This window comes from Streptomyces zagrosensis (genome assembly GCF_014203645.1).
GTDB lineage: Bacteria > Actinomycetota > Actinomycetes > Streptomycetales > Streptomycetaceae > Streptomyces > Streptomyces zagrosensis.
The window spans coordinates 1-115,343 of record NZ_JACHJL010000010.1 but is presented as its reverse complement, the minus strand read 5'-3'; the positions used below and the strand labels follow the sequence as shown (position 1 = coordinate 115,343).

Annotated in this window: 39 protein-coding genes and 1 pseudogene (1 of these 40 running past the window's edge); 16 read left to right on the top strand and 24 right to left on the bottom strand. The window is 70.2% G+C overall.

All coding sequences use genetic code 11. The features are described 5' to 3' along the window. Positions 1-356: the final stretch of an endonuclease I family protein gene (locus tag FHS42_RS19620; RefSeq protein WP_184573674.1), read on the top strand. It extends 487 nt beyond the left edge of the window; only the last 356 of its 843 coding nucleotides appear in the window; its start codon lies beyond the left edge, outside the window; its stop codon occupies positions 354-356. Between the two features lie 88 nt (positions 357-444). Here FHS42_RS19620 and FHS42_RS19615 read toward each other — a convergent pair whose 3' ends face one another. The 4 genes from FHS42_RS19615 to FHS42_RS19600 form a co-directional block, all read right to left on the bottom strand. Next, a complete protein-coding gene (locus tag FHS42_RS19615) occupies positions 445-1,371 on the bottom strand; it encodes a GNAT family N-acetyltransferase (RefSeq protein WP_184573672.1) in 927 nt (308 codons plus the stop codon). 62 nt (positions 1,372-1,433) lie between these two features. Next, positions 1,434-2,885, bottom strand: a complete 1,452-nt coding sequence (locus tag FHS42_RS19610) for an amino acid permease (protein WP_184573670.1) — start codon at positions 2,883-2,885, stop codon at positions 1,434-1,436. A 169-nt stretch (positions 2,886-3,054) separates the two neighbouring features. Continuing rightward, complete coding sequence (locus FHS42_RS19605) at positions 3,055-4,011, bottom strand: hypothetical protein (RefSeq protein ID WP_184573668.1); 957 nt, start codon at positions 4,009-4,011, stop codon at positions 3,055-3,057. A 484-nt stretch (positions 4,012-4,495) separates the two neighbouring features. Further along, on the bottom strand, positions 4,496-5,380 hold the full coding sequence (locus FHS42_RS19600; RefSeq protein ID WP_184574009.1) for an NAD(P)-dependent oxidoreductase: 885 nt from the start codon (positions 5,378-5,380) through the stop codon (positions 4,496-4,498). A gap of 187 nt (positions 5,381-5,567) precedes the next feature. On the opposite strand from FHS42_RS19600, the gene FHS42_RS19595 reads away from it, so the two are divergent. Next, positions 5,568-6,179, top strand: coding sequence for a TetR/AcrR family transcriptional regulator (locus FHS42_RS19595; protein ID WP_312866953.1), 612 nt, complete (start codon positions 5,568-5,570; stop codon positions 6,177-6,179). A gap of 217 nt (positions 6,180-6,396) precedes the next feature. On the opposite strand, the gene FHS42_RS38680 is transcribed toward FHS42_RS19595, so the two are convergent. Next, positions 6,397-7,410: a hypothetical protein gene (locus FHS42_RS38680; protein ID WP_184573666.1), complete on the bottom strand. Its 1,014-nt coding sequence runs from the start codon at positions 7,408-7,410 to the stop codon at positions 6,397-6,399. A gap of 144 nt (positions 7,411-7,554) precedes the next feature. Beyond that, a complete protein-coding gene (locus tag FHS42_RS19585; RefSeq protein WP_246494998.1) occupies positions 7,555-9,087 on the bottom strand; it encodes an MFS transporter in 1,533 nt (510 codons plus the stop codon). A 102-nt stretch (positions 9,088-9,189) separates the two neighbouring features. On the opposite strand from FHS42_RS19585, the gene FHS42_RS19580 reads away from it, so the two are divergent. Beyond that, positions 9,190-10,098, top strand: coding sequence for a LysR family transcriptional regulator (locus FHS42_RS19580; RefSeq protein ID WP_184573664.1), 909 nt, complete (start codon positions 9,190-9,192; stop codon positions 10,096-10,098). A 218-nt stretch (positions 10,099-10,316) separates the two neighbouring features. On the opposite strand, the gene FHS42_RS19575 is transcribed toward FHS42_RS19580, so the two are convergent. Next, positions 10,317-10,943, bottom strand: coding sequence for a hypothetical protein (locus FHS42_RS19575; protein ID WP_184573662.1), 627 nt, complete (start codon positions 10,941-10,943; stop codon positions 10,317-10,319). A 211-nt stretch (positions 10,944-11,154) separates the two neighbouring features. Between FHS42_RS19575 and FHS42_RS19570 the strand changes: the two genes are divergently transcribed. Together FHS42_RS19570 and FHS42_RS19565 are read left to right on the top strand one after the other, a co-directional pair. Then, positions 11,155-12,054, top strand: coding sequence for a helix-turn-helix domain-containing protein (locus tag FHS42_RS19570; RefSeq protein ID WP_246494997.1), 900 nt, complete (start codon positions 11,155-11,157; stop codon positions 12,052-12,054). A gap of 2 nt (positions 12,055-12,056) precedes the next feature. Then, positions 12,057-13,025 carry an SAM-dependent methyltransferase gene (locus tag FHS42_RS19565; RefSeq protein ID WP_312866952.1) on the top strand — a complete coding sequence of 323 codons (969 nt, stop codon included), beginning with the start codon at positions 12,057-12,059 and terminating at the stop codon, positions 13,023-13,025. Here the strand turns inward: FHS42_RS19565 and FHS42_RS19560 are convergent. The 3 genes from FHS42_RS19560 to FHS42_RS19550 all read right to left on the bottom strand — a co-directional run bounded on the left by FHS42_RS19560 (position 13,003) and on the right by FHS42_RS19550 (position 14,535). After that, the gene (locus FHS42_RS19560; RefSeq protein WP_376772636.1) at positions 13,003-13,461 is read right to left on the bottom strand and encodes a YchJ family protein; all 459 of its coding nucleotides are present in this window, start codon (positions 13,459-13,461) and stop codon (positions 13,003-13,005) included. The genes FHS42_RS19565 and FHS42_RS19560 overlap by 23 nt on opposite strands. Positions 13,462-13,567: 106 nt before the next feature. Then, entirely contained in the window at positions 13,568-14,320 is a 753-nt protein-coding gene (locus tag FHS42_RS19555; protein WP_184573658.1) for an ArsR/SmtB family transcription factor, read from the bottom strand. A gap of 32 nt (positions 14,321-14,352) precedes the next feature. Continuing rightward, on the bottom strand, positions 14,353-14,535 hold the full coding sequence (locus FHS42_RS19550; protein WP_184573656.1) for a hypothetical protein: 183 nt from the start codon (positions 14,533-14,535) through the stop codon (positions 14,353-14,355). 171 nt (positions 14,536-14,706) lie between these two features. Between FHS42_RS19550 and FHS42_RS19545 the strand changes: the two genes are divergently transcribed. Further along, complete coding sequence (locus FHS42_RS19545) at positions 14,707-15,621, top strand: lytic polysaccharide monooxygenase auxiliary activity family 9 protein (protein ID WP_184573654.1); 915 nt, start codon at positions 14,707-14,709, stop codon at positions 15,619-15,621. Between the two features lie 247 nt (positions 15,622-15,868). Here the strand turns inward: FHS42_RS19545 and FHS42_RS19540 are convergent, their stop codons facing one another. Next, positions 15,869-16,213, bottom strand: a complete 345-nt coding sequence (locus tag FHS42_RS19540; RefSeq protein ID WP_184573652.1) for a DUF8825 domain-containing protein — start codon at positions 16,211-16,213, stop codon at positions 15,869-15,871. A gap of 174 nt (positions 16,214-16,387) precedes the next feature. Between FHS42_RS19540 and FHS42_RS19535 the strand changes: the two genes are divergently transcribed. Both FHS42_RS19535 and FHS42_RS19530 read left to right on the top strand, forming a co-directional pair. Beyond that, positions 16,388-16,624, top strand: a complete 237-nt coding sequence (locus FHS42_RS19535; protein WP_184573650.1) for a hypothetical protein — start codon at positions 16,388-16,390, stop codon at positions 16,622-16,624. Between the two features lie 107 nt (positions 16,625-16,731). After that, the gene (locus FHS42_RS19530) at positions 16,732-16,977 is read left to right on the top strand and encodes a hypothetical protein (RefSeq protein WP_184573648.1); all 246 of its coding nucleotides are present in this window, start codon (positions 16,732-16,734) and stop codon (positions 16,975-16,977) included. 53 nt (positions 16,978-17,030) lie between these two features. Here FHS42_RS19530 and FHS42_RS19525 read toward each other — a convergent pair whose 3' ends face one another. Continuing rightward, complete coding sequence (locus FHS42_RS19525) at positions 17,031-17,849, bottom strand: IclR family transcriptional regulator (RefSeq protein WP_184573646.1); 819 nt, start codon at positions 17,847-17,849, stop codon at positions 17,031-17,033. A 727-nt stretch (positions 17,850-18,576) separates the two neighbouring features. Here FHS42_RS19525 and FHS42_RS37265 point away from each other — a divergent pair. Next, entirely contained in the window at positions 18,577-27,705 is a 9,129-nt protein-coding gene (locus FHS42_RS37265) for a type I polyketide synthase (protein ID WP_312866951.1), read from the top strand. A 285-nt stretch (positions 27,706-27,990) separates the two neighbouring features. On the opposite strand, the gene FHS42_RS19495 is transcribed toward FHS42_RS37265, so the two are convergent. Further along, a complete protein-coding gene (locus FHS42_RS19495; protein ID WP_184573644.1) occupies positions 27,991-28,767 on the bottom strand; it encodes an AfsR/SARP family transcriptional regulator in 777 nt (258 codons plus the stop codon). Between the two features lie 706 nt (positions 28,768-29,473). Then, positions 29,474-30,283, bottom strand: coding sequence for an SAM-dependent methyltransferase (locus tag FHS42_RS19490; RefSeq protein ID WP_184573642.1), 810 nt, complete (start codon positions 30,281-30,283; stop codon positions 29,474-29,476). 251 nt (positions 30,284-30,534) lie between these two features. Here FHS42_RS19490 and FHS42_RS19485 point away from each other — a divergent pair, with 251 nt between their 5' ends. The 6 genes and pseudogenes from FHS42_RS19485 to FHS42_RS19460 form a co-directional block, all read left to right on the top strand. Beyond that, positions 30,535-39,912 carry a type I polyketide synthase gene (locus tag FHS42_RS19485; protein WP_184573640.1) on the top strand — a complete coding sequence of 3,126 codons (9,378 nt, stop codon included), beginning with the start codon at positions 30,535-30,537 and terminating at the stop codon, positions 39,910-39,912. 42 nt (positions 39,913-39,954) lie between these two features. Beyond that, the gene (locus FHS42_RS19480) at positions 39,955-46,797 is read left to right on the top strand and encodes a type I polyketide synthase (RefSeq protein ID WP_184573638.1); all 6,843 of its coding nucleotides are present in this window, start codon (positions 39,955-39,957) and stop codon (positions 46,795-46,797) included. 42 nt (positions 46,798-46,839) lie between these two features. Then, positions 46,840-59,253 carry a type I polyketide synthase gene (locus tag FHS42_RS19475; protein WP_184573636.1) on the top strand — a complete coding sequence of 4,138 codons (12,414 nt, stop codon included), beginning with the start codon at positions 46,840-46,842 and terminating at the stop codon, positions 59,251-59,253. 17 nt (positions 59,254-59,270) lie between these two features. Further along, positions 59,271-71,399, top strand: a complete 12,129-nt coding sequence (locus FHS42_RS19470; RefSeq protein WP_184573634.1) for a type I polyketide synthase — start codon at positions 59,271-59,273, stop codon at positions 71,397-71,399. Between the two features lie 43 nt (positions 71,400-71,442). Next, complete coding sequence (locus FHS42_RS19465) at positions 71,443-83,595, top strand: type I polyketide synthase (protein ID WP_184573632.1); 12,153 nt, start codon at positions 71,443-71,445, stop codon at positions 83,593-83,595. A 28-nt stretch (positions 83,596-83,623) separates the two neighbouring features. Next, positions 83,624-88,627: pseudogene (locus FHS42_RS19460) on the top strand (type I polyketide synthase); the annotation flags it as partial. A 270-nt stretch (positions 88,628-88,897) separates the two neighbouring features. On the opposite strand, the gene FHS42_RS19455 reads toward FHS42_RS19460, so the two are convergent. Next, entirely contained in the window at positions 88,898-89,431 is a 534-nt protein-coding gene (locus tag FHS42_RS19455) for an RICIN domain-containing protein (RefSeq protein WP_184573628.1), read from the bottom strand. 359 nt (positions 89,432-89,790) lie between these two features. Next, complete coding sequence (locus FHS42_RS19450) at positions 89,791-90,654, bottom strand: alpha/beta fold hydrolase (RefSeq protein ID WP_184573626.1); 864 nt, start codon at positions 90,652-90,654, stop codon at positions 89,791-89,793. Positions 90,655-91,085: 431 nt separating this feature from the next. On the opposite strand from FHS42_RS19450, the gene FHS42_RS19445 reads away from it, so the two are divergent. After that, positions 91,086-92,345, top strand: a complete 1,260-nt coding sequence (locus tag FHS42_RS19445; protein ID WP_312866950.1) for a cytochrome P450 — start codon at positions 91,086-91,088, stop codon at positions 92,343-92,345. 295 nt (positions 92,346-92,640) lie between these two features. On the opposite strand, the gene FHS42_RS19440 is transcribed toward FHS42_RS19445, so the two are convergent. From FHS42_RS19440 to FHS42_RS19405, 8 genes are all read right to left on the bottom strand, one after another. Beyond that, positions 92,641-92,994, bottom strand: coding sequence for an acyl carrier protein (locus tag FHS42_RS19440; RefSeq protein ID WP_184573622.1), 354 nt, complete (start codon positions 92,992-92,994; stop codon positions 92,641-92,643). A 162-nt stretch (positions 92,995-93,156) separates the two neighbouring features. Beyond that, positions 93,157-97,440 (bottom strand): type I polyketide synthase, encoded by a 4,284-nt coding sequence (locus FHS42_RS19435; RefSeq protein ID WP_184573620.1) that lies wholly within the window; start codon positions 97,438-97,440, stop codon positions 93,157-93,159. A 60-nt stretch (positions 97,441-97,500) separates the two neighbouring features. Then, on the bottom strand, positions 97,501-98,937 hold the full coding sequence (locus FHS42_RS19430) for an FAD-dependent oxidoreductase (protein ID WP_184573618.1): 1,437 nt from the start codon (positions 98,935-98,937) through the stop codon (positions 97,501-97,503). A 320-nt stretch (positions 98,938-99,257) separates the two neighbouring features. Beyond that, positions 99,258-99,725, bottom strand: a complete 468-nt coding sequence (locus FHS42_RS19425) for a nuclear transport factor 2 family protein (RefSeq protein ID WP_184573616.1) — start codon at positions 99,723-99,725, stop codon at positions 99,258-99,260. A 35-nt stretch (positions 99,726-99,760) separates the two neighbouring features. Continuing rightward, complete coding sequence (locus tag FHS42_RS19420) at positions 99,761-100,198, bottom strand: nuclear transport factor 2 family protein (protein WP_184573614.1); 438 nt, start codon at positions 100,196-100,198, stop codon at positions 99,761-99,763. After that, a complete protein-coding gene (locus FHS42_RS19415) occupies positions 100,195-105,903 on the bottom strand; it encodes a type I polyketide synthase (RefSeq protein WP_184573612.1) in 5,709 nt (1,902 codons plus the stop codon). The genes FHS42_RS19420 and FHS42_RS19415 overlap by 4 nt, the downstream gene beginning before the upstream one ends. Positions 105,904-106,084: 181 nt before the next feature. After that, positions 106,085-112,750 carry a type I polyketide synthase gene (locus FHS42_RS19410; protein WP_184573610.1) on the bottom strand — a complete coding sequence of 2,222 codons (6,666 nt, stop codon included), beginning with the start codon at positions 112,748-112,750 and terminating at the stop codon, positions 106,085-106,087. 46 nt (positions 112,751-112,796) lie between these two features. Beyond that, positions 112,797-115,343: SDR family NAD(P)-dependent oxidoreductase (locus tag FHS42_RS19405; RefSeq protein WP_184573608.1), on the bottom strand; the 2,547-nt coding region annotated here is incomplete at its 5' end.

Genomic DNA, 115,343 nt, shown 5'->3' with positions numbered 1-115,343 from the left:
GCAACAAGGACTTCGACCTGGGCGGCAGCGAACTCGGCGAGGCACCCGGCAATCGCACCGACAAGGACTCCTTCGAGCCCCGCGATCAGGTCAAGGGCGATGTCGCCCGCATGATCCTCTACATGGCCGTGCGTTACGAGGGCGGGGACGGCTTCGCCGACCTAGAGGTCAACGACAAGGTGGGCAACGGCTCCAACCCGTTCCTCGGGCGGCTGTCCGTGCTGAAGAAGTGGAACGCGCAGGACGCGCCGGACGCGTTCGAGAAGAAGCGTAACCAGACCATATTCGACACCTACCAGCACAACCGGAACCCGTTCATCGACCACCCGGAGTGGGTCGGCAAGATCTGGAAGTAAGGGAAGGCCATCGCAGAAGTCCACGGCGGTGTCCGAGGCACCGGCCGGCCGCGGGCGCCCCAGCGCATGGGCTGGGACGCCCGCGCGGTCAGCCGAGTTCGAGGCTGGTGACCGCGTAGGTGCTGTCCGTCCTGGTCTGCGGCGCAGGCCCGGTGTACATGCGTGTGGTCACCGAGTCGGGCTTGAGCCCCCTGGCAGCGGCGAGCGCACCGGCCTGCGCATTCGGCTCGGGCATGTCGAGGTAGACGTTTTCGCCCGGGCCGAGGTGGCTGAGGAGTGCATCGAGCAGTGCCTCGGCGCCCTGCTGGCTGTCGGCGAACAGCGGCCCAAGGCGCTGCCCGTCGCGGGCCGGCCGGATCACCCCGTACCCGGCGATCTGCCCATCCTGTACCCAGGCGTACGACCGGTGGCCTTCGGCGGTCAGCCAGCGGTCCACGAAGGCGCGCCGTTCGGCGGGGAAGCAGTGCCGGTCGTAGTCGGCGATCGCCCCGATGTGCTCGCGGGTGACCGCTACCGCCCCCGTGGCCACCGAGTGTGGGCGCTCGGGCACCCCGGCATAACGGATCGTCTCGTACGCGGAGGTGAACCCCGATCGCTCGTACGTGGCCTGTTGCGCGGGCACCGCGTCCAGGCCGATCAGCCTGCTCCCGGCGTGTGGCATGGCCGCCTGCCAGGTGGCGACGCCCAGGCCCTGCCGCCGAAACTCGGGGTGCACGAGGTAGTAGCCGAGGAAGGCGTACTGATCGGAGTATCCGACGAGGGAGACAGCCGACACCAGCCGACCGTCCAGGCGGCCGACGAAGAACCCGGCGGGATCGGTCGGGTGGAAGCAGGCCACATCGCGCCGCCCCGGGTTCCATCCCTCGGCGGCGGCCCACTCGGCCACCTGATGCCAGTCCTCCAGCGAGGCTCCGCCTACGGTGAGCCCGGCCGCCTCACCGGTCGGCGGCGCCGAGGGAGCCGCCGGGCGCTGGTCGTTGGAATGCCCGGGGGATGCTGCGTCGAGGGGGTCCATTGTGCTGTTCGTCCCTTCCCGTGGTGAGTGGCCGCAAGGCACGGCCGGTGGTCATGCTGCGCTCAGATCAGGTCCATGGCGGCCACCTCGTCGGGGCGGCCATAACTGACCGGTCCCTTGAAGCGGCGGCGGGCGCTGGCGAACCACCACACCGTAGCGATCAGCAACACCGTAGCCAGTGCGATCGGCGCGTAGTTGAACGAGGTCGCCGTGATGGGCGAGGCATGCGGCAGCATGAACAGCACGCTGCTGATCACGATCCACGTCACCGCTACGCGCCCGATCAGCTTGCTGTACCGGCCCAGGTGCCAGGGACCCGGCTCGAAGTCGTCCAGCCGCAGCCGCAAGAAGATGGGCACGGCATAGGAGAGGAAGAGTCCCACGACGTTGACGCTGACGACAGCGGTGAACGCCGTGTGCGACCACCAGCCGGGGATGACGAGCACGAACGAGCAGGCGGCGGCCAACCACACCGCCTTGACGGGGGTGCGGGTACGCGGTGAAACCGAGTGCCACCAGTGCGATCCGGGCATCGCTCCATCGCGCGAAAACGCGAAGATCTGCCGGGTGTTACTGGTCATGTTGGCCAGGCCACAGAACAACATGGCACCGATCACGATGAGCAACAGTAGTTTCGCGGTGCCCACGCCCAACGCGTCGACGAGAACCTGCACCGGCGGTGCCGCCGCGCCCGCCTCCTTGTCGTAGTCACGGATCGCATACACCAGTGCGAGCATGAGGATCAGGCCGGTCACCGCGGAGTAGCCGATGGCCCGCATGATGCCCTTGGGCGCGTTGACCGTTGCGCGTACCGTTTCCTCGGACATGTGAAAACTGCCATCGAATCCGGTGAACGTCCAACTGGTGACGAGCAGTCCAAGCATTCCGCCGTACACCGCGTTGGAGAAACCGGTGTCGTTGACGAAATGGGTGGCGAACGAGGCGGACTGGTGGTGCGACGGCTCCACCGTGAGGACCACGACGATCACGACCAGGCCGATCAGCAGCCACCACACCGAGATTCGGTTCATGAGGGCCACGAGGTGCACGGTGTAGGTGTTGGCCAGGGCCTGGACCAGCAAGATGACGGCGGTGATCAGGACCGTACGCTGCGCCGTCACATCGTAGGAGGGCCACTGCATCGACAAGAATGCCTGGATGAAGGTGGCGGCGGCGTATCCGGTGGCGGCGGTGCCGCCGACTTGCCCGACGAAGTTGAGCCAGCCCGTGTACCAGGACCAGGCCCCGCGGTGGCGCTTGGCGAGCTTTCCGGCGGAGAAATACAGCGCGCCACTCGTGGGATAGGCGGACGCGATCTCCGCCATTGCGGCGCCGACGAACAACACCATGATGGAAACGGCGATCCAGCCGAATACCAGGACGCGCGGGCCGCCGGCGGACATGCCGAATCCGAATGACGAAAAGATGCCCGAGATAATGTTGATGATCGTGAAGGATATCGCGAAGTTATCGAAGGCGCGGAAACGTCGAGTAAGTTTGCGCGGATATCCCATGGCGTGCAATGTCGCATCGTCATCGAGCGGTCCTGGTTCCGCCGCGTGACGTGCTTTCGTACGAGCAAGGGATTCGGGGTCTGACACTACCGCGACCTTTCTGGGGTGAGGGAGAAAGACCTCGCCGCGGGCTGAGCGGTTCACCCCGCGGCGGACGCGCTGGAGTCGCTCAGGGTGAGCCGGGCACGGGTAGACCGCATTGCCGCCGCGCCCGGGTGAGTTGGTCCTCGGGGTCGCCGAACACGCTCCACGGCATGCGGGACGCATAGGGACCCATAGCTGTGAGAACTGCCCTGGTCTCGAACGGGCGCCGCGCCATGAACAGCGCGTGTGCCAGATAGGCCAGGTCGAGCACGGGCGTAAAGCGACAGGATTCCGCGTGCGGGAACCAATACTGGTAGATGCTCAGCGCAGCCGTCCTCCACTGGGGTTCCTCCCAGACGTGGTTCGCCAGCGGAGCGGCCGGTTTGTGCCCCTCCACGAGGGTGACCAAGGGCAGCAACCGCAGCGCGGAAGAGGCGGGCGCCCGCTGCCCGAGGAACGCGGCCACATCCCAAGCGGCGTTGGTCGAACCGCCGTTGCGCGGAAAGAAGAAGGCCAAGAACCGGTGGTGAGCCTCGCGGTGCCACGGATCGAGCCGTAAGACGCGCGCGAACAGGAACCAGGGACCGGGCGGTGCGGTGAGCAGTCCCCGAGGCGCGGGATCGCGCGACTGCTGTAAAGAGGACAGGCCCAGCCGGGCGGCCCATGGCGTGGGGTCAGAAGGCGCCATCTCCGCCGCACGCTCGCAGGCCGTCGTCGCGATGCGGCTCAGCACAGCCGCCCGACGATCATGGCCATCGGCGGCACGCGTGGCCCGTAGCACCGCCACCCTGGCCCACAACAGCGCCGCCTCCTGGCCCGGCTCCTCGGCCAGCCAGCGCTCCGTAAGATCGGAGTCCGCCGCCTCGGAGGCCAGGACCAGGGAGCGGTGTGCGCGCAGACCGAAGTCACCGCGCGCGGCCTGTAACACCTCCCGCGCGCTCCGGTAGCGTCCCGCCCGTACGTCCACACACGCGTTCGCGAGTTCACGGTCGTCTGCCGCCGGATGCCAAACGTACTGCCCCTCGAAAACGCCCGCGGTCATGCTCCCCTGCCGTTCCTGTTGACGACACCGCTCACCCACACCCGCCCCCACTTCTGCCGAATTCAGGCCGGAAATCGTTCCGACCGGACTCGCGGCAGAGACCACACCTTACTCAGCATCACTACGGACCGACACCGGTCACCCAAATCACCTGGTTTCCCGTCAGTTACGGGCCTGACAGGGGGGAAGACAACGTAAGCCAAACCGGCTTAGCTGTCACCCGCTGACGCGAAATGTGTGTTTGGCATATGCGAAACGGCGCGGCTTTGTGTAATGGCAACGGGCATTGCGTGTTCTCTGCGGCCGATCATGGGCCGATGGCCCGCAGCTCTCCGGCGGATCTCCGGCAGATCTCCGGCAGGGCCGAAGACCTTCCCTGGCGCGGGGGCGGGGCCGCGAGGGGCGGCCGAGGAGAACAGGTCGTGAGGCGGGGAGGCCAGTGGGGCTGCGGGGCTGCGGGGGCGGGAGGGGAGTGCCGGGGGTGTTATCCGGCGGGCTTGCGGAGCACCTCGATCAGGCTGGTGAAGCTGTCGTCGGCATGGCCCGCGGCGATGCCCCGGCGGAAGACCTCCAGGACGGCTGCGGGGAGCGTGGCATCAACTCCTGCGTCGGTAGCGGTGTGGACGACATGGTCGATGCTCGCGACCCCCATCGCGAGCCGATCCACATCGCCGGGGTGGTGTCCCTCGGCGATGCGCGGGGCGTAAAAGGCCAGGAAGTCCGGCACTGAGGCGAGAGTGGCGGACAGGTGCGGCAGGACGTCTTCCGCCGTGATGCCGTGGGCGTCGGCCACCGCGAAGGCGTGCAGCGAGCTGAGCATCGCCGTCCAGAACACATCCATTTGTACCTGGTACATCAGCGCGGCCAGGCCCGGATCGGTGCCTCGATAGTCGGTTCCGCTGATCACCTGGAGCGTTTCCGCATGAGCCTCGAAGGCCTCGGCGGGGCCGCTGTAAAAGGTGGAGGACTCCGGTGCGCCAATGCCCGAAGGTGGCGACTGCACCCCTCCGGTGAGATGCACGGCACCATGCCGCTCGGCCCACGCGGCGGCCTCCCTGGCCTTGAGCGGCGTGTCGGACGTGAGGTTGACCAGTACCCGACCGGATAGCGCGCTGGTGACCGGTTCGAGGATGGCGTACATCGCGTCGTAGTCGGTGAGGCTGAGGATCACCAACTCGTTGATGCCCAGTGCTTCTTCGATGGTCGCCGTGCGCGTCGCGCCCCTGGCGACCAGGTCATCGGCCTTGCTCGGGGTGCGGTTCCAGACGGTGACCTGGTGGCCGCGGTCGAGGTAGGCGCCGGCCATGGCCCGCCCCATCGGGCCGAGGCCGACGATGGTGACGGGCTGCTGGTGCTGCTTGCTCAACATGGTGGGGTCCCTCGTGATCGGTGGTCGGTAGGGCTGCGCTCGGTGGGTGCGCAGCGTGACGTGCGGCGACATGCGCTCGGATCATGGGCGTGACGGTGTTCGCGTCACTAGAGCGAGCGCTCTATCTAGTCGCTGACGAGAACCTAACATGCTCTAGAGCGAGCGCTCTATCCGGTAAGCTGCGGGGGTGAAGACCAAGGCGCAGCACGATGAGGACACGGTGGAGCAGGGTCCGCTCGGCACTCGTGAGCGGATCGTCCGGACGGCCTCGCGGCTGATGCAGCGGCAGGGGTACGAGGCGAGCGGGGTCAAGCAGATCTCGCAGGAGGCCGGCGCGACGCTGGGCTCGCTGTACCACTTCTTTCCCGGTGGCAAGCAGCAGCTTGCCGCGGAAGCGATCCGGCACGGGGACCGCGAGTTCGCCGACATCCTGGGGGAGATGCTCGACAGCCGCCCGGACCCGGCCGGCGCGATCGACGACTGCGCTGTGGCGCTAGCCGAGGGTTTGCACGCCTCCGCTTGGCTGGATGGCTGTCCGGTCACCGCCACCGCGCTCGGCGCTGCCGGCCATCTCCCCGACATTCAGCGGGCGGCGGCCGAGGCATTCCAGCGGTGGCGGGAGTTGGTGTACGAGAAGTTGCGCGGCGCGGGTATCGCCGAGGATGAGGCCCGCGAACTGGCGAGCACGGTGATCAGCACCCTGGAAGGCGCGGAGATGGCGGCTCAAGTCGCCCGAAGCGAGGAGCCGTTGCGAGCGGCGGGGCGGCAATTGGCGCGGCTGATCAACTCCTACCGCTGACTACCGCCGGCCCTTGCTGATCGCTGAGTGCCGTGAGCTCTTGCTGACCGCAGTTGGTCAGCGCGTTACGGCCCTCGGCGTGCGCCCTGTGTGCCCTGTGCGCGATGGCGGCGGCCGGTTCACAGCGGCCGTACGAACGTTGGGCCTGCGCAGGCTGCTCAGTCTGCTCGGCAAAGAGACCGCTGCCGCGTCGGCGTGCAAGTCAACGGGCCGCCTCTTATGGGCCTTCGGCGAGGTTCCTGAAGCGGGCAAAGGTTTCGGTGCCCTGGCTGTCCCAGTTGACCGTCACCGTGTCGCCGTCGAGTGTGACGTCGCCGCCGAGGTTCTTGTCCTGCTTCCCGCCGCGCTCGCACAGGAGCGCGAGTCGCCAGGTCTTGCCCGGTGTGCGCTCTTCGCGCTGACCCTTACACTCCAGATCGCCCTTGACCAGGGCGGCACCGGCCCGGCCCTTGCCGTTCACGTTCTGTCCGCTCGCGGCCATGGCGAGCATCCTGCCGTCCTTGTTCGAGCGCCAGACGCCGTCGATTCCCGTGCCTGTGGGGACGAGATCGCTGGGCCCTGTGGCGCTCGGGCTCTCCGTGACGGTCTCGCTGGGCAGCGCGTCATCCGGCGTGCCTGGCGGCTCCACCGTGGGCTGCGGCGTCGCGCTTACGTCCTCGCTGTGCTGGGCCACCGGCTTCTTGTCGCCGTCATCGTCATCGCGAGTGGCGACGTACACGCCACCGGATATCACCAGTAGCGCCGCGACGACCGATCCGGCGATCAACGCCGTCTTGCGCGATCCCCGCCCGTTATGAGGCGGCCCGGGCGGTGCCGGGTAGCCGCCACCTCCATAAGGTTGCTGCTGCTGACCGTACGGCCCTGGCTGTTGCCCGTACGGGTCTGCCGGGTATGGCTGCTGCCCGTAGGGGCCGGTCTGCTGCTGGTGTCCGTAAGGCGATGCGGGGTTGCCCTGCGTGGGTTGCCCGTAGGCCGATTGCCCGTAGGCGGGCTGGCCGTACGGTGCTGGCTGGCCGGCCTGCGGGTCCTGGCCGTAGGGAGCAGCGCCTTGCCCTGGTTGCTGGGGAAAGCCGTAGCCGGGCTGCGCCGGTGGGGCAGCCGATGGGTGAACGGGTGGCTGCTGCTGCGGGCTTGGCGGCGGAGGCGACGGTGGGGGCTGGCGGGGATCGTGTGGGGGAGGAGGCGGAGCGCCGAAGCCGCCCTGCGGTGGCTCGTTGGGAGGCTGAGTCATCGGCGTGCTCCTCTGTGTGCGGACCGAGTAAGCGTACAACCGTTTGGCTGGCCACCTCGTGCGATCTTGCGGTGCCGAAGGCACCACCCGCAGTGTGCGGAGGGCTTCGGGTCACGAGCGCCCGTCCGGTCGCACATCCTCACTTCAGCCCTCCTGCCGGTTGAGCAAGAACAGCGCCACGCAGGTCAGCACGGCCAACACTGCTCCCGCCGCGAGCAGCACCGACATGCTGAACGCACCGGAAAGCAGCGATAGCACATACGGCGTGCACATCCCGATGTACGCCATCGCCCAGAACCGCGCCGTCAGTCGGGCCAACCGGTCCGGTGGGGCCATGGCCGCGACCTCCGTGAGCCCATAGGTGAGGGCGAGCCCATAGCCGGCGCCGAGAACCGCGGCGGCCACCAGCGCGAGCGCGGGCTGCCCCATGGCGGCGGCCGGCACGGCCAGGCCGAAGCCCATCGCCGTGACCAGCAAACCGACGATGGCCGTGGCCAGCCGCCGGCGGGCGGCCAGTTGGCGGGCCAGCGGTTGCACGAGGAGCCCGGCGCCTGGGACGACGGCCGTGGTGATGCCCGCGTAGACGGTCTGCCAGCCCGACAGGCCGTTGTCCACCAGGTCGGGGAGCGTGGCGAAGCCGACGCTGGGGCCAATGAACACCCAGGGGGCGAGCAGTGCGATCGACCGCAGGAAGCGGTGCTGATGCTCGATCGGCGAGGCGGTAGAGGCGGCGGAGGCGGTAGAGGCCGTGGTGAGGGTGGAGGTGGTGGAGGTGGTGGAGGTGGACAGTGCAGGAGAGACGGACAGTGCAGGAGAGACGGACAAGACAGGAGAGGCAGGCGGGACAGGAGAAGCAGGGGTCGTCGGGGGCTTCGGGGGCGTCGGGACCCATGCGGTGGGTGTCGATGCGGTGGGTGCGAGGGCGATATCCGGGGTGGGCGTCACCGTTGGCGCCGAGGTGACGTGCGGGGCTGGGGCGGCGACCGAGGGTGGCGCGGCGGACAAGGCCTTGTCGCCTGGGCCGTCCCCCGGCTGGCGCCGACGTGACTCCGGCACCCTCAACGCAGCCACCCCCGCCGCGGTCGCCAAAACGAGATGGGGCAGATACGCGGTCAGCATCGGATGGGGTGCCCACTCGGCGATCATGGAGGCGATCAGGCCGCCCGAGGCGAAGCCCGCCGAAACGAAGAGCCCCGAGCGCTTGGCCGCCGTGCCCGGCGCCAGGTGTGAGGTGAACGGCGGGGACGACAACTCCTTGACCCAGGCGCTGCCCGCCGCAAGCAACGCCCCCGCGCTGATGCCGGTGATGAAACGGCCGGGCAGCAGCAACCAGTTCGCGGAACTGCCGGCCATCAGCAGGAGAGAGGAGACGAGGTTGAGGACGAGCGCGGTGAGCGCCACCGGGCGGCGTCCGGTGCGGTCGGCCAGCGGCCCGCCGGCCAGCAGCCCCGGCACCAGCCCGATGACGTACACCGCAAACAGACCCGTCACGGTGGACTCGGCCAGCCCCAACTCCGAGCGGTAGGCGCCGAGCAACGCGGTGAACTGGTTGGCGCTCCAGCCGAAGGCCATCATCAGCCAGGCCGCGCGCAGTCCGTAGCCAGGTGATGCCAGCGGCTGGGTGGTGGGGGGCGGCTGCCGCAGCCCTCGCGCCTTGTGGTTCGTCGTGGTGCTCATGCCGCTCAGTTGTACGAGCGTGCAACCGTCCAGCGCCGCCCGCCTTCACGAATCGTGAAGGCGGGTCGAGGCGCTGCCCGCGACCTCTCTATGGTGGTGGGCATGGACCTTCGCTTGCTGTCGTCGTTTCTGGCGGTCGTTGAGGAAGGACATTTCGGACGGGCCGCTGCGCGGCTCTTCCTCTCACCGCCCGCCGTCACCCAGCATGTGCGTCGCTTGGAGAGCGAGGTCGGCGCCCGGCTGCTGCATCGCAACCCGGTCTCGCTGACCCCTGCCGGCGCCCGACTGGTCGGGCACGCCCGTGGGTTGCTCGCCGCCGCGAACGCCGCCATGGACGACATGGCCGACCTGGTCCAGGACCGGGAGAGCGACACCGTACGGCCGCTGCGCGTGGGAATCATGGGCCATGGCTCGGCGGAGCTGACGCCCGCCGCGATCAATGCCTACCGGCGGGCCAGGCCCGAAGTCCCCGTCGAACTGCGGCAACTGGACTTCACCGAACACGTGACGGCGTTGCTCCAGGACAGCGTGGACGTGGCGTTCGTACGCCCCACGCCCGATGACGAGCGGGTCCTCGCCGATGTGCTGACCACCGAACAGCGCATCGTGGTGGTGCCCGAGACGTCACCGCTCGCGGACGCCCGGGAGCTCGGCGCGTACCTTCAGGACATAGCGGATCTGCCATTTTTCCGCTTGCCGTCGCACACCCCGCGCCCCTTCACCGAGTATCTGTACTTCCACGACGAGGCGCAGCGGCGCAGCGCGCACTACGCCCTCACCCCGCAGGAGGTGCTGACCGGAGTGGTCACCGGGTGCGCGGCGGGCTCGGGTCTGAAGTCCTTCGCGCGGTATTACGGCTGGCCGGGCGCGGTGTACGTGCCGGTGCTCGACGCACCGTGGGAAAGCAGCTACCTCGCCATACGCGCCGATGACAGCAACCCGGAGGTCCGTATCTTTCGCGCGCTGACCATCGCCCTGGCCCAGGAACTGGGGCCGCTGGTCGCCCGCTGAGCGACCCGGCGATGCTCGTGACAGTGCTTCCGATACCCCCGATGCCTCCGATACTCCCGATGCCTCTGGTACCTCCGATACGTGCCCCTGCCGATACGGGCCGCCCTGCTCCGCGCGAAGCGCCTGGTCCGGGCGTGTCACGCCGGGCACCGGGCGGGTCGGCGCCGCCCCCGCCGCGGGAGCCCGCACTGGCGCTGAGCCGATCTCACCGGCGAGGCTCAGCGCAGGCCGGGCTCCGCGCAGCCTGCGGCGCGCTGCGGTGGGACCGGCCCTGGGCAGTGGACGCCGTAGCCGGCCCGTACCAGCGGGCGCGGGGCCCGCTGCCGGGCGCGCGCCTGGGCGACGGCGAGCCGCAGCACCCGGACATCGGCCAGCCGTCCGCTGCCGTCCGGCAACGAGATCCACATGGCGCGGTGCCCGGTCGGCGGATGCCGTGGATGCGGCATGACCAGCCAGTCGTCATGGCTGAGCACCGTGACGGCCGGGTCGCCCCAGCGGTCGGCGCTGCGGGGGGCCACCGGGATGTAGACAAGTTGACTGTCCAGGTCGCACAGCAGCGGTGTGCCCTCCAGGTCGGCGCGCTGCTCGAAGCTCAGTTCCGCGGAGGCCGCGGCGGCCAGTGTGCAGGGCAGGGCGACGGCGTCCCAGCCGCAGCCCGCGGGGACCAGCGCGGTGTTCCGCGGCGGGCGCTGCCATTCGGCAGCCAGTCGTTCGGGGCGTGGATGCGAGGCGCTGATCCACTGCTCGGCGGCGTCGGCCCGTTCGGGAGTCAGCGCTGGCCGGCGGGGATGCCCGTCCTGCGAGAACCAGTGCGCCAACCGCTCGCGGGCGGGGTAGCGGGCCATGTGTCCTCCGGGAGCCTTCCCGGGTACGGGTGGTCGCTGCCGCGGCGGGAAGGCGCGTGAGTGGGTGAGCCCGTCTGGAACGACGAGCGCGGGGCCTGGTTTCTTCGTACGTCTCCGTCTCGTGGTCTCCAAGCCACCACCCACTATGGTGAGGGAAAAAGTCAGAATGCAAGTCCAGTTTGCAAATTGCAGTTCAGCGAGGAGGGACGGATTGGCCGCCGGCGATCCCCCAGAGGTGCTCCGGCAGATCCTGGGAGCCCAGCTCAAGGAGCTCCGCGAGAGCGCGGGCAGGACGTATCACGAGGCGGCCAAGGCGGTGGGAGTCAGCGAGGCCACGATCCGTCGCATGGAAGCAGGCCAGGCCACGCGCTATCTACGCGCCTCACTGATGGCGCTGCTCGACTGCTACGGCGTGACCGCGCAGGAGAAGGCCGAGGCCGTGCAGCGGCTCGCGGACGAGGCGAGTCAGCCGAGTTGGTGGCACCCGTACCGAGATGTAGCCCCTGAGTGGTTGCGTACTCGTATCGGCCTTGACGAGGCGGCCCAACTCATCCGCGGCTACGCCCCGCAGCACGTGCCCGATCTGCTCCAAACCGAGGAGTACGCCCGCGCCCTGCTGCACGCCGACGACCCCCTCACCACGCCGGACGTCCAACGCACCGAGCGGCGGGTGGAACTGCGCATGCGGCGCCAGGCTCTGCTCGGCCGCGAGGAACCGCCGCGGCTGTGGATGGTGCTTGACGAGACCGTGCTGCGGTGGCCGGTCGGCGGTCCGAAGGTCATGCGCGATCAGATCGAGCGACTACTGGAACTGTCCGAGCTGCCGCACATCACTCTTCAGGTCATGCCGTACGAGTTCGGCCCGCACGTGGCAGCCGGGGCCAGCGCCTTCACCGTCTTCCGGGTCCGGGCCCGCGAGCTGCCCGACATCGTGTCCAGCGAGAACGGGCTGACCTCGCCCACCATCGACACCAAACGTGAGCACGTCGCCCGCTATCAGGCCGCCTTGGACCACGTCTGCGCGCAGGCGCTCCAGGCGCCCGCATCGCGCGACCGGCTGGGGGAGCTTCACGCACACTGGAGCGACGCCCCCCACGGCACAGGAGGATGACGGTGCAGTACGACCCGCCGCAGACCACCGCACAGGACGACCCGTCCCCACCCGCCTCGCCCGCCTCACCGGCCGCGTCGGCCACGCCAGCGGTCTTCGCCATATCCACCAACCCGGTGCCGCCGCAGGCCCCCACCGCCCCTGAGCCACCCAATCTGAGCATGACGACCGGGACGGCGCACTCGGCGCGGATGTACGACTACTTCCTCGGCGGCAAGGACAACTATCCAGCCGACTGGGAGGCGTCCGAGCGGGTCCTTGAGGTGCTGCCAACGGCACGCACCATCGCGCGTACCAACCGGGCGTTCTTGCACCGGGCCGTGGAGTACCTCACCCGGACGGCGGGTGTCACCCAGTTTCTCGATATCGGCACCGGCATTCCCACCGAGCCCAATTTGCACCAGGTCGCTCAGGGAGCCGCCCCAGCGGCTCGGGTCGTCTACGCCGACAACGACCCCATCGTGCGCAGCCACGCCCAGGCCCTGCTGCGCAGCACCCCGCAGGGCCGCACCAGCTATCTCCAGGCCGATCTGCGGGACCCCGCGGGCATCATCGGCTCACGCGAGGTACGCGAAACGCTCGACTTGACCAGGCCGGTCGCCCTGACGCTCAGCTCCGTGCTGCACTTCCTGCCCGAAGGGCACGACCCGTACGCCATTGCGAGCGAACTGCTGAGGCCGCTGCCGGCTGGCTCGTATCTGGCGCTGTCCTACGCCACGACCGACTTCGCCCCCCAGGAGATGGCCCGCGCGGCGGAGGTCTACCGTCAATCCGGTGTCTCCTTGCGGCAGGGCACCAAGGCCGATGCCGTCCGCTTCTTCGACGGACTCGACCTGGTGGACCCCGGAGTGACCCCGATCCACCGCTGGCGCCCAGACCCCGGCGCGGGCACCGGTCTCCGAGACGCAGACGTCTCGATGTACGGCGGGGTGGCCCGTAAGCGCATGGCTACGGCCGCTCCAGGGCGCTGACGTACACCCAATGCCCGTCCTCGCGTACGAAACGGCTCAGCTCGTGCTGGCTGTGGGCCTGGCCGCGCAGCGTGAAGTGGGCTCGGAACTCCACGGTGCCATCGCGGTGAAAGGACGATCCGCCGGTGGTGCCGAGGACCTCCAGCCCGGTCCAGTGCTGGGCCGGCTCGAAGCTGATGTCGCTGGGGCGGGTCGTGGAGTGCCAACTACGCAGTAGATAGGCGGCGTCGCGGACGACGAATGCGCTGTAGCGCGCACGCATGAGCCGCTGCGCGGTGGTGGCCGTGGTGCGCCCGTCATGCAGGCTGCCGCAGCAGTCGCGATAGGTGGCGTCGAGCCCACAGGGGCAGGGCGCGGCGGGGTTTGCCGCAGGCCCGGTGGCCGTTTCGGTCGCTGGTTGGCGGCGAGCGCTCTTTTTGGACATCTGTTTGGACATCCGCCCATTGTCGCCGCCGCGCGTGGCCGGTCAGCACGGTGGGGCGGTGGGGCTGGACCGGCGTACGCCCGGACCGGCGTACGCCCGCAGGCCCCTGCCGTGGGCGTCAGGTGTACATCAGCGATCCGGGCGTGGTGAGTAGCTCGCCGGTCTCCAGCCAGGTCTTCAGGCCGGACAGGACCATCGGCCAGCCGCCGTAGAGCTGGTCGTTCGCGCCCTCGCGGAGTTGGTCGTGGGTGACCGTCAGCCGACACGAGTCGCCCACCGGCTCGATCTCCCAAGTGATGCGCGAGGTTCCCTCGCTTCGCACGTCGTCGCCCCAGAGCGCGACCATGCTCTGTACGAGCCGGCGCGGCGGATCGACCTCCAGGTTCTCGCCCTCACCGAGCAGCGTGTCGGCGCGGGGGTTGCTCATCTCGTACCGCGAACCTGGCGTCCAATCCGAGGTGACCCGAGAGCCGAAGTTGTACTTGCTCCTGATCTCGGGGTCGGTGATCGCCTCCCACAGGCGCTCCGGAGTCGTACGGATATAGATCTCGAAAACCTTCTCCATGGTGCTCTCCAAACGGCGCTTGAGCTCGCTGAGCGTGCTGGCCCAGGGCGCGGCGTACTTGCTCACCCACCGGTCGTGGACGAGCTGGATGGGGAGGGGATTGAGGAAGTGGAGCTTCTCGCGGCCCCGCCGCTTGGCAACGATCAGCCCCGCCTCCTCCAGCAACTTCACATGCTTCATCACGCCGAATCGCGTCATCGAGAAGCGCTCGGCGAGCGCGCTCAGGGTCTGCCCGTCCTCTCGGAAGAGTTCGTCGAGCAGGCCCCGCCGGGTGGGGTCGGCAAGGGCTCGGAACACCTCGTCCATGCGTCCATGATAGGTGACCAATTGGTCACCTATCAAGAGTCGCGAGGTGATTCGGTCGGCTGGATCACCTCGCGGGATGGCTTGGGGGTGCGGCGCTGCAAAGTGGAATCCGTGCTGGTCCAGAGGGAGGCGGGTGCTCCGTTGTGCTCGTTGCTGCCCTGCCGTGCGGCGGCGCGTCGGGGCCCGGCCGTCATTAGTTCCATCCGGATTGCCATGTGCACGACTCTTGTTGTCTGGTCTAGGCCAATGCGACCCTGCCTTTGAATGCCCCCTTGGGGCGCCGTGTCTTGCTCTGCCCCTCCATGACAAGACCCAGCGGCCCGCGACCTGTGCCAGCAGGCCGTGTTCCACCCGTGTTCCCCCCAAGTTGGAGAATGGAGCCCCCGATGTCCGCTCGACGCAAGGCTGCCTCCTTAGGCGCGGTCGGTGCCGCCTCTGCGCTGCTCGTGACCTTCACGCCCGGCCAGGCGAGCGCCCACGGCACGATGTTCAACCCGGTCAGCCGCGTTGCCACCTGCTACGCCGAGGGCCCGGAGAACCCGAAGACGCAGGTGTGCAAGGACCTCGTCGCCGCGAGCGGCACCCAGCCGCTCTACGACTGGAACGAGGTGAACATCGCCAACGCCAACGGGCAGCACCAAAAGATCATCCCCGATGGCAAGCTGTGCTCGGCCAACCGTGAGAAGTACAAGGCGCTCGACTGGGCCCGCACCGACTGGCCCGCCACGAAGGTCTCCGCCGGCGCGATCAACTTCCGGTACCGCGTCACCGCCGCGCACCCTGGCACCATGACCGTCTACGTCACCAAGGAGGGCTACGACCCGACCAAGCCGCTCAAGTGGTCGGACCTGGAGACCACCCCGGTCACCAAGGCCACCGTTGCCAGGAGCGCGCCGAGCGGCTGGTACGAGTTCTCCGGCAACCTGCCCAGCCGGACGGGCCGTCACCTGCTCTACAAGGTGTGGCAGCGCAACGACAGCACCGAGGCGTTCTACAGCTGCTCCGACGTCGTCTTCGGCCAGAGCGCTCAGGGCGCGGTGGCCAAGGCGCCTTCCCAGCAAGAGATCGACGCGGGTGCGTCCAAGTCCACCGTGACCCACCACGGTCACGGAGGTGACGTGCCCGGCGAGCGGGACGCCGCGATGAAGGCCGCCGCGAATGACGGTGTCGTCTCGTTGAACGCGCAAAACGCTGCCGCCTCGAACGGCAGCAGCACGCTTTCGCAGTCCCTCGCGGGCGCTGCGGCCGTCGGCATGACGGCCGGCTGCTTCATCCTGTTCCGCCGCCGCAGGGCCTCCTGACCTGCCGGCTCACACCGGTTCGGGGCCCGACGCGCCACCTCCCGCCGATGGGCCCCTTCCTGGGGCGCCGTGCGCGCCCTCCCCAGCCGCTGGCCCGGCCAACACGCCGGGCCAGCGGCGCCCATCTGTGCTCCACCCGGGGTTCTGGGGCGTTGGGGCCTGGGGGGCTGAGGGCTTGGGGCGCCGGGTCTGCGCAGGTGCCGACCCGGGAACGTCGGCGGGAAGGCTCGGCCGCCCTCGGCCGCACTCAGCCGCCCTCGGCCGCCGCTCGCTCGTGCGCATGCTTGAGCGCCATTCGCCCAGCCGGCACCCGCGGACCCTCCAGTGACTTCCAGAACGCATGGGTGCTCACCACCGTGACCAACTCGCGTTCCCGTACGCGCAGCCGTGTCACCTCGGCGAGCTCGGCCGCCGGCCAACCGGGGCAATCCGGCCGTTCGCGAGGCCGCCACAGCTCCTGATCCTTGAAGCCCGCCGCCGGTTCCACCGACCACGGCAGCCGCTCGTAGAGGGCCAGCAGGCGCGCGCGGACCTGATGCAGCTCCTCCTGGGCCTCCAGGAGATCGCGAGGGAACTCATACGTTTCGGCCATGCCAAGAATGATACGACTGTTCGAATTGCTGTCCGTGCAGACCACGCCGAACAGCGCTGATGACCACCCCCGAAGGGGTGTATCGAACGCGTGCAGGGATATATCCGGCCATGCGGCCGGCAGGCCGTGCGGCGCCGGGATGCGTGCCCTAGGCGGGGGTCGCAGGCTGGAGGCATGGACGAAACGAATCGGCGAGGGGTGCCCAGTGTGATCGTGGATGCGCCGCTCGACGGGCGGCGGCGGGTGACGATCGACGGGCGGAACGCGGGGGTGGCGGTCGAGCCGGACGAAGTGGTGGAGATGATGCGCCGCGCCGGGGTGCCGGAGGACCGCATCGCGCTGGATGATCCCCAACGTGTCGAGTGGCACGGCGGCGGGCCCGACGTCTGGCTGGATGCGCCGCCACGCTGAAGCCGAGTGGCCGGGCCGTGAGGTCACAGCCGGTTTTTTCGCGGCACCTCACCTCCGTTTCCGTGCGCCGGTGTGCGCGAGCGGTGGATCGACGGCACGGTTAAGGCATGACCGAACGTGACTGCCCGCGTGTTACCGCTCCGCTGCTCGTCGTGCTGCCCGTGCAACCGGGGAGCCCGCCGTTTCGGGTGGTGGAAGTCGGCGGGGAACTGGCCGGTACGGCGAGGTCGGTGGTGGACGTGATCGAGATCGCCCAGCAGGCAGGCGTACATCATCTCGACCTTGAGGACCCGGACCTTGTTCGCTGGGTCGGTGGCGACCAGTTCACCTGGACGCCCCGGCATCTGCGCTAACGCCACCGGCAGCCCGCCACGGCCGCGCCGGCGCGGCAGGCCGGACAAGGCGGCTATTTCGTACGCGACGTCAGCTCGGCCGCCACCCGGGTCGTCACCCTCGCCGTCGCGGCAATCCAGGCCTCATCGCCTCGCGATTTCGGTGCCGTGGTCACCAGGGCGGCGATCGTCTGACCGTGCTGGTCGCGGATCGCGACGCCCACCGCGCTCACGTCGTCCTCGCTCTCGGCGTGATTGACCGCGTAACCGCGCTCGCGCACCGTGTGGAGGTGGCCGCGCAGCGCCGTGCGGGTGGCCGGGGCGCGCGCGGTGGGGGCGTCGAGGCGCTCGGACGGATAGAGGGCCGTCAACTGCTCGTCGCTCAGTGCGGCCAGCATCACCTTGCCTGCCGCTGTCGCATGCGCGGGCAAGCACCAGCCGATCCGGCTGCTGACACGTACGGTTTGTTCGCTCTCGACGCTGTCGATGTACAGCACCTCGGTGCCGCGCCGCGTTGCAAGATGTACTGTCTCGTCCGTCTCGTCCCGCAGTTGGACGAGCGAGCCGCGCGCGAGTGAGCGGATGTCCATGTTCCGCACCACGGACAGGCCGATGTCTACCAGCACAGGTCCTGGCCGGTACGCACGGGAGTGCGTGTCCTGCTCGACGAACTCGTGGTAGCTGAGGGTCGATAGCAAGCGGTGCACGGTGGATCGGGACAGCCCCATATCCCGGCTGACCTGGTTGACGCGGATCATCTCGTGATCTTCGAAGAGCCGCAGTAACCGCAGCACGTTGTCAACGGCCCCGATGAGCCCCGCCGGACGGTCCGCCGTCGTGTCTTTTTCCTGGTGATCGGCCTCCTCCAGGATGTCCGCCTCCTCCGTGCTCATGAGCTGCACCGTAGCGCAGCACTTTCCCAGCCCTGTCGGGCTGCGTCAGGTCGTCGGTCCTCTTGCGGCCTTACCGCGATATGTAGCAGTATCCGGATCGGTGTTCCTCATCGTGACACGTAACTCGTCTCAGCGCCCCAGCAGTTGACCCCTCATCGCCCCGTGGCTTGGGGCGGTAGGTGTCGGGCCGGCCGGGTTGGGGCGGCGAACTGGCGCTGGCCGGGTGTTCTGTTGCGGTGCGGATGCCAATGGCGGCGGTGTGCTCGTCGTCCGGCACGGGGCGGACGGCGAGGGCATCGCGCCGAGGAGGTCGAACGCGCGGGCACGGGCGTACGCACTGGTGCGTAGGCCGGACCGCGCGCAGCCTGCCGGAGCCTGCACCCGCATGGCGGTGGGCGTCGAGCCGCGGATCGACGCGCGCCTCGCGCGGCCGAAAAGTCGAAGGCCCTCAAGCGCGGGCATGCTTACCCCATAGCTACCTCGTGTGGGTGACCCATCACTCGGCGTGTTGGTCAACTTGCCATCGAAATCCAGCCGCAGGGGCGAGATTCCTTCTGTCTCTGTGTGATCATCTGGGGGCATAGAGTGATCACCTCGGGGAGTTGGGGTGATCCGTGGAGAGCTGACAGCCGATCACCGAGCAGCCAGACGACCGTGCTACGGCGCGTGGGCCACGGGGCCCGGCTTGTCAGCCTCTGCCCACAGTGTGGCGGGGGAGGAGCTTTCGGTGACGGGCGGATCGACAGGCGGATCACAAGAAGAATGGGTCGCGGTCGTCGGGTTGGCATGCCGACTGCCCGGGGCCCCTGGGCCCAGCGCTTTTTGGCAACTGCTTCGCGACGGTGAACACGCCATTGGCCAGCCTTCGGCAGAGCGCGGCCGAGCCGGTTCCTTCTCGGCTGCCAGCGGCGAGCAGACCGGTCCCATCGCCGGATACCTGGATCGAGTGGATGCCTTCGACCCGGCATTCTTCGGTATCTCGCCGCGGGAGGCCGTGGCGATGGACCCCCAGCAGCGGCTGATGCTCGAACTGGCCTGGGAGGCCCTGGAAGACGCCGGGATCGTCGCCGCCAGCCTTCGTGACAGCCAGACCGGGGTGTACGTGGGCGCCATGTGGGGCGACTACGCCACAGTGCTGCACCGCGGCGACCCGGCATCCGTCTCCCGGCACTCCATGACCGGCACCCACCGCAGCCTGCTCGCCAACCGGGTGTCCTACCTCCTTGGTCTGCGCGGCCCGAGCCTCACGCTCGACGCAGGCCAGTCCTCGTCCCTGGTCGCCGCCCACCTCGCCTGCGCCAGCCTGTCCACAGGAGAGTCGGACCTCGCCCTCATCGGTGGCGTCAACCTCATCCTCACCAGCGACAGCACGCTGACATCGGAGCGACTCGGCGCGCTGTCGCCGGATGGCCGCTGCTATGTGTTCGACGCCCGCGCCAACGGCTACGTACGGGGCGAAGGCGGCGGCGTAGCGGTCCTCAAACCACTCGGTCGCGCCTTCGCCGACGGCAACCGCATCTACGGCGTCGTCCGCGGCAGCGCCGTCAACAACGACGGCGCGTCCACCGGTCTGACCGTCCCCAGCCAGGCCGCGCAGGAACAGGTGCTGCGCCGGGCCTACGCCCGCGCGGGACTGGCCCCCGCCGACGCCCAATACGTCGAACTGCACGGCACCGGCACGCCCGTTGGCGACCCGATCGAGGCCGCAGCGCTCGGCGCAGCGCTCGGGGCCGGGCGCCCCTCGCACAGCCCGCTCCTCGTCGGCTCGGCCAAGACCAACGTCGGGCACCTGGAGGGCTCCGCCGGGATCGTCGGATTGCTGAAGACGCTGCTGAGCCTCCACCATCGCCAGCTTCCACCCAGCCTCAACTTCCAGACCCCGCACCCCGGCATCCCACTCACCGAACTCGGCATCGCCGTACAGCGCGATCTGACGCCCTGGCCCCACCAGGACCGCCCGCTGGTGGCCGGAGTGAGCGCATTCGGCATGGGGGGCACCAACTGTCATGTGGTGGTGAGCGAAGCACCACACGCGCCGGCGCGCGGTGCGATTCCGCCGCCGATCGTCACCCGCACAGCACCCGTTGGCGACGGGAAACCAGCCCTGGCCGCTGAGCCCGTGTGTCTGCCCTGGGTGCTGTCCGGCCGCGGCCATCGAGCCCTGCGCGCCCAGGCGGAGTGTCTGGCCGAACGGGTGGCCCGCGAGCCAGCGCCGCGCGCCCGGGACGTCGGCTGGTCGCTGGCCGCCGGTCGGACCGCCTTGGAACACCGGGCCGTCGTCATTGCCGATCACCCCGCCGCCTTCACCTCCGCGCTCGGCGCACTGGCGCGCGGTGAGCCTGCCCCCGAGCTGATCGAGCCACCCGCGTACGGCACGGGACCGGCAGGAAGGCGCGTGATCTTCGTCTTCCCTGGCCAGGGATCGCAGTGGGCCGGCATGGCCATCGAACTGTGGGACCACGCGCCCGCCTTCGCCCAGCGCATGGCCGAATGCGCCGAAGCGCTAGCCGAGTTCGTTGACTGGGACCTGGAAGAGGTGTTGCGGCAGGCCCCCAGCGCGCCATCGCTGGCGCGGGTGGACGTTGTGCAGCCCGCGCTCTTCGCCGTGATGGTCTCCCTGGCTGCCTTGTGGCAGGCACACGGAGTGGTGCCATCGGCGGTCATCGGAGCGTCCCAGGGCGAGACCGCCGCGGCGTGTGTGGCCGGCGCCCTGTCGCTACGGGACGCGGCCCGCGTGGTGTCCATCCGCTCACAGTTGATCGGTGCCCTCACGGGACACGGCGCCATGGCCTCTCTGGCCCAGAGCGCCGACCAGGCCACCGAGCGGATCGCGGCCTGGGATGGCCGGCTGTTTCTTGCGACCGTCAACGGCCCCGCCTCCGTCGTCGTCTCGGGCGAAGCCGATGCCGTGGAGAACCTGCTCGCGCAGTGCGCCGACGAGGGCATCCGCGCCCGCAGGATTCCCGTGGACTACGCGTCCCACTCCGCCCAAGTCGAGCAGATCAAAGACCAGTTGCCCAAGGCGCTCGCCGGCATCACACCGTGTACTGCCACGATCCCCTTCTACTCCACGGTCACGGCCGGGCCGTTGGACGGTACTGAGTTAGGCCCCGATTACTGGTACCAGAACGTGCGCCAGACGGTCCGCTTCGCGCAGATGGTCGGCACCGTGCTCGACGCGGGCGACGCCGTGTTCATCGAGCTCTCCCCGCATCCCGTACTCGTGCACGGTATTGAGCAGAGCGCCGAGGCGCGCGGCGCCGAACACACCGTGGCCGTCAGCTCGCTTCGCCGCGGCCAAAGCGGACCGTGCCGCTTTTTGACCTCGCTCGCCGAGGCATATGTGCACGGCGTCGCCGTCGATTGGACCGTCCCGTTTCACGGCACCGACGCCACCCGCACCGACCTTCCCACCTACGCGTTCCAGCGGCAGCGCTACTGGCCGGGCCAGCACAGCAGTGCTCTGTTCGACGAGCCGGACCGGGACGAAGGCCCACTGCGTGCCGGGCTTGCCAGCGCGGACGCGGAGGAACGCCGCCGCTCCGTGGCCGAGCTGCTGCGCGCCCATGTCGCCCAGGTCCTCGCGTACGAGCCGGAGGACGGGGACGCCCGCCGGACCTTCAAGGATCTGGGCTTCGACTCACTGGGAGCTGTCGATCTACGGAACCGGCTCGGCCGGGCCACCGGGCTCCGGCTGCCCTCGTCGCTGCTCTTTGACTACCCCACCATCGCGGAGCTGGAGCGGCACCTGACGACCGCGCTGGACGAAGGGGCACGAGGCGAGCCACTCCCGTCCGTCGTACCCCGCCCGAGGGCCGCGCTGACCACCGGCGCCACCAGCGACACGAAGACCGCCGGTAACACCGCTAGTAACACCGACACCGCTCATCACACTGTCAGCGCTGATATCACCGACACCGCTGGCACCGCCGACACCGATGGTGATGAGATCGCCATCGTCGGCATGGCCTGCCGCTACCCGGGCGATGTCTTCTCTCCCGACGATCTGTGGCGGCTGGTCGCCGATGGCAAGGACGTCATCTCCGGCTTCCCATCGGGCCGCGGCTGGGACGAGGCCCTGTACGACCCGGACCCGGAGCGCACCGGCAAGAGTTATGCCCGCCAGGGCGGGTTCCTGCACGACGCGGGCGCCTTCGATGCGGGGTTCTTCGGCATCTCACCCCGAGAAGCCTTGGCCATGGACCCACAGCAGCGGCTGCTCCTGGAAACCGCATGGGAGGCGGCGGAGCGGACTGGAATCGACCCCAACTCGCTGTACGGCAGCGCCACCGGCGTCTTCATCGGCGGCACCGGCTTAGACTACGGTCCGCGCATGCACGATGCCCCCGAAGGCATCGAGGGGCACCTGTTGACCGGCGGGCACACCAGCGTCCTCTCCGGCCGCATCGCCTACCACCTGGGACTGACCGGACCGGCCATAACGGTGGACACCGCCTGCTCGTCCTCGCTGGTCGCCCTCCATATCGCGGTCCGCTCACTGCGCCAAGGCGAGACAGAACTGGCCCTGGCGGGCGGCGTAACCGTCATGGCCACACCCGGGATGTTCCTCGAATTCTCTCGGCAGCGCGGGCTGTCACCCGATGGGCGATGCAAGCCCTTCGGCGCAGGCGCAGACGGCACCGGCTGGGCCGAGGGCGCCGGGCTGCTGATGCTCGAACGCGTTCGAGATGCGCACCGCAACGGCCACCGGGTGCTCGCCCTGGTGCGCGGCACCGCAGTGAACCAGGACGGCGCATCCAACGGCCTCACCGCCCCCAACGGTCCCTCCCAGCAGCGCGTCATTCATCAGGCCCTGGCCGACGCCCGCCTGACGGCCGGCGATATCGACGCGGTAGAAGCACACGGCACTGGCACCGCGCTCGGCGACCCCATCGAGGCCGAGGCCGTCCTTGCCACTTACGGTCGAAACCGGCGCGGTGCGGAACCGGTTTTTCTTGGATCGCTCAAGTCCAACGTGGGCCACACCCAATCGGCCGCCGGGGTCGGCGGCATCATCAAGATGGTCCAGGCCATGCGGCACGGCGTACTGCCCAAGACGCTGCACGCTCGGGAGCCGTCCCCGCACGTCAACTGGGACACGGGGGCCGTCGCCCTGCTCACCGAGGCGCGGCAGTGGCCACGTACCGGTCGGCCACGCCGCGCGGTTGTCTCCTCGTTCGGAATCAGCGGTACCAACGCGCATGTGGTGATCGAGGAACCGCCGGCCGCCCCCGGGCCCCACGCGCGGCGCGCGGCATCCTACGGGGCACAGCCCACTGACCCGGCCACGAGTAGCGAGCCCGCACAGCCCGCAGTCCCGCCCTTGCCCAGCGGGCCAGTGCCCTGGTTGGTCTCGGCCCGCAGTGACGGCGCACTCAGGCAACAGGCGGCACGGCTGCGGGAGTTCCTCACCGACCGACCCAACGCAAGCCCGGCGGACATTGGGTACTCACTCGTCACGACCCGTACGGGCTACGAACAACGCGCGATCATCACCGGCGCCGACCGTGCCGACTTCCATGCCGGTCTGGACGCGCTGGCACAAGGGCGCACATCGCCGAACGTGGCTCGCGAAGCCGCCTCCCGGCCGGGCGCCACGGCATTTCTCTTCACCGGCCAAGGCGCCCAACGCGTGGGCATGGGCCGGGAACTGTACGCGAGCTACCCGGTGTTCGCGCAGGCCCTGGACGCCGTGTGTGCCGCGCTGGACCCGCACCTTGAGCGTCCGCTGCGTGAGGTGATCTTCACCAGTGAGCACACCTCGCGGGCCACGGACGAGGAAGTGGCCGGCCCCGTTGAGGACGCCGCACTGCACCAGACGACGTACACCCAGCCAGCGCTGTTCGCATTCGAGGTGGCGTTGTTTCGGCTCCTTGAGCACCACGGGCTCCGGCCGGGCGCACTCGCCGGGCATTCGATCGGCGAACTCGCCGCCGCGCACGCCGCCGGAGTCCTCCCGCTCGCCGACGCCGCCGTGTTGGTCGCGGCCCGCGGCCGACTGATGCAGGCCGCTCCGGCAGGGGGCGCCGTGATCGCCATCGAGGCCGGCGAAGCCGAGGTGTTGCGATCCCTGGCCGAGTACGCCGACCGGCTGTCGATCGCGGCGGTCAACGGGCCCGCCTCCGTGGTCATCTCCGGGGACGCGGACGCCGCCGCGGCGGTCGCCGGCACCTGGCGTGAACGGGGGCGCAAGACCCATCGACTGCGGGTCAGTCGAGCCTTCCACTCCCGACATATGGACCCGGTGCTCGACCAATTCCGAGCCGTGGCCGCCACCCTCGACTACCGGGCGCCCACCTGCCCCCTGGTGTCCACCGTCACCGGACGATTGGTGACCGCAGCCGAGGTGGCTTCGCCCGACTACTGGGTGCGGCAGATCCGCGGAACCGTACGGTTCCTGGACGCCGTCCGCTTGCTCGAAGAGCGCGGCACCACCATCTTCGTAGAGGTCGGTCCGGACGCGATCCTCACGGCGATGGCCACCGACTCGTTCACCGGCTCGGCGGCCACCGCCATTGCCCTCCTGCGCGCCGGCCGCCCCGAACCCGAGACGCTCGTCATGGGCCTGGCGCGCGCACATGCACGGGGTGCGTCGGTGGACTGGGCGACATTCTTCCCCGGAGCGCACCGGGTGGAGCTGCCCACCTACGCATTTCAGCGCGCTCATTACTGGCTCGCTCCGCCGCCGCGTACCGACGCCCGCGGCCTGGGACTTGAGACGGCGAATCACCTGCTGCTGTCCACCGCCGTTCCGCTCGCCCACCGCGATGAGTGGCTACTCACCGGCCGTCTTTCGTTGACCAGCCACCCCTGGCTGGCCGACCACACCATCGGCGACCGCGTCATCGTCCCGGCCACCGCATTGTTGGAACTCGCCCACGCAGCCGCACAGCACTCCGGCGCGGGCCAGGTGGCCGACCTCACCTTGGAGACCCCCCTGCCGCTGCCCCCGCTGGGTGCTGTCCAAGTGCAGGTCACCGTGGGCGCCCCCGATGCCTCCGGCCACCGGGCATTGAGCATCCACGCCCGCCCGGAACGGCCCGACGAGGAGGCGGGCCCCTGGACCCGCCACGCCTCGGGAGCGCTCGGCCAAACACCGGGCGGTGCCTCGGCTGACGCGCAGGAGGTGCTGGCACCATGGCCACCCGCCGGGGCCGTCCCCGAACCAGTGGATGACATCTATGCCCGACTGGCCGACCTCGGATACGGCTATGGCCCCACGTTCCGCAATCTCGTCGCTCACTGGCGGCACGGCCAGGACCGCTACATCGAGGTGCGGTTGCCCACCGGGCACGACGAGTCCGCCGCTCGGTGTGCGGTGCACCCGGCGCTGCTCGATGCCGTACTCCACCCGCTTGTCGCAGCCGCGACGCGACTCGACGAGCCGGATGCCATCCGGCTGCCGTTCGCATGGACCGGCGCAGCGGTGTACGCCAGCGGCACGACCGAGCTACGGGCGCATCTACGGCCCACAGGCCCGGACTCCGTAGCCCTCACGGTTGCCGACACCACCGGAGCACTTGTGGCCTCGGTGCGCTCGCTCACCCTGCGCCCGACACGCACGGTACAACTCGCCCCAACCGGGCGCGATCACGCGGGCCCGCTATATACGGTCGGCTGGGAACCGCTGCGGCTCCCGGAGACGGGTGGGCCCCCGCTCGTGGAGGCCGTAGGCGCCATGCCGGATGGTGACCTGCCGGATGGAGCCGCATCGCACGGCACGGAGCGCGGCGAAGCCATCGACCGGGCACCGCGGGAGGGTCCGCACGAGGATGCCGGAGGTGGCACAGAGCGGAACGCAGGGGCCGGTGTGGATGCTCCGGGCGTGTCCCGGGGGGCCGAGGCATCGGCCACCGAGACCGCTGCCGATGCCCTCGACGCCGTGGTGGGTGCCGAGGCCATCCTGGTCAGGGTGCGCCATTCGGTAGCCGCGGCGGACCCGGTCACGGTCGCCCATCGCACCGCGGGACATGCGCTGCGCCTGGTGCGGAGGTTCCTCAGTGACGACCGATTTACTCGGTCACATCTGGTGGTGGCCACCGCCGGGGCAGTCGCCACCCGTCCAGGCGAGGATGTGACCGCGCTTGGGGCGGCCCCGGTCTGGGGGCTCGTTCGCTCCGTCCAGTCCGAGCACCCGGGCCGGATCACCCTGGTCGATCTCGAACCAGCGAGCGGCGATGAACTGTTGCCCGCCGCCGTTGCCAGTGGAGAGCCCCAACTCGCCGTGCGCGACGGTCAGTTGTTCGTACCACGTGTGGTGCGCTCGGACACCTGGACGGGTGCGGCGCTGCCCCCCGCCCCACCGTCACGGGGCATCGCCATGTCGGCGGGCACTGCGACGCGTTCGCGTGGGGGCGACGGGAACGGCGGGGGCGACGGGGGCAGCGGGGGCAATGGGGGCGACCTTCCAGGTGGTGAGATGCCGGCGAACGGCATGGGGTCGGTGGTGGGCGCGTCGGCGACGTGCGGGTCGGTGGCCGGCGGCACGGGCCCGGTGGGCGGCTCTCCCCTTGGGCGTAGCGCGTCGGCGGCACTGGACCCGGAGGGCACCGTACTCATCACCGGCGGGACCGGAGGGCTTGGCTCGCTGGTCGCCCGGCACTTGGTCACCGCGCACGGCGTGCGGCATCTGATGCTGGCCAGTCGTCGGGGCCACGATGCCCCCGGCGCGCGGGAACTCACCGCCGAACTAGTCGGTCTCGGTGCCCGGGTGACCATCGTGGCCGTTGATGTCGCGGAGCCCGACGCACTGGCCGCGCTGCTGGCCTCGGTGCCGGCCGAGCATCCATTGACCGCGGTGGTACACACGGCTGGGGTCGTGGACGACGGCACGCTCACCGCCCTCACGCAGGAACGGCTTGCTGCGGTGCTGCGGCCCAAGGTGGATGCCGCCTGGAATCTGCACCGACTGACGGAGGGCAGCGGGCTCGCCGCGTTTGTTCTCTTCTCCTCGTTGTCAGGCATCACCGGTGCTGCCGGCCAGGCCAATTATGCCGCGGGGAACACCTTTCTGGATGCGCTGGCCGCCTACCGCGCTGCCCGCGGACTGCCCGCGACCTCCCTCGCTTGGGGCCTGTGGGACGTGCCCCAGGGCATGGGGGGCGCCCTCACCGAGGCCAGCCTGACGCGTTGGGCCCGCTCCGGGGTGACGCCGCTCACGGCGGAGCGGGGGCTCGCCCTGTTCGATGCCGCACTCGCCGCGCCGCACGCACTGCTCGTACCGGCGATGTTCAACCTGGCCAGGTTCCGGGCCCGCGCCGAAGACGCCCCCGCCCTGTTGCGCGGGCTGGTGGGCGCCCCCGTGCGGCGAGTGGCGGCCCAGCGCGTCGATACTGGCGCTCACACCGCCGAATCCTGGATGCGGCAGCTCGCCGCGCTGCCCGAGGACCAACGGCAGAGCGCAGTGGGGGACCTGGTGCGCGAGGTGGTCGCGGCCGTGCTCGGCCATACCGACTCCGTCGCCGTTGACCCAGACCGTAGCTTCAAGGAGATCGGGTTCGACTCGCTGGCCGGCGTGGAGCTGCGTAACCGCCTGCACATCACCACCGGGGTGCGGCTGGCCCCCACCGCCACATTCGAACACCCCACGCCGGCCGCCCTCGCGGCCCATCTGGGGCAGGCGTTGGCTGCCGACGAGGACGCTTCCAAGGGCTCGGTGGCCGCGCAACTCGCCCGACTGCGGCCGGCCGTCGAGGCGGCGGCATCGGATCTGGCCGGGTACGAGCAGATCACGGACCAGCTCCGCACCTTGCTGTCCGCAGCGCATGCGGTCGGCATGGACGCGGCAGCTGCCGAGGCGGGGAGCGAGCCGGTGACGGACGAGGAACTGTTCGCGTTGTTCGATCACCGCGACTGAGCGGGCCCGCGCCTTCGTACCTGCCGGGGGAGAGGCTGCCCACTCACCGGGCCGCGAGCACCAGGCCGAGAGGGCGCAGCCCTGGGGACGGAACGGCACGGGAGCAGTGGGGCCGGCGGCCACCGGTGATTGCGGTGGCCGCCGGCCGGGGAGGGGGTGGCGACGTTGTGTGACATGCAGGGAAACATGAGCAACAGGCTGCCGGCCTACTGGTGGGCCGCTGCTACGTCAGTGCCTGGTCGCCGCGCCCAGTGTGGAGCCTGTGGTGTGGAGCGAGTGGCGAGGTCAGGCGGATAGCGGCATGGGCAGCTCAAGCCGGTCATCCGAGGTCAAAATCGCCTGTTGTAGTGCCTGCAAATCGCGGCACGGCTCAAGTCCGAGTTCCTCGTTGAGCGTCTTACGGGCGGACTGGTACACGTGCAACGCGTCCGCGCGTCGTCCCGAACGGTAGAGCGCCAACATGAGCTGCCTATGCAGCGCCTCTCGCAGCGGATGTTCCGTGGCCAATTGGTAAAGGTCGCTGACCAGTTCCCGATGTCGGCCCAGCATGAGCCGAGCGTCCATCAGCATCTCGACGCACTCCAGCCGGGCCTCGTACAACCAGGTCTGGAAGCCTTCCAGTATCGGGCCGCAGCACACGTCGTCCAGGAGTGGGCCGCGCCATAGGGCGAGCGCGCTCTCGAAGCTGTGCCTGGCCTGCTCGTAGCGGTGCGCTCGGGAGTGATCCCGCCCCTCGTTCACCAGGCGCTCAAAGCACCGGATGTCGAGCTCGTCGGTGCCAAGGCGCAACACGTAGCCGGGCGGACGCGTGATGACCGGGCTCTCGCTGCGATCGGGGCGGTTGAGGAACTTGCGGATCTGGGATACGTACACATGCAACCCGGCGATGACCCGGCGCGGGGGCTCCTCGCCCCAGATCTCCGTGATGAGGTGATCGACAGGAACCACCTGGTCCGAGCGGACGAGGAGGATAGTCAGTAGTACCTCTATCTTTCGCGCCCTGATAGACGTTTTTTCCTCTCCGTGGACCACACGGAGAGGCCCCATGATCTCATATCGCACAGCGTGTCCCAGTCGATGAGAGTGGCGAACTGTCGTATGCCGGAGACGAATTCTTCGCAGCGGGTCGGCGAATGCCGATCGTCGCCGATGGGTGACCGGCGGAGTCGAAGAGGACGACTAAGGACGCCGTGAACTCTCCTCGCTGGTAGGGCCGTATCCACTGGCTCACATCAGACAGCACTGTAGCCACATATCCCCCCGTCTTCGTGGCGGTTCGATCGATGGTCCGGGCAGAAAGACGTACCAAGAGTGCAATGGCGGCCGGCCCGCCCAGGCGAGGCTTTTCAGCCGCTTGCCGGGATTTCGGGGACCGTCACCCACTGGTGTTGTCTCCGGGCAAGACGATACGCCGCTCTCCAGCGCCGGACAGACCGAAGCACCCCTGTCCGGCGTGCGCCAGCCCCAGTCGCGCTCTCCGTGACCCCCTAGGGAAAACGGGGGTGATCGCAATGGTGTCGAACGGTCCCGAAAGGGGAATTGGTCCTGTTCCGCTCGGGGCGAGCGGATAGTTACTGCTGGTCGTATCGTCCAAACCCCGCCGATTCGGACGCTCGGCTGGCCGACTCCTCCTGAGTGCCGGTCTCTGGGGTGCTAGGGGTAGCGGCCCCGGCCGCGCCGCGCCGCGCGCCACCGCCGGAGGCCGGGGCAATGCCATCGCCTTACCAGGGGGGTCGGTGGGGCCCGGAGGTAGGGCGCTAAGGGTGGGTCAGGGCTTGTGCGCGACCACGATCACGCATCCGGCGCTGGGCACCGCCGGCAGCGCGTCCTTGGCCGCGTCGAACACCTCTTGGACCGAGATCCCGTGCTTGGCCTCGAACTCCTTACGGCACCGCAAGATGCCGTCGATCATCCGGGTCGCCGTGTCCTTGGTGTTCTCGGTGACGTCCTTAAGCTCGTCGATGACCAGCCCGGCCTCGGCGATCAGCGCGGGCCAGTCCTCCAGCTTGACCAGCGAGGAGACCACGGAAGGGTCGGTGGGCTCCTGGTAACTGCCGTCCTCGGGCGGCGTCACGTCGGTCAGCACAACCCGGCCACCGGGCACCAGCACCCGAGCCATTTCGCGCAGCGCCGTCAGCCGTTCCATGTGGTTGATCGACTCGAACGCCAGGATGGCGCGGAAGGACTCCGCCTCGAACGGCATCTTCATGGCGTCCGCGAACTGGAAGGACACCTGGTCCGACATGCCCGCGGCGGCGGCCCGTTCAAGCCCCTGCTTGACCTGCTGCTCGCTGATCGTGATGCCCAGTACATCGGCGCCGGTCGAGGTCGCCACCTGCATCGCGGGCTTGCCGATGCCGCAGCCCACGTCGAGCACCCGGTCGCCCGGCCCCACTCGCAGCCGCTCGATGAGGAGATCGGTGAACCGGTCGGTGGCCTCCTCGACGGTGGCGGTGTCGTCGGCGTTCTCCCAGTACCCGAAGTGGAAGTTGTCGTCCCACGCCATCTGAAGCAGCGGGCCCAGCGAGCTGTAGTAATCGGACACCTGGCCGCTCGGCGGAACGGACGCTTGGGACATAACTCTCCTCCTGTGTGCTCGGCGACCCGGCTGGCCGTCAAGGGGCCGCGGAGGCCCACTCGTCGGGCGATGATCCGGGCTGGCGATAACACCCGACTAAAGTCACCGGCCGCGGCCTGTTTGGTGTGCCTTTAGAGGCACAGACCACGCTGGCGACGTGCTCGCACCGATCACCAAGTCCGGAGCGGGAGTGCCGCCAATGACCCATGACGACCGGAAGTCTTTTCACTCTGAGCTCCGTACGAGGCGTGATGGCTAGCACCAATCCCACCCGGTCACCACAGTCCGCTACTCCCATCGCCGTGGTGGGATTGGCCTGCCGATTGCCGCACGCGCCTAGCCCATCGGCTTTTTGGCAACTGTTGCGAGACGGCGAAAGCGCCATTTCCGCGATGCCGGATGACCGCCGGCACGCGGAAACTCCCGGCGCCGTAGACGACGCTGCCGCACCGTCGCGAATCTGCCGCTCGGGCGGATTTCTCGACCGCGTGGACGCATTCGACGCGGAATTCTTCGGTATATCGCCGCGCGAAGCGCTCGCCATGGACCCCCAACAACGGCTGATGTTGGAACTGGCATGGGAAGCGCTGGAGGACGCCGGGGTGTGCCCCGACGCTCTCGCGGGCAGCTCAACGGGCGTCTTCGTGGGTGCGATGTGGGACGACTACGCCACCTTGCTGCGACGGCACACCGGACTCGTGGGCAACCGGCATCCGATGACCGGCCTGCACCGCAGCATCATCGCCAACCGCGTGTCGTACAGCCTCGGGCTGCGCGGCCCCAGCCTGGTCGTTGACGCGGCCCAGTCGTCATCGCTGGTAGCCGTGCACATGGCGTGCGAGAGCCTGCGGCAGGGCGAGAGCACGCTGGCCCTGGCAGGCGGCGTCAACCTGATCCTCGCCGAGGACAGCATGGACGCGGCGACCGCTCAGTTCGGCGGCCTGTCCCCGGACGGCAGGTGCCACACCTTCGATGCCCGGGCGAACGGCTTCGTACGCGGCGAGGGCGGCGGCGTGGTGCTGCTCAAACCGCTGGACGCGGCGCTACGCGACGGCGATCCGGTGTACTGCGTGATGGTGGCCAGTGCGGTCAACAACGACGGCGCCACCGATGGGCTCACCGCCCCCAGCCCGGCCGCCCAAGAAGAGGTGCTGCGCCAGGCCTACGCACGAGCCGGGGTCGCCCCCTCCGACGTTCAGTATGTCGAGCTGCACGGCACGGGGACGCCCGTTGGCGACCCGATCGAGGCCGCCGCGCTCGGTGCCGCCATCGGCCAGGGCCGCCCGGCCGCAGCGCCGTTGCGGGTCGGGTCCGCCAAGACGAACGTCGGCCACCTGGAGGCCGCGGCCGGGATCGTCGGATTGCTCAAGGTGGCGCTCAGCATCGCGCACGGGGAGCTCCCGCCGAGCCTGAACTACACCACTCCGAACCCCCGCATCCCGCTCGCCGAGCTGGGGCTTGCGGTGCAGCGTGAACTGACCGGTTGGCCGCGCCCGGACCGGCCGCTGCTCGCCGGTGTCAGCTCATTCGGGATGGGCGGCACCAACTGCCATCTGGTGCTCGCCGAAGCGCCCGAGGCCGGCGCGCCCGAGGCTGACGCACGCAAGGTCGGCACACCCAAGGTCGGCGAGTCCAAGGTCGGTGCACCCGCGGCTGATGCGCCCGAGGCTGGCGCACCCGTCTCGGAGGCCGCACCGCGGCCCGTACCGGACCCGCGGCCGGCGGCCGTGCAGCCGCAGGCCGGTGGCGGAGCCCGTACCGAAGCTGGGGCCCGAGCCGGAGCGGGTGCCGGTGCCGAGGAGTCGGCGACCGTAGCGCTGCGCCGCGCGCCCATCGCCTGGCCGCTGTCCGCGAAGAGCGCCGCCGCGCTGCGCGGTCAGGCCGCGCGGTTGCGAGCCCACCTGGCCGGCCGGAGCGACATCGACCCGGCCGCCGTGGGGTACGCGCTCGCCACCCGGCGCACCGTATTCGCCCACCGCGCGGTACTACACGGTGCGAGCACCGATGAACTGCTGGCCCGCTTGGCCGAGTTGGAGCGGGGTGCGGACGCGGTCGGTCTCGCCCGGGCGAAAACCACCGGCGGGAAGGTGGCGTTGCTGTTCAGCGGACAGGGCAGCCAGCGGCTGAACATGGGGCGTGAGCTGTACGACGCCTACCCGGTCTTCGCCGCCGCCCTGGATGCGGCCATCGGCTGCCTCGACCACCACCTGGACCGGCCGCTACGCGAGGTCATCTTCGCCGAACAAGCCGCGAGTTGCGGGCCCGCTGAGCAGGCCGGGCAGGTCGGGCAAGCCGGGCAGGTTGAGCTCGCCGACACCGATGGCGCCGAGCCAGCGGGCGGCCCCGTCGCCGGGACCGGAATTACCGGGAGTGCTGGGAGTGCTGGGAGTGCCAGAGGTGCCGGGGGTGCCGGGGGTGCCGCCACCTCGGTCGAGCCCACCGTGCTCGACCAGACCTCCTACACCCAGTGCGCGCTGTTCGCGATTGAGGTGGCCCTGTTTCGGCTCGTGGAGTCCTGGGGCCTTCGGGCCGACTATCTGTTGGGGCACTCCGTAGGCGAGATCGCCGCCGTCCATGTGGCCGGGGTGCTGTCGCTCACCGACGCCGCCGCGCTGGTCGCAGCCCGCGGCCGGCTCATGCAAGCGCTCACCTCATCCGGCGCGATGGCCGCCTGGCAGGGCACCGTGGAAGAGGCGGCCGAGCTGCTCGACGGACGCGAGGACCGGCTGGTCATCGCCGCCGTCAACGGCCCCACCTCGCTGGTGGTGTCCGGTGACGCAGACGCCGTGGACGAGGCGACCGCCACCTGGCGAGCCCGCGGGCGCAAGGCATCCAGGCTGCGAGTCAGCCATGCGTTCCACTCGCCGCACATGGACGCCATGCTCGACGCGTTGCGGGCCGTCGCCGCGGGCCTGACGTTCGCCGCCCCGACCATCCCCGTCCTATCGAACGTGACCGGCGAACCGGCCACCGCACAGCAACTCGGCTCCCCCGACTACTGGGCCGAACACGCCCGCAGCACCGTGCGGTTCATGGCCGGCGTGCACACACTCCACGCGGCCGGAGTCGATACGTTCCTGGAGCTGGGCCCCGATGCGCCGCTGGCCGCCATGGCCCGCGAGTGCTTTACGACTCTGCCCGCCACCGGGCCTGCCGGCGCCGACCGGCCGCGCCCGGTCGCGCTCGCGGTACTGCGCCGCGGGCGGCCCGAGGTGGCCACCCTCACCGCGGCCGTGGCCCAGGCGTACGTCCGCGGAGTGGAGCTGCGCTGGGAGCGGACCCTGGAGGGGACCGCGTACCCGAGGGTGAGCCTGCCGACGTACGCCTTCCAGCGCCAGCGCTTTTGGCCGGACATGACGGGCGCCACTTCGCGAGCGGGATGGGCCGACCGAGCGGGGCAGGAGGGGTCGGAGCCGGGCGCTGGGCACGAGACCGGGCGCAGCACCGTACACATTCCGGCCCGGGTGAACGGGACGGCCCTACCGGGCCCGGTGGCCGAGCCTTCCGCGTCGCCGTCGCCGTCCGGCCCCGGGGCGGCGTTGCGGGGCCGGCTGGATGGGTTGACCGACGCCGAACGCGACCGGGTACTGCTCGACCTGGTGCGGGCCAAGGCCGCCCTGGTCCTTGGGCACCCAACGGCGAGCGCCGTCGATCCGGAACTGACGTTCAAGGAGCTCGGCTTCGACTCGATGGCCGCCGCCGAGCTCAGCGAACAGCTCAGCGCCGCAGCCGGGTTGCCGCTGCCCGCCACCCTCACCTTCGACCACCCGACACCCACCGCTGTGGCAGCGCAATTGCGCGCGCAGACCGGCGACCCCACGGACCGGGCAGTCGGGGTGCGTACGCCAGTGGCCAGCGGGTTCACCGACGCCGACCCGATCGCCGTGGTCGCCATGAGCTGCCGCTTTCCCGGCGGCGTCACCTCGCCCGAGGCGCTGTGGGACCTGGTGGCCGGGCGCGTTGACGCGATCGGCGCATTTCCCACCGACCGGGGCTGGGACCTGGCGGGCCTCTACCATCCCGACCCCGACCACCCGGGCACCAGCTACGCACGCGAGGGCGGCTTCCTCTATGACGCCGCACAGTTCGACGCCGCCTTCTTCGGCATCAGCCCGCGTGAGGCGCTGGCCATCGAGCCACAGCAGCGGCTGCTCCTGGAGACTGCCTGGGAGGCGTTCGAGCGGGCCGGCATCGACGGCGCCGCGCTCCGGGGCAGCGACACCGGCGTGTTCGTCGGCGCCACCTCGCAGGACTACGGCCCCCGACTGCATCAGGCCACCGGCGGCATAGACGCCCATCTGCTCACCGGGGTCACGCCCAGCGTGGCCTCCGGCCGGGTGGCCTTCACCTTCGGGCTTGAGGGCCCGGCCGTCACCGTGGACACGGCCTGCTCCTCATCCCTGGTGGCCCTGCACCTGGCCGCCCAGTCCTTGAGGCATGGCGAGTGCGCGCTCGCGCTGGCCGGTGGCGTCACGCTGATGGCCTCACCCGGCATGTTCACCGGCTTCTCCCGGCAGCGCGGCCTCGCCCCCGACGGGCGGTGCAAGCCCTTCGCCGCCGCTGCCGATGGCACCGGCTGGGCCGAGGGCGTGGGGCTCGTCGTCCTGGAGCGGCTCTGCGATGCGCGGCGCAACGGTCACGAGGTCCTTGCCATCGTCCGCGGCTCCGCCATCAACCAGGACGGCGCGAGCAACGGGCTGACCGCGCCCAACGGCCCCTCCCAGCGACGGGTCATCGGCCAGGCCCTGGCCCATGCCCGACTCGCACCGAGTGAGGTGGACGCCGTCGAGGCGCACGGTACCGGCACCCGACTCGGCGACCCGATCGAGGCGCAGGCCCTGCTGGCGACGTACGGCCAAGAGCGCCCCGATGGGCGCCCGTTGTGGTTGGGCTCCATCAAGTCGAACATCGGCCACACACAGGCCGCCGCAGGCGTCGCCGGTGTGATCAAGATGGTGATGGCGCTGCGGCACGCGGAGCTGCCCCCCTCGCTGCACATGGACGAGCCCAGCCCGCACGTGGACTGGACGTCGGGCGACGTACGGCTGCTGACCGAGCCGGTTCCGTGGACGCCGGGCGAGCGCCCGCGCCGGGCCGCCGTGTCCTCCTTCGGCATCAGCGGCACCAATGCACACCTCATCGTCGAGCAAGCACCGGAACCAGCCCCCGTACCGGCCCACGACCCCGCTCCCGTACCAGCCACCGAAAGGGGCCGGGCGGCAACGGGCGATGCCACTGCCGACAGTGGCGGCATCGTGCCCTGGGTGATCTCCGCCCGCAGCCCGCAGGCGCTGCGAGGTCAGGCCTGCGCACTCATCGAGCAGCTGGCGACCGCCCCGGACGCCACGCTCGCCGAGGTGGGTTGGTCGCTGGCCACCCGGCGCACGGTGTTCGAGCATCGGGCGGTAGTGGTCGGCCAGGACCGGGACGAGCTGACGGTGGGCCTGGAAGCCCTCGCGGCCGGGGAGACGTACCCGGGCGTGGTCGGCCCGGCCTCCCCGGTGGGCGGCGGCGCGGCCCTTGGCCCGGTGCTGGTCTTCCCGGGCCAAGGCTCGCAGTGGGTGGGCATGGGCGCGGGCTTGCTTGAGGCTTCGCCGGTGTTCGCGGCGCGGGTCGCCGAGTGTGAACGCGCGCTCGCCCCGCATGTGGACTGGTCGCTTACCGAGGTGCTACGCGGCGGAGTGGCAGCGGCGGAGTTGAGCCGGGTTGATGTGGTGCAGCCGGTGCTGTGGGCCGTGATGATCTCGCTCGCCGCCGTCTGGGCCGACCAAGGCGTCGTCCCCGCGGCCGTGGTGGGGCACAGCCAGGGTGAGATCGCGGCGGCGGTCGTCGCCGGCGCGCTGTCCATCGAGGACGGTGCGAAGATCGTCGCGCTACGTAGCAAGGCCCTGCGGCAGTTGGCGGGCGGCGGTGCGATGGCCTCGCTCGGCATGAGCCAGCACGAGGCGGCCGAATGGCTGGCCGGGCTCGGCGAGCCGGCCTGCGCCGTGGTGGTGGCGGCCGTCAACGGCCCCGGTTCCGTGGTGGTGTCCGGCCCGCCGGAACAGGTGCGGCACGCGGTGGCCCGCTGGCAGGAGACCGGCGGCCGGGCCCGCCTCATCGAGGTGGACTACGCCTCGCACAGCCCCCAGGTCGATGCGATCGCCGACGAGCTGTCCAACGTACTCGCCGGCATCGAGCCGGCCCCCTCCAGCATCGCCTTCTACTCCACCGTCACCGCCGAACGGATCGACACCACGGAGCTGACCACCGCGTACTGGGTGACCAACCTCCGCGAACGCGTCCGCTTCGCCGACGCCGTGCATCGACTGCTCGAAGCGGGCCACCGCTTGTTCATCGAGGCCAGCACGCACCCCGTACTGACGGTCGGCCTACAGGAGTCCTTCGACGAGGCCGGGGTGGCCGCGGTCACCGTGCCGACCCTGCGCCGCGACCAGGGCGGGTCGGCGCAGTTGGCGCAGTCGGTCGCACAGGCGTTCACGGCCGGTGCGGCAGTGGACTGGACCCGCTGGTTTGCCGCAGAGCCCGCCCCGCGGGTGGTGCAACTACCCACGTACGCCTTCCAGCGCGAGCGCTACTGGCTCAGCAATGGCGGCAGCGGCGTGAGCAACCCGGCGGACCTCGGGCTGACCGCGGCCGGGCATCCGCTGCTCGGTGCCGCCGTTGAGGTCGCCGATGGTGTGACGCAACTGCTCACCGGGCGGGTGTCGGCCCAGACCCACGCTTGGCTCGGCGAGCACGAGGTGGCCGGCGCCGTACTCGTGCCCGGTACCGCGCTGGTGGAGTGGGCACTGCGGGCCGCCGATGAGGCCGGCTGCGGCGGCGTCGATGAACTGGCGTTGCAGGTGCCGCTGGTGTTGCCCGCGACGGGCGGGCTGCGGGTCCAGGTCGTGGTGGCCGAGCCCACGGATGACGGGCGGCGCGATGTACGGATCTACTCCCGCGCCGAGGACGGCACGGGAGCCGACGTCCAGTGGCTGTGTCACGCGGAGGGCGTCCTCAGCCCACCCGCAACCGAGCCCGAGGACGCCGCGCAGACGGCAGACGCCGAAAAGACCGCAGACGCCGCGGGGTTGGCGGGCGTCTGGCCACCGGCCGGCGCCCAGCCCATGGACGTCGCCGACTTCTACGCCACCAGCGCGGCCGATGGCTACGGCTACGGGCCCGCGTTCCGCGGGCTGCGGGCCCTGTGGCGGCACGGGGACGAGGTGCTGGCCGAGGTCACGTTGCCCCAGGCCGCGGGCGACCGTGACGGCTACGGCATCCACCCGGCGCTGCTCGACGCGGCGCTCCAGCCGGCGCTGTTGCTCCCCGCGCCCGGCACGGACGGCCCCGAGCGGGCCGATGGACAGGTGTGGATGCCGTTCAGTTGGAGTGGCGTGCGGCTGTGGGCCGGTGACGCGAGCACCGTTCGCGTCCGGCTCAGCCCGCGCCACGACGCGGCCGATGGCGAACGGGCGCTGCGCGTCACGGTGGCCGACAGCGCTGGTGCGCCCGTGCTGACGGCCGACGCGCTGGTGACTCGGCCCGCCGACAAGAACCAGCTTCGAAGCGCCGCCAGCCGCGGTGTGGATGGTCTGTTCGCGCTGGAGTGGGCCCCGCTGCCCGCTGTCGATGGCCTCGCGGATGACCAGGTCATCGGCGGCGGCTGGGCGATGCTCGGCGAAGACCGGCTTGGCCTTGGGGAACTGGCCATCGCCGGCGCCAGCCCGTACGGCCCGGTGCGGTATCCGGATGTGCCGGCGTTGGTCGCCGCGGTAGCCGACGGCGCGCCCGCCCCTTCGGTCGTACTGACCCAGGCGCTCGGTGACGAGATCGCCCTCAACGGTGACGAGCGCGCCTTCGGCGGCGACGGCGGGCAGGGCGCCGGTTTGCGGCTCACGCAACGGCTGTTGGGCCTGGTGGGTGACTGGCTGGCGCAGCAGGTGTTGAGCGATACCCGGCTTGTCGTTCTCACCCGCGGCGCCGTGTCCACCGGCGACGGCGAGCCCGCTCCGGACCTGGCAGCCGCCGGCGCCTGGGGCCTGATCCGCGGCTTGCAGACCGCACACCCGGGCCGCTTCCTGCTGCTCGACCTCGACGAGAGCACCGATGCGCTGGTGCACGCCGTGCTACGGACCACCGCGCGGCCCGAGCCACACCTGGCGGTGCGCGGCGGACGCATTTTGGTGCCCCGGCTGGCCCGCGCGGTGACCGGGGGCGCCCACTCGGCGGACTCGGTCGCTGCTGAGGCCGGTGTGCTCGACCCGGACGGCACGGTGTTGATCACCGGTAGCACCGGGCCACTGGGTGCGCTGGTGGCCGAGCACCTGGTGCGTACGAGGCAGACCAAGCACCTCATTCTCGTGAACCGACCCGAAGACCCGGCAACCGGCGCGGCCGAGAGCGCGACCCAACTCGTGGACACACTCGCCGGGTTGGGGGCTCAGTCGCGGGTCGTGGCCGCTGACCTCGCTGACCCGGGCGCAGTGTCCGGCCTGGTCGCCGCCATCGACCCCAAACACCCGCTCACCGCGGTGCTCCACATCGCGGCGGAGCCGGGTGTCGCGACGGCCCCCGACGCTGAGGGTGGCGCGCGGGCCACCGCACTGCGCGCCGACCGGCTGGCACGGGTGTGGGCCGCGCAGGCGAGCGTCGTGGCCCAGTTGCACACGGCCACGGCCGGACTGCCGCTCGCCCTATTCGCGACGTTCTCCTCGGCCATCGGCACCCTTGGCGGCACCGGACGGCCGGAGGAGGCGGCGGCGGACGCGTACTGCGAAGCGCTGGCCATCCACCGGCGCACGCTCGGCCTCCCCGCACTGGCGGTGGCCTGGGGCCCGTGGGCCGCTGACGGTGGCGCCCCGGTCGCGGACCCGGCGCGGCTGGCCCGCTTCGGCGTCGGCGCCCTGCCCACCGACCGCGCGCTGGCCCTACTCGACGCGGCATGCCGGCATGGCGGTACCCACCTGGTGGCCGCCGCCGTCGATGCTCGCGCGCTCGCTGCTCAACCCGCCGATACGCTGCCCGGCCCGTTGCGCGGGCTGCTCGCGCCCCGCGGACGCGGCCGGCGCAGCGCGGCGGACGCCGACGTGGCTCAGTCCGTGGACTGGGCCGGGCAACTCGCCGGCCTCTCCGCCGACGAGCGGCACCGCGCCCTGCTCGGCCTGGTGCGCGGCCACGCGGCCACGGTGCTCGGGCACGCCGACACCGACGCCGTCCAGGTGGACGCGAGCTTCAAGGAGTTGGGCTTCGACTCGTTCACCGCCGTGGAGTTGCGCAATCGGCTCGCCGCAGCCACCGGCCTGCGACTGCCGGCGGCTCTCATCTTCCGATACCCCACGCCGGACGGCATCGCGGCCCATCTGCTCCAGCGGCTCGCACCCGACGAGCCCGACAAGGCCGGCGCCTCGGTGAGCAACGCGGTGGGCCCGGTGCTGACCGACCTCACCCGGCTCGAAAACGCGCTGACCAACGCGATTTTGGAGGACAGCGATTCCGGTGCGGTGATGTCCCGGCTGGAAAGCCTCCTTGCGAAGCTGAAGGCGGAACGTAAGCCAGCGAACGAAAGTAGCGCCGCGGAAAGGCTGGAGTCCGCGTCCGCGGATCAAGTCCTCGACTTTATCCACAACGAACTTGGTGTGTCCTAAATGTGCTGGGCGCCACCATCGCTGAAGGCCGGGTGATACCTCATGGTGAACGAAGAGAAGCTGGTTGAGTATCTCAAGCGCGTTTCTGCCGAATTGCATGACACGCGCCTGCGTTTGCGTGAGGTTGAGGAGCGGGCCCAGGAGCCCATCGCTGTGGTAGGCATGGCCTGCCAGTTCCCCGGCGAGGTCCGCTCACCCGAGGCGTATTGGGAGCTCATCGTCTCCGGCGTGGACGCGATCGGAGAATTCCCGACCGACCGTGGCTGGGATTTGGAAAACCTGTACCACCCGGACCCGGGCCACTACGGCACCAGCTCCGTACAACAGGGCGGATTCCTCTACGACCTTGACCGGTTCGATGCCGCGTTCTTCGGCATCAGCCCGCGCGAGGCGCTGGCCATGGACCCCCAGCAGCGGCTGCTGCTGCAAACCTCCTGGGAAGCGCTGGAGCACGCAGCAATTGACCCGCTCACGCTCAAGGGCAGCCGAACAGGCGTGTATGCCGGAATATCGGGACAGGACTATCTCTCCCGAACGATGCGCATTCCGGAGGGATTCGAGGGCTACGCCACCACCGGCGTCCTGCCCAGCCTGCTGACCGGCCGCGTGGCGTACACCTTGGGCCTGGAAGGCCCGGCCGTCACCGTGGACACCGCATGCTCCGCCTCGCTGGTCGCGATGCACCTCGCCTGCCAGGCGCTGCGCCAGGGCGAGTGCACGCTCGCCCTGGCGGGTGGCGTGAACGCGATGTCCACACCGCTGATGTTCACTGAATTCTCCCGCCAGCGGGCGCTGGCCCCCGATGGACGCTGCAAGTCCTTCGACGCCTCCGCCGATGGCACCGGCTTCTCCGAGGGCGTTGGCCTGGTGGTCTTGGAGCGACTGTCCGAGGCGCACCGCAACGGCCATCGGGTGCTCGCGGTCATCCGTGGCTCGGCGATCAACCAGGACGGCGCCAGCAATGGCCTCACCGCGCCCAGCGACGCGGCCCAGGAGCGGGTGATAACCCAGGCGCTGGCCAACGCGCGGCTCGGCCCGGCCGACGTGGACGTCGTCGAGGCGCACGGCACCGGCACCGCGCTCGGCGACCCGATCGAAGCCGATGCGCTCATGGCCACCTACGGGCAAGAGCGGCAGCCCGACCGGCCGCTGTGGCTTGGCTCGGTCAAGTCCAACATCGGGCACACCCATGCGGCGGCGGGCGTCGCCGGCGTCATCAAGATGGTGATGGCACTGCGGCACCGCCTGCTGCCAGCCAATTTGCACCTCAACGAGCCGACACCGCACGTGGATTGGGACAACGGCTCGGTGCGCCTGCTGACCGAACAGGTCGCGTGGCAGGAGTACGGGCGCCCGCGCAGGGCCGGCATTTCCTCGTTCGGCATCTCCGGTACGAACGCCCACCTCATCGTGGAACAGGCCCCCGAGCCGCCGACACACATGCCCGCAGCAGACACCGCGGCGCCCGCGTCGGCCGGCGCCGCAGCGAACGCCAGCGCGACCACCGCCACAGCCGGTGCGGCCCAGGCGACCGGCGGCCCCACCGCGGACGGAAGCGGTAAGCCGGCGGCGTTGCCGGACGGCAGCCCGCTGCCCTGGGTCCTCTCGGCGCGCGGCCCCAGCGCCCTGCGGGACCAGGCGGCGGCGCTCGTTCGCCGGGTGACCTCCGCCTCGGACCTTTCGCCCAGCGACGTGGGCTGGTCCCTGGCCACCACTCGCGCGGCCTTCGACCATCGAGCCACCGTCGTTGGCGTAGACCGCGCCTCTCTGCTGGCCGGCCTTGCTGCGCTGGCCGCCGGTGACAGCCATCCGCAGGTGATCCACTCCGATGGCCCCACGGTCGGCGGCGCGGGCCCGGTGTTGGTGTTCCCGGGTCAGGGTTCGCAGTGGGTGGGTATGGGGGCGGGTCTGCTCGAAGCTTCGCCGGTGTTTGCGGCGCGGGTGGTGGAGTGTGAGCGCGCTCTTGCTCCGTATGTGGAGTGGTCGCTGTCCGAGGTGCTACGCGGTGGTGTGGGCGCGGCTGATTTGGGTCGGGTTGATGTGGTGCAGCCGGTGTTGTGGGCGGTGATGGTGTCCTTGGCGGCGGTGTGGGCTGATCAGGGTGTGACGCCGGCGGCGGTGGTGGGTCACAGTCAGGGTGAGATTGCGGCTGCGGTGGTGGCTGGTGCGTTGACTTTGGAGGACGGTGCGAGGGTCGTTGCGCTGCGGAGTAGGGCGTTGCGGCGGCTTGCGGGTGGTGGTGCGATGGCGTCGCTTGCGATGAGTGCGGACAAGGCCGTGGAGTTCTTGGCCGGTTTGGGTGAGCGGGCTGCCGGTGTGGGCATCGCTGCGGTCAATGGGCCTGGTTCGGCGGTGGTGTCCGGGCCACCGGAGCAGGTGCAGTACGCCGTGGCTGTGTGTGAGGAGGGTGGTGGTCGGGCGCGGTTGATTGATGTGGACTACGCCTCACACAGCGCCCAGGTGGATGAGATCGCGGAAGAGTTGCACCAAGTCCTGGCCGGTATCGAGCCCGTACGGTCGCAGGTGGCGTTCTACTCCACGGTGACCGCCGAGCGCATTGATACCACCGAGTTGACCACCGCGTACTGGGTGACCAACCTGCGCCAACAGGTGCGTTTCGCCGATGCCGTACGTCAACTCCTCACCGATGGCCACCGCGTGTTCATCGAGGCCAGCACGCATCCCGTCTTGACCGTTGGCCTCCAAGAAGCGTTCGAGGAAGCCGGAGTGCAGGGGGCCACCGTGCCGACCTTGCGTCGGGACCAGGGCGGCCTTGACCAACTGATGCAATCGGTGGGCCAGGCGTTCGCCGCGGGCGTGGAAGTGGACTGGACCCGCTGGTTCCCGGCTGATCCCCGCCCGAACGCGGTGGACCTGCCGACGTACGCCTTCCAGCGCGAACGGTTTTGGCTGGACGGGCACAGCGGAGACAACGGCCGCGGCGGCGACCCTGCCGACCTGGGCCTGACCTCCGCCGGACATCCGCTGCTCGGCGCGGCCGTGGAACTCGCCGACAACAGCACCTGCCTGCTGACCGGGCGGCTGTCGGCGCAGTCCCCGTCGTGGCTGGCCGAACACGTCGTCGCGGACACCGTGTTGGTGCCCGGGGTGGCGCTGGTCGAGTGGGCGCTGCGAGCCGCCGACGAGGTCGGGTGTGGTGGGCTGGAGGAACTTGCGCTCCAGGTGCCGCTTGCGCTGCCCGCAGCCGGCGGCGTACGCGTGCAGGTCGTGGTCGGTGAGGCCACCGCGGACGGGCGGCGCGATGTGCGCATCTACTCCCGCCCCGAGGGCGAAGCCGCCGGCTCCTGGCTGTGCCACGCCGAAGGCGTGCTCAGCCCCGTATCGACGCGGACTGGGCAGACGGGGCAGGGCGAGGGGCTGGGCGGTAGCTGGCCTCCGGCCGGTGCGGAGCCGGTCGATATGCAGGGGTTCTACGAGCGGGCCACCGCGGCCGGATATGCCTACGGGCCCGCCTTCCAGGGCCTGGTGGCCGTCTGGCGGCACGGCGCTGACCTCTACGCGGAGGTCGAGTTGCCCGAGGCAGCGGGGGAGCGGGCGGGGTTCGGCATCCATCCGGCGCTGCTCGACGCCGCGATGCAGCCGACCCTGCTGATGGACGACATGCACGAGATCGACGAGCCGGGCGAGCCGGGCACTGCTTCGGGCGGCGGCCAGGTGTGGATGCCCTTCACCTGGAACGCGGCATCGCTGTGGGCCGGTGAGGCCAGTACCGTGCGCGTCCGGCTTTCGCCGCGCCCCGGCAGCGCCCCGGGCGAACGAGTGCTGGGGCTGACCGTGGCCGACGCCGTGGGTGCCCCGGTGCTCAGCGCCAAGTCTGTGGTGCTGCGACGGGCGGACATCGGCCAGTTGCGGACCGCGCGCGGGCGAGGCGCTGATGACCTGTACGTGCTGGACTGGACCCCGCTGCCAGTGCCGGCCGGGACGCAGGCCGCTGCCGGGCCCTTCGCCGTGCTCGGCGACGACCCGTACCAACTCGGCGGCGGTGGCCTGCTGCTGCCCGGCGGCGTGAGCCCGCAGCCGTACGCCGATGTGGCGGCGCTCGCCGCCGCGCTGGACGCGGGCGCCCCGGTGCCCGCGGTCGCGCTGCTGAGCGTCCCGCCCGCCGGCGACAGCGACCAGTTCGCCGAGGCCGGGCTCGCGGCGACCCGCCGTGCCTTGGAGCTGACGCAGGCATGGCTGGCCGAACCGCGGCTCGCCGATACCCCACTGGCCGTGGTCACCCGTGGCGCGGTCACCGCGGGTGAACCGGGCGGCGGGAGCGGGGCTCTTGACACCCGCTGGGTCGAGGTGGCCGGCGCCGCCGTCTGGGGTCTGATGCGTAGCGCACAGGCCGAAAACCCCGGCCGGTTGCTCCTGCTCGACCTCGACCCGCAGGCGACGGCAGCAGACACGGCAGCAGACGAGGTCGCCGACGCCGTGTCGGGCGCGGTCGCGGCCGAAGAGTCACAGGTGGCGCTGCGCGACGGACGGCTCCTCGTACCCCGACTGGTGCGCGCCGGGTCCGCTGGCGGCGAGCTGGTGCCGCCGGTCGGCGAGCGCGCGTGGCGGCTGTCCACCCAGTCCACAGCGACCGTGGAAAACATCGCGCCGATGGCCTGCCCCGAGGCGCTGGACCCGTTGGAACCGGGGCAGCTGCGGATCGAGGTGCGCGCCGCGGGCGTCAACTTCCGCGATGCGCTGATCGCCCTGGGCATGTACCCGGGCGGTGCGGCCTTCGGGGGGAGCGAGGGCGCCGGCGTCGTGGTCGCGGTCGGCGATGAGGTGACCGGTCTGGCGGTTGGTGATCGGGTGCTTGGCCTGTTCGATGGTGCATTCGGCTCCCTCGCGGTGGCCGACGCCCGCACGGTGATCCCCGTCCCCGCGGCATGGAGCTTCCACGAGGCGGCCTCCGTGCCGGTGGTGTTCCTCACCGCTTGGTACGGGTTGGTGGAGCTTGGTGGCCTGCGGGCTGGTGAGTCGGTGCTCATTCACGCTGCTACGGGTGGGGTGGGGATGGCGGCGGTGCAGATTGCGCGGTACCTGGGTGCCGAGGTGTATGCGACGGCGAGTCCTGGCAAACATGCGGTGCTTGAGGAGTTGGGCATCGATGCGGCGCATCGGGCGAACTCGCGTGAGCTGGGCTTTGAGGCGGTGATCCGGGAGGCCACCGGTGGGCGAGGCGTGGATGTCGTACTCAACAGCCTCGCCGGCGAGTTCGTCGATGCCTCGCTGCGGCTACTTGCCGAAGGGGGGCGGCTGTTGGAGATGGGCAAGACCGATGTTCGCGACCCGCAGCAGCTCGCCGCCGAACACCCCGGTGTGCGCTACGAGGTCTTCGACCTGGTCGCCGACGCCGGGCCCGAGCACATCGGCCGGATGCTGGCCACACTGCGTAAGTTGTTCGCCGACAACACACTCACGCCACCGCCGGTGCGGGTGTGGCCGCTGGGCCGGGCCCGGCATGCGCTGCGGTATCTCAGCCAGGCCAAGCACACCGGAAAACTCGTCCTGGACGTGCCCGCCACCGTGGACCCCGATGGCACCGTCTTGATCACCGGCGGCACCGGAACGCTCGGCGCGCACGTCGCCGAACACCTGGCCCGTACGGGACGCACCAAGCAGCTGCTGCTCGTCAGCCGCCGTGGCCCGGATGCGCCGGGCGCCGTCGAACTGACGGCGCGCCTTGCCGCGGCTGGTGCCACGGCACACATCATCGCGGCCGACGTCACGGACCCCGTGGCCGTCGCCGACCTCATCGCAGGAATCGCCCCTGAGCATCCGCTGACCGGCGTCATCCACGCTGCCGGCGTCCTGGACGACGCCATGTTCCCGGCCCAAAACGAGCAGCGGCTGGCCCGCGTCTGGGACGCCAAGGCCACCGCGGCGGCGAACCTGCACGCTGCCACCGCGCACCTGCGCCTTGGCATGTTCGTCCTGTTCTCCTCGTTCGCGTCCGCGCTCGGCACCCCAGGCCAGGCCAACTACGCGGCGGCCAACGCCTTCTGCGACGCGCTCGCCGCACACCGCAGGGCCGCCGGACTGCCCGGCCTCTCGCTGGCCTGGGGTCTATGGGCGCAGGCCAGTGGGCTGACCGCGCGGCTCGCCGCCGCGGACCTGGCCCGGATCGGCCGCCTGGGCATCAAGGCCAACAGCACCGCTCAGGGCCTGGCGATGCTGGACGCCGCCTGCGGCCACGGCCAACCGCAGCTCCTCGCCCTCAGCCTCGATGCCCGTGCACTGGCCGGCCAGCCCATCGAAGGGTTGCCGACGCCGCTGCGTACCCTGGCCGCCGCGAGCGCCAACGCCGGCCGCAGGACCGCCGCCGCTGCCGCCCATGAATCCGCCGACTGGGCGAGCAAGCTCAGCGGGTTGCCCGCCAGCGAGCAGCACCGGCTGGTGCTGCACCTGGTGCGTACGCACGCCGCCACCGTTCTTGGCCACAGCGACGCCGGGCGGGTGCACGCAGACACCTCCTTCAAGGAGTTGGGTTTTGACTCGCTGACCGCCGTCGAGCTGCGCAACCGGCTCTCGGCCGCCACCGGGCTACGGTTGCCCGCCGCCCTGGTCTTCGACTACCCGGAGGCCGCCGTGCTGGCCGACCACCTACTCAGCCAGCTAGCGCCGGGCCAGGCGCCGGCCGCAGCGGCCCCTCGTTCGGGGGGCTCACTGGTCGCCGAACTCACCGGCCTGGAGCGTGCACTGACCGGCGCGGCCGTCGCGGACCTGGACGCCGCAGCGGTCACCGCGCGCCTGGAAGCACTGCTGGCCACCTGGAAGGCGATGAGTGCCCCGGCGGCCGGCGAAGACGACGCGGCGGAAATGCTGCACACCGCATCGGCGGATCAGTTGGTGGACTTTATCGACAACGAACTTGGCTTGTCATGAATTACTTGGGTGCGAATATCGCTGAAAGCCGGGTGACCCTCCGTGGTGAATGAAGAGAAGCTGGTCGATTATCTACGCCGGGTGACCAGTGACCTCCACAGCACGCGCACGCGCCTGCGCGAGGTGGAGGAGCGATCTCAGGAGCCGGTGGCCGTGATCAGCATGGCCTGCCGTTATCCGGGCGGGGTCACTACGCCGGAGGAGCTGTGGCACCTTGTCGCCGCGGCACAAAATGCGATCGGGGAATTCCCCACCGACCGCGGCTGGGATTTGGACAACCTATTCCATCCGGACCCGGATCATTCCGGCACCAGCTATGCCAGGCAGGGCGGATTCCTTTACGAGGCGGCCGATTTCGACCCCGAATTCTTCGGCATCAGCCCGCGTGAGGCAGCGGCAATCGATCCGCAGCAGCGGCTGCTCCTGGAAACGTCGTGGGAACTCTTGGAGCGGGCCGGCCTTGACCCGCTCTCGCTGAAGGGTTCGCCCACCGGTGTGTACGCGGGAGCCGCCCTGCCCGGATTCGGCACCCCGCACATCGACAGGCACGCCGAGGGCTACCTGGTCACCGGCAACGCGCCCAGCGTGCTCTCCGGCCGGGTCTCCTACACTCTCGGCCTCGAAGGCCCGGCCGTCACCGTGGACACGGCTTGCTCCTCCTCGCTCGTGGCCATGCACCTGGCAGCTCAGGCGCTGCGGCAAGGCGAGTGCACGCTCGCGCTCGCCGGTGGCGTCACCGTGATGACCATCCCGAACGTGTTCACCGAGTTCGCCCGGCAGCGCGGGCTTGCCGCCGACAGCCGCTGCAAGGCGTTCGCCGCCGCCGCCGATGGCACCGCGTTCTCCGAAGGCGTCGGCCTCGTACTCCTGGAGCGGCTCTCGGACGCCCAGCGCAACGGCCACGAGATCCTCGCCGTCATTCGCGGCTCCGCCATCAACCAGGACGGCGCGAGCAACGGTCTCACCGCGCCCAACGGCCCCTCCCAACAGCGCGTCATTGGCCAAGCCCTGGCCAACGCCCGACTCGCGCCCGGCGACATCGACGCGGTCGAGGCGCACGGCACCGGCACCCGGCTCGGCGACCCCATCGAGGCGCATGCGCTGCTGACCACCTACGGACCCGAGCGCCCCGCGGACCGGCCGCTGTGGCTTGGCTCGATCAAGTCCAACATCGGGCACACGCAGGGCGCCGCCGGAGCGGCCGGCGTCATCAAGATGATCATGGCGATGCGGCATGAGCAGCTTCCCCGCACGCTGCACATCGACGCGCCGACACCGCACGTGAACTGGGAGAGCGGCGCCGTACGCCTGCTCACCGAGCCCGTGCCGTGGCCGCAGGGCGAGCGCCCCCGCCGGGCCGCCATCTCCTCCTTCGGCATCTCCGGCACCAACGCCCACCTGATCCTGGAAGCGCCGCCCACCCCCACCGAGGCCAACCCTCCCGAGGCCGCCCCCGCCGCCGACCAGCGCGCCACACCGGCGGACCAGCCACTGCTGCCCTGGGCCATCTCCGGGCGCACCGAGCAGGCGCTCCGCGACCAGGCCCACGCGCTGGCCGAGCACCTTGCCGCGCACCCGCAGCTGACAGCGCGCGACATCGGCTGGTCGCTGGCCACCACCCGATCCGCCTTCGAACACCGGGCGGTCCTCCTGGGCCCACACCGGGAACAGCTCACCGACGCGCTGCGCGCCCTCGCCGACGACCACCCCCACCCGGGCCTCACCTCATCCAGCGCCCCGGCACGGTCCGGCGCCACCGCCTTCCTGTTCACCGGGCAGGGCAGCCAATACCCCGGCATGGGACGCGAGTTGTACGCGGCGTATCCCGTGTTCGCCGCGGCGATAGACGAAGCCTGCGCCCACTTCGACCCGCTGCTCGGCCGGTCGCTGCGCGCGGCCATCTTCGCCGCCGATCAACCCAGCCCTGCCGATCAACCCAGCCCTGCCGACCGACCCAGCCCTGCCGACCAGCCCGCCGCCGCCACACCCCAGCCTGCCGACGGCTCGGCACCGGCGCACGCCCTGCACCAGACGGGCCTGACCCAAGCGGCACTGTTCACGGTCGAAACCGCGCTCTACCGGCTCGTCACCTCCTTCGGCATCACCCCCGGATACCTCACCGGGCACTCCATCGGCGAACTGGTCGCCGCGCACGCCGCGGGCGTGCTGTCCCTCGCAGACGCCTGCACCCTGGTCGCCGCCCGCGGAAGCCTGATGCAGGCCCTGCCCGCAGGCGGCGCGATGATCGCCGTCGAGGCCACCGAGGAACAGGTGACCGCGCTGCTCACCGGGCGCGAAGACCGCGCCGCTGTGGCTGCCGTCAACGGCCCCACCGCCGTCGTCATCTCCGGCGACCAAGACGTGGTCGAAGAGATCGCCGGCACCCTGCGTGAACGCGGCCACAAAACCAAGCAGTTGAGGGTCAGCCATGCGTTCCACTCGCCCCGCATGGACCCGATGCTCGACGCCTTCAGCCAGGTCGCGCACACCCTGACCTACCGCGCCCCAAAGATCCCGGTCATCTCCAACCTCACCGGCGAACTCGTCGGAGCCCAGCACCTGGCAGACCCCGCGTACTGGGTGCGGCACGTGCGCCAACCCGTACGGTTCCACGACGGCTTGCGCACCCTCCAGCGCGAAGGCGTCACCCGCTACCTCGAACTCGGCCCCGACGCCGTGCTCACCACCATGGCCCAAGGCGCCCTGGCCGACGCGGACGCGGGACCAAGCGCCCCGGCGTTCGCCACCGCGCTACGCAAGGGCCGTGCCGAGCCGCACACGCTGCTCACCGCCCTCGCCCAGACCCATATCGATGGTGGCACGGCCGACTTCACCGCCGCGCTGCCCACCGGTGGCCGCAAGGTCGCGCTGCCCACCTACCGGTTCCAGCGCAAGCGCTACTGGCGGCCGATCCCCGACGCTACCGCGGACGTACGCGCCGCCGGCCTGGGCAACACCGAACACCCGCTGCTGCGAGCCCTGGTGGAGCCTGTCGGCGGCGGACTCCTGCTCACCGGCCGGCTCTCCCTGCGCACCCACCCTTGGCTTGCCGACCACACCATCCAGGGCACTGTTCCGCTACCCGGCACAGCCTTCGTCGAACTGGCCCTGCTGGCCGCCGGTCAGGCCGGCTGCGACCTGGTGGAGGACCTCACCCTGGAGGCCCCCCTCATCCTGCCCGCCACCGGCGCGGTGCAGGTGCACCTCGCGGTCGGCGCCCCCGACGCGGCGGGCCGCCGTACGGTCACCATCCACTCCCGGCCGGCCGACGACCAGGCCTCCGGCCTCCCGGCGGCCGAGCCCTGGCGCCAGCACGCCGCCGGCACCCTCGCCGACGCGACCACCACCCCGCCCACCAGCAGCATCGAGGCCACGTCCTGGCCGCTCGCCGACGCGGTGCCGATCGGCGCGACGCCGATCGACGTGGCCGGCCTTTACGAGCGGCTCACCGCCCAGGGCTACACATACGGGCCCGCCTTCCGCGCCCTCCACGCGGCCTGGCGGGTCGGCGAGGACATCCTCGCCGATGTACGCCTGGCCACCGAGTACCGCGCCGATGCCGCCGGATATGGGCTGCACCCCGCCCTGCTCGACAGCGTGCTGCACCCGCTGGAGGAGCTGTGGGGCGGCACCTGGGACCCGGCCAACCCGCCCCGCACCGTGCGGCTGCCGTTCTCCTTCAGCGGAGTGCGCCTGCACGCCACCGGCGCCACCCGGCTGCGCGTGCGTATCACCCAGACCGCCACCGACCAGGTCACCTTGACCATGGCCGACCACAACGGCGCTCCCATAGCCACCGTGCAGAGCCTTGGCGTGCGAGAGATCCCCGCCGACCAGTGGCGCACCACGCGTGCCGCCGTCGATGACACGCTCTACCGCCTCGACTGGCTCGCCCACCCCAGCCCCACCAACCTCCCCACCCAGTCAGCGCCGGGCGGCCACTGGGCCGTCATCGGCACAGGCGACCTCGACCTGTCCGCCGCGGCCGACAGCGGCGCCGTCACCCTCTCCCCGCACCGAGACCTGGCCGCGCTGCGCAACGCACTCGCCAACGGCGCCCCCACCCCCGACGTGACCGTTTTGACGTGCACCGACGCGACCACCACCGGGGACGAGAGCGCCGCGGCAGGCGCCACGGGTAACGAGAGCGCCGCGGTCGGCGCCACCGGGCAGCGCGCCGATGTGCCAGGGCGCGCACGGGCGATGGCCCACCAGGTGCTCACCGCGCTCCAGGACTGGCTCGCCGACGACCAGTTGGCCACCTCCCGGCTCGTCGTCGCCACCCGCGGCGCGGTCAGCACCGATGACGGCGAATCCCCCGCCGACCTGACCACCGCGCCCCTATGGGGCCTGGTCCGCTCGGCCCAGGCCGAACACCCCGACCGCATCCTGCTCCTGGACACCGACGACGCCCCCGCCTCCCACCGCGCCCTGCCCGCCATCGTGACCGCGGCCATCGCCGGCGCCGAAGCCGAACTAGCCGTACGAGAGGGCCAGGTGCGAGTCCCGCGCCTGATCAAGTTCCGCCCCGAGCAACACGCCGCCGCCCCCGCGCTCGACCCGGACGGCACCGTCCTGATCACCGGCGGCACCGGCGCGCTCGGCCGCCAGGTGGCCCGACACCTGCTCACCACGCACGGCGCCCGGCACCTGCTGTTGGTCAGCCGCAGCGGCAGCACGGCAGCAGGCATCGACGCCTTCACCGCGGAACTGGCCGCTGCCGCCGAACAGGTCGGCCACAGCGCCGAGGTGACCGTCGCCGCCTGCGACACCACCGACCCCGCCGCCCTAGCCGCGCTGCTCGACGGCATCCCCGCGGCCCACCCACTGACCGCCGTCATCCATACCGCAGGCGTCCTGGACGACGGCGTGGTCAGCGCCATGACCCCGCAGCAACTCGACGCCGTACTCGCGCCCAAGCTCAACGCCGCCTGGCAACTGCACCAGCACACCCGCGATCTCGACCTGGCCGCCTTCGTCGTCTTCTCCTCGGCCGCATCCGTCGTACGCAACGGAGGCCAAGCCAACTACGCGGCGGCCAACATGTTTCTCAACGCGCTGGCCGAACACCGCCGCGCACAGGGCCGCCCCGGCCTCTCCCTCGCCTGGGGCCTGTGGGGCTCGGCGGGCGGCATGACCGACCACCTCGGTGACGCCGACCTGGCTCGCATGACCCGCTCCGGCGTCGCACCCGTCCCCGCCGAACAGGCCCTCGCGCTGCTCGACGCCGCACTGAGCACCCCCTACGCCACCGTGGTCCCCGCCCGCTTCGATCTGAGCGTGCTGCGCACCCAGGCCGCCGCGGGCCCCCTACCACCCGCACTGCGCCGCCTGGTGCCAGCGGCACCGCGTGCCGCCGCCGCGACGGGCGACGCCACCTCGCTGACCGCACGACTGGCCGGGTTGCCGACCGCCGACCAGCAGCGCCTGGTGGCCGACCTGGTACGCGAGCAGGTTGCCACGGTGCTCGCGCACCCGGCCCCGGAGACCATCGACCTCGGGCGGGCCTTCCAAGAGCTCGGCTTCGACTCGCTCACCGCCCTCGATCTACGCAACCGCCTCAATGCCGCCACCGGCATGCGCATCCCCGCAACCGTCATCTTCGACTACCCCACCCCGGACGCCCTCGTCCGCCATCTCCACGGCGAACTCCTCGGAGCCTCTTCCACCCCTGTCGCCCCCACCGTGACCACGGTGGCCACCGACGCCGACCCGATCGTCATCATCGGCATGGCCTGCCAGTACCCCGGCGGCGTCCAATCCCCCGACGACCTGTGGCACCTGGTCACCTCCGGCACCGACGCCATCGGAGCCTTCCCCACCAACCGCGGCTGGGGACTCGGTGACCTCTTCGACCCGGACCCCGACCACACCGGCACCAGCTACGCCACCGAGGGCGGCTTCCTGCACACCGCGGACCGATTCGACGCCGCGTTCTTCGGCATCAGCCCGCGCGAGGCCGTGGCCACCGACCCGCAGCAGCGACTGCTCCTGGAAACCGCCTGGCAGACCTTCGAATCGGCCGGCATCGACCCAGCCAGCGTTCGCGGCAGCCAGTGCGCGGTCATCACCGGCGTGATGTACGACGACTACGGCAGCCGCTTCCTTGGCCGCGCCCCCGAGGGCGTCGAGGGCCGCCTGATGACCGGCAGCACCCCGAGCATCGCCTCGGGACGAGTCGCGTTCACCTTCGGCCTTGAGGGCCCGGCGCTCACCGTGGACACCGCCTGCTCCTCCTCGCTCGTGGCCATGCACCTGGCAGCCCAGGCCCTGCGGCAAGGCGAGTGCACGCTCGCACTGGCCGGCGGCGTCACGGTGATGGCCACGCCCAACACCTTCGTGGAGTTCTCCCGGCAGCGCGGCCTGGCCGGCGACGGCCGATGCAAGCCCTTCTCGGCAGCCGCCGATGGCACCGGCTGGGGCGAAGGCGTCGGCCTGCTGCTCTTGGAACGACTCTCCGACGCCCGCCGCAACGGCCACCGCCCCCTTGCGGTCCTGCGTGGTTCGGCGATCAACCAGGACGGCGCGAGCAACGGGCTTACCGCGCCCAACGGACCCTCCCAGCAGCGGGTCATCGGGCAGGCACTCGCCAGCGCCCGCCTGACCACAGCGGACGTGGACGTGGTGGAGGCGCACGGCACCGGCACCACACTCGGCGACCCGATCGAGGCGCAGGCCGTCCTTGCCACCTACGGCCAAGACCGCCCCGCCGACCGGCCCCTGTGGCTCGGCTCCATCAAGTCCAACATCGGGCACACCCAGGCTGCGGCCGGCGTCGCCGGCGTCATCAAAATGGTGCAGGCCATGCGGCACGGCGTACTGCCCGCTTCGCTGCACATCGACGAGCCAACCCCGCATGTGGACTGGGAGGCCGGCGCCGTACGGCTGCTGACCGGGCAGGTCCCGTGGCCCCGCGCCGAACGGCCGCGCCGCGCCGGCGTGTCATCCTTCGGCATCAGCGGCACCAATGCGCACATCATCTTGGAGCAGGCCCCGGAGCCGGTGACGGCACCCGAGCCGGCACCCGAAAGCGCCACACCGCAGACCACCGAGGAACAACTCAGGTCCCCGGCCGAGCGCATCGTGCCCTGGGTCATCTCCGCCCGCAGCCCGCAGGCACTGCGCGGCCAGGCCGCCGCACTGGCCCAGCGAGTGACCGCCGACCCCGGCACTGACCTGGCCGACATCGGCTGGTCGCTGGCGGCTACGCGCGCAGTCTTCGACCATCGCGCCGTCATCGCCGGCCAGGACCGCGACGAACTCCTCGTCGGCCTGGAAGCACTGGCGGCCGGCGAGACCTACCCCGGCGTCATCGGCCCGGACACACCGCTCACCGGCGCCACCACCAGCGGCCCGGTGTTGGTGTTCCCTGGTCAGGGTTCGCAGTGGGTGGGTATGGGGGCTGGGTTGTTGGAGTCTTCGCCGGTGTTTGCGGCGCGGGTGGCGGAGTGTGAGCGGGCTCTTGCTCCGTTTGTGGAGTGGTCGCTTGCTGATGTTTTGCGGGGTGGTGTTGGTGCGGCCGATCTGAGCCGCGTTGATGTGGTGCAGCCGGTGTTGTGGGCGGTGATGGTGTCCTTGGCGGCGGTGTGGGCTGATCAGGGTGTGATGCCGGCGGCGGTGGTGGGTCACAGTCAGGGTGAGATTGCGGCTGCGGTGGTGGCTGGGGCTCTCACGCTGGAGGATGGTGCGAAGGTCGTGGCGTTGCGGAGTAGGGCGTTGCGGCGGCTTGCAGGTGGTGGGGCTATGGCATCGCTTGCGATGCGCGAGGATGAGGTCGTTACCTTCTTGGCCGGTCTTGGTGAAGAGGCCGAAGGCGTGGGCATCGCCGCTGTTAACGGGCCGGGTTCCGTGGTCATTTCAGGGCCTCCTGACCAGGTCCAGTACGCGGTCACAGTTCGCGAGGAGGCTGGGGGTCGGGCCCGCCGCATCGAGGTGGATTACGCCTCGCATAGCCCGCAGGTCGATGAGATCGCCGACGAGCTGCGCGAGGTTTTGGCGGGCATCGCGCCCGTACGGTCGGAGGTAGCGTTCTACTCCACTGTCACGGCCGAGCGCATCGACACCGCCACGCTTGACACCGCGTACTGGGTGACCAACCTGCGCGAACGGGTGCGCTTCGCCGATGCCGTACGCGAGCTTGTGGCCGCTGGTCATCGGGTGTTCATCGAGGTCAGCACCCACCCGGTGCTGACCGTCGGGCTTCAGGAGTCCTTCGAACAGGCCGGCATCGCGGGTGTGACGGTGCCCACCCTCCGCCGTGACCAGGGCGGTCCCGCGCAACTCGTGCGTGCGGTTGGCCAGGCGTTCACGGCCGGTGTGGCGGTGGACTGGACCCGCTGGTTCGAAACCGACCCCGCCCCGCGGGTGGTGGAGCTGCCCACGTACGCCTTCCAGCGCGAGCGCTACTGGCTCGACGGCGACCCCCGCAACGGCGGCGACCCCGCCGATCTCGGGCTGACCTCCGCCGGGCACCCCCTGCTCGGCGCCGCCATGGAACTGGCCGATGGCAGCACGCACGTGTTGACGGGGCGTCTTTCGGCGCGGTCGCACGCGTGGCTTGCCGAGCACGTGGTGGCCGGCGCGGTCCTGGTGCCCGGCGCAGCGCTGGCCGAATGGGCGCTGCGCGCGGCCGATGAGGTCGGCTGTGCAGGCGTCGAAGAGCTGGCCCTCCAGGTGCCGCTGGTGCTGCCCGCACAAGGTGGCGTACGCGTTCAGGTGGCCGTCAGTGCCGCATCGGCGGATGGCCGGCGCGACGTACGGATGTACTCGCGCCCTGATCGCGAGGCCGGTATCGGCGGCGGCTGGGTCTGCCACGCGGAGGGCGTCCTCAGCCCACCGGCGCCCGGCCACGGCACCACCGCCGAACTGGGCGGCAGCTGGCCCCCGGCGGGCGCGGAACCGGTAGCCGTCCACGACTTCTACGAGCAGCTCGCCGCGGACGGCTACGGCTATGGCCCGGCCTTCCAGGGCCTACGGGCCGCCTGGCGACACGGCCCCGACGTACTCGCAGAGGTCGAACTACCGGCCGCCGCGGGCACCCCGGACGGCTTCGGGCTCCACCCGGCGCTGCTCGACGCCGCCCTGCACGCGGCCCGGCTGGTGGACTGGCCCAACACAGGCCCCAACACAGGCCCCAGCACAGACCCCGAGTCGGACTCACCGACAGCCTCCACGGCAGACCCCGGGGCGGCCGGCCGGCTGTGGCTGCCCGCTGCCTGGCACGGCCTCGCGCTATGGGCCGCGCAGGCTCGTACGCTGCGCGTGCGGCTGACACCGGGCCAGCACAACACCGAGGACGAACGGTCGCTGCGGGTAGCGGTGGCCGACGCGGCCGGCGAGCCGGTGCTGACGGTCGAGACGCTGGCGCTGCGCCCCGCCCGTACCGACCAGCTCCGGTCCACGGGAACACCGGGCACCGATGGGCTGTACGCGCTGGAGTGGATTCCCGCCCTCATACCGGGCGGCGCCGACGCCTCCCACCCGCGCTCGGCCGCCGGGGGCTGGGCGGTCCTGGGCGACGACACCTTCCAACTCGCTGGGCTGCCCGTCCCGGACGGCTCAACCGTCAACGGCTACCGAGACGTCGCTGCCCTGTCGGCAGCCCTGGACACGGGCGCGCCGGTACCGACGACCGCCCTGCTCAGCGTCGTACGCGCCGGCGCCGACACAGGGGAGGAACCGGCTCAGGACACGGCCGGTGCCGGCCTCGCCCTCACCCAGCGCATGCTGACTCTGGCGCAGGACTGGCTGGCCGAACCTCGGCTGACCGACACCCGGTTGATCATCGCCACCCGCGGCGCCGTCAGCACCGGCGACGCCAACGGCGGCAGCGCGGGCGCCGACCCCCGCGGTACCGCGACGGACGTGGCCGCAGCCGGCGTGTGGGGACTGATGCGCAGCGCGGAGGCCGAGAATCCGGGCCGCTTCGTGCTGCTCGACCTCGACCCGGCCAGCGGCGGCACGGACACAGCCAGCGGCACCCGCACCGATGCCGAAACCCCGGTGGAGAGCGTGCTGCGGGCCGTGGACCTGGACGAACCACAACTCGCCGTGCGTGCCGGCCGGGTTCTGGTGCCCCGCCTCGTACGTGCCGGCGCCCTCGGCAGCGAGCTCGTGGGCCCGATCGACGCGCCCGCCTGGCGGCTGGCCTCCGATGGCACCGCCACCGTGGACAGCATCGTGCCCCTCGCCTGCCCGGAGGTCCTTGAACCCCTCGCCGCCGGCCACGTACGAATCGAGGTACACGCGGCGGGCATCAACTTCCGCGATGTGCTGATCGCCCTCGGCATGTATCCGGGTAACGGCATCTTCCGAGGCAGCGAGGGCGCCGGAGTTGTGACCGAGGTCGGCCCTGAGGTAACCGAACTCGCTCCAGGCGACTGGGTGTTCGGTCTCTTCGAGGGTGCCTTCGGGCCCCTCGCCGTCGCCGATACCCGCCTGGTCGTACCGGTCCCCGCGGGACTCGGCCTGCGCGAACTGGCCGCCGTTCCCACGGTGTTCCTCACCGCCTGGTACGGCCTGGTGGACCTGGGCGGTCTACGGCCCGGCGAATCGGTGCTCATCCACGCCGCCACCGGCGGGGTGGGGATGGCGGCGGTGCAGATCGCGCGGCAGCTGGGCGCCGAGGTATATGCGACAGCCAGCCCCGGCAAACACGCGGTACTCGAAGAGATGGGCATCGACGCGGCGCATCGAGCCAACTCGCGTGACCTGAACTTCGAAACGGCGATCCGGGACGCCACCGGTGGGCGCGGCGTGGATGTCGTACTCAACAGCCTCGCGGGCGACTTCGTGGACGCCTCGCTGCGCCTACTCGGCAACGGCGGCCGACTGATCGAGATGGGCAAGACCGACATTCGGCACCAGCAGACCATCACCGCCGAGCACCCCGGGGTGCGCTACCAGGCCTTCGACCTGGTGCCCGACGCGGGCCCCGACCGCGTCGGCGCCATGCTGCGCACCGTACGCGACCTGTTGGTCTCCCGGGACCTGCGCCCCGCACCGGTGCGGGTGTGGCCGCTGGCCCGGGCCCGGCATGCGCTGCGGTATCTCAGCCAGGCCCAGCACACCGGCAAACTCGTCCTGGACGTACCCGCCGCCGTGCACCGTGATGGCACGGTCTTGATCACCGGCGGCACCGGAACGCTCGGCGCCCTCGTCGCCGAACACCTGGTCCGCACCTGGGGGCTCAAGCACCTGCTGCTCGTCAGCCGCCGCGGTGCCGAGGCCCCCGGGGCGGACGAGCTGGCCGACCACCTCACGGGCCTAGGCGCCACCGTACGGATCGCGGCCGTGGACGTCACCGACGCGGCGGCGGTCCGCGACCTGATCACCGGAATCGACCCCGCCCATCCGCTCACCGGCGTCATCCACGCCACCGGCGTCCTGGACGACGCGGTCCTCGCCTCCCAGACCCCGGAGCGGCTGGCCAGGGTGTGGGAAGCGAAGGCGACCGGAGCAGCCAACCTGCACGCCGCGACCGCCGGGGCGCGCCTTGGCATGTTCCTCATCTTCTCCTCGGCCGCGGGCACCCTGGGTGGCCCAGGCCAGGCCAACTACTCGGCGGCCAACGCCTTCTGTGACGCACTCGCCGCCCACCGCCGTGACCTGGGCCTGCCCGGCGTTTCCATCGCCTGGGGCCTGTGGGCCAACGCCAGCGGCATGACCGGGCACCTCGCCGACGCTGACCTCGCCCGCATGTCCCGCTCCGGGGTCAACCCCATCGGCACCGAACACGGACTGGCCCTGCTCGACGCCGCCGCCCAGCACGGCACCCCGCACCTGCTCGCCGCCGACCTCGACCTGCGGGTCCTGTCGGCCCAGCCCGCCGACACGCTGTCCGCACCACTGCGCGGCCTGATCACCCCCGGCGCGGCCACCACGCGAGGCCGCCGCACGGCGACCGCCGCGGGCGAGCAGCAATCCCTGGACCTAGCCGGCCAGTTGGCCGGACTACCCGCAGCCGAGCAACACCGCACGCTGCTCGCCTTGGTCCGTACGCACGCCGCGACGGTGCTCGGGCACGCCGACGTGGACGCGGTGCCCGCCGACGCCAGCTTCAAGGAACTGGGCTTTGACTCGCTGACCGCGGTGGAGCTCCGTAACCGACTGTCCGCCGCCACCGGACTCCGCCTTCCCGCCGCCCTGGTCTTCGACTACCCGGAGGCGACCGTGATGGCGGAGTACCTGCTCCAGCGCATCGCCCCGAGCGAGGCGGCGGCCCCCGGCCCGGACGCCGTGGACCCGGTGCTCAACGAGTTGGCCAGGCTGGCGCAGACCCTCACCGCGCTCGCCCTGGACGACGAAGGACGGCAGCGCGTGGCCAAGCGACTGGGCGGGTTGCTGGCGCAGGTCAACGACGAAGCGGCGACCCGACCCGACGGACAAGACTTCAGCGACCTCGACGCCGCTTCGGATGACGAGATGTTCGCGCTTATCGACCGTGAATTGCCTTGATGGAGGAGCGAGCACTGATGTCGGACACGGAAGAGAAGCTCCGTCAGTATCTGAAGCGGGTCACGGTCGATCTGGGGCAAACCCGCCAGCGCCTGCGCGAGGTGGAGGAACGCCTCCAGGAGCCGGTGGCCATCGTCAGCATGGCCTGCCGCTTTCCCGGTGGCGTCACATCCCCCGAAGACTTCTGGGAGCTGGTTTCAACAGGCGGCGACGCCATCGGCGAGTTCCCCACCAACCGCGGCTGGGACCTGGAGGGCCTCTACCACCCGGACCCGGACCACCCCGGCACCAGCTACGTGCGCCGTGGCGGGTTCCTGGACGGCGCCGACCAGTTCGACGCCCCCTTCTTCGGCATCAGCCCGCGCGAGGCACTGGCCATGGACCCGCAGCAACGGCTGCTGCTTGAGGTCTCCTGGGAGGTCCTGGAACGCGCGGGGCTCGACGCCGCCACGCTCAAGGGCACCCCCACCGGCGTCTACGCGGGCGCGGGCATCCTCGGCTTCGGCACCCCGCACATCGAGCAAAGCGCCGAGGGCTACCTGCTGACCGGCAACACCCTCAGCGTCGTCTCGGGCCGGGTGGCGTTCACCCTGGGCCTGGAAGGCCCCGCGGTCACCGTGGACACGGCCTGCTCCTCGTCCCTGGTGGCCATGCACCTGGCGGCCCAGGCGCTACGGCAGGGCGAGTGCACGCTAGCGCTCGCCGGTGGCGTGACGGTCATGCCGAACGCCAACCTGTTCACCGAGTTCTCGCGGCAGCGCGGCCTCGCCCCGGACGGCCGGTGCAAGCCGTTCGCCGCGGCGGCCGATGGCACCGGTTTCTCCGAGGGCGCGGGCATGGTCCTGCTGGAGCGGCTGTCGGATGCCCGCCGTAACGGCCACCGCGTGCTGGCCGTGCTACGCGGCTCGGCGATCAACCAGGACGGGGCGAGCAACGGTCTCACCGCGCCCAACGGCCCCTCCCAGCAGCGCGTCATCCGCCAAGCCCTGGCCAACGCCGAACTCTCGACGTCCGAGGTGGATGTCGTGGAGGCACACGGCACTGGCACCACGCTCGGCGACCCCATCGAGGCCGACGCGCTGATGGCCACCTACGGCCAGGACCGCGCCGCCGACCAACCGCTGTGGCTCGGCTCGGCCAAGTCGAACATCGGCCACACCCAGGGCGCATCCGGCGTCGCCAGCGTCATCAAGATGGTCATGGCGATGCGGCACGGCCTGCTGCCCGCCTCGCTGCACATCGATGCGCCGACATCCCATGTGGACTGGAGCGGTGGCGGCGTACGCCTGCTCACCGAGCCCGTCGCATGGCACCCCGAGCGGCCCCGTCGGGCCGGGGTCTCCGCATTCGGCATCTCCGGCACCAACGCCCACCTCATCTTGGAGCAGGCACCCGAACCATCCGCCGAGGAACAGGTGGCCCCTTCGGCCACACCCGGCACAGCCAGCCCCATCGGCGGCGTCGTGCCATGGGTGGTTTCCGCACACCACGACGACGCACTACGCGCCCAGGCCGAGGCCCTTACCGCCCGGCTCGCCACCGAGCCCGAGTTCGCTCCGGACGACGTCGGCTGGTCCCTGATCACCACCCGGGCGACGTTCGACCACCGAGCCGTCGTCGTGGGCGACAACCGCGATGACCTGCTGGCAGGCCTAGCTGCGCTGGCCGCCGGCGAGCCACACGCCCATGTCATCAACCCCGGCGGTCCGGCAGCAGCAAGCGGCGTCGGCCCGGTGTTGGTGTTCCCGGGGCAGGGTTCGCAGTGGGTGGGTATGGGAGCGGGTCTGCTCGAAGCTTCGCCGGTGTTTGCGGCGCGGGTGGGGGAGTGCGAGCGGGCTCTTGCTCCGTATGTGGAGTGGTCGCTGTCTGAGGTGTTGCGGGGTGGTGTGGACGCGGCTGATTTGGGTCGGGTTGATGTGGTGCAGCCGGTGTTGTGGGCGGTGATGGTGTCCTTGGCGGCGGTGTGGGCTGATCAGGGTGTGACGCCGGCGGCGGTGGTGGGTCACAGTCAGGGTGAGATTGCGGCTGCGGTGGTGGCTGGTGCGCTGACTTTGGAGGACGGTGCGAGGGTCGTTGCGCTACGCAGTAAGGCGCTACGGCGCCTGGCCGGTGGTGGTGCGATGGCGTCGCTTGCGATGAGTGCGGACAAGGCCGTGGAGTTCTTGGCCGGTTTGGGTGAGCGGGCTGCTGGTGTGGGCATTGCTGCGGTGAATGGGCCTGGTTCGGCGGTGGTGTCTGGGCCACCTGAGCAGGTGCAGTATGCGGTGGCTGCTTGTGAAGGGGGTGGTGGTCGGGCGCGGTTGATCGATGTGGACTACGCCTCGCACAGCGCCCAGGTGGATGAGATTGCCGAAGAGTTGCACACCGTGTTGGCCGGTATCGAGCCCGTGCGGTCGGAGGTGGCGTTCTACTCCACGGTGACCGCCGAGCGTATTGATACCACCGAGTTGACCACCGCGTACTGGGTGACCAACCTGCGTGAACAGGTGCGCTTCGCCGACGCCGTACGTCAGCTTTTGGCCGCTGGCCACCGCGTGTTTATCGAGGCCAGCACCCACCCCGTCTTGACCGTTGGGCTGCAAGAAGCGTTCGAGGAAGCCGGTGTGCAGGGGGCGGCGGTGCCGACCCTTCGACGCGACCAGGGCGGTCTGGCGCAGTTGGCGCAGTCTGTGGCGTTGGCGTTTGCCGCCGGCCTGGAGGTGGACTGGACCCGCTGGTTCCGCACCGATCCGCGCCCGGGCGTGGTGGAGCTGCCGACGTACGCCTTTCAGCGCCAGCGCTACTGGCTGAGCGGCACCGGCGGACGCGGCGGGGACCCGACCGACCTGGGATTGACCTCCGCGGGGCATCCGCTGCTCGGTGCGGCCGTGGAGCTCGCCGATGGCAGCGTTCATCTGCTGACGGGGCGCCTGTCGGCGCAGTCGCACTCCTGGCTGTCAGAACACGTGGTGGGTGGCACGGTGCTCGTGCCGGGTGCGGCGCTGGTGGAGTGGGCGTTGCGGGCCGCCGATGAGGTGGGCTGTGCGGGCGTCGATGAGCTGGCACTTCAGGTGCCGCTGGCGCTGCCCGCGACCGGTGGCCTACGGGTGCAGGTGGTCGTCAGTGCCGCGTCCGATGACGGGCGCCGCGATGTGCGGGTGTACTCCCACGGCGATGGGAACGTGGCCGATGAGAGCTGGGTCTGCCACGCGGAGGGCGTGCTGAGCCCGCCTGCCACCGCTGCCGAGCGGCAGCCTGAGGAACTGTCCACGGCCTGGCCTCCGCCCGGGGCCGAGGCGCTGGACGTCACCGGGTTCTACGATCAGGCCAGCGCCGCCGGCTATGGATACGGGCCCGCGTTCCAGGGGCTCAAGGCTGCTTGGCGGCAGGGCTCCGACGTCTACGCGGAGGTCGAACTGCCCGAGGCGGCGGGGGAGCGGGCGGGGTTCGGCATCCACCCGGCGTTGCTCGACGCCGCGTTGCAGCCCGCGCTGCTGTTGACCGAACCCGATTCCGAAGGCGCCGGCGACCAGGTGTGGCTGCCCTTTGCCTGGAACGGTGTCGCGCTGTGGGCCACCGAGGCGGGGACGGTTCGCGTCAGGCTCTCCCCGTACCAGGAAGGCAGCACCGACGAGCGTGCCGTACGGGTCACCGTGGCCGACACCGCTGGTGCTCCCGTCCTCACGGTGGACTCGGTGGTGACCCGCCCTGCTGCGATCGATCAACTCAAGGCCGCGGGGCGTGGTGCGGAGGGTCTTTTCGCGGTGGATTGGGTTCCGCTGCCCGGTGGCATGGCGGACGCCAACGCGCTTACTTCGTACGGTAGTTGGGCGGTGCTGGGTGCTGATGTGTTCGGTCTGGCGGAAACGTTGCCGGGCCGGGGTCGGGTCTTCGCGGATGTTGCGGCGTTGCTGGACTCGGCGGGCGAGGATGGCTCGCTTCCCTCGATGGTGCTGGTTGGTGTGCAGCCCGATGATGTGGGCGATGGTTCGGCGGTTGTTGGTTTGGGTGTGGTGGAGCGTGTTGTGGGGTTGGTGCAGGCGTGGTTGGCGGAGCCTGTGTTGGTGGAGTCGCGGTTGGTGGTGGTGACGCGGGGTGCGGTTGTTGCGGGGGAGTCTGCGTGTGGTGTGGAGGTGGCGGGTGCGGGTGTGTGGGGTTTGGTGCGCAGTGCGGAGTCGGAGAACCCGGGGCGCTTCCTGCTGCTCGACTTGGACGCGGAGCCCGTTGACCCCACAGCCGATGGCATAGGGAGCGCGTTGTGGGGTGCGGTGGCGGTGGATGAGTCGCAGGTGGCGTTGCGTGGTGGGCGGGCGTTGGTGCCTCGGTTGGTACGGGCTCGTGTGGAGCCGCGGGAGGAGGAGGCTGCGTCGGCCGCGCTCAATCCTGCTGGCACGGTGTTGATCGTCGGTGGTACCGGGGTGCTGGGTGCTCTGGTGGCTGAGCATGTGGTGCGGGCCTGGCAGGTCAAGCATCTGGTGCTGGCCAGCAGGCGCGGCCCGGACGCGCCCGGCGTCGAACAACTCACCGCACGGCTCGTTGAGTTGGGGGCCGAGGCGCGGATCGTCGCCGCTGATGTGACGCGCGCCGACGAGGTGACCGAACTGGTCGCGAGCATTGCCCCAGAGCATCCGCTGACCGGTGTAGTGCACGCAGCGGGCGTGTTGGATGACGCCGTGGTGACGTCGCTGTCGCCGGAGCGGTTGGCGCGGGTGTGGGCGGCGAAGGCCGCGGTTGCGGAGCACCTGCACACGGCGACCGCTGGCCTGGACCTGGGCATGTTCGTCATGTTCTCCTCGGCCGCCGCCGTATTCGGCAGCCCAGGGCAGGGCAACTACGCCGCGGCCAACGCCTTCTGTGACGCGCTGGCCGCTCACCGGCGGTCCCGCGGGCTACCCGGTGTGGCCATCGCCTGGGGCCTGTGGGCCGACTCCAGCGGCATGACCGGGCATCTGACCGAGGCCGACCTGGCCCGCATGACGCGCTCCGGCATCCGGGCGATGACCAGCGAGCACGCCCTACGGCTGCTCGACTCCGCAGGCGGGCAGAGCAATCCCCAGCTGGTGGCCGCCGATGTGGACCTCGGCGCGCTCTCCGGCGCCGACCACACTCCAGCCGTACTGCGTGGACTGGTTGCCCGCACCCGGCGCAAGGCGGCCGGCGCCGATGCCCACGGCCCGGCCCTGGCCTCCCGCCTCGCGGGCCTGGATGCGGCGGGGCGGCTTGACGTGGTCCTACGGATAGTCCGTGAGAGCGTCGCCGTGGTGCTGGGCTTCGCCTCCGCGGACGATGTGCGGGCCGAGGCCACGTTCAAGGAATTGGGCTTTGATTCATTGACTGCGGTGGAGTTGCGCAACCGTTTGTCGGGGATGAGCGGCCTGCGGCTGCCTGCGACGTTGGTGTTTGACTATCCAACGCCTCGGGTGTTGGCGGAGTTTGTGGTGTCGCGGTTGGGGGGTGAGTCGGTTGCGGTGTCGCGGGTGTTGGATGTGGCGGGTACCGATGAGCCGGTGGCGATCATCGGTATGGCCTGCCGTTTTCCCGGGGGTGCTCCGTCTCCGGAGGGACTGTGGGATGTGGTGGCCTCGGGACGTGCGGTGTTGGGAGATTTCCCGACGACCCGAGGTTGGGACCTGGAGGGGTTGTTCCATCCGGACCCGGATAATCCGGGGACGAGTTATGCGCGTGAGGGCGCGTTTTTGTATGACGCGGACCGATTCGACGCGGGGTTCTTCGGCATCAATCCGCGGGAGGCGTTGGCCACCGATCCGCAGCAGCGGTTGTTGTTGGAGGCGTCGTGGGAGGTGTTGGAGCGGGCCGGTATTGACCCGGTGTCGTTGAAGGGCTCGGCAACGGGCGTATATGCGGGTGTGATGTACCACGACTACGCGGCGGGGCTGTCCCGTGGTGGTGATGCGAAGTTGGAGGGGTATGCGATGCTGGCCGGCTCCGGCAGCGTCGTCTCCGGCCGGGTCGCCTACAGCCTGGGCCTGGAAGGCCCGGCCGTAACGGTGGACACCGCATGCTCCTCTTCTCTGGTCGCCATGCATCTGGCCGCACAGGCGTTGCGGCAGGGCGAATGCACGCTCGCGTTGGCGGGCGGGGTCACGGTGATGGCTACGCCTGATGTGTTCACGGGCTTTTCTCGGCAGCGTGGACTTGCGCCCGATGGCCAGTGCAAGCCGTTCGCGGCGGCGGCGAATGGTACCGGTTGGGGTGAGGGCGTCGGTCTCCTTCTTCTGGAGCGGTTGTCGGATGCGCGGCGTAACGGGCATCGGGTGTTGGCGGTGGTGCGTGGTTCGGCGGTGAATCAAGATGGTGCGTCAAATGGATTGACGGCGCCGAATGGTCCGTCGCAGCAGCGGGTGATTCGGCAGGCGTTGGCGAATGCGCGGCTTTCTCCAGCGGATGTGGATGCGGTGGAGGCGCATGGTACGGGCACGACGTTGGGTGATCCGATTGAGGCGCAGGCGGTGCTTGCGACGTATGGGCAGGAGCGTTCGGCGGACAAGCCGCTGTGGTTGGGTTCGATCAAGTCGAATATTGGTCATACGCAGGCTGCCGCGGGTGTAGCGGGTGTCATCAAGATGGTGATGGCGATGCGCAAGGGGGTGTTGCCGCCGTCGTTGCATATCGATGAGCCGACGCCGCATGTGGAATGGGATGCGGGGGCGGTGCGGCTGTTGACTGAGGCTGTTGAGTGGCCGCAGAACGGTCATCCGCGTCGGGCGGGCGTATCGTCCTTCGGCGCCTCGGGCACCAACGCCCATGTCATCATCGAACACGTCCCCGATGCGCCGGAGACCAGTTCCGGGCCCGAGATCGCGGGCGTGCTTCCGTGGCTCCTTTCGGCCCGTAGTGGAGAGGCCCTGCGCGGCCAGGCGAAGGCGCTCGCCGAGCACCTGACCACGCAACCCGAACCGACGCCCACCGAAGTGGGTTGGTCGCTGCTCACCACCAGGTCGCTGTTCGACCACCGTGCAGTCGTCGTCGGTGACGATCGTGCCGCACTGCTAGCGGGGCTCGAAGCGCTCGCCGCGGGTGACACCCACCCCGCCGTCGTGCCCAGCAATCCCGAAGCGCTGGTCGGCATTACCTCCGGGCACACGGTGTTCCTCTTCAGCGGCCAAGGCAGCCAACGCCCCGGCATGGGCCGCGAACTGTACGAACGCTTTCCCGTCTACGCGCGGACCTTCGACCACGTCTGTGACCTCCTTGACCCCCACCTGGAGCACCCCCTCAAGGACGTGGTGTTCACCGGCGGACCCGACCACCTCCTTGACCACACCACCTACGCCCAAGCCGGCCTGTTCGCCCTACACATCGCCCTCGCCAAACTGCTGGAAACCCTAGGCGTACGCCCCGACGCCGTGATCGGGCACTCGATCGGCGAGGTCGCCGCAGCCCATATCGCCGGGGTCTTCGACCTCCCCGACGCCTGCCACCTCGTCGCCCAACGCGCCACCCTCATGGGCAGCCTCCCCACCGGCGGTGCCATGGCCACCATCGCCGCCACCCCCGAACAACTCGCCGAAGACCTGGCAGCGCTCGATGGCCAGGTGACGATCGCCGCGCTGAACACCCCCGGCAACACCGTCATCTCCGGACCCGCCGACCTCGTCGAACACCTCCGCACCAGCTGGGCCGACAAGGGCCACAAGGCCAAGGCGCTCACCGTCAGCCACGCCTTCCACTCACCGTTGATGGACCCCATCCTGGAACCCTTCACCCAAGCCATCACCGGGCTCACCTTCCACGAACCCACCATCCCCCTGATCAGCAACCTCACCGGACTCCCCGCCGATCCGGAAGAGATCACCACCCCCACCTACTGGGCCCAACACATCCGCCAACCCGTCCACTTCCACCCCGCCATCACCCACACCATCCCCACCACCCACACCTACCTCGAACTCGGACCCGACCCCACCCTCACCACCGCAACCCAACACACCCTGGAGCACGTGCGCGGCGAGGCGGAAGGCGCTGAGGAGGCCGCACCGCTGGTGGTGGCCGCGCTGACCCGTAAGCAGCCCGAGGTGCAGGCGTTCGCCCAGGCCGTGGCGCGGCTGCACGTGGCGGGGGCCGAGGTCGACTGGACGAGTTGGTTCCCCGCTAACCCGGCCGCGCGGACGGTGGACCTGCCGACGTACGCCTTCCAAGGCGAGCGTTACTGGCTGAGCGTGGACAGCGGCGTCGGTGACATGGGCGCCGCTGGATTGCAGCGCGTCGAGCATGCGCTGTTGCCCGCCGCCGTGGGGCTTGCCGATGGCGGGTTGTTGCTGACGGGCCGCGTGAGCGCCGGTGGTGGCAAGACGTGGCTGGCGGAGCACGTGGTGGCGGGCTCGGTGCTGTTGCCGGGCGCCGTGCTGGCCGAGTGGGCGCTGCGGGCGGCCGACGAGGCGGGGTGCGCGGGCATAGCGGAGCTGGCGTTGCAGGTGCCGCTGGTGCTGCCTGCGAACGGTGGCGTACGCGTACAGGTGGTTGTCAGCGCCGCGTCCGAAGACGGGCTGCGTGACGTACGGGTGTACTCGCGCCCGGACCGGGATGCCGACCTCGGCGCGGACGCGGGCTGGCTGTGCCACGCGGAGGGCGTGCTGAGCCCACCCGCCGACGGTGCCGAGCAGCCAGCGGCGGATCTGGCTGGTGCCTGGCCTCCGGCCGGGGCCGAGCCGGTGGAGGTCGATGGCTTCTACGAGCGGATCGCTACCGGCGGCTACGAGTACGGCCCGGCGTTCCAGGGGCTCAGGGCCGCCTGGCGCGCCGGCGACGCGGTCTATGCCGAGGTGGAGCTGCCCGAGGCGGCGGGGGAGCGGGCTGGTTACGGCATTCACCCGGCCCTGCTTGATGCCGCATTGCACGCCGCGCTCCTGCTGGATGGAGGCCCGGACGCGGCAGCGCATCTCACGGATGAGCGGGTGTGGTTGCCGTACGCGTGGCACGGCGTAGCGCTGTGGGCCGCTGAGGCCACCACGCTCCGCGTGCGGCTCTCCCCGAACGCCGAGGTCGCGGAGGGTGAGCGGGGGCTGCGGGTGACCGTGGCCGATGCCGTGGGTGCCCCCGTACTCTCGGTGGACTCGCTCGCGATGCGTGCCGCCACCGCTGACCAACTGCGGGCCGTGGGCGGTGAGCAGGGCACGGATGGTCTGTTCGCACTGGAGTGGACTCCGCTAGTGGCCCCAGCCGCTCGGGAGGTCGGAAGCGCCGGGGAACCCGGCAGCGCCCCCGAGGCCGGCGATGGTTGGGCGGTACTCGGCCAGGGTGATCCGTACGCTCTGCGCGACCTAGACCTACCGGGCGCCCTGCGCCCCACGCCGTACGCGGATATCGCCGCGCTGACCGCTGCTCTCGATGGCGGTGCGCCGGCGCCGGCGGTGGTCCTGTTCGGCGTCGCGTCGCAGGAGGGCGCGTTCGATGGCGTAGCTGCCGCTGGGCTTGGCGTGGCGGAACGGCTGCTGGAGCTCGCACAGGAGTGGCTGGCCGAGCCCCGGCTGGCCGAGGCCCGGCTCGTGGTTGTCACGCGGGGCGCCGTCCCCGCGGGCGAGATCGACGGGGGTGACGGTGCCATGGCCGACGACTGGGTGGCGGTGCCGGCCGCCGGCGCCTGGGGCCTGATCCGCAGCGCCCAGGCGGAGAACCCTGGCCGCTTCGTCCTGCTCGATCTCGACCCTGCCGGGGGCAGCGCCGCTGCGACGCCCGGTGCCGGCTGCGACGTACCGGGGGCTGTGGAGCTTGCCGTTGTAGCCGACGAGTCGCAGGTGGCGCTGCGCGCTGGGCGGGTCCTGGTGCCCCGGCTGGTGCGGGCGGGCGCAGGCCATGGCGAGATCGTTGGCCCGGTCGGCGAGCGGGCTTGGCGCCTTGAGCTTCAGGGCGCGGCCACCGTGGACAATGTCGTGCCCGTGCCCTGCCCCGAGATCCTCGCACCGCTGGCCCCGGGTCAGGTGCGGGTCGAGGTGCACGCGGCTGGCATCAACTTCCGGGATGTTCTGCTGAGCCTGGGCATGGTGCCGGGGCAGGTCGGTCTCGGTGGCGAGGGTGCCGGCGTCGTCACGGCCGTTGGCCCGGGCGTCACCAACGTTGCCGTGGGTGACCGGGTGCTGGGCCTGTTCGACCGCGCGTTTGGGCCGCTCACGCTGACCGACGCCCGCATGGTGGCCCCCGTGCCGGACGGGTGGAGCTTCCACGAAGCGGCGTCCGTGCCCACGGTGTTCCTCACCGCTTGGTACGGGTTGGTGGAGCTTGGTGGCCTGCGGGCTGGTGAGTCGGTGCTCATCCACGCTGCTACGGGTGGGGTGGGGATGGCGGCGGTGCAGATTGCGCGGTACCTGGGTGCCGAGGTGTATGCGACGGCGAGTCCTGGCAAACATGCGGTGCTTGAGGAGTTGGGCATCGATGCGGCGCATCGGGCGAACTCGCGTGAGCTGGGCTTTGAGGCGGTGATCCGGGAGGCCACCGGTGGGCGAGGCGTGGATGTCGTACTCAACAGCCTCGCCGGCGAGTTCGTCGATGCCTCGCTGCGGCTGCTCGGCGCCGGTGGGCGGCTGTTGGAGATGGGCAAGACTGATATTCGGGACGCCGACCAGGTGGCCGCCGCGTACCCGGGGGTCAGCTACCAGGTCTACGACCTGGTCACCGACGCGGGCCCGGCGCACATCGGGCACATGCTCGGCACCCTCAGCGAGCTGTTCGCCGCGGGCGCGCTGACGCCACCGCCGGTGCGGGTGTGGCCGCTGGGCCGGGCCCGGCATGCGCTGCGGTATCTCAGCCAGGCCAAGCACACCGGAAAACTCGTCCTGGACGTGCCCGCCACCGTGGACCCCGATGGCACCGTCTTGATCACCGGTGGTACCGGAACGCTCGGCGCCCTCGTCGCCGAACACCTGGTCCGTACGCGAGGCCTTAAGCACCTCCTGCTCGTCAGCCGCCGCGGCCGAACGGCCGATGGAGCCGAAGAGTTGGCCGCGCGGCTGGCGAGGCTCGGCGCGCAGCCCCGGTTCGCCGCCGTGGATGTCACCGATGCGGCGGCGATCCGCGACCTGATCGCCGGGATCGACTCTGCCCACCCGCTCACCGGCGTCATCCACGCCGCAGGCGTCCTCGACGACGCGGTGCTCACCTCGCAGAGCCGCGAAGGGTTGGCGCGGGTGTGGGCGACGAAGGCCACGGCCGCGGCCCACCTCCACACGGCGACAGCGCACCTGCGGCTTGGCATGTTCGTCCTGTTCTCGTCATCGGCCGCGACCTTCGGCAGCCCGGGCCAGGCCAACTACGCGGCGGCCAACGCCTTCTGTGACGCGCTGGCCGCCCACCGGCAGGCCGCCGGTCTGCCTGGGGTTTCCATCGCCTGGGGCCTGTGGGCCAACGCCAGCGGCATGACCGGCAACCTGGCCGATGCGGACCTGGCCCGCATGGCACGCTCCGGCATCGCCGCCATGGCCAGCGAACACGCGCTGGGACTCCTGGACGCCGCCGTCCAGCACGGCGGCCATCACCTGGTCGCCGCCGACATCAACCCCCGCGCGCTGGCCGCACAGCCCGCCGACTCGCTCCCCGCCTCGCTCCGTACGCTGATCGCCGCCGGCAGCAGCGGCAACCGCGGACGGCGCACCGCGACCGCGGGCGGCGGCCAACCAGCGGACTGGGCAGACCGACTGGTCAGGCTCTCGCCCGACGAACAACTACGCACCCTGGTCGCCCTGGTCCGCAGCAACGCCGCCACCGTGCTCGGGCACGCCGACGCGGAAGCGGTGCACGCCGAGGCGAACTTCAAGGACCTGGGCTTTGACTCACTGACCGCCGTGGAGCTGCGCAACCGACTCTCGGCCGCCACCGGGCTGCGGCTGCCCGCCGCCCTGGTCTTCGACTACCCAGAACCCACCGCGCTGGCCGACTTCCTGCTCCAGCGCATCGCGCCCGGCGACGCGGCAACCACCGGACCGGACGCGGTCGATCCGGTGCTCAACGATTTGGCCCGGCTTGAGAACGCCTTGATAAAGCTTGAGCTGGAAGACGGTGATTCCGGTGCGGTAACGGCTCGGCTGGAGAGCCTGCTGGCGAAATGGAAGGCGGCACGCAAGCCCGCACATGAGGGCAGTGCCGTGGAAAGGCTGGAGTCCGCGTCAGCGGATCAGGTTCTTGACTTTATCGACAATGAACTTGGTGTGTCCTGAAATGTACGGGACTACACCATCGCTGAAGGCCGGGTGATACCTCATGGTGAACGAAGAGAAACTGGTTGAGTATCTCAAGCGCGTTTCCGCTGATCTGCACGAAACGCGGCTGCGTTTGCGTGAGGTGGAGGAGCGGTCGCAGGAGCCGGTGGCCGTGGTCAGCATGGCCTGCCGGTTCCCCGGCGGGGTCGCCACGCCCGAGCAGTTGTGGGAACTGGTCACCTCGCGCGTGGACGCGATCGGAGACTTCCCGGCCGACCGCGGCTGGGACCTGGCGGGCCTCTACCACCCGGACCCGGACCACCCGGGCACCACGTACGTCAAACAGGGCGGATTCCTTTACGACGCCGACCAGTTCGACCCGAGCTTTTTCGGGATCAGCCCACGCGAGGCGCTAGCCACCGGACCGCAGCAGCGCATGCTCCTGGAAACCGCGTGGGAAGCGCTCGAACGCGCCGGCATCGACCCGCTCTCCCTCAAAGGCAGCCAAACCGGTGTGTACGCCGGCACGGCAACCACCGGCGGCGCCTCCCAGGGCGACACCTCGCAGCAGGGTTCGGAGGGGTACGCGGGCAACGCGCCCAGCCTGCTGTCCGGCCGGGTCTCCTACACGCTCGGCCTCGAAGGCCCCGCCGTGACCGTCGAAACCGCCTGCTCCTCGTCCCTGGTGGCCATGCACCTGGCCGCCCAGGCGCTGCGCCAGGGCGAATGCTCGCTGGCCCTCGCCGGCGGTGTGACCGTCATGGCCACCCCCGAGGTGTTCACCGGCTTCTCCCGGCAGCGCGGGCTCTCACCAGACGGCCGCTGCAAGGCGTTCGCCGCCTCCGCCGATGGCACCGGTTGGGGCGAGGGCGTCGGTCTAGTCCTCCTGGAACGGCTCTCCGACGCCCGCCGCAACGGCCACCGCGTCCTCGCCGTCATCCGAGGCTCGGCCATCAACCAAGATGGCGCCAGCAACGGCTTCTCCGCGCCCAACGGCCCCTCCCAACAGCGCGTCATCCGGCAAGCCCTGGCCAGCGCCAGGCTTTCCCCCTCCGAGGTGGACGCGGTCGAGGCGCACGGCACCGGCACTCGGCTCGGCGACCCGATCGAAGCCGACGCGCTGATGGCCACCTACGGCCAGGACCGCGCCGCCGACCAGCCACTGTGGCTCGGCTCGATCAAGACCAACATTGGGCACACCCAGGGCGCCGCCGGCGTGGCCGGCGTGATCAAGATGGTGTTGGCGCTCCAGCAGCAGCACCTGCCCGCCTCCCTCCACCTGGACGAGCCCACCCCGCATGTGGACTGGAACGCAGGCGGCGTACGCCTGCTGACCGACCCGGTCGCATGGCCCGCCGGTGACCGTACGCGCCGCGCGGGCGTCTCCTCCTTCGGTATCTCCGGCACCAACGCGCACATCATCTTGGAAGAGGCACCCGAGCCCGCCGCCGACGAGCGGCCCGCGACGCCCGCTGCGCCCGTATGCGGCGTGTTGCCGTGGGTCATCTCGGGACGCAACGCGGACGCCCTGCGAGCCCAGGCCAACGCCCTGGTTACGCACCTCGCCACCACACCGGATGCGTCACTCGTCGAGGTCGGGTGGTCCCTGGCGACCACCCGATCAGTATTCGAGCACCGCGCGGTCATCGTCGGCGAAAGCCGCGATGAACTGCTGTCCGGCCTCCAGTCCCTCGCGAACGACGGCACCCACCCCAACGTCATCGCCCCAGGCACGACGGCGGCCACTACCACCGGGCCCGGCGGCGTCGGCCCGGTGTTGGTGTTCCCTGGTCAGGGTTCGCAGTGGGTGGGTATGGGGGCTGGGTTGTTGGAGTCTTCGCCGGTGTTTGCGGCGCGGGTGGCGGAGTGTGAGCGGGCTCTTGCTCCGTTTGTGGAGTGGTCGCTTGCTGATGTTTTGCGGGGTGGTGTTGGTGCGGCCGATCTGAGCCGCGTTGATGTGGTGCAGCCGGTGTTGTGGGCGGTGATGGTCTCGCTGGCGGCGGTGTGGGCTGATCAGGGTGTGATGCCTGCGGCGGTGGTGGGTCACAGTCAGGGTGAGATCGCGGCTGCGGTGGTGGCTGGGGCTCTCACGCTGGAGGATGGTGCGAAGGTCGTGGCGTTGCGGAGTAGGGCGTTGCGGCGGCTTGCAGGTGGTGGGGCTATGGCATCGCTTGCGATGCGCGAGGATGAGGTCGTTACCTTCTTGGCTGGTCTTGGTGAAGAGGCCGAAGGCGTGGGCATCGCCGCTGTTAACGGGCCGGGTTCCGTGGTCATTTCAGGGCCTCCTGACCAGGTCCAGTACGCGGTCACAGTTCGCGAGGAGGCTGGGGGTCGGGCCCGCCGCATCGAGGTGGATTACGCCTCGCACAGCCCGCAGGTCGATGAGATCGCCGATGAACTGCGCGAGGTTTTGGCGGGCATCGCGCCCGTACGGTCGGAGGTAGCGTTCTACTCCACCGTCACGGCCGAGCGCATCGACACCGCCACGCTTGACACCGCGTACTGGGTGACCAACCTGCGCGAACGGGTGCGCTTCGCCGATGCCGTACGCCAACTCCTCTCCGCCGGACACCGGGTGTTCATCGAAGCCAGCACCCACCCGGTGCTGACGGTGGGCCTCCAGGAGTCCTTCGAAGAGGCCACCGTCCACGCGACCGCGGTGCCAACCCTGCGTCGCGACCAGGGCGGTTTGGCGCAGTTGGCGCAGTCCGTGGCGCAGGCGTTCGCCGCCGGGGCCGAGGTGGACTGGACTCGCTGGTTCGAAACCGACCCCGCCCCGCGGGTGGTCCAGCTGCCCACGTACGCCTTCCAGCGCCAGCGCTACTGGCCCGCATCGAGCGGAGGCGTGGGCGACGTCAGCGCGGCGGGCCTTCAACGCGTCGAGCATGCGCTGCTCCCGGCAGCCGTGGGCCTGGCCGCCGGCGGGCTGCTCCTGACCGGCCGACTCTCCACCCAGTCGCAGCCCTGGCTGGCCGAGCACGTCGTGGGCGGCACGGTCATCGCGCCCGGCGCCGCACTGGTGGAGTGGGCGTTGCGGGCCGCCGACGAGGTCGGTTGCGGTGGTGTCGAGGAGCTCACGCTCCAGCTGCCGCTCGCGCTGCCCACCACCGGTGGCGTACGCGTGCAGGTCGTTATCGGGGCCGTGGCCGACGACGGCCGACGCGACCTTCAGATCCACTCCCGCCCCGACCAGGACACCGACCTGGGTACGGACGCGGGCTGGCGCTGCCATGCGCAGGGCGTGCTGAGCCCGCCCACCACGGACCACGGCGACCCCGGCCACCTCAGCGGCGCCTGGCCGCCGGCCGGCGCCGAGCCCATCGACACGCTGGGCTTCTACGAGCGCGCGGTGACGGCCGGCTACGGCTACGGCCTCGCGTTCCAGGGGCTCAAGGCTGCCTGGCGGCGGGGCTCCGACGTCTACGCGGAGGTCGAACTGCCCGAGGCGGCGGGGGAGCGGGCGGGGTTCGGCATCCACCCGGCGCTGCTCGACGCCGCCCTGCACCCGGCACTTTTGATGACCGGGCCGGCTGGCCCGGACGGGGCAGCAGCAACAGCCGCCACCGACCAGGTGTGGTTGCCCTTCGCCTGGAACGGCGTCGCGCTGTGGGCCGCCGACGCGGGTACCGTACGCGTCCATATCTCATCGGAACGACAGGTCACGGACCAGGAGCGAGCCCTGCGCGTCACCGTGGCCGACACCACGGGCGCCCCCGTGCTCACCGCCGACGCGGTCACGATGCGCCCGGCCACTGTGGACCAACTAGGGGCCGCGAGCCGTGGTGCGGACGGATTGTTCGCAGTGCAGTGGGTTCCGCTGCCGGGTGGTATAGCGGACGCCAACGAGGCTGCCAACACAGGCAGTTGGGCACTACTCGGCGCTGACGTACTCGACCTGGCGAGGCACTTGCCGGGCCAGGGCCGTGCCTTTGCGGACGTTGCGGCGTTGGCGGATTCGGTGCGCGAGGGTGCATTGGCCCCGTCAGTGGTGCTGGTTGGTGTGCAGCCCGATGATGTGGGTGATGGTTCGGCGGTTGTTGGTTTGGGTGTGGTGGAGCGTGTTGTGGGGTTGGTGCAGGCGTGGTTGGCGGAGCCTGTGTTGGAGGAGTCGCGGTTGGTGGTGGTGACGCGGGGTGCGGTTGTTGCGGGGGAGTCTGCGTGTGGTGTGGAGGTGGCGGGTGCGGGTGTGTGGGGTTTGGTGCGCAGTGCGGAGTCGGAGAACCCGGGGCGCTTTTTGCTGCTCGACCTGGACGCCGATGCCGATGCCGATGCCGATGGTGATGGCGCTGGTGATGGTGGTGCTCGTGCGGATGGTGTGGTGGTGGGCGCGCTGTGGGGTGCGGTGGCGGTGGATGAGTCGCAGGTGGCGTTGCGTGGTGGGCGGGCGTTGGTGCCTCGGTTGGTACGGGCTCGTGTGGAGCCGCGGGAGGAGGAGGCTGCGTCGGCCGCGCTCAATCCCGATGGCACGGTGTTGATCGTCGGTGGCACCGGGATGCTGGGTGCTCTGGTGGCTGAGCATGTGGTGCGGGCCTGGCAGGTCAAGCATCTGGTGCTGACCAGCAGGCGCGGCCCGGACGCGCCCGGAGCTGAAGAACTCGCCGCGCGATTGCTTCAGTTGGGCGCTGACGTGCGGATCGTAGCGTCGGACAACACCGACCCGGACGCGGTCTCGGCACTCATCGCGAGCATCGCCCCAGAGCATCCGCTGACTGGTGTAGTGCACGCAGCGGGCGTGTTGGATGACGCCGTGGTGACGTCGCTGTCGCCGGAGCGGTTGGCGCGGGTGTGGGCGGCGAAGGCCGCGGTTGCGGAGCACCTGCACACGGCGACCGCTGGCCTGGACCTGGGCATGTTCGTCATGTTCTCCTCGGCCGCCGGCGTGGTCGGCAACGCGGGGCAGGCCGGATACGCGGCGGCCAATGCGTTCGTCGATGCCCTGGTAGCCCACCGGCGCGACCTCGGCCTGCCGGGGCAGTCGATGGCCTGGGGACTGTGGGAGCAGGCCAGCGAGATGACCGGGCACCTGGGCCGGGCGGAGCTGACGCGCTTGCGCGGCATGCGCCCACTGACGGCCGAGCGCGGCCTCGCCCTCTTCGACACCGCCTACCAGTCCGGGCTGCCGCTCGCCGTGGCGGTAGACCTTGACATCAGCGGCCTGGCAGGCGCCACTGACCTGCCGCCGCTACTCCGCGGCCTCACCGGCCGGACCCGGCGCAGGGCGGCCGGCGCCGATACCCAAGGCCCGGCTCTGGCCTCCCGCCTTGCGGGACTGGACGCGGCGGGGCGGGCTGACGCGGTCCTCGACGCCGTACGCGGCTGCGTGGCCGCCGTACTCGGCTTTGCCTCCGCCGCCGATGTGCGACCCGAGGCCGCATTCAAGGATCTCGGTTTCGATTCGTTGACTGCGGTGGAGTTGCGTAACCGTTTGTCGGTGGTGAGTGGCCTGCGGTTGCCTGCGACGTTGGTGTTTGACTATCCAACGCCTCGGGTGTTGGCGGAGTTTGTGGTGTCGCGGTTGGGGGGTGAGTCGGTCGCGGTGTCGCGGGTGTTGGATGTGGCGGGTACCGATGAGCCGGTGGCGATCATTGGTATGGCCTGCCGCTTTCCCGGGGGTGCTACGTCTCCGGAGGGACTGTGGGATCTGGTGGCCTCGGGGCGTGCGGTGTTGGGGGAGTTCCCGGCCACGCGTGGGTGGGATGTGGACGGGTTGTTCCATCCGGACCCGGATAATCCGGGGACGAGTTATGCGCGTGAGGGCGCGTTTTTGTATGACGCGGACCGATTTGACGCGGGGTTCTTTGGCATCAATCCGCGGGAGGCGTTGGCCACCGATCCGCAGCAGCGGTTGTTGTTGGAGGCGTCGTGGGAGGTGTTGGAGCGGGCCGGTATTGACCCGGTGTCGTTGAAGGGCTCGGCAACGGGCGTATACGCGGGTGTGATGTACCACGACTACGCGGCGGGATTGTCCAGCGGTCGGGACGCGAAGTTGGAGGGGTACGCGATGCTGGCCGGCTCCGGCAGCGTCGTCTCCGGCCGGGTCGCCTACACGCTGGGCCTGGAAGGCCCGGCCGTCACGGTGGATACCGCATGCTCCTCCTCCCTGGTCACTGCGCACCTCGCAGCGCAGGCTTTGCGGCAGGGCGAATGCACATTGGCGTTGGCGGGTGGCGTCACGGTGATGGCCACGCCCGATGTCTTCACGGGCTTTTCCCGGCAGCGTGGACTTGCGCCCGATGGGCGGTGCAAGCCGTTCGCGGCGGCGGCGGACGGCACCGGTTGGGGCGAGGGCGTAGGGGTGCTGTTGCTGGAGCGGTTGTCGGATGCGCGGCGTAACGGGCATCGGGTGTTGGCGGTGGTGCGTGGTTCGGCGGTGAATCAAGATGGTGCGTCAAATGGGATGACGGCGCCGAATGGTCCGTCGCAGCAGCGGGTGATTCGGCAGGCGTTGGCGAATGCGCGGCTTTCTCCAGCGGATGTGGATGCGGTGGAGGCGCATGGTACGGGCACGACGTTGGGTGATCCGATTGAGGCGCAGGCGGTGCTTGCGACGTATGGGCAGGAGCGTTCGGCGGACAAACCGCTGTGGTTGGGTTCGATCAAGTCGAATATTGGTCATACGCAGGCTGCCGCGGGTGTAGCGGGTGTCATCAAGATGGTGATGGCGATGCGCAAGGGGGTGTTGCCGCCGTCGTTGCATATCGATGAGCCGACGCCGCATGTGGAATGGGATGCGGGGGCGGTGCGGCTTTTGACCGAGGCTGTTGAGTGGCCGCAAAACGGTCATCCACGTCGGGCGGGCGTATCGTCCTTCGGCGCCTCGGGCACCAACGCCCACCTCATCATCGAACAAGCCCCCGATTCCATCGAGCCCGACGCGCCCACCCCGACACCGCACGACGGCAGCACCCCGCTGCCCTGGGCGCTGTCGGCCCGTAGTGGAGAGGCCCTGCGCGGCCAGGCGAAGGCGCTCGCTGAACACCTGGCCTCCCAACCCGACCTATCGCCCGTTGATGTCGGCTGGTCACTCATCACCACCAGGTCCCTGTTCGAACACCGAGCAGTGATCACCGGCCACCACCGGGCGGAATGGCTCGCCGGACTCCAAGCCCTGGCGTCAGGCGAGGCCCATCCGGACGTGGTCAACCACGAGGCGTCCACCACCATCGACAGCGCGGGCCCGGTGTTGGTGTTCCCGGGTCAGGGTTCGCAGTGGGTGGGCATGGGCGCGGGTCTGCTCGAAGCTTCGCCGGTGTTTGCGGCGCGGGTAGCGGAGTGTGAGCGAGCTCTTGCTCCGCATGTGGAGTGGTCGCTGTCCGAGGTCCTACGCGGTGGCGTGGACGCGGCCGACTTGGGTCGGGTCGATGTGGTGCAGCCGGTGCTCTGGGCGGTGATGGTCTCCCTGGCCGCGGTGTGGGCTGATCAGGGCGTCACTCCGGCAGCCGTGGTGGGTCACAGTCAAGGTGAGATTGCGGCTGCGGTGGTGGCTGGCGCGCTGACTTTGGAGGACGGTGCGAAGGTCGTTGCGCTACGCAGTAAGGCGCTACGGCGCCTGGCCGGTGGCGGTGCGATGGCATCGCTTGCCATGAGTGCGGACAAGGCCGTGGAGTTCCTGGCCGACTTGGGTGAGCAGGCTGCCGGTGTGGGCATCGCCGCGGTCAACGGGCCTGGTTCGGCGGTGGTGTCAGGACCACCGGAGCAGGTGCAGTATGCGATGACCGCATGTGAGGAGGGTGGTGGTCGGGCGCGGTTGATCGATGTGGACTACGCCTCACACAGCGCCCAGGTGGACGAGATCGCGGAAGAGTTGCACCAAGTCCTGGCCGGTATCGAGCCCGTGCGGTCGCAGGTGGCGTTCTACTCCACGGTGACCGCCGAGCGTATTGATACCACCGAGTTGACCACCGCGTACTGGGTGACCAACCTGCGCCAACAGGTCCGCTTCGCCGACGCCGTACGCCAACTCCTCACCGATGGCCACCGCATCTTCATCGAGGCCAGCACCCACCCGGTGCTGACCATCGGTCTGCAAGAAGCCTTCGAAGAAGCTGGTGTGCAGGGCGCGACCGTGCCGACCCTTCGACGTGACCAGGGCGGTCTGGCGCAGTTGGTGCGGTCGGTGGGGCAGGCGTTCGTTGCGGGCGTGGCAGTGGACTGGACCCGCTGGTTCGCGGCCGACCCCGTCCCGCGCGCCGTGGACCTGCCGACGTACGCCTTCCAACGCGAGCCGTACTGGCTCATCACCAGCAAGGGCGCCGGCGACATGGCCGCCGCGGGGTTGCAGCGCGTCGAGCACGCGTTGCTGCCCGCCGCCGTGGCACTGGCCGATGGCGGGTTGCTGCTGACCGGTCGGCTCTCAGCTGGCGGCGGCAGGGGTTGGTTGTCGGAGCATGTGGTGGCTGGCTCGGTGCTCCTGCCGGGTGCCGCACTGGCCGAGTGGGCGCTGCGGGCCGCGGACGAGGCGGGTTGCGGCGGCGTGGAGGAACTGGCGCTCCAGGTGCCGCTGATGCTCCCGGCCTCGGGCGACGTCCGCGTACAGGTGGTAGTGAGCGCCCCCGCCGCCGACGGGTCGCGGGACCTGCGAATCCACTCCCGCCCCGATGACGACCTGGACGAAGCGGCGACCTGGGTGTGCCACGCGGAGGGTGTGCTCAGCCCGGCTGCTGACGGCGCCGAACAGCCAGCGGGCCTGGGCGGTGCATGGCCTCCGGCCGGTGCGGAGCCGGTGGAGGTCGATGGCTTTTACGAGCGGGTCGCCTCCGGCGGCTATGGATACGGTCCGGCGTTCCAGGGCCTTCAGGCCGCGTGGCGGCATGGGGACGATGTGTACGCCGAGGTGGAACTGCCCAAGGCGGCGGGGGAGCGGGACGGATACGGCATCCACCCAGCCCTCCTTGACGCCGCGCTCCACCCGGCTCTCCTGATCGACCAACTCGAAGCGGGCGCGCACGGAGGCGACACCCTTAACGGAGGCGACACCCGCAACGGAAATGGCACCGCCCCCGCGGCCCCCCGTATCAAGGCCGCCGCCGATGCTCGCGTCTGGTTGCCCTTCGCCTGGAGCGGTCTGTCCCTTTGGGCCTCCGAGGCAGGCACCGTACGGGTCCGCATCTCCCCGCAGCAGCGCAGCGGGGACGATGAGCGGGCCCTGCGCCTGACCGTGGCCGATGCCGTGGGGGCCCCGGTGCTGACGGTGGACGCGGTGGCGATGCGCGCCGCCGCAGCCGACCAGTTGCACGCCGCCGGTGGGCGCGGCGCGGACGGCCTGTTCGCGCTCGACTGGACAGCGCTGCCCCTGCTGCCTGTTGACGCGCCGGACACATCGGTGGGCGGGGACAGTGATTGGTCGGTGCTCGGCGAGGACGCGTTCCACCTCGGTGGCCTGTCGCTGCCAGGAGGCGCGAGCCTTCGCCCATACGCCGACGTTGCCGCGCTGGCCGATGCCCTGGACGCGGGCGCGGCGGTACCCCCCATCGCACTCGTCTGTGTGCCACCCACCACCAGCGGTGAAGGGCTCGCGGACGCGGGCCGCTCCGTCGTGGAGCGTGCGCTCAGCCTCGTCCAAGCCTGGCTCTCCGAGCCGAGGTTGGCGGGCTCCCGGCTGGTCGTCGTCACACACGGGGCGGTCGCGGCCACCGAGGCCCATGGCGGCGGTGTGGAGGGCAGCGGCGTCGATGTGGCCGGGGCCGGGGCGTGGGGTCTGGTGCGAAGCGCCGAGTCGGAGAACCCGGGACGCTTCGTCCTCCTCGACCTCGACCCCGATGCCGCGGCGACCGGCGGTGACGGCCTGGCGGACAGTGTGCTGCGCGCCATCACCGCTGAGGAGCCACAGGTCGCGGTGCGCGGCGGACGGCTCCTCGTACCCAGGCTGGTACGTGGCGGCACGGCGAGCGCCGGCATCGTCGGACCGGACGCCCGCTCCGCCTGGCGCCTGGACACGGATGGCAGCGGCACCTTGGACAGCGTCTCGCCCGTCCCCTGCCCCGAGGTCCGTCAGCCGCTGGCGGACGGGCAGTTGCGGGTCGAGGTGCACGCGGCGGGCATCAACTTCCGTGATGTGGTGGTCGGCCTGGGCATGGTGCCCGGGCAGACCGGGCTCGGCGGCGAAGGCGCCGGCGTTGTTACGGGGGTCGGGCCCGGGGTGGCCGGGGTGGCGGTTGGCGACCGGGTGATGGGCGTGTTCGACCGCGCCTTTGGGCCGGTCACACTGACCGACGCCCGGCTGGTCACGCCCATCCCCGAAGGCTGGAGTTACCAGCAGGCGGCGGCGGTACCGATCGCCTACCTCACCGCCTGGTACGGGCTCGCCCACCTCGGGCGCGTCCAGGCGGGCGAATCGGTGCTCATCCACGCCGCGACCGGCGGCGTCGGCACGGCCGCCGTACAGATCGCCCGGCACCTGGGTGCCGAGGTGTACGCCACGGCAAGCCCAGGCAAGCACCCCGTCCTCAACGAGATGGGCATCGACCAGGCGCACCGGGCCAACTCCCGTGACCTCGACTTCGAGACGGCGATCCGAGAGGCCACCGGTGGCCGGGGTGTGGACGTCGTACTCAACAGCCTCACCGGCGAGTTCGTGGATGCCTCGCTGCGGCTACTTGCCGAAGGCGGGCGGCTGCTGGAGATGGGCAAGACCGACATCCGGGACGCCGACCAGATGGCCGCCGCGTACCCGGAGGTCAGCTACCAGGTCTACGACCTGATCACCCATGCCGGCGCCGACCGCATCGGTGAGATGCTCGGCACGCTGCGAGAACTGTTCCAGCAGGGCACACTGCAACCGCCGCCGATCCGGACCTGGCCGCTGAGCCGCGCCCGGCAGGCGCTGCGCCACCTCAGCCAGGCCAAACACACCGGAAAGCTCGTGTTGGACGTGCCCGCGACGGTGGACGCGAACGGCACTGTACTGATCACCGGCGGCACCGGAACGCTCGGTGGACACGTAGCCGAACACCTCGTACGCCACTGGGACATCAGGCATCTGGTGCTCGTCAGCCGCCGGGGCCACCACGCGCCCGGCGCCACCGAACTGCTGGCGCGCCTCGCCGATCTCGGGGCCGAAGCGCGGATCGTCGCGGCCGATGTGACGGACGCGGCAGCGGTCACCGACCTGATCGCGAGGATCGACCCCGCGCACCCGCTGACCGGCGTCATCCACGCCGCGGGCGTGCTCGATGACGCCATGGTGACCTCCCAGTCGGCCCAGCGCCTGGCGCCCGTGTGGGCGGCGAAGGCCACCGCGGCGGCGCACCTGCACGCGGCGACGGCCGGGGCACGCCTTGGCATGTTCGTCATGTTCTCCTCCGCTGCCGCCACCCTCGGCAGCCCAGGACAGGCCACCTACGCGGCTGCCAACGCCTTCTGCGACGCGCTCGCCGCCCACCGCCGGGCACTCGGCCTGCCGGGCGTGTCCATCGCCTGGGGCCTGTGGGCCGATGCCAGCGGAATGACCGGCCACCTCGACCAGGCGGACCTGGCCAGGATGAACCGCTCCGGCATCAAGGCGCTGAGCAACGAGCACGCGCTGCGACTCCTGGACGCGGCATGCCGACACGGCGACGCCCAACTCGCGGCCGTCAACCTCGACGTACGCACCCTGGCCGCCCAGCCCACCGACACCCTGCCCGCACAGCTCCGGGCACTCATCAGCACCGGCACGGCACGCCGCGGAGCGGCCACCAACCAAGCCGCCACCAACTGGGCAAGCCAACTCGCCGCCCTAGCGCCCGACGAGCAGCACCGCACGCTGCTCAACCTGGTACGTAGCAACGCGGCGGCAGTGCTCGGGCACGCCGATATGAACGCGGTGCACAGCGACGTCCCCTTCAAGGATTTGGGATTCGACTCGCTGACCGCCGTGGAACTGCGTAACCGACTCTCCGCCGCCACCGGGCTGCGGCTGCCCGCCACCTTCATCTTCAGGCATCCGACACCGACAGCCATCGCCGATGACCTGCGCGAGAAGCTGTGCCCCGCCGCGGCCGACCCATCGGCGGCTGTCTTCGACGAGTTGGCGAAGTTCGAGGCGGCGATGGTGCAGTTCGGCCCGGACGGCGACGTCCGCGGCAAGCTCGCCAAGCGGCTGGAGACGCTGCTGTGGAGGCTGAACGACAGCGGACCCGACACACCGCAGCACGGCGAGGACGTCGTGGCCAGCGACACGGTGGACACGGCGTCGGACGACGAGCTGTTCGCATTCATTGACCGGGAACTGTGATCAGGAGCGAGAACTGATGTCGGACACGGAAGACAAGCTCCGCCAGTATCTGAAGCGGGTCACGGTGGATCTCGGGCAGGCACGGCAGCGGCTGCGGGAGGTGGAGGAGCGGTCCCAGGAGCCGGTGGCCATCGTGGGGATGGCCTGCCGCTACCCGGGCGGCGTGCGCGGCCCCGAGGACCTGTGGAACCTGGTGGCCTCCGATACGGACGCCATCACGGGGTTCCCCACCGACCGTGGCTGGGACCTGGAGGGCCTCTACCACCCGGACCCGGACCACCCCGGGACCAGCTATGTGCGCGACGGCGGGTTCCTCGACGGGGCCGACCGCTTCGACGCGGAGTTCTTCGGAATCAGCCCGCGCGAGGCACTGGCCATGGACCCGCAGCAGCGACTGCTGCTAGAGGTCGCCTGGGAACTCTTCGAACGGGCCGGCATCGACCCCGCCCAGGTCAAGGGCTCGGCCACCGGCGTATACGCGGGCGTCTCCAGCCACGACTACCTCTCGCGTACGCCACACATCCCCGCAGGTTTCGAGGGCTACGCCACCACCGGCAGCCTCACCAGCGTGGTATCGGGCCGGGTCGCCTACTGGTTCGGGCTCGAAGGCCCGGCGGTGACGGTGGACACGGCCTGCTCCTCCTCGCTTGTGGCCATGCACCTAGCAGCTCAAGCGCTGCGGCAGGGCGAGTGCGACATGACCCTCGCCGGTGGCGTCACCTCGCTCACCACGCCCACCGCCTACGCCGAGTTCTCGCGGCAGCGCGGCCTGGCACCCGATGGCCGCTGCAAGTCCTTCGCGGCGTCCGCAGACGGCACCGGCTTCTCCGAGGGCGTCGGCCTGGTGCTCTTGGAGCGGCTGTCGGACGCCCGCCGAAACGGCCACCGCATCTTGGCCGTGCTGCGCGGTTCGGCGATCAACCAGGACGGCGCGAGCAACGGCCTCACCGCCCCCAACGACGTCGCTCAGGAACGCGTGATCAGGCAAGCACTAGAGAACGCACGCCTCGCCCCCGATCAGGTGGACGCGGTCGAGGCGCACGGCACGGGGACCTCCCTCGGCGATCCGATCGAGGCGCAGGCACTCTTGGCGACCTACGGTCAGGGCCGGCCCGATGACCGGCCGCTGTGGCTCGGCTCCATCAAGTCCAACATCGGACACACCCAGGCCGCGGCCGGTGTCGGCGGCGTCATCAAGATGATCATGGCGATGCAGCGCGAGACGCTGCCGAGCACGCTGCACATCGACCAGCCGACGCCGCACGTGGACTGGGAAGCCGGCGGCGTGCGCCTCCTCACCGAACCGGTCGCCTGGCCCCGCAGCGAACGCCCCCGCCGGGCGGGCGTCTCCTCATTCGGCATTTCGGGGACGAATGCGCATGTGATCGTGGAGCAGGCTCCGGAGGTGGAGTCTGGGCCTGGGCCGGGGCCTGAGTCGGGGTCGGGGTCGGGGTCTGTGATGGGTGTGGGTGGGTGGGTGCCGTGGGTGTTGTCGGCGCGTACGTCTGGTGCGGTGCGGGCGCAGGCTCGGGCGTTGGTTGAGCGGGTGGTTGGTGATCCGGGTCTGTCGGTGGCTGATGTGGGTTGGTCGTTGGTGACGACGCGTTCGGTCTTTGACCATCGTGTGGTGGTGGCTGGTACCACGCGTGATGAACTCCTCGCCGGTCTTGGGGCATTGGCCGGGGGTGAGCCTCATCCTGCCCTGACCGATCCTGCCGCTGCGGTGGCCACTGACCTGGGCCCGGTGTTGGTGTTCCCGGGTCAGGGTTCGCAGTGGGTGGGCATGGGCGCGGGCTTGTTGGAGGCTTCGCCGGTGTTTGCTGCCCGGGTAGCTGAATGCGAACAGGCCCTTGCTCCGCATGTGGAGTGGTCGCTGTCTGAGGTGCTACGCGGTGGCGTGGACGCGGGTGACTTGGGTCGGGTTGATGTGGTGCAGCCGGTGTTGTGGGCGGTGATGGTGTCCTTGGCGGCGGTGTGGGCTGATCAGGGTGTGACGCCGGCGGCGGTGGTGGGTCACAGTCAGGGTGAGATTGCGGCTGCGGTGGTGGCTGGTGCGCTGACTTTGGAGGACGGTGCGAAGGTCGTTGCGCTACGCAGTAAGGCGCTACGGCGGCTGGCCGGTGGTGGTGCGATGGCGTCGCTTGCGATGAGTGCGGACAAGGCCGTGGAGTTCTTGGCCGACTTGGGTGAGCGGGCTGCTGGTGTGGGCATCGCTGCGGTGAACGGGCCTGGTTCGGCGGTGGTGTCTGGGCCACCCGAGCAGGTGCAGTATGCGGTGACCGCTTGTGAGGAGGGTGGTGGTCGGGCGCGGTTGATTGATGTGGACTACGCCTCGCACAGCGCCCAGGTGGACGAGATCGCCGAAGAGTTGCACCGAGTCCTGGCCGGTATCGAGCCCGTGCGGTCGCAGGTGGCGTTCTACTCCACGGTGACCGCCGAGCGTATTGATACCACCGAGTTGACCACCGCGTACTGGGTGACCAACCTGCGCCAACAGGTGCGCTTCGCCGATGCCGTACGTCAACTCCTCACCGATGGCCACCGCATCTTCATCGAGGCCAGCACCCACCCGGTGCTGACCATCGGTCTGCAAGAAGCCTTCGAAGAAGCTGGTGTGCAGGGCGCGACCGTGCCGACCCTTCGACGTGACCAGGGCGGCTTGGCGCAGTTGGTGCGGTCGGTGGGGCAGGCGTTCGCCGCGGGCGTGGCAGTGGACTGGACCCGCTGGTTCCCGGCTGATCCCCGCCCGAACGCGGTGGACCTCCCCACCTACGCCTTCCAACGCGAACGCTACTGGCTTCCCGATGCCTTGCCCGATGTCACCGCGCCTAGGGCCAACGATGATGAGGCTAAGTTTTGGGCCGCTGTCGAGCAGGAGGACGTACAGGCGCTCGCGGACACCCTGCGGATATGTCCTGGGGCGGATGGTGACCGCGGCGCGGTGCAGTCCTCGCTCGGCTCCGTACTGCCTCTACTGTCCGCGTGGCGGAAGGCAGGACATGAGCGCTCGACGGTGGACGGGTGGCGCTACCGGGTCGAGTGGCAGCCCTGCACCGATCTCACGGTGCGCCCAGGTTCGGCCGACTCGTGGCTCGTGGTGTGCCCCGAGGCCGGGGCCGAGGACTGGGTGGAGCTGTGCACCGAGGCATTGGGCGCCGAGGGTGGCCAGGTGCGCCGGCTGCCTGTGGGGGAGTCCACCGATCGCGGCAGGTTGGCCGCGGCGCTGCGGGCCGAGTTCGCCGAGGAGGCCGCGGCGCCTGCCCGCGTAGTGTCCCTTCTCGGGCTCGACGAGCGCCCGCACCCTGAGCACGAGAGCTTGGCCGTCGGGGTGGCCGGGACGCTTGCGCTGGTGCAGGCGTTGGTGGACGCCGATGTCGAGACCTCGCTGTGGTGCGTCACCCGCGGCGCGGTGGCCGTATCCGATACGGAGTCCCTCAACTCTCTTGTCCAGTCCCAGCTTTGGGGTCTTGGTCGTGTGGCCGCCTTGGAGCATCCGGCGCTGTGGGGCGGGCTTGTGGACCTGCCCACGACTGCGGCCTTGGTGGACACCGGCCTGTTGCGCGCCGTGCTCGCCGGGACGTCAGGCGAGGACCAGGTGGCGCTGCGGCAGAGCGGGGTGTTCGGGCGGCGGCTGGTGCCGGCGCCGCTTGGCGGCCGGGAGCCGCAGCGAGCCTGGCAGCCGCACGGCACCGTGCTGATCACAGGTGACGCGAGCGGGCCCGCCGCGCACATCGCCCGCTGGGTGGCCGCGGGCGGCGCGGAACGCGTGGTGCTCCTTGGCCCTGGTGGTCCCGAGGCCCCTGGGGCTGCGGACCTCACGGTGGAGCTCGACGCGCTGGGTGCCGCCGTGGAGATCGCGGACTGCGCGCCGGCCGACCGGGTAGCGGTTGCCCGTCTCGTGAAGCGGCTGGAGGGCGACGGCGTACGGATCGGTACGGTCATCTACACCTCGGCCACCGGAGAGTTGGCCCCGTTGACTGACGTCACCCCCACCGGACTCGCTGATGTGATCGCCGCCAACCTGGCGGACGGCGGCCCGCATGTGGACGAGCTGTGTGGCCTGGGGCCCGATGACACGGTGGTGTTCTTCTCCACCGTGGCCGCCGCCTGGGGAAGCAAGGACCACGGCGCCTATGCCGCCGCCACCGCGCATTTGGATTCGCTGGCGCAGCGGCGCCAAGCCGAAGGGCGTCGGGTGGCCTCGGTGACCTGGGGCCTGTGGGAGGTGGCTGGCGGCACCGACGAGCACAGCGAACTGGTCGGCCAGCACACCGAGAACCTGCGGCGCCAGGGCCTCGCCCCGCTGGCCCCCAAGCTCGCCTTGACCGCGCTGGGGCAGGTGCTCGACCACGCGGACCCGCACGTGGCTATCGCCGACGTGGCCTGGGACCGATTCGCGCCGCTGTTCACGCTGGCCAGGCCGAGTGCGCTGCTCGAAGGCGTACCGGAGGCCCTGCGTGCCATCGAAGCGACCAGGGAGCCCGCCGATGGTGTGGCGGCAGATGGCGCGGCGGCCCTGCGCGCGGAACTGACGGCTTTGCCAGCGAAGGACCGGGTCGAGCGGTTGTTGGACTCGGTACGCGCCCAGGTGGCGTCCGTACTGCACTATCCCTCGCTCGACGCGGTGGAGCCCGACCGGCCGTTCAAGGAGCTGGGGTTTGACTCGATCGCGGCCGTCGAACTACGCAACCGGCTGCGCGGCACCACCGGCCTGAGCCTGCCCACCACCTTGGTCTTCGACTACCCGACCCCCAGCGCGCTGGCGGGTTACCTATTGGGCCAGGTGCTGCCCGCGGACGCCGACCACGAGCATCCCGCGCTCGGCCACGTCGATGAGCTGGAGGCCACGCTTGCCGGGTTGCCCGCCGCCGATCCGCGCCGTGCCGGGCTGGTCAACCGACTGCAAGCGCTGCTGTGGAAGTACACGGCCGTGACGCCGGACGATGCTCCACACAGCGCGGACGACGAGGACCTCTCCGGCGCGACGGCAGACGAGGTCTTCGCCCTCATCGACCGGGAGCTCGGCACGTAGTGGGGACCAGTACGCACTGCCTTGCCGGGGCGCCGACTGGCGGCGCCCCGGCACCGTTCCCACCGCTCCGTTAGAGGTGCCCGGCCTTCGGACCCGAAGGCGTCGGCGGAGCGTTGACGGGCGGCTTGAGTATCAGCTTGTTTGCTGGTCGGAAGAGGTTCCCGGTACGTGGACGCGGCAGCTCGATGCCGTGATCGGCCGGCCGATCACGTTACTGGTCGCGGCTCATCGGGAAGCGCTCAACGGAGCTTTGCTCCCGCCACAGGCGCCCTACGAGTGCGAGCCCCGCCACGAGTCCTCCCCGAAGGCACTATGGACGTTGCCGTAGACCGCTCCGGAGTCACTGGTGGTCAGACAGGTGCCGTAGTTGGTCAGCGCGCTATAGAAGTAATGCGACAGGTCGTTGTAGTGAAAGCGCATGCCTTTTCGCCAGTCGCATTTGCTCGTCCAGACGGAGTTGTTGCGCGCGTGCTCATTGTCGGTGGCCATGCAGAGCCCCGTGGCCTTGTTTTGAAGTTGCAGCATCGGTTGCGAAGCCGTCGGGTCGGTACCGCGCCAGTCCCACTGCTGGAAGTTGCTTCCGTTGCACTTCGACATGAAGACCTTCGTCGAACTACCGTCGATCTTCCCGCTGGTCAGACATCGGTCCCAGAGCTCAGTCGCGATGTTGCGAAAGGTCCAGTAGGTGGGGGACGGGGCCGCCTGCGCGGGGGTGGGCTGGATGGCTCCGATGCCCGCGGCCAAAGCGATGGCGGCGACCACGGTACCCAGACGGTTCTTGATCCTGGTCCAGTTGAGTTGCATGCCCGGAACGTAGCTGGCGCAACCTGCGTCTCATCGGGGGCGAATGCTGAGAGAATGAGAGGAAAGGGGTGAAGGGGCTGTGAAGATTTACATTCCCCTGGGAGGGCGTACAGTTGAATGCCGCTCCCCATTTACCTGAGCTTTACGCCAGACCCTCGCAGGGGTGACGGATTGACGAACTGCTGCCACGTCCCCGGCGCTCGGATAAATCCCCCAGGGCGGTTCACAAGCGCCCCAACACCCGCCGTTGACCTGCCGATTCCCGCCTGCCATGGTGGCCCCGGCCATCGGCACCTGGTGGCAGCGGCGCCTTATTCTGCTACGCCATATCTGTCAACTCGCCACGGTCCGACGCTAAATCAATTCTCACCTACGCCATCGGAGCGCCGGGCCAACTCCAGCAAATCGGCTGCTACTTGGTGTGGACGTTGGGCGTGCAGATCGTGCTCGGAGTCGGCGTACTCGCGGAGCGTCGCGTTCCGCAGGGGGGCGGTGATGTTCGTGACGCGGGTGCGAATGCGGTCCGCCAGCGGCGGCAGGGCGCCCTTGGGGATGGCGAGCATCAGCAGCGTGGGCACGTCGATGCTCGGATACCAGGGCGCCGGCGGCTCATTCCAGATGCTGCGTAGGATCGACATGTGCTGATCGAGCGTCATACGTTGGGACAGCGAGCCGTCCGGATGGATACGCATGGTGGCGACAGCCGCTTCGATTGCCGCCGGTGACCAGTCGGGATGAATGGTACGGAAGTACGCGCTGATGCTGTCCACGGTGGCACCATCCAACGCGCCCGGCCGCAACGCCGCCACGAACGCCTCCCACGAGGTGAAGGCCGCGGAGGGCTCAAGCCAGCCGCCGTCCACCAGGGCGAGAGCGGCCACGAGCTCGGGGTTCTCGGCGGCGAAGCGCACGGAGATGTTGCCGCCCCATGAGTGCCCTGCGACCACGACCCGTTTCAGGCCGAGCGAGGCGCAGGCCGCGACCAGGTCGGCGACGGCGGTGGGGGTGTCATAGCCGTCCTGTGGGGAGTCGGACTCGCCATGGCCCCGCAGATCGACCGCGTACACCGGATGCCCCGCGGCGGCCAGTTCACCGGCTACCTCGTCCCAGAGCTGGGCGCTGGAGGCCATGCCGTGTACCAAGAGGAACGTTGGGGATTCGGTTCCCGGCCGGTGCCGGAAATGCAATTTCACGTCATCGGTTACGGGCACGGAGAGATCCATGACGGAAAGTCTAACGCGCAAATCTACCGCTTTTCGAGCCCTTCTGGAGTCGGCAGGCTGCACATTAGAGGCGCTTAAGGGCTGGGCGGGATGCTGGTACACGCTGGACCGCCTGAACGCAGGAGACAACGCAGGAGACTCCGTGCCGATCACGCCGATAACCCCACCCATAACCTGCGTGGAAAACTCGGTGGACAGGAGCGATAAGAACGGGGTCGGCAGTTATCTGCGACTGTGCACCAGGTGCGTTAGAGCTTTCCGGCCAGCACGATGACGTCGCAGTGCGATGACTCGCCTGCGGCGATTTTGCGTTACCCGATGACCTATCGGCGTCCGATACGGGCATGCCGGATACATGGCAGCCGTGCCTTCTCTCCGTGCAGTCTGGTCGTCCCCTTTCGATCCCTTTTCCCAGCGTGAAGCGAGGCGCCGTGTATCCCCCCGAATCCAGGTTCGACGACGTCGCCAACATCAACCTCACGGACTTGGCCTTCTGGGCGCAGCCGTTCGGTGATCGGGACGCGGCCTTTGCGGCGCTGCGTCGAGCGCCGCACCCGGTGCTGTTTCGCGAGCCCGCCATGCCTGGCTATCCGCGCGGGTCCGGCTACTACGCGCTGGTGCACCACGCCGACATCGCCGAGGTAAGCCGCCGTCCGCAGGACTTCCGTTCCACACCGACCGCGATCAGCATCGTTGACCTGCCGCAGGAGTTCAACAACTTCTTCGGCTCGATGATCAACATGGACAATCCACAGCATGCGCGCATGCGTCGCATCGTCTCCCGTGCCTTTGGCCGTGGCATGGCTGCCGAATTTGAGGTCGCGTCGCACAAGGCGGCCCGGCAGATCGTAGACGACCTCATCGCGCACGGCCCGGGCGACTTCGTACGGCAGGCCGCCGCGATCATGCCGATTGCGGTACTCAGCGGCATGATGGGGATACCGAGTAGTGACTACGAGTTCATCTACGATCGCTCGAACATCATCGTCGGCACCTTCGACCCGGAATACGTGCCGCGGCTCGACCAGGCGACCCCGGCTCTGTTGCGTACCTCCCGAGAACTTGGGGACTACATCTCACGCCTCGCCGCCGACCGGACCAAGAATCCCACGGGCGACCTCGTCACCCGACTGGTGCACGCGGAGATCGACGGCGAGCGGCTGACCGCCGATGAACTGTCCTCCTTCTTCATCCTTTTGGTCATCGCGGGCATGGAGACCACCCGAAACGCCCTCTCCCGCGGCCTGGTCCTGCTGACCGAGCACCCGGACCAACGTGAGCTGCTGCTGTCCGACTTCGAGACGTACGCACCGCGCGCCGTCGAGGAAATACTGCGGATAGCGACGCCCATCAACTGGATGCGTCGAACGGCCACTCGTGACTGCGAGGTCAACGGTCACTTGTTCAAGAAGGACGACAAGGTCCTCTTGTTCTACTCGTCGGCCAACCGGGACGAGAAGGTTTTCCCCAACCCTTATGAGTTCGACATCACTCGGGACCCGAACCCGCATATGACTTTTGGCTCCATCGGCCCGCACTTCTGCCTCGGCGCACACCTCGCCCGAATGGAGGTCACCGTCTTCTTCCGGGAACTCTTCACCCGACTGCCGCATATTCGCACCGAGGGCGAGCCCAGGCGGTTGGTGGCAAGCTTCGTGGAGGCCATCAAGCACGTGCAGTGCGTGTTCTGACCCCTGTTGGCCGCGCACCGCAGCCCACAGCAGCGGCGTCGGGTGGGGAAGCCATCGTGCCTCCCCTACCCGGCGCCGTTTCGCGTAGCCCCGCGGTCCCCGGGACCGCAGCAGGGCGACCTCGGGACCGCAGCGGGATGACCCCGAGGCCACAGCGGGGCGACCCGAGCCGAACGGCATGGCGCCGCACCAGAGTGGGTCACCCTGGTGCGGCGTGGATGCGGTCATCAGCCGGCTGTGCGGCGCCTGCCCGCCGCCGTGGGCCACGGGCGAATGGGGTGGCTCGCCCCAGTGCCTAGTCCGTGCCGCTGCCCGCGACGGCCGGGTCGGCACTGGCGGCGGCTGCGTACGCCTCCGCCAGATAGTTGCCGAGGGTGGCCGGCGTCGGGTATTCGAGGATCGCGACGAGGGGGATCTCCACGTCGGTGAGGGTCATCAGATTTCGGGTCAGCTCCAGAGCGGTGAGCGAAGTGAGCCCGTTTTCCAGGAAGTTGCTGTCGTCCTCGATGGTGGACTGGGAGAGGATGCCCGCGAGTTGGGTGCGTACCGTCTCCCGCAAAATGGCCTCGCGCTCCTCCGGCGTGGCTGCGGCGAGGTCCTTACGCAGTTCCGTGCCGTCGAGGTTGGCCTCGCTGTTTTCGGTGTGCATCACTTTCTCCCGTCTGGTTGGGTCTCTGGGACATCGCCGTCAACGTTGCTGACGGCGGTGGGTGTCCCCGAGAACTCGTGGCCGGTTGTTCGGCCGGTCTTGGGTGGTGCGGTCCGGTAGGCGCCACAGCGCGCGGCGCCGCTCATGGGGGCGGGGGAGGGGTCACGACAGTGCCGGGACGGTCAGGGGCTCAGCTTCGGCCGCCGCCGCTGCCGCGTCATCGGGAGCGGCGGATGGCTGAAACTCTGGAACGTCGGCGAAGAGTTGGCGTACGCCGAGCTCTGTTGCGTGCGCTGCCACCCACGCCCAGTCGATGTCGGCGATCACCATGGCCGGGGTCTGCGCCGCGAGCGCCTGCCGCAGGATCGACGCCACCGCATGCCCGGGCAGTGCGGCGATCCCGTTGCCCCGCAACTGCTTGGCGGCCCCGATGGCCGTATCCGATGCGCCGATGGCCCCGACGCACACCGATACCGCCGGCACGCCCTGGTCCCGGCACTCCTGCGCCAGGGCGCTCACATACGCGTGTGCGGGCGCCTCGTTGCCAAGGCCGGGACCGGAGAGTACGCCGGCGACCGACGAACACAGCACGAACGCCGACACCTCGTGCGCCCGGCTGAGCGCGCAGAGGTTTTTCGCCGCCCCCACCGTGTCCGCCCATGTGGCCTCGATGCGCGCGGCCTCCAACCGCGCCGCCTCGTGGCGGAGGTCCGAGGCGAGGTGGAGCACGGCGGTCAGTGGCGCATCGGCCGGGATCGCACGGGTGACCCGGTCGAGGCCCGCCGGGTCCGCCAGGTCGGCGGCGATGGCCGACACCCGCGTACCCGTCGTGGTCAACTCCGCCACCAGGGCATCGTCCGGGGCCGCCCGATCGACCAGCAGGAGATGCTCGGCGCCGAAGTCGGCCGCCCAGCGCGCCGCGTACCCACCGATGGTGGAGCCCGAGCCGCTGACCAGCACGGTGCCACGCAGGGCTGAGCCATGGGGTGCAGCTGGCCCGGGCGCCTGTCGTACCAGGCGCCGCGCGAAGGCACTGTCGGAGCGTAGGGCCACCTCGCTCTCGCCGTGCGGAGCCAGCAACACGGCGGCCAAACGTCGCCCGGCGCGGTCGTCGAACCGTACGGGCAGATCGACCATGCCGCCCCAACGTCGCTGCCGCTCGGCCGCCAATGCGCCGCCAAGTCCCCAGAGTGGGGCCTGCTCGGGGCGGGCTGGCGGGTCGCCGGCGCCGATGCTGACCGCGCCGCGCGTGAGCACCCACAGCGGGGCCTCGATGCGCGCCCGCTCCAGGGCGTCGGCCAGCGCGACGGTCGGTGCCAGCGCAGGGCTCCTGCCGTCGTACGAGGCCGTCGCCGAGCCCGTACCGTTGTGCGTGGCGCGCTCATCGGTGGCCGGGGGCGGGTCCGCGGCCAGCAGCGAGAGCACGCCGGCGACCGGCCGCCCGGCTGCGGCCTCCGTCAGGCGCTGCACCAGCTCCGCGGCGGGCCCGGCAGCCCACGCCATGCCGACCTCGGCGACGTCGGCACCCCGCTTGCGCAACGCGTCGATCACCGCCGCGATCACGGTGTCAGGGGCCGCGCCGCGCGCTGTGTCACTCGGCGCAGCACCCTTCGGCGGCTGCGGCGGGGTCACCACCAGCCAGCGTCCCAAGAGCCGCGGGTCCACGGCATCGGCCAGGGCCCGCCAGCCGATCCGGTACTGCCACTGCCGCTGCCGCCGCCAGGCGGCCAGCGCCGGCAGCGCCTCGCGTAGCAGCGCACCCTGTTCACCCGTAGCTCCGATGGCCTGGGCCAGCGCCTGCGGGTCCGCGCGCTCCACGGCGTCCCAAAACCCGGTATCGGCGGGGGTCTCGACCACTGGCGCCTTGGCCACCGGTTCGTTGTCCAGCCAGTAGCGGCGCCGCTGGAAGGCGTACGTGGGCAGCGGCACGCTACGCGGCGTGGGGCCACCGTCGAAGAACGTCTGCCAGTTGACGGCCGCACCCGACAGATGCAGGCGCGCCACGGCATGCGTCAGCGCCCGCACCTCGGGCCGCTCCGGCGTCATGGCGGATACCACCAGCGCAGCCGCAGGAGCCTGCGTGGGCGCCGCACCTGGCAGCGGTTTCGCGCCCAGCAGCGGCTCCGGGCCCAGGTCTACGACGATGCTCGCCCCGGCCAGGGCGCCGACGACGCGGCCTGCTGTCTGGACCCGCTGTGACGTCGCCCAGTAGTTGGCCGTTGTGACGTGTTCGTTCATGGGTTCACCGGTGTGCGCGCTGAGCACCGGCAGAGTGGGCTGTCGAAAGTCCATGCGCTCAGTGGCCTGCCGAAGCCGATCCGGGCCCCCGGCTTCGGCGATGACCAGTGCGCACGCGTCGGACACCGTCAGCACGCCGGCCACCTGCGCGGCAGCGATCTCCCCGCCGCCGGCGCCGATGACCGCGTCGGCCTTGATGCCCAGCGCCTGCATCAGCCTGGCCAGCGCCACCTGCACCGCCAGCCGCGCCGCCAGGGCGTACGGGGTGGTTCCCGCAAGCTCCGTGTGGGCTGGGTCGGTGGCCAGTGCCACGTCCCGTAGCGGATGCTCAAGCCAGCCGCTGAACGCGTCGCACACCTCGTCGAACGCCCTAGCGAAGGCCGGGAACCGCTCGTACAACTCGGCGCCGAGCCCAGGTCGCTGCCTGCCGGCACCGCCGAAGGCGAAAACCGTCTTGCCCGCGGCCCTTGTCGCCGCCCCGGGCCGCACCGCACCGGGGCCCACGACGGCGGGGTGTGCCCGCCCGGTGGCGAGCGCCTCCAGACCGGCCGCCAACTCGCTGTGGTCCGCGCCGATCACCACGGCCTGGTGCTCGAACGCCGTCCGGGTGGTCACCAGCGACCAGCCCACATCGGTGGGGGATGCGCCATCGGCGCCCGCGGCCAACTGCTCGGCCAGGGCGCGCGCCTGTCCCGCCAGGGCCGGTGCCCCGCGCGCGGTCAGCAGCCACGGCACCACACCGCCCACCGAGGCGGGGGTTGCCGCGGCCGGCAGGCTTGCCTGCGCGGCGTCCCGAGACGCCTCCGGGGCTTCGCCCTCGTTCTCGGGAACCTGTTCCAAAATCAGGTGCGCATTGGTTCCGCTCGCGCTGAAGGAGGAGACGCCGGCGCGCAACGGGCGCTCCCGAGCGGGCCAGTCGGCCCGCTCGGTGACCAGCCGTACCGCACCCGACCGCCAACTCACCAGCCGGGTGGGCCGGTCGATGTGCAGGGATGGTGGCAGCGTTCGGTGCCGCATCGCCTGCACCATCTTGATGACGCTGGCGATCCCGGCGGCGGCCTGGGTGTGCCCGATGTTGGACTTTATGCAGCCAAGCAGCAGCGGATCGTCCGTGGGCCGGTCCTTGCCGTACGTGGACAGCAGCGCCTGCAACTCGATGGAGTCACCGAACGCGGTTCCAGTGCCGTGCGCCTCCACCACGTCCACATCGGACGCGGAGATCCGAGCATCGGCGAGGGCGTCGCGGATCAACTGCTGTTGGGCCGGGCCGTTGGGCGCGGCCATTCCGGTGCTAGCCCCGTCCTGGTTGATGGCCGAGCCGCGGATGACCGCGAGGACGCGGTGCCCGTTGCGCCGCGCGTCCGATAGCCGCTCCAGGAGGACGAGACCGACCCCCTCCGCGTACACCATGCCATCCGCGGAGTCCGCGAACGACTTACACCGAGCGTCTGGGGCCAACTGCCGTTGGCTGGAAGCGACTTGAAAGGCACTCGCCGTGTAGTTGATGGCCGCGCCGCCCGCCAGCGCCAGGGAGCACTCGCCCTGCCGCAGCGCCCGCGCTGCCAGGTGCATGGCCACCAGCGAGGAGGAGCACGCAGTGTCGAGCGAGACCGCCGCACCCTGAAGGCCCAAGGTGTACGCCACCCGGCCCGAGGCCAGGCTTGCGGCGTTGCCGTTGCCGACATAGCCGAGCAGGCCCTTGGGAATCGTGCTCAGCCGGGAGGCGTAGTCGTGATACATGACGCCCGAGTACACGCTGGTGGCCGATGAGCGCAGGGTGTGGGGCGCGATCCCCGCGCTCTCCACCGCCTCCCAAGCCACCTCAAGCAGCAGCCGTTGTTGCGGCTCCATCGCCGGCGCCTCACGCTCACCGATGTCAAAGAACTCGGCGTCGAACTCCGGCGCGTCGTAGACGAATCCGCCCGCCCGGACGTACGAGGTGCCGTGGTTCTCCGGATCGGGGTGATACAGGTTCTCCAGATCCCAGCCGCGGTCCGTGGGAAAGCTGGATATGGCGTCCCGCTCGTCCGCTACCAGGTCCCACAACTGCTCCGGGGAGCGCACGCCACCGGGAAGGCGGCAGGCCATCCCCACGATCGCAATGGGCTCCTGCTTCTCTTCCTGGAGATCCCGCAACTGCTGTCGGGTCTGGTGAAGCTCGGCCGTAGTCCACTTGAGGTAATCGACGAGCTTTTCTTCGTTCGTCATGAAAAGGCGGGCCTTTCTCGCCTGAGCCGTCGTTGCGGATCGGACCGAGCGTTCGATGGATCAACCAGTAAGACCCTTGACGCCCGCCAGGCTGCTGGGGCTCAGATCCACCAGGGCCAATTCGTCGGGAGTCAGTGGTGGCGCGGTCAACTCCGGCAGCACCCGGTCTTGATGCATCAGCGACAGGAAACGGCTGGAGGCCAGTTCGGACTGCGGCGCGGTCAGGCTGATGACATCCGTGACCACGTCACACACCGCGGACGAGCGAACCGCCCGGTCGGCGATGAGGTCGGAGAAGCGCTGCCGTGCCGTCGCCCCACCGGTCAGCCGCGGGTCCTTGGCGTTCATCCGACAGCCCACATACTCGACGTCCTTGGACGCAGCCATGATCCACGGGTCGTCCACGACCGCGCTGATCGCCGCCTGCATGCGCCGCGCCGCACCACTTTCGTCGCCGCCCGCGGTCAACTGCTCATCGAGCGCCGCGGCGCTACGAGCCGCGGCGCTCATGCCGTGCCCGTAGATCGGGTTGAACGCCGCGAGCGCGTCCCCAAGGACGACAAGCCCCTGCGGCCACTGCTCAAGCCGCTCCGGGTAAAGCCTGCGGTTGGCGCCGACGCGGGAAATGGCGACCGGCGTGAGCGGCTCGACCGTGCTGATCAAATCGGCGACCAGCGGATGTCGCAGGGTGCGCGCGTACGGCAAGAACTCGTCCTCGGACGTCGGCAGCCCCGCGCCCCGAGTGGAGGAGAGGGTCACCATCCACGTGCCGTCCTCCTGCGGGTAGACCACGCCGAACCGGCCGGGCTCGCGCAGTCGGTGGTCGGCTGCGACGTTGATGGCGGGGAAACCGTCCGTCGCCCCGGGCGGCGCCTGGTAGATCCGGGTGGAATAGGCGATCCCGGCGTCCACGATGTCTTCCTCGATCGGCGGCAGATCCAGCGCCGATAGCCAGTGCCGCAGCCGCGAGCCGCGCCCCGACGCGTCCACCACCAGGTCGGCGTCCAAGGTCTGCGTCGCCCCAGAGTCCACATCGCGTACCCGCACCCCACTGATCCGGGTGCGGTCGCCGACCAGATCGAGGATCTCCGTGCGCTGGCGCACCGTGATCCGGCCACCGGCCAAGATCTCGTCACGGACGTGCCAGTCCAAGAAAGGCCGGGTGCACATGATGGCGTACTGCCGGGGCGGAAAGCGGTGCTGCCAGCCGTGCGAGGTGAGCGTCACCAGATCCTGGTGAAAGTTGATCTTGTGGGCGCCTGCCTTCAACAGCCGCTCGGTCACCCCCGGCAGCAGCGACTCGACGATGCGCGCCCCGCTGGACCACAGCACATGGACATGGCGGCCCTGCGGCGAGCCCTTGCGATGCCGTGGCTCGTCGGGCAGCACATCGCGCTCCACGACAGTGACGGTCTGCGCATGGCGGGCCAGCACCTGGGCAGCCAGCATTCCAGCCCAGCCGCCGCCCAAAACGATTCCATGTTTCGGTTGAGTCATGGTGATGCTTACGTCCCTTCCCCGAGACGGGCCGCGACGGTCCATGGGCGCGAGATGACGGTGCTGACCATGGTGCGAGCGGCCGACGGGACAGTTATGAGGGCGGCGGGGCAGCGGGGCCCGCCAGACCGGTCCTGACCCGGACCGGTCGGCGCTCGCTGCGCGAGATCGCTATCCGATGGTGTGGCGTGGGCGAGTGGTAGGCCGCGGAAGCCCCCGGCTTCCCCGGTGGCTTCTTCGGTAGCACTTGGTGGCCTGCCGGCCCGGGTGTCGCCGCGCCAAACATGACGCGGCGTCGCTGCGATGATGGCCGCCATCGCTTAAGTCGGACTAGGGCTGCCCTTGGCCTGCACCATGGTGGCGAGGTTTTGGGTCACGGCCATGAAGTGCGCTACGCCGGTGAGTTCGGGACCGTCTCCGACCTTGGTGTCGGTGATGCCCCAAAACGCCCGGGCGTGATGCACCAGACCATCGTCACCGAGCTCGATGATGCCGATGATCTGAAAGGTCAGTTTGGTTGGCGCGTACACCGTCACCGTGGTCGGCACGGCCACGCTCTTGCCGTCCATCGACACCACCGGGCGGCCCGGTGTCTCGTGCACCTTGCACTCGATGGACCAGGCAATATGCCCGCGCAGCGCCTCCTTCCCGATCAGCGGCGGCGCGCCCACCGGGTCCTCGAAGACAATGTCGTCGGAGAACAGCTCAAGCACGGCCTCAACGTCACCGGCGTTCATTCGCCGGGCGTATTCCATAGCCAGAAACTTGAGGGTCGCCTCATCGGCCATGAGCATCTCCTTGCTGGGTGCATACGCGCGGGGCATCAGTCGGTGACAGCAATGTCCGACCTTCCCCACAGGGCCTTCAGCTCCGTAATGGCCCCGCCCTTACCGGCCCGCAGCATCAGTACGTAATTCCACGTGATGCGCTTGCCCTCCGGGCTTTCCGGGGCCTCAAGCCAGCCCCGTTGCACAAATTTCGGGCCCTTGGGCAGGTAATCCATGACGGCGCTGACCGGCGCCAGCACATGCCTACCGTCTTGGCCCGCAACTGGCGCGCCGATGGTTTCCTTGATGCCCGCCGTGGCGAACTCCTCGAAATGCGCGCGCAGCGCATCGCGTCCGGACCGCTGGTCGGCGCCCACCGGGTCTTCGAAGCTGACTTCTTCCGCGTACAGGCCGAGCAGCCCGTCGATATCTGCGGCGTTCATGAGTTGGCTGTGCTGGAGAATGAGCTTTTTACGGCTCCGCTCGTCAATCAACGCGTGCTCCCCATGTGTTCTCCGTTGTCGCTCCGGCCGAGGTCCTGGTCGATGAATTGGAAGATCTCGTCTGTGGTGGCGCCCTGGATCTTTCCGCTGACGACGGCCGCCGCCGCGGCTTCCGCGGCCTCTTCGGGCGCCGGCTGACCGCCGCCCAACGCGTTGAGCTTGGTCAACGTGTTCTGCAACTGCTCGTGCAGCGCCTGCCTGGCCGCCGCGTCCTGCGCGAGCGCAAGCAGCGAGCTCTCCATGCGCGCCAACTCGCTGAGCATCGGCGGCAGCGGGTCCGCGGCACGCGGCGCCAGTTCGGTGTGCAGATGCGCGGCGAGCGCCACCGGGTTCGGGTGGTCGAAGATGAGCGTGGTGGCCAGCCGCAGCCCGGTCACGCTGCCCAGCCGATTCCGCAACTCGATCGCCGTCAGCGAGTCAAAGCCCAACTCCAGGAAGCCGCGCTCGGTCTGGATGCGTCCCGGGTCGGCGTGGCCGAGCGCGGCGGCGGCGTGCGTGAGCACCAAATGCAGCAGCACCCGGTGTTGCTCCTCCGCGGGCAACGCCGCCAGGTGTCCGGCCCAGTCCGTCAGCGGCTGGCTGGTGGCGGCGGTACGCCGCGCGGTGCCGCCACCGGTCAGTGCGCGCAGCGGCGCGGGCAGCGTCAGCGCCGGCTGCCCCGCCAGCGCGCGAACATCCAACTCCATGGCGACCAGGTGGGGGGCGCCGTGGCGGACGGCGGAGTCGAGCAGCCCGAGCCCCCGCTCGGCGCTCATCGGGTGGATACCCGAGCGCGCCATGCGCTCAAGCGCGGCCTCGTCCAGATGCCCGGTCATGCCGCTCGCGTCACCCCACAGGCCCCAGGAGATAGACACCCCCGGCAGGCCGAGCGCCTGCCGGTGCGCGGCCAGCGCATCACAGAAGGCGTTCGCCGCCGCATAGTTGGCCTGCCCTGAGGAGCCCAGCGTGGCCGCCGTCGAGGAGAACAGTACGAACATGCCGAGGTCCAGCGGGGCGGTCGCCGCGTGCAGCAGGGCCGCGGCGGTCGCCTTCGGCGCCCACACCCGGGCCAGCCGGTCCGCCGACTGAGAGGTGAGTACCGCGTCCTCCAACGCACCGGCCGCATGCACCACGCCGGTCAGCGGGTGCGCCGGCTCAATGCTCTCGATGAGGGCGGTGACGGCGTCCGGCGCCGTCACATCGGCCGCCACGACCCGTACCTGCGCACCCAACTCCGTGAGTCCCGCGGCGAGTTCGCTGGCGCCGTCAGCTTGTGGGCCCCCGCGGCTGACAAGCAGCAGGTTCCGCGTCTGCCCGGTACGTACCAGATGCTCGGCTACCAGAGCCCCGAGCGTGCCGGTGCCGCCGGTGATCAGCACCGTCCCCTCCGGGTCGAGCCCACCGGCCCGATCCGCGTCCGATGGGGCGGCGGCGGACGCGCGGACCAGCCGCGGCGCCAGCACGCGCCCCTTGCGCAGGGCGAGTTGCGGTTCGCTCAACTCCACACCGCGCACCACGGCCTGCGGCACCGCGTCGATGTCCTCATCGATGTCGAGAAGAAGGAAGCGGCCGGGATTCTCGGACTGGGCGCTACGGATCAATCCCCAGGCGCCGGCACCGGCCAGGTCCGTATCGGCCGACTCGCCACCGGGAGCCACGGCGCCCCGGGTGACCACCACGAGATGCGCGTCGGCCAGCGCCGGGCGGAGCAGCCAACTCTGCACCAGGCGCAGCAACTCCTGCGCCACCCGCAGCCCGTCGTCGGCGGTCCCCCCGGCCTGCGTCAGGACCACGGAAGGGGCGGGCGCACCGCTGTCCAGGGCGGTGACCAGCGCCTCCAGATCCGCGTACCGCACCGGGTGCGGCCCATCCGAGCCCGCATCCTCCACCGCCAACCCCGCCAACGAGAACCGGTCAGCTCCCAGCACCGCCCAGCCACCGTCCCCGAGCACGGCCTGCGGCTGCTGAGCGATGGCGGGCGCGGGCAACGGCGTCCAGCCCGGCGCATACAGGCCGTCCACACCGCGCTCGACGGCCACCGCCTGAAGCTGGTCCCCACCCGCAGGCCGGGTCACCAGCGAGTCAACCGTCAGCACTGGGGCGCCCACGGCGTCCGCCACCGTCAGCCGCAGGGTGTCCCGCTCCGTGTCGCGAGCCACGCGGACACGTACCGTACTGGCCTCGGCCGCCCACAGCCGGACGTTGTTCCACGCGAAGGGCATCCGCAGCCCGCCCCCCGCTGTGTCGTCGGCGTCGGCGGGCTGCTCCATCAGCAGCGACGGCTGGAGCGCGGCATCGAGCAGCGCCGGGTGGATGCCGTAGCCGGCACGCTTACCGGCCGCATCCGGCAGCGTGATCTCCGCGAACACATCGGAACCCTGCCGCCAGGCCGCCCGCAGGCCCTGAAACGCAGGCCCATACCCGTACCCAGCCGCCGCAGCCTGCTCGTAAAACTCCGCCACCTCCACCACTTCCGCGCCCACCGGAGGCCAGGCCCCGGACAGGCCATCGGCCGACTCGGTGCCATCGGCGGGCGGACTGAGCACACCGATGGCGTGGCAGACCCACGTCGCAGCGCTTTCATGCTCGGGCCGCGAGAAGATCCGCACATCGCGCCGACCGTCCGCACCGGCGGCGGCCACCGCGACCTGCACCCGCAGGCCACCGGACGCGGGCAGCGCCAGCGGCACCTGAAGCGCCAGCTCATCGACGCCCGCGCAACCCACCTCATCGGCGGCCCGCAACGCCCACTCCACCAGCGCCGCACCCGGCACAAGCACCGTGCCACCCACCACATGCTCAGCCAGCCAGGACTGCGACTGGGCCGATACCCGGCCGGTCAGCAACTGAGCGCTGCCATCGGCCAGCTCCACGGCCGCACCGAGCAGCGGATGTCCGGCGGCGGCCAGCCCCCAATGCGTGGGGTCGCCGCCGTGTGAGCTGGTGTCGTCCAGCCAGTACCGGTCGCGTTGGAAGGCGTACGTGGGCAGGTCCACGGTGTGCGGGGTGGGGTCGGCCGCGAACCAGCGGGTCCAGTCCACTGCCACGCCCGCGGCGAACGCCTGCCCCACCGACCGCGCGAGCTGCACCAAGTCCCCCTGGTCGCGTCGGAGCGTGGGCACGGTCGTCCCCGGCACGCCAGCCTCTTCGAAGGCTTCTTGGAGGCCAACGGTCAGGACGGGGTGGGTGCTGGCCTCGATGAACACGCGGTGGCCATCGGCGAGGAGTTGACGTACGGCGTCGGCGAAGCGGACCTGTTCACGCAGGTTGGTCACCCAGTACGCGGTGGTCAACTCGGTGGTATCGATACGCTCGGCGGTCACCGTGGAGTAGAACGCCACTTCCGACCGTACAGGCTCGATACCGGCCAGGACGGTGTGCAACACTTCGGCAATCTCATCCACCTGGGCGCTGTGTGAGGCGTAGTCCACATCGATCAACCGCGCCCGACCACCACTCTCCTCACACACAGCCACGGCGTACTGCACCTGCTCGGGTGGCCCGGACACCACCGCCGAACCGGGACCGTTGACCGCAGCGATGCCCACACCGGCAGCCTGCTCACCCAAGTCGGCCAAGAACTCCATCGCCTTGTCCGCACTCATCGCAAGCGACGCCATCGCACCACCACCCGCAAGCCGCCGCAACGCCCTACTCCGCAGCGCAACGACCTTCGCACCGTCCTCCAAAGTCAGCGCGCCAGCCACCACCGCAGCCGCGATCTCACCCTGACTGTGACCCACCACGGCTGCCGGAGTGACGCCCTGATCAGCCCACACCGCGGCGAGGGAGACCATCACCGCCCAGAGCACCGGCTGCACCACATCGACCCGGCCCAAGTCGGCCGCGTCCACGCCACCGCGTAGGACCTCGGACAGCGACCACTCCACATGCGGAGCAAGAGCGCGCTCACACTCCCCCACCCGCGCCGCGAACACCGGCGAGGCTTCGAGCAGACCCGCGCCCATGCCCACCCACTGCGAACCTTGACCCGGGAACACCAACACCGGGCCCAGGTCTCCCGGGACCGCCGCGTTCCCCGGCGCGATGACCTCGGGGTGGGTCTCGCCCGCGGCCAGTGCCTTCAGGCCAGCCAGCAACTCGTCCGCATTCTGGCCGATGACGGCGGCACGGTGGTCGAAGAACGAGCGCGTGGTCACCAGCGACCAGCCGATGTCGGCTACCGACGTTTCGGACGCCGCCACCTGCTCGGCCAGCGCCTGTGCCTGCCCACGCAGCGCGGCGCCACTACGGGCCGTCAGCACCCACGGCACCACCCCGTCAGCGGGGGCCGGCGCGCCGGGGGCGGGAGCCCGCTCCGCGTCGGTCTGGGGCGGGGCTTGCTCCAAGATGAGATGCGCGTTCGTGCCGGACACGCCGAAGGAGGACACACCGGCCCGCAACGGCCGATCCTCCGCCGCCCAGTTGACCTGCTCAGTCAGTAGCCGTACGGCACCGGTCTCCCAGTCCACATGCGGGGTCGGCGCGTCGATGTGGAGCGAGGCGGGCAGTACGCCGTGGCGCATGGCCATCACCATCTTGATGACGCTGGCGACACCGGCCGCGGCCTGGGTATGCCCGATGTTGGACTTGATCGAGCCAAGCCACAGCGGCCGGTCATCGGGCCGGTCCTGGCCGTACGTGGCCAGGAGTGCCTGCGCCTCGATCGGGTCGCCCAGCGTCGTACCGGTGCCGTGGGCCTCCACCGCGTCCACCTCGGCGGCAGACAGCCCGGCATTGGCCAACGCCTGGCGGATGACGCGCTGCTGGGAGGGACCGTTGGGGGCGGTGAGACCGTTGCTCGCGCCGTCTTGGTTGACCGCGGAGCCGCGGATGACGGCCAGCACCCGGCGGCCGTTGCGGCGCGCGTCCGACAACCGCTCAAGGAGCACGAGGCCCGACCCCTCCGAGAAGCCCGTGCCATCGGCCGCCGCCGCGAATGCCTTGCAACGTCCGTCCGGAGACAGCGCGCCCTGCCGGGAGAACTCGGTGAACCCACCGGGCGTGGCCATCACCGTCACACCACCGGCCAACGCCATCGAGCACTCGCCCTGCCGTAGCGCCTGGGCTGCTAGGTGCATGGCCACCAGGGAGGAGGAGCAGGCCGTGTCCACCGTCACCGCCGGGCCCTCAAGCCCGAAGGAGTACGACACTCGGCCCGAGACCACACTGCCGAGGTTGCCGGTTGCCACATAGCCGGCCGACTCTTCGGTTGACTCGCCGATGAGCGAGAGGTAGTGGTACGAGTCCACGCCGGCGAACACGCCGGTGTCGCTGCCGACCAACGTCTCGCGGGCGATGCCAGCGCGCTCGAACGCCTCCCAGGCGTTCTCCAGGAGCAGCCGCTGCTGCGGGTCCATCGCCGTGGCCTCACGCGGGCTGATCCCGAAGAAGTCGGCGTCGAAGTCGGCGACGTTCTCCAGGAAGCCGCCTTCGCGGGCACTGCTGGTGCCCGCGTTCTCCGGGTCCGGGTGGTACAGGTTCTCCAAATCCCAACCCCGGTCGTCGGGAAAGCCGGAGATGACGTCCGCACCGTCGCTGACCAGCTTCCACAGTTGCTCAGGAGTCGTCGCGTTGCCGGGGAAGTCGCAGGCCATGCCAATGATGGCGATGGGCTCCCGCGCACGGTCCGCCACCTCGCGCAACTGCCGCTTGGCCGACCGCAGATCGGCGGTCGCGCGCTTGAGATAGCTGCGCAGCTTCTCGTCATCTGTCATGTCACATCAACCCGATCGTTGCGGCCGTCTTGGTTCACAGGGCTTGCGGAATGCGTGCGGTAGGTGGCAGTCGCGGTGGGCCTGGCAGGCCCGGCGCGCACCGTGCGCGCGGTAGGGGCGGCATAGGAAGTGGGAGCGGGAGGCGTGGGACGCGTGGGGCGGGCGGTCCACGCGATGGCGATCACCGAAGGCCCTCGTCCGCAGGCACGTGCAGCTCGTTGTCGAGCACGTCGAACAATTCGTCATCGGTAGCCGACTCCAGATCGGCCTCGGCCTCGTCCGCCTCCTGAGCGCCGTCCCACGACGCGTTCACCTTGCGCAGCAGCTCCTGCAACCGGGCCGCGATCTTCGTGCGCTGCTCCCGGTCCTCGATGGCCGCGGACATCGCCGCGTCGATCCGGTCGAGCTCCGCGAGCACGGAAGCCGACGGGGCCGCGTCGTCGGGCGCGAGCAGATCGCGCAGCAAACGCACGACCGCCGTGGGCGTTGGATGGTCAAACACCAGCGTGGCGGGCAGCCGCACCCCCGTTGCGGAGCTGAGCCGGTTGCGTAGCTCGACGGCGGTCAACGAGTCGAACCCCAGCTCCCGGAAGTTCTGCGTCGCCTGCACCGAGTCCGCGCTGTCGTGCCCGAGCACCGTCCCCACATGGGATCGCACCAGGTCCAGCAGCATCTGCTGGCGGTCATCGGCGGAGAGCGCAGCCAGCGCCTGGGCCAGCGCGGGCGCCGAGGCGTCGGCCACCGCAGCCGCCGCCTGCGGGGCGGTGCCGCGCACTAGGCCACGGAAGACAGCCGGTGTGTCGGCTGCGGACCGCTCCTGTCGCCGCATCGCGGCCAGGTCAAGTTGGATCGGTGCTAGCAGCGGCTGACCGCTGCCCAACGCGACATCGAGCAGCGCCATGCCCTGCTCGGTCTCCAGACCCACCATCCCGGCGCGCGCCAGGCGGGCCCGGTCCGCGTCGGTCATCGCGCCGGTCATCCCGGACGCCTGCGCCCAGTAGCCCCAGGCCAGGGAGGTTGCGGCCAGCCCGTGCGCCTGCCGGTGCTGGGCCAGCGCGTCCAAGAAGGTGTTGGCCGCCGCATAGTTGCCTTGCCCGGCGGCGCCGAGCAACCCGGCCGCCGCGGAGAACAGCACGAACGCCGACAGCTCCATGTCCCGCGTCAGCTCGTGCAGATGCCAGGCCGCGTCGGCCTTGGACCGCAGCACCTCGGCGACCTGGTCGGCGGTGAGCGCCTGCACCGTCGCATCCTGGAGCAGTCCGGCGGCGTGCACCACGGCGGTCAGCGGATGCTCGGCCGGTACGGAGTCGAGGAGTTTTGCCAATGCGGTCCGGTCGCTGGTGTCACACGCGGCGATGGTGACACGCGCGCCCAGCTCGGTCAGCTCGGCGGCGAGTGGCCCCGCGCCCGGCGCGTCCGCCCCCCGGCGGCTGGCCAGCAGTAGCTGCCGTACGCCATGTGCGGTGACCAGATGGCGGGCGGTGGCTGCTCCGAGAGTGCCGGTGCCACCGGTGATCAAAACCGTGCCATCGGGGTCGAGCGCGGCGGGAATCGTCAAGACGATCTTGCCAATGTGGCGCGCCTGGCTGAAGAAGCGGAACGCCTCGGGTGCCCGGCGAATGTCCCAGATGGTCGTCGGCAGCGCTCGTAGCGTCCCGTTTTCGAACAGCACCGACAGATCGGCCAGCATCTCCTGAATGCGCTCCGGGCCCGCGCCGCTGACCAGGTCGAACGCCTGATACGTCACCCCCGGGTGTACCGCGCTGACCTGCTCGGGAGCACGGATATCGGTCCGGCCCATGTCGATGAAGCGACCCCCAGGACCCAGCAGTCGCAGCGAGGCGTCCACGAAGTCAGCAGCCAGCGAATTGAGCACCACATCGACCGAGTCGGCAGCGGCCCGTACCTGGCCCTCGAAGTCCAACGAGCGTGAAGACGCGATGTGTTGGTCATCGAAACCCCGCTCGCGTAGCGCATGCCACTTGGCCGGACTCGCCGTCGCGAAGACCTCGGCACCCCAGTGCCGGGCCAACTGCACGGCCGCAAGGCCGACACCACCGGTCGCCGCGTGCAGCAGCAGCCGCTCCCCGGGCCGCAACCCGGCCAGATCGGCGAGTGCGTAGTACGCGGTCAAGAACGCCGATGGCGTGGTGGCAGCCTGCGCAAACGTCCAGCCGCGCGGTATCCGGGTGATCATGTGCTGGTCGGTGATGACCAGCGGTCCCGTCCCGTTGAACAGGCCCATGACCCGGTCGCCCACCGCGTACGCGTCCACCTCCGGGCCCACCTCGGTGACCACACCCGCGCCATCCCCGCCGAGCGGCCGGGGGTCATCGACCATGCCGAGCGCGACCACCACATCATGGAAGTTCACCCCGCCGGCCCGCAGCCGCACCCGTACCTCTCCGGCGCCCAGCGTGCGGGTGTTCTCCGGGCAGCCGATCAGCGCGAGGTTGTCCAAACTGCCGTGCCCCACCAGGCCAAGCCGCCAAGCCTCGGTGCCCTCCGGCGGAGCGAGCCGCTTCCCGGCGTCATCGTGCGCCAGCCGGGGCACGAACGCCTGCCCATCGCGCAGCGCCACCTGCGGTTCATCCAACGCCAGCGCGGCCCCCACGGCCGCCAGCGAAGCCTCCCGCCCATCGAGGTCGAGCAGCACCAACCGATCGGGGTTCTCCGACTGCGCGCTACGCACCAGGCCCCAACCGGCCGAGCCCGGCAGATCACGGATGTCCTCATGCCCGTACGCGGCGACCGCACCCCGGGTCACGATGACCAGCTTGCTGGCAGCAAACTCGGGCGCAGCGAGAAAGTCCTGCAACAGCGTCAGCAGGGCGCCGCTTACCGCATGCGTCGCCGAGACCGGGCCAACGGCGGCTTCATCGGCGTCGGCATCCTGGCCGGAAGAGGCGGCGCCGGCGGGGGGGACGGCGCCGGCGGGGGAGACGAGGCAGGCCAAGACGGTGTCAGGACCCGCCGCCCCCGCGGCCATGGCCTCCCGCAGCTTGGCCAGCTCTGCATGCCGGTCGGCGCCCGGCAGCGCCGTGGCAAGGGATGCGGCCACGGCATCGTCCTCGGGCCCGACCACAGACCAGGTAGACACGGGCACGGTCTGCGGCAATGCGGTCTGCGGCCAGGCGAGCTGGAACAGTGAGTTCCTGCCCACCGAACGCGCACGGTCGAGCTGTCCGTCCGCGACCGGCCGCAAAATCAGGTCATCCACCGTGATCACCACGGCCCCGGTCGGGTCCGCGGCGGTCAGGGTGAGTCGGTCGGCGGCGGTGGGCGCGATACGGACCCGCAGCGCGTTCGCACCGGTGGCCCGCAGCCGTACCCCGGTCCACGCGAACGGCAGCGCAACCTGTTCCGACTTATCCGACCCGGGCTCCACCGCCAGCGCGCGGGCCTGTAGGGCTGCGTCGAGCAGCGCAGGGTGCATGCCGTAATCGGCGGCCCGCTCCCGCTCCTGCTCGGGCAGCAGCACCTCGGCGTAGATCGCTCCGTCGAGTCGCCATGCGGAGACGAGCCCTTGGAAGGTCGGCCCATAGCGGTAGCCGTGCTCGGCGAGCTGCTGGTAGAAGTCCTGCACGCTGAGCCGTGACGCGCCCGGTGGCGGCCATGCCCCGTCCAGCGCCACAGGCACGGCCGCGGGCGAGGCACCCAGCGCGCCACTGGCGTGCCGAGTCCACGCCGCGTCACCGGATTCCCCCGCCGGGCGGGAGTGGACGGTGAGTGGTCGCTGCCCCGTGTGGTCGGGCCCCGCGACCGCGAGCTGTACGTCAACCGCCGTACCGTCCGGGATGACCAGCGGCGCGTGCAGCGTGAGTTCCGCTACGTGATCACAGCCGGTCCGCCCTGCGGCGTGCAGCGCCAACTCAGCGAACGCGGTCCCCGGCAGCAGCACCGTGTCCAACACCGTATGGTCGGCCAGCCAGCCGTGGGTCTGTGCGGACAATCGCCCGGTGAGCAGGTACGAGCCGCCCTCGGCCACCTCCACGGCCGCACCCAGCAGCGGATGCCCGGCTGCGGCCAGCCCCAACTCGGTCGGGTCACCGCTAGGCCCGCTTCCGCCTTCGACCCAGTAGCGCTCGCGCTGGAAGGCGTAGGTGGGCAGGTCCACGGTGAGCGGGCGCGGATCAGCTGGGAACCAGCGGGTCCAGTCCACTGCCACGCCCGCAACGAACGCCTGCCCCACCGACCGCACCAACTGCGCCAGACCGCCCTGGTCACGTCGAAGGGTCGGCACGGTCGCGCCCTGCACACCAGCTTCTTCGAAGGCTTCTTGCAGACCGATGGTCAGCACCGGGTGGGTGCTGGCCTCGATGAAGATGCGGTGGCCATCGGTGAGGAGTTGACGTACGGCGTCGGCGAAGCGGACCTGTTGGCGCAGGTTGGTCACCCAGTACGCGGTGGTCAACTCGGTGGTATCAATACGCTCGGCGGTCACCGTGGAGTAGAACGCCACCTGCGACCGCACGGGCTCGATACCGGCCAGGACTTGGTGCAACTCTTCGGCGATCTCGTCCACCTGGGCGCTGTGCGAGGCGTAGTCCACATCAATCAACCGCGCCCGACCACCGGACTCCTCACAAGCGGTCACCGCATACTGCACCTGCTCGGGTGGCCCAGACACCACCGCCGAACCAGGCCCGTTGACCGCAGCGATGCCCACACCAGCAGCCCGCTCACCCAAGTCGGCCAAGAACTCCACGGCCTTGTCCGCACTCATCGCAAGCGACGCCATCGCACCACCACCCGCAAGCCGCCGCAACGCCCTACTCCGCAGCGCAACGACCCTCGCACCGTCCTCCAAAGTCAGCGCACCAGCCACCACCGCAGCCGCAATCTCACCCTGACTGTGACCCACCACCGCCGCCGGCGTCACACCCTGATCAGCCCACACCGCCGCCAAGGACACCATCACCGCCCACAACACCGGCTGCACCACATCAACCCGACCCAAGTCGGCCGCGTCCACGCCACCGCGTAGGACCTCAGACAGCGACCACTCCACATACGGAGCAAGGGCCTGTTCGCATTCAGCTACCCGGGCAGCAAACACCGGCGAAGCCTCCAACAAGCCCGCGCCCATACCCACCCACTGCGAACCCTGACCCGGGAACACCAACACCGGGCCCAGGTCAGTGGCCACCGCAGCGGCAGGATCGGTCAGGGCAGGATGAGGCTCACCCGCGGCCAACGCCCCAAGACCGGCGAGGAGTTCATCACGCGTGGTACCAGCCACCACCACACGATGGTCAAAGATCGAACGCGTCGTCACCAACGACCAACCCACATCAGCCACCGACAGACCCGGATCACCAACCACCCGCTCAACCAACGCCCGAGCCTGCGCCCGCACCGCACCAGACGTACGCGCCGACAACACCCACGGCACCCACCCACCCACACCCACCACAGACCCCGACTCAGGCCCAGGCCCAGGCCCAGGCCCAGACTCCACCTCCGGAGCCTGCTCCACGATCACATGCGCATTCGTCCCCGAGATACCGAAGGCGGAGACGCCCGCCCGGCGCGGCCGGTCCGTTCGTGGCCATGTCGTCTGCTCCGTCAGCAGCCGTACCTCACCCGCGTTCCAGTCCACGTGCGGGCTCGGCTCGTCGATATGCAGGGATTGGGGGAGCAGGCCGTGCCGCATGGCCATGACCATCTTGATGACGCTCGCTGCGCCGGCCGCGGCCTGGGTGTGCCCGATGTTGGACTTGATGGAGCCGAGCCACAGGGGCCGGTCGGCGGGGCGGCCCTGGCCGTAGGTCGCCAAGAGTGCCTGCGCCTCGATCGGATCACCCAGTGTCGTGCCGGTGCCGTGGCCCTCCACCACGTCCACCTCCGCGGTGGAAAGCCGGGAGTTGGCCAACGCCTGGCGGATGACGCGCTGCTGAGAGGGGCCGTTGGGGGCGGTGAGGCCGTTGCTGGCACCGTCCTGGTTGACGGCGGAACCACGGATGACGCCGAGGATGTGCCGACCGTTGCGCTGTGCATCGGACAGGCGCTCCAGCACGACGAGACCGGCGCCCTCGCCCCAGCCGGTGCCATCCGCGGCGGCGGCGAATGGCTTGCACCGGCCGTTGGGCGCGATCCCGCGTTGCCGCGAGAACTCGATGAAGGCGCCGGGTGTGGCCATTACGGCGACCCCGCCCGCCAGCGCCATATCGCACTCGGCCTGTCGCAATGCCTGACAGGCCAGATGCATGGCCACCAGGGAGGAGGAGCAGGCCGTGTCCACCGTTACCGCCGGGCCTTCGAGCCCGAGGGTGTACGCCACCCGCCCCGACGCCACGCTGCCGAGGTTGCCGGCGCCGACGTAACCCTCCACGTCGCTGGTGATGTTCCCGATGACCGACAGATAGTCGTGGGCGCCCACTCCTGCGAAGACGCCGGTGTTGCTGCCGCTGAGGGCTTCGCGCGGGAGGCCGGCCCGCTCGAATGCCTCCCAGGCGGTTTCCAACAGGAGCCGCTGCTGTGGGTCCATGGCCAGCGCCTCGCGCGGGCTGATGTCGAAAAAGGCCGCGTCGAAGTCGATCGCGTCGTAGCAGAAGCTGCCCTCTTGCACATACGACGTGCCGTACTGGTCCGGGTCCGGGTCGAACAGTTCCTCGTTTTTCCATCCTCGATCGGTGGGGAACGCGGAGATGGTGTCACCGCCGTTCCGTACGAGCTCCCACAGCTCCTCGGGCGAGCGCACGCCACCGGGATAGCGGCACGCCATGCCGACGATGGCGATCGGCTCGGGGTCCGCCGATTCCGCCGCGCGTAGCCGCTGGCGGGTCTCGCGCAGTTCCGCGGTCACCCACTTCAGGTGATCGAGAAGCTTCTCTTCGTTCGACATCGGGCTCAGGCTCCTTGGCACGGCACGGAGGGTGGGGGCATCGGGCTCACGACTTTCCGAACTCGTCGGAGATGAGGTCGAAAATGTCTTCCGCTGTCGCGGTGTGCAGATCGCTGTGAGCCGTAGAGGGCTCCGTGTCCGCTCCCGTATCGCTCCACTTCGCCAGCAGCAGTTGCAGGCGTCCGGTGATCCGGCGCCGGGCCGCCTCATCGACTGCGGCTGAGTCGGACGTGGTGTCCCATCGGTCGAGTTCCGACAGCAGCTGCCCTTCGGACGCCACATCCACATCGACGAGCTGCTCGCGCAGGAAGTCGGCGAGTTCCTTGGGCGTGGGGTGGTCGAAGATGAGCGCCGGAGTGAGGTCGAGGCCGGTGGCGCTTGCGAGCTGGTTACGAAGCTCGACCGCCGTCAGCGAGTCGAAGCCGAGATCCTGGAAGGGTTGCGTGGCCGGAACGGCGTCGATGGTGGGGTGGCCGAGGATGTGCGCGGCCGTGGTCTGGATGTGGTGCAACACGATCTGCTGCTGCTGGCCGGGTGTGCTGTCGGCGAGTTGTTGTTGGAGGGCGTTGGTTGTGGCGGTGGTGGTGTGGGGTTCGTGGGGTGTGGTGTTGGGGGTGAGGTCGGTGAGGAGGGGGCTGGGGCGTTGGGTGGTGAAGCTGGTGGGGAATGTGTGCCAGTCGATGTCGGCGATGGTGAGGGTGGTGTCGCCCTGGCTCAGTGCGTGGTGCAGGGACTTGACGGCCAGCTCCGGGCTCAGCGGGTTCATGCCGCGCCGGCTGTAGTACGTGCTGGCCACGTCATCGGCGGCCATTCCCGTCTCGCCCCACGGAGCCCAGGCGAGGCTGGTGGCGGGGAGGCCGAGTGCGTGGCGGTGTTCGGCGAGTGCGTCGAGGTAGGTGTTGGCGGCGGCGTACGCGCCTTGGTGGCTGCCGCCCCAGGCTGCGGCGCCGGAGGAGAAGAGGACGAAGGCGCTGAGGTCCAGGTCTTTTGTGAGCTCGTGCAGATGGGCCGCGGCGAGCGCCTTCGGCCGCAACACACTGTCGATGTGCGGCAGATCCAACTCCGTGAACGGCGTGTTCTCGGGCAGCCCCGCGGCGTGGATGACTGTGGTCAGTGGTTGCTCGGCGGGGATGGTGTCGATGAGTGCGCGGAGCTGTTCGCGGTCGGAGACGTCGCACGCGGTGATGGTGACCGTGGTTCCGAGTGCGGTGAGTTCTTCGGTGAGTTGGGTGGCGCCGGGTGCGTTGGGTCCGGTGCGGCTGGTGAGGAGGAGTTGGGTGGCGCCGTGTGTGGCGAGCCAGCGGGCGATGTGGGTGCCGAGTGCTCCGGTGCCGCCGGTGATGAGGGTGGTGCCGCTGGGTTTCCAGGGGGTGGTGGTGGGTGTGCTGGGTGCGTGGTGCAGGCGGCGGGCGAGGAGGCCGGCGCGGATGGCGACCTGGTCCTCGGGTTGCCCAGGCGTCAGGAGTGCGGCAAGGCGGCCCGGAGTCTGCTCGTCGATCTCGGTGGGCAGGTCGATGAGCCCGCCCCAGCGGTCGGGGTGCTCCAGGGCCGCAACCCGACCGAGCCCCCAGATCTCCGCCTGGTGCGGGCACGGCAGCACATCACCCGACTCGGCGGCCACCGCCCCCTGAGTGAGGCACCACAGCGGCGCCGCGATGTCCGCATCACCCAGCGCCTGTACGAGCACGGTGGTCGCGGCCAGCCCTACCGGCACCGCGGCGTACTCCGCGTGTGATCCATCGGCCAGCGCCAACAGGCTCACCACGCCATCGAGCGGCACCGCGGCATCGGTCGCCTGATGCAACTGCTGAGTGACGAGGTGCCGTTCGACGGTGGCACTATCGACCACCACATCGGTTCGTAGCGCGCCATGAGCATCGAGAGCCTCGCTGACGGCTTGGACGGCCGGATGGTCCTCGTAACCCGCGGGCAACACGAGCAGCCAGCTTCCAGCCAGCACCGGGGGAGCGGGCTCCGGAAGCCGCGTCCAACTGGTGCCATACCGCCAGGAGTCGATGACCGACTGCTCACGGTGTGCACGCCGCCACGTGGACAGAACCGGCAGCGCAGGCAGCAGCGCCGCCATGCTCGGGCTGTCCGGCTCCAGCTTCAATGTGCTGGTCAGCGCATCGACATCGAGTCCTTCGATCGCGTCCCACAGCCGGGCATCCCCCGCGTCCTGCCCCCCGCCGGCGCCACCAGGCCGCGCGGCGGGCGGCTCCACCCAGTACCGCTGGCGCTGGAACGCATACGTCGGCAACTCGACCACCCGCGGCGGCGGAGTAACCGGGAACCACCCGGCCCAGTCAACCTGCGCCCCGGCCGCGTACAACTGGCCCAGCGCCAGCCCGAACGCGTGCACCTCGGGCTGCTTTCGGGTCAGCGTGGCCACCATCAGGGGCGTGGGTGGGGGGCTGGCGCCTTCTGTGGTGGGTGGGGTGGTGGTGTGGTGGTGGTGGAGGGTGTGTTGGGTTGCGGTGGTGAGGGTGGGGTCGGGGCCGAGTTCGAGGTAGGTGTGGGTGGTGGGGATGGTGTGGGTGATGGCGGGGTGGAAGTGGACGGGTTGGCGGATGTGTTGGGCCCAGTAGGTGGG

What these genes read in the sequence shown, in the direction of transcription:
- FHS42_RS19440 (WP_184573622.1), bottom strand. Translation starts at nt 92,994, where the DNA reads ATGCACACCGAAAACAGCGAGGCCAACCTCGACGGCACGGAACTGCGT.
- FHS42_RS19585 (WP_246494998.1), bottom strand. Translation starts at nt 9,087, where the DNA reads ATGAGCACCACGACGAACCACAAGGCGCGAGGGCTGCGGCAGCCGCCC.
- FHS42_RS19550 (WP_184573656.1), bottom strand. Translation starts at nt 14,535, where the DNA reads ATGGCAATCCGGATGGAACTAATGACGGCCGGGCCCCGACGCGCCGCC.
- FHS42_RS19530 (WP_184573648.1), top strand. Translation starts at nt 16,732, where the DNA reads ATGACCGAACGTGACTGCCCGCGTGTTACCGCTCCGCTGCTCGTCGTG.
- FHS42_RS19415 (WP_184573612.1), bottom strand. Translation starts at nt 105,903, where the DNA reads ATGACAGATGACGAGAAGCTGCGCAGCTATCTCAAGCGCGCGACCGCC.
- FHS42_RS19425 (WP_184573616.1), bottom strand. Translation starts at nt 99,725, where the DNA reads ATGGCCGATGAGGCGACCCTCAAGTTTCTGGCTATGGAATACGCCCGG.
- FHS42_RS19525 (WP_184573646.1), bottom strand. Translation starts at nt 17,849, where the DNA reads ATGAGCACGGAGGAGGCGGACATCCTGGAGGAGGCCGATCACCAGGAA.
- FHS42_RS19615 (WP_184573672.1), bottom strand. Translation starts at nt 1,371, where the DNA reads ATGGACCCCCTCGACGCAGCATCCCCCGGGCATTCCAACGACCAGCGC.
- FHS42_RS19575 (WP_184573662.1), bottom strand. Translation starts at nt 10,943, where the DNA reads ATGGCCCGCTACCCCGCCCGCGAGCGGTTGGCGCACTGGTTCTCGCAG.
- FHS42_RS19480 (WP_184573638.1), top strand. Translation starts at nt 39,955, where the DNA reads ATGGTGAACGAAGAGAAGCTGGTTGAGTATCTCAAGCGCGTTTCTGCC.
- FHS42_RS19540 (WP_184573652.1), bottom strand. Translation starts at nt 16,213, where the DNA reads ATGGCCGAAACGTATGAGTTCCCTCGCGATCTCCTGGAGGCCCAGGAG.
- FHS42_RS19580 (WP_184573664.1), top strand. Translation starts at nt 9,190, where the DNA reads ATGGACCTTCGCTTGCTGTCGTCGTTTCTGGCGGTCGTTGAGGAAGGA.
- FHS42_RS19410 (WP_184573610.1), bottom strand. Translation starts at nt 112,750, where the DNA reads ATGTCGAACGAAGAGAAGCTTCTCGATCACCTGAAGTGGGTGACCGCG.
- FHS42_RS19465 (WP_184573632.1), top strand. Translation starts at nt 71,443, where the DNA reads ATGGTGAACGAAGAGAAACTGGTTGAGTATCTCAAGCGCGTTTCCGCT.
- FHS42_RS19535 (WP_184573650.1), top strand. Translation starts at nt 16,388, where the DNA reads ATGGACGAAACGAATCGGCGAGGGGTGCCCAGTGTGATCGTGGATGCG.
- FHS42_RS19600 (WP_184574009.1), bottom strand. Translation starts at nt 5,380, where the DNA reads ATGTTGAGCAAGCAGCACCAGCAGCCCGTCACCATCGTCGGCCTCGGC.
- FHS42_RS19430 (WP_184573618.1), bottom strand. Translation starts at nt 98,937, where the DNA reads ATGACTCAACCGAAACATGGAATCGTTTTGGGCGGCGGCTGGGCTGGA.
- FHS42_RS19470 (WP_184573634.1), top strand. Translation starts at nt 59,271, where the DNA reads ATGTCGGACACGGAAGAGAAGCTCCGTCAGTATCTGAAGCGGGTCACG.
- FHS42_RS19490 (WP_184573642.1), bottom strand. Translation starts at nt 30,283, where the DNA reads ATGTCCCAAGCGTCCGTTCCGCCGAGCGGCCAGGTGTCCGATTACTAC.
- FHS42_RS38680 (WP_184573666.1), bottom strand. Translation starts at nt 7,410, where the DNA reads ATGACTCAGCCTCCCAACGAGCCACCGCAGGGCGGCTTCGGCGCTCCG.
- FHS42_RS19485 (WP_184573640.1), top strand. Translation starts at nt 30,535, where the DNA reads ATGGCTAGCACCAATCCCACCCGGTCACCACAGTCCGCTACTCCCATC.
- FHS42_RS19610 (WP_184573670.1), bottom strand. Translation starts at nt 2,885, where the DNA reads ATGGGATATCCGCGCAAACTTACTCGACGTTTCCGCGCCTTCGATAAC.
- FHS42_RS19435 (WP_184573620.1), bottom strand. Translation starts at nt 97,440, where the DNA reads ATGACGAACGAAGAAAAGCTCGTCGATTACCTCAAGTGGACTACGGCC.
- FHS42_RS19455 (WP_184573628.1), bottom strand. Translation starts at nt 89,431, where the DNA reads ATGCAACTCAACTGGACCAGGATCAAGAACCGTCTGGGTACCGTGGTC.
- FHS42_RS19450 (WP_184573626.1), bottom strand. Translation starts at nt 90,654, where the DNA reads ATGGATCTCTCCGTGCCCGTAACCGATGACGTGAAATTGCATTTCCGG.
- FHS42_RS19560 (WP_376772636.1), bottom strand. Translation starts at nt 13,461, where the DNA reads ATGTCCAAACAGATGTCCAAAAAGAGCGCTCGCCGCCAACCAGCGACC.
- FHS42_RS19545 (WP_184573654.1), top strand. Translation starts at nt 14,707, where the DNA reads ATGTCCGCTCGACGCAAGGCTGCCTCCTTAGGCGCGGTCGGTGCCGCC.
- FHS42_RS19555 (WP_184573658.1), bottom strand. Translation starts at nt 14,320, where the DNA reads ATGGACGAGGTGTTCCGAGCCCTTGCCGACCCCACCCGGCGGGGCCTG.
- FHS42_RS19605 (WP_184573668.1), bottom strand. Translation starts at nt 4,011, where the DNA reads ATGACCGCGGGCGTTTTCGAGGGGCAGTACGTTTGGCATCCGGCGGCA.